Source organism: Bacillus sp. WC2503 (assembly GCF_052682895.1).
Window position 1 is genome coordinate 1,294,392 of record NZ_JBQYMD010000001.1, and the last position, 115,343, is coordinate 1,409,734.

Annotated in this window: 122 protein-coding genes and 7 pseudogenes (2 of these 129 cut by a window edge); 89 read left to right on the plus strand and 40 right to left on the minus strand. The window is 34.9% G+C overall.

The window, feature by feature from the left end:
- The 5 genes from spoIIP to ACUN26_RS06830 form a co-directional block, all read left to right on the plus strand.
- Window positions 1–917, plus strand: the 3' portion of a protein-coding gene (gene spoIIP / locus ACUN26_RS06810; RefSeq protein WP_002093778.1) for a stage II sporulation protein P. It extends 331 nt beyond the left edge of the window; the window shows 917 of its 1,248 coding nt (coding positions 332–1,248); the start codon falls outside the window, past its left edge; the stop codon is at window positions 915–917.
- Window positions 918–1,009: 92 nt separating this feature from the next.
- A complete protein-coding gene (locus tag ACUN26_RS06815) occupies window positions 1,010–1,600 on the plus strand; it encodes a histidine phosphatase family protein (RefSeq protein WP_001166462.1) in 591 nt (196 codons plus the stop codon).
- A gap of 6 nt (window positions 1,601–1,606) precedes the next feature.
- Window positions 1,607–2,383, plus strand: a complete 777-nt coding sequence (locus tag ACUN26_RS06820) for a Cof-type HAD-IIB family hydrolase (protein WP_000278963.1) — start codon at window positions 1,607–1,609, stop codon at window positions 2,381–2,383.
- 145 nt (window positions 2,384–2,528) lie between these two features.
- Complete coding sequence (locus ACUN26_RS06825) at window positions 2,529–3,074, plus strand: MarR family winged helix-turn-helix transcriptional regulator (RefSeq protein WP_000377473.1); 546 nt, start codon at window positions 2,529–2,531, stop codon at window positions 3,072–3,074.
- A gap of 201 nt (window positions 3,075–3,275) precedes the next feature.
- A complete protein-coding gene (locus tag ACUN26_RS06830; protein WP_002093777.1) occupies window positions 3,276–4,472 on the plus strand; it encodes an MFS transporter in 1,197 nt (398 codons plus the stop codon).
- Here ACUN26_RS06830 and ACUN26_RS06835 read toward each other — a convergent pair.
- Entirely contained in the window at window positions 4,441–4,902 is a 462-nt protein-coding gene (locus ACUN26_RS06835; RefSeq protein ID WP_000498009.1) for a DinB family protein, read from the minus strand. The genes ACUN26_RS06830 and ACUN26_RS06835 overlap by 32 nt on opposite strands.
- Window positions 4,903–5,073: 171 nt before the next feature.
- On the opposite strand from ACUN26_RS06835, the gene alr reads away from it, so the two are divergent.
- Window positions 5,074–6,249 carry an alanine racemase gene (gene alr / locus ACUN26_RS06840; RefSeq protein WP_002093776.1) on the plus strand — a complete coding sequence of 392 codons (1,176 nt, stop codon included), beginning with the start codon at window positions 5,074–5,076 and terminating at the stop codon, window positions 6,247–6,249.
- A 48-nt stretch (window positions 6,250–6,297) separates the two neighbouring features.
- Here alr and ACUN26_RS06845 read toward each other — a convergent pair whose 3' ends face one another.
- Window positions 6,298–7,173 carry a GNAT family N-acetyltransferase gene (locus ACUN26_RS06845; protein ID WP_002038523.1) on the minus strand — a complete coding sequence of 292 codons (876 nt, stop codon included), beginning with the start codon at window positions 7,171–7,173 and terminating at the stop codon, window positions 6,298–6,300.
- 23 nt (window positions 7,174–7,196) lie between these two features.
- Window positions 7,197–8,075 carry a hypothetical protein gene (locus ACUN26_RS06850; protein ID WP_000941385.1) on the minus strand — a complete coding sequence of 293 codons (879 nt, stop codon included), beginning with the start codon at window positions 8,073–8,075 and terminating at the stop codon, window positions 7,197–7,199.
- Window positions 8,076–8,493: 418 nt separating this feature from the next.
- Between ACUN26_RS06850 and ACUN26_RS06855 the strand changes: the two genes are divergently transcribed.
- Window positions 8,494–9,702: a macrolide family glycosyltransferase gene (locus ACUN26_RS06855; protein WP_000024446.1), complete on the plus strand. Its 1,209-nt coding sequence runs from the start codon at window positions 8,494–8,496 to the stop codon at window positions 9,700–9,702.
- 320 nt (window positions 9,703–10,022) lie between these two features.
- Entirely contained in the window at window positions 10,023–10,868 is an 846-nt protein-coding gene (locus tag ACUN26_RS06860) for a YitT family protein (RefSeq protein WP_000831972.1), read from the plus strand.
- Window positions 10,869–10,971: 103 nt separating this feature from the next.
- Here the strand turns inward: ACUN26_RS06860 and pdxR are convergent, their stop codons facing one another.
- A complete protein-coding gene (pdxR, locus tag ACUN26_RS06865; protein ID WP_000348004.1) occupies window positions 10,972–12,372 on the minus strand; it encodes a MocR-like pyridoxine biosynthesis transcription factor PdxR in 1,401 nt (466 codons plus the stop codon).
- A gap of 130 nt (window positions 12,373–12,502) precedes the next feature.
- Here pdxR and ACUN26_RS06870 point away from each other — a divergent pair, with 130 nt between their 5' ends.
- Both ACUN26_RS06870 and ACUN26_RS06875 read left to right on the plus strand, forming a co-directional pair.
- Window positions 12,503–12,925, plus strand: coding sequence for a GNAT family N-acetyltransferase (locus ACUN26_RS06870; RefSeq protein WP_001101104.1), 423 nt, complete (start codon window positions 12,503–12,505; stop codon window positions 12,923–12,925).
- A 101-nt stretch (window positions 12,926–13,026) separates the two neighbouring features.
- Window positions 13,027–14,154: a metallophosphoesterase gene (locus tag ACUN26_RS06875; RefSeq protein ID WP_000411335.1), complete on the plus strand. Its 1,128-nt coding sequence runs from the start codon at window positions 13,027–13,029 to the stop codon at window positions 14,152–14,154.
- Window positions 14,155–14,221: 67 nt separating this feature from the next.
- Here the strand turns inward: ACUN26_RS06875 and ACUN26_RS06880 are convergent, their stop codons facing one another.
- A complete protein-coding gene (locus ACUN26_RS06880) occupies window positions 14,222–14,422 on the minus strand; it encodes a hypothetical protein (protein ID WP_000521186.1) in 201 nt (66 codons plus the stop codon).
- 170 nt (window positions 14,423–14,592) lie between these two features.
- Here ACUN26_RS06880 and ACUN26_RS06885 point away from each other — a divergent pair, with 170 nt between their 5' ends.
- The 19 genes and pseudogenes from ACUN26_RS06885 to ACUN26_RS06975 all read left to right on the plus strand — a co-directional run bounded on the left by ACUN26_RS06885 (window position 14,593) and on the right by ACUN26_RS06975 (window position 34,204).
- On the plus strand, window positions 14,593–15,159 hold the full coding sequence (locus ACUN26_RS06885; RefSeq protein ID WP_001181779.1) for a GNAT family N-acetyltransferase: 567 nt from the start codon (window positions 14,593–14,595) through the stop codon (window positions 15,157–15,159).
- A 6-nt stretch (window positions 15,160–15,165) separates the two neighbouring features.
- Window positions 15,166–15,726, plus strand: coding sequence for a 2'-5' RNA ligase family protein (locus tag ACUN26_RS06890; RefSeq protein ID WP_000270900.1), 561 nt, complete (start codon window positions 15,166–15,168; stop codon window positions 15,724–15,726).
- Complete coding sequence (locus tag ACUN26_RS06895; protein WP_000222833.1) at window positions 15,723–16,208, plus strand: GNAT family N-acetyltransferase; 486 nt, start codon at window positions 15,723–15,725, stop codon at window positions 16,206–16,208. Before ACUN26_RS06890 ends, ACUN26_RS06895 begins: the two co-directional genes overlap by 4 nt.
- A gap of 12 nt (window positions 16,209–16,220) precedes the next feature.
- Window positions 16,221–16,592, plus strand: coding sequence for a cupin (locus tag ACUN26_RS06900; RefSeq protein WP_000688064.1), 372 nt, complete (start codon window positions 16,221–16,223; stop codon window positions 16,590–16,592).
- Window positions 16,589–17,017 (plus strand): GNAT family N-acetyltransferase, encoded by a 429-nt coding sequence (locus ACUN26_RS06905; protein WP_000584252.1) that lies wholly within the window; start codon window positions 16,589–16,591, stop codon window positions 17,015–17,017. The genes ACUN26_RS06900 and ACUN26_RS06905 overlap by 4 nt, the downstream gene beginning before the upstream one ends.
- 343 nt (window positions 17,018–17,360) lie before the next feature.
- Entirely contained in the window at window positions 17,361–17,657 is a 297-nt protein-coding gene (locus ACUN26_RS06910) for a WXG100 family type VII secretion target (protein WP_000918601.1), read from the plus strand.
- A 126-nt stretch (window positions 17,658–17,783) separates the two neighbouring features.
- Entirely contained in the window at window positions 17,784–21,503 is a 3,720-nt protein-coding gene (gene esaA / locus ACUN26_RS06915) for a type VII secretion protein EsaA (RefSeq protein WP_023441232.1), read from the plus strand.
- Complete coding sequence (gene essA, locus ACUN26_RS06920; RefSeq protein ID WP_000595649.1) at window positions 21,475–21,978, plus strand: type VII secretion protein EssA; 504 nt, start codon at window positions 21,475–21,477, stop codon at window positions 21,976–21,978. Before esaA ends, essA begins: the two co-directional genes overlap by 29 nt.
- A gap of 4 nt (window positions 21,979–21,982) precedes the next feature.
- Complete coding sequence (locus ACUN26_RS06925) at window positions 21,983–22,234, plus strand: EsaB/YukD family protein (RefSeq protein ID WP_001007569.1); 252 nt, start codon at window positions 21,983–21,985, stop codon at window positions 22,232–22,234.
- Between the two features lie 73 nt (window positions 22,235–22,307).
- On the plus strand, window positions 22,308–23,507 hold the full coding sequence (gene essB, locus ACUN26_RS06930) for a type VII secretion protein EssB (protein WP_000137025.1): 1,200 nt from the start codon (window positions 22,308–22,310) through the stop codon (window positions 23,505–23,507).
- A 39-nt stretch (window positions 23,508–23,546) separates the two neighbouring features.
- Window positions 23,547–28,052, plus strand: coding sequence for a type VII secretion protein EssC (gene essC, locus ACUN26_RS06935; protein ID WP_000436760.1), 4,506 nt, complete (start codon window positions 23,547–23,549; stop codon window positions 28,050–28,052).
- The gene (locus ACUN26_RS06940) at window positions 28,049–28,873 is read left to right on the plus strand and encodes a DUF3952 domain-containing protein (protein ID WP_000768476.1); all 825 of its coding nucleotides are present in this window, start codon (window positions 28,049–28,051) and stop codon (window positions 28,871–28,873) included. Before essC ends, ACUN26_RS06940 begins: the two co-directional genes overlap by 4 nt.
- 34 nt (window positions 28,874–28,907) lie before the next feature.
- A complete protein-coding gene (locus ACUN26_RS06945; RefSeq protein WP_033657371.1) occupies window positions 28,908–30,371 on the plus strand; it encodes a lipase in 1,464 nt (487 codons plus the stop codon).
- A gap of 26 nt (window positions 30,372–30,397) precedes the next feature.
- Window positions 30,398–30,658: a hypothetical protein gene (locus tag ACUN26_RS06950; protein ID WP_000363091.1), complete on the plus strand. Its 261-nt coding sequence runs from the start codon at window positions 30,398–30,400 to the stop codon at window positions 30,656–30,658.
- 1 nt (window position 30,659) lies between these two features.
- The gene (locus tag ACUN26_RS06955; protein ID WP_000656387.1) at window positions 30,660–30,977 is read left to right on the plus strand and encodes a DUF4176 domain-containing protein; all 318 of its coding nucleotides are present in this window, start codon (window positions 30,660–30,662) and stop codon (window positions 30,975–30,977) included.
- Between the two features lie 335 nt (window positions 30,978–31,312).
- Window positions 31,313–31,573 carry a hypothetical protein gene (locus ACUN26_RS06960; RefSeq protein ID WP_001016555.1) on the plus strand — a complete coding sequence of 87 codons (261 nt, stop codon included), beginning with the start codon at window positions 31,313–31,315 and terminating at the stop codon, window positions 31,571–31,573.
- Between the two features lie 12 nt (window positions 31,574–31,585).
- Window positions 31,586–32,224: a hypothetical protein gene (locus ACUN26_RS06965; protein WP_016513922.1), complete on the plus strand. Its 639-nt coding sequence runs from the start codon at window positions 31,586–31,588 to the stop codon at window positions 32,222–32,224.
- Between the two features lie 450 nt (window positions 32,225–32,674).
- Window positions 32,675–33,298 (plus strand): annotated as a pseudogene (locus tag ACUN26_RS06970) (hypothetical protein); the annotation flags it as partial.
- Between the two features lie 135 nt (window positions 33,299–33,433).
- Window positions 33,434–34,204, plus strand: coding sequence for a DUF3952 domain-containing protein (locus ACUN26_RS06975; protein ID WP_000628358.1), 771 nt, complete (start codon window positions 33,434–33,436; stop codon window positions 34,202–34,204).
- 295 nt (window positions 34,205–34,499) lie between these two features.
- On the opposite strand, the pseudogene ACUN26_RS06980 reads toward ACUN26_RS06975, so the two are convergent.
- Window positions 34,500–34,733 (minus strand): annotated as a pseudogene (locus tag ACUN26_RS06980) (GNAT family N-acetyltransferase); the annotation flags it as partial.
- 226 nt (window positions 34,734–34,959) lie between these two features.
- Between ACUN26_RS06980 and ACUN26_RS06985 the strand changes: the two are divergent.
- The 10 genes from ACUN26_RS06985 (at window position 34,960) to ACUN26_RS07030 (ending at window position 43,096) form a co-directional block, all read left to right on the plus strand.
- A complete protein-coding gene (locus ACUN26_RS06985) occupies window positions 34,960–35,226 on the plus strand; it encodes a hypothetical protein (protein ID WP_000477564.1) in 267 nt (88 codons plus the stop codon).
- Between the two features lie 2,098 nt (window positions 35,227–37,324).
- Window positions 37,325–38,173 carry a hypothetical protein gene (locus tag ACUN26_RS06990; RefSeq protein WP_000106778.1) on the plus strand — a complete coding sequence of 283 codons (849 nt, stop codon included), beginning with the start codon at window positions 37,325–37,327 and terminating at the stop codon, window positions 38,171–38,173.
- 270 nt (window positions 38,174–38,443) lie between these two features.
- Window positions 38,444–38,932 (plus strand): hypothetical protein, encoded by a 489-nt coding sequence (locus tag ACUN26_RS06995; RefSeq protein ID WP_000086793.1) that lies wholly within the window; start codon window positions 38,444–38,446, stop codon window positions 38,930–38,932.
- A 643-nt stretch (window positions 38,933–39,575) separates the two neighbouring features.
- Entirely contained in the window at window positions 39,576–39,770 is a 195-nt protein-coding gene (locus ACUN26_RS07000) for a hypothetical protein (RefSeq protein WP_000624046.1), read from the plus strand.
- Between the two features lie 113 nt (window positions 39,771–39,883).
- Window positions 39,884–40,174, plus strand: a complete 291-nt coding sequence (locus ACUN26_RS07005; RefSeq protein WP_000747851.1) for a hypothetical protein — start codon at window positions 39,884–39,886, stop codon at window positions 40,172–40,174.
- A gap of 145 nt (window positions 40,175–40,319) precedes the next feature.
- Window positions 40,320–41,198 (plus strand): phage major capsid protein, encoded by an 879-nt coding sequence (locus tag ACUN26_RS07010; protein ID WP_000774584.1) that lies wholly within the window; start codon window positions 40,320–40,322, stop codon window positions 41,196–41,198.
- A gap of 67 nt (window positions 41,199–41,265) precedes the next feature.
- Window positions 41,266–41,745 carry a hypothetical protein gene (locus ACUN26_RS07015; protein WP_002038564.1) on the plus strand — a complete coding sequence of 160 codons (480 nt, stop codon included), beginning with the start codon at window positions 41,266–41,268 and terminating at the stop codon, window positions 41,743–41,745.
- Window positions 41,745–42,182 (plus strand): hypothetical protein, encoded by a 438-nt coding sequence (locus ACUN26_RS07020; RefSeq protein ID WP_000357501.1) that lies wholly within the window; start codon window positions 41,745–41,747, stop codon window positions 42,180–42,182. Before ACUN26_RS07015 ends, ACUN26_RS07020 begins: the two co-directional genes overlap by 1 nt.
- 13 nt (window positions 42,183–42,195) lie before the next feature.
- Window positions 42,196–42,441 (plus strand): hypothetical protein, encoded by a 246-nt coding sequence (locus ACUN26_RS07025; RefSeq protein ID WP_000359324.1) that lies wholly within the window; start codon window positions 42,196–42,198, stop codon window positions 42,439–42,441.
- A gap of 319 nt (window positions 42,442–42,760) precedes the next feature.
- A complete protein-coding gene (locus ACUN26_RS07030) occupies window positions 42,761–43,096 on the plus strand; it encodes a hypothetical protein (protein ID WP_000612710.1) in 336 nt (111 codons plus the stop codon).
- Window positions 43,097–43,182: 86 nt separating this feature from the next.
- Here the strand turns inward: ACUN26_RS07030 and ACUN26_RS07035 are convergent, their stop codons facing one another.
- The 5 genes and pseudogenes from ACUN26_RS07035 to ACUN26_RS07055 all read right to left on the minus strand — a co-directional run.
- Window positions 43,183–43,404 carry a hypothetical protein gene (locus tag ACUN26_RS07035; protein WP_000210743.1) on the minus strand — a complete coding sequence of 74 codons (222 nt, stop codon included), beginning with the start codon at window positions 43,402–43,404 and terminating at the stop codon, window positions 43,183–43,185.
- Between the two features lie 318 nt (window positions 43,405–43,722).
- The gene (locus ACUN26_RS07040; RefSeq protein ID WP_000444253.1) at window positions 43,723–43,908 is read right to left on the minus strand and encodes a hypothetical protein; all 186 of its coding nucleotides are present in this window, start codon (window positions 43,906–43,908) and stop codon (window positions 43,723–43,725) included.
- A 532-nt stretch (window positions 43,909–44,440) separates the two neighbouring features.
- Window positions 44,441–45,193 carry a helix-turn-helix domain-containing protein gene (locus ACUN26_RS07045; RefSeq protein ID WP_000661514.1) on the minus strand — a complete coding sequence of 251 codons (753 nt, stop codon included), beginning with the start codon at window positions 45,191–45,193 and terminating at the stop codon, window positions 44,441–44,443.
- Between the two features lie 137 nt (window positions 45,194–45,330).
- A complete protein-coding gene (locus tag ACUN26_RS07050) occupies window positions 45,331–46,248 on the minus strand; it encodes a tyrosine-type recombinase/integrase (protein ID WP_001196720.1) in 918 nt (305 codons plus the stop codon).
- Between the two features lie 165 nt (window positions 46,249–46,413).
- Window positions 46,414–47,013: pseudogene (locus ACUN26_RS07055) on the minus strand (GCN5 family acetyltransferase); the annotation flags it as partial.
- A gap of 131 nt (window positions 47,014–47,144) precedes the next feature.
- On the opposite strand from ACUN26_RS07055, the gene ytfJ reads away from it, so the two are divergent.
- From ytfJ to ACUN26_RS07075, 4 genes are all read left to right on the plus strand, one after another.
- On the plus strand, window positions 47,145–47,570 hold the full coding sequence (gene ytfJ / locus ACUN26_RS07060; RefSeq protein WP_000349988.1) for a GerW family sporulation protein: 426 nt from the start codon (window positions 47,145–47,147) through the stop codon (window positions 47,568–47,570).
- A 160-nt stretch (window positions 47,571–47,730) separates the two neighbouring features.
- Complete coding sequence (locus tag ACUN26_RS07065; RefSeq protein ID WP_000014097.1) at window positions 47,731–48,507, plus strand: hypothetical protein; 777 nt, start codon at window positions 47,731–47,733, stop codon at window positions 48,505–48,507.
- Window positions 48,508–48,558: 51 nt separating this feature from the next.
- The gene (locus ACUN26_RS07070; protein ID WP_000761187.1) at window positions 48,559–48,879 is read left to right on the plus strand and encodes a hypothetical protein; all 321 of its coding nucleotides are present in this window, start codon (window positions 48,559–48,561) and stop codon (window positions 48,877–48,879) included.
- Window positions 48,880–48,948: 69 nt separating this feature from the next.
- A complete protein-coding gene (locus ACUN26_RS07075) occupies window positions 48,949–49,161 on the plus strand; it encodes a hypothetical protein (protein ID WP_000798747.1) in 213 nt (70 codons plus the stop codon).
- A gap of 29 nt (window positions 49,162–49,190) precedes the next feature.
- Here ACUN26_RS07075 and ACUN26_RS07080 read toward each other — a convergent pair whose 3' ends face one another.
- Window positions 49,191–49,529, minus strand: a complete 339-nt coding sequence (locus tag ACUN26_RS07080; protein WP_001253192.1) for a hypothetical protein — start codon at window positions 49,527–49,529, stop codon at window positions 49,191–49,193.
- A 357-nt stretch (window positions 49,530–49,886) separates the two neighbouring features.
- On the opposite strand from ACUN26_RS07080, the gene ACUN26_RS07085 reads away from it, so the two are divergent.
- The 5 genes from ACUN26_RS07085 (at window position 49,887) to ACUN26_RS07105 (ending at window position 54,712) form a co-directional block, all read left to right on the plus strand.
- On the plus strand, window positions 49,887–50,567 hold the full coding sequence (locus tag ACUN26_RS07085; RefSeq protein WP_000714419.1) for a class I SAM-dependent methyltransferase: 681 nt from the start codon (window positions 49,887–49,889) through the stop codon (window positions 50,565–50,567).
- Window positions 50,568–50,661: 94 nt separating this feature from the next.
- On the plus strand, window positions 50,662–52,350 hold the full coding sequence (locus ACUN26_RS07090) for a formate--tetrahydrofolate ligase (protein WP_033657369.1): 1,689 nt from the start codon (window positions 50,662–50,664) through the stop codon (window positions 52,348–52,350).
- A gap of 90 nt (window positions 52,351–52,440) precedes the next feature.
- On the plus strand, window positions 52,441–52,968 hold the full coding sequence (locus ACUN26_RS07095; RefSeq protein ID WP_000460213.1) for a hypothetical protein: 528 nt from the start codon (window positions 52,441–52,443) through the stop codon (window positions 52,966–52,968).
- A gap of 19 nt (window positions 52,969–52,987) precedes the next feature.
- A complete protein-coding gene (locus ACUN26_RS07100; RefSeq protein ID WP_000588603.1) occupies window positions 52,988–54,157 on the plus strand; it encodes a DEAD/DEAH box helicase in 1,170 nt (389 codons plus the stop codon).
- 171 nt (window positions 54,158–54,328) lie between these two features.
- On the plus strand, window positions 54,329–54,712 hold the full coding sequence (locus ACUN26_RS07105; protein ID WP_000581484.1) for a VOC family protein: 384 nt from the start codon (window positions 54,329–54,331) through the stop codon (window positions 54,710–54,712).
- Window positions 54,713–54,753: 41 nt separating this feature from the next.
- Here ACUN26_RS07105 and ACUN26_RS07110 read toward each other — a convergent pair whose 3' ends face one another.
- Both ACUN26_RS07110 and ACUN26_RS07115 read right to left on the minus strand, forming a co-directional pair.
- Window positions 54,754–55,392 carry a zinc dependent phospholipase C family protein gene (locus ACUN26_RS07110; RefSeq protein WP_000535613.1) on the minus strand — a complete coding sequence of 213 codons (639 nt, stop codon included), beginning with the start codon at window positions 55,390–55,392 and terminating at the stop codon, window positions 54,754–54,756.
- 29 nt (window positions 55,393–55,421) lie between these two features.
- Entirely contained in the window at window positions 55,422–56,408 is a 987-nt protein-coding gene (locus tag ACUN26_RS07115; protein ID WP_000644648.1) for a quinone oxidoreductase family protein, read from the minus strand.
- A gap of 204 nt (window positions 56,409–56,612) precedes the next feature.
- Here ACUN26_RS07115 and ACUN26_RS07120 point away from each other — a divergent pair, with 204 nt between their 5' ends.
- Window positions 56,613–57,191, plus strand: coding sequence for a sigma-70 family RNA polymerase sigma factor (locus ACUN26_RS07120; RefSeq protein ID WP_000675626.1), 579 nt, complete (start codon window positions 56,613–56,615; stop codon window positions 57,189–57,191).
- Window positions 57,188–57,868, plus strand: a complete 681-nt coding sequence (locus tag ACUN26_RS07125; RefSeq protein ID WP_000050707.1) for a DUF3600 domain-containing protein — start codon at window positions 57,188–57,190, stop codon at window positions 57,866–57,868. Before ACUN26_RS07120 ends, ACUN26_RS07125 begins: the two co-directional genes overlap by 4 nt.
- A gap of 54 nt (window positions 57,869–57,922) precedes the next feature.
- Here ACUN26_RS07125 and ACUN26_RS07130 read toward each other — a convergent pair whose 3' ends face one another.
- The 4 genes from ACUN26_RS07130 to ACUN26_RS07145 all read right to left on the minus strand — a co-directional run bounded on the left by ACUN26_RS07130 (window position 57,923) and on the right by ACUN26_RS07145 (window position 60,110).
- Window positions 57,923–58,168, minus strand: coding sequence for a hypothetical protein (locus tag ACUN26_RS07130; RefSeq protein ID WP_000277249.1), 246 nt, complete (start codon window positions 58,166–58,168; stop codon window positions 57,923–57,925).
- A 149-nt stretch (window positions 58,169–58,317) separates the two neighbouring features.
- A complete protein-coding gene (locus tag ACUN26_RS07135; RefSeq protein WP_001174537.1) occupies window positions 58,318–58,752 on the minus strand; it encodes a hypothetical protein in 435 nt (144 codons plus the stop codon).
- Between the two features lie 84 nt (window positions 58,753–58,836).
- The gene (locus ACUN26_RS07140) at window positions 58,837–59,805 is read right to left on the minus strand and encodes an MBL fold metallo-hydrolase (RefSeq protein WP_000754962.1); all 969 of its coding nucleotides are present in this window, start codon (window positions 59,803–59,805) and stop codon (window positions 58,837–58,839) included.
- Window positions 59,806–59,900: 95 nt separating this feature from the next.
- Window positions 59,901–60,110 (minus strand): DUF3925 family protein, encoded by a 210-nt coding sequence (locus ACUN26_RS07145; RefSeq protein ID WP_000844989.1) that lies wholly within the window; start codon window positions 60,108–60,110, stop codon window positions 59,901–59,903.
- A gap of 224 nt (window positions 60,111–60,334) precedes the next feature.
- On the opposite strand from ACUN26_RS07145, the gene bsaA reads away from it, so the two are divergent.
- The gene (gene bsaA, locus ACUN26_RS07150; protein WP_000219426.1) at window positions 60,335–60,817 is read left to right on the plus strand and encodes a glutathione peroxidase; all 483 of its coding nucleotides are present in this window, start codon (window positions 60,335–60,337) and stop codon (window positions 60,815–60,817) included.
- A gap of 96 nt (window positions 60,818–60,913) precedes the next feature.
- On the opposite strand, the gene ACUN26_RS07155 is transcribed toward bsaA, so the two are convergent.
- The 3 genes from ACUN26_RS07155 to ACUN26_RS07165 are packed head-to-tail and all read right to left on the minus strand — an operon-like array spanning window position 60,914 to window position 65,315.
- Entirely contained in the window at window positions 60,914–63,142 is a 2,229-nt protein-coding gene (locus tag ACUN26_RS07155; protein ID WP_000631293.1) for a transglutaminase TgpA family protein, read from the minus strand.
- Complete coding sequence (locus ACUN26_RS07160; RefSeq protein WP_000826184.1) at window positions 63,139–64,353, minus strand: DUF58 domain-containing protein; 1,215 nt, start codon at window positions 64,351–64,353, stop codon at window positions 63,139–63,141. The genes ACUN26_RS07155 and ACUN26_RS07160 overlap by 4 nt, the downstream gene beginning before the upstream one ends.
- Window positions 64,353–65,315: an AAA family ATPase gene (locus tag ACUN26_RS07165; RefSeq protein WP_000113093.1), complete on the minus strand. Its 963-nt coding sequence runs from the start codon at window positions 65,313–65,315 to the stop codon at window positions 64,353–64,355. The genes ACUN26_RS07160 and ACUN26_RS07165 overlap by 1 nt, the downstream gene beginning before the upstream one ends.
- A gap of 651 nt (window positions 65,316–65,966) precedes the next feature.
- On the opposite strand from ACUN26_RS07165, the gene ACUN26_RS07170 reads away from it, so the two are divergent.
- The 4 genes from ACUN26_RS07170 to narI are packed head-to-tail and all read left to right on the plus strand — an operon-like array spanning window position 65,967 to window position 72,372.
- Window positions 65,967–69,650 (plus strand): nitrate reductase subunit alpha, encoded by a 3,684-nt coding sequence (locus ACUN26_RS07170; protein ID WP_000729099.1) that lies wholly within the window; start codon window positions 65,967–65,969, stop codon window positions 69,648–69,650.
- The gene (gene narH, locus ACUN26_RS07175) at window positions 69,640–71,115 is read left to right on the plus strand and encodes a nitrate reductase subunit beta (protein ID WP_000692707.1); all 1,476 of its coding nucleotides are present in this window, start codon (window positions 69,640–69,642) and stop codon (window positions 71,113–71,115) included. The genes ACUN26_RS07170 and narH overlap by 11 nt, the downstream gene beginning before the upstream one ends.
- A gap of 19 nt (window positions 71,116–71,134) precedes the next feature.
- Window positions 71,135–71,665 (plus strand): nitrate reductase molybdenum cofactor assembly chaperone, encoded by a 531-nt coding sequence (gene narJ, locus ACUN26_RS07180; protein WP_002093771.1) that lies wholly within the window; start codon window positions 71,135–71,137, stop codon window positions 71,663–71,665.
- Window positions 71,666–71,682: 17 nt separating this feature from the next.
- Window positions 71,683–72,372: a respiratory nitrate reductase subunit gamma gene (gene narI, locus ACUN26_RS07185; RefSeq protein ID WP_000969188.1), complete on the plus strand. Its 690-nt coding sequence runs from the start codon at window positions 71,683–71,685 to the stop codon at window positions 72,370–72,372.
- 142 nt (window positions 72,373–72,514) lie between these two features.
- Here narI and ACUN26_RS07190 read toward each other — a convergent pair whose 3' ends face one another.
- Window positions 72,515–73,207 (minus strand): Crp/Fnr family transcriptional regulator, encoded by a 693-nt coding sequence (locus ACUN26_RS07190; RefSeq protein WP_000013862.1) that lies wholly within the window; start codon window positions 73,205–73,207, stop codon window positions 72,515–72,517.
- 378 nt (window positions 73,208–73,585) lie between these two features.
- Between ACUN26_RS07190 and moaA the strand changes: the two genes are divergently transcribed.
- The 7 genes from moaA to ACUN26_RS07225 all read left to right on the plus strand — a co-directional run bounded on the left by moaA (window position 73,586) and on the right by ACUN26_RS07225 (window position 79,515).
- On the plus strand, window positions 73,586–74,599 hold the full coding sequence (gene moaA, locus ACUN26_RS07195) for a GTP 3',8-cyclase MoaA (protein ID WP_000544630.1): 1,014 nt from the start codon (window positions 73,586–73,588) through the stop codon (window positions 74,597–74,599).
- Between the two features lie 17 nt (window positions 74,600–74,616).
- Window positions 74,617–75,630 (plus strand): molybdopterin-synthase adenylyltransferase MoeB, encoded by a 1,014-nt coding sequence (locus ACUN26_RS07200; RefSeq protein ID WP_001158119.1) that lies wholly within the window; start codon window positions 74,617–74,619, stop codon window positions 75,628–75,630.
- A gap of 42 nt (window positions 75,631–75,672) precedes the next feature.
- Entirely contained in the window at window positions 75,673–76,962 is a 1,290-nt protein-coding gene (locus ACUN26_RS07205; RefSeq protein WP_000890811.1) for a molybdopterin molybdotransferase MoeA, read from the plus strand.
- Between the two features lie 44 nt (window positions 76,963–77,006).
- A complete protein-coding gene (locus ACUN26_RS07210) occupies window positions 77,007–77,477 on the plus strand; it encodes a molybdenum cofactor biosynthesis protein MoaE (RefSeq protein WP_000149947.1) in 471 nt (156 codons plus the stop codon).
- Window positions 77,474–77,707 (plus strand): molybdopterin converting factor subunit 1, encoded by a 234-nt coding sequence (gene moaD, locus ACUN26_RS07215; protein ID WP_000573668.1) that lies wholly within the window; start codon window positions 77,474–77,476, stop codon window positions 77,705–77,707. The genes ACUN26_RS07210 and moaD overlap by 4 nt, the downstream gene beginning before the upstream one ends.
- An 80-nt stretch (window positions 77,708–77,787) precedes the next feature.
- Complete coding sequence (narK, locus tag ACUN26_RS07220; protein WP_000841860.1) at window positions 77,788–78,957, plus strand: nitrate transporter NarK; 1,170 nt, start codon at window positions 77,788–77,790, stop codon at window positions 78,955–78,957.
- Window positions 78,958–79,011: 54 nt separating this feature from the next.
- On the plus strand, window positions 79,012–79,515 hold the full coding sequence (locus ACUN26_RS07225) for a hypothetical protein (RefSeq protein WP_000995726.1): 504 nt from the start codon (window positions 79,012–79,014) through the stop codon (window positions 79,513–79,515).
- 193 nt (window positions 79,516–79,708) lie between these two features.
- Here the strand turns inward: ACUN26_RS07225 and ACUN26_RS07230 are convergent, their stop codons facing one another.
- The 6 genes from ACUN26_RS07230 to ric all read right to left on the minus strand — a co-directional run bounded on the left by ACUN26_RS07230 (window position 79,709) and on the right by ric (window position 86,114).
- Window positions 79,709–80,179: a precorrin-2 dehydrogenase gene (locus tag ACUN26_RS07230; protein ID WP_000287168.1), complete on the minus strand. Its 471-nt coding sequence runs from the start codon at window positions 80,177–80,179 to the stop codon at window positions 79,709–79,711.
- Window positions 80,172–80,882, minus strand: coding sequence for a sirohydrochlorin chelatase (locus tag ACUN26_RS07235; protein WP_000676483.1), 711 nt, complete (start codon window positions 80,880–80,882; stop codon window positions 80,172–80,174). The genes ACUN26_RS07230 and ACUN26_RS07235 overlap by 8 nt, the downstream gene beginning before the upstream one ends.
- On the minus strand, window positions 80,879–82,303 hold the full coding sequence (locus ACUN26_RS07240) for a uroporphyrin-III C-methyltransferase (protein WP_001014930.1): 1,425 nt from the start codon (window positions 82,301–82,303) through the stop codon (window positions 80,879–80,881). The genes ACUN26_RS07235 and ACUN26_RS07240 overlap by 4 nt, the downstream gene beginning before the upstream one ends.
- Before the next feature lie 58 nt (window positions 82,304–82,361).
- Window positions 82,362–82,679: a nitrite reductase small subunit NirD gene (gene nirD, locus ACUN26_RS07245; protein ID WP_000942187.1), complete on the minus strand. Its 318-nt coding sequence runs from the start codon at window positions 82,677–82,679 to the stop codon at window positions 82,362–82,364.
- Between the two features lie 14 nt (window positions 82,680–82,693).
- A complete protein-coding gene (nirB, locus tag ACUN26_RS07250; RefSeq protein WP_000746922.1) occupies window positions 82,694–85,099 on the minus strand; it encodes an NADPH-nitrite reductase large subunit in 2,406 nt (801 codons plus the stop codon).
- A 307-nt stretch (window positions 85,100–85,406) separates the two neighbouring features.
- Complete coding sequence (gene ric, locus ACUN26_RS07255) at window positions 85,407–86,114, minus strand: iron-sulfur cluster repair di-iron protein (protein ID WP_000401367.1); 708 nt, start codon at window positions 86,112–86,114, stop codon at window positions 85,407–85,409.
- A gap of 76 nt (window positions 86,115–86,190) precedes the next feature.
- Here ric and ACUN26_RS07260 point away from each other — a divergent pair.
- A pseudogene (locus ACUN26_RS07260) lies at window positions 86,191–86,356 on the plus strand (DUF3954 domain-containing protein).
- A 382-nt stretch (window positions 86,357–86,738) separates the two neighbouring features.
- Here ACUN26_RS07260 and ACUN26_RS07265 read toward each other — a convergent pair.
- The 3 genes from ACUN26_RS07265 to ACUN26_RS07275 form a co-directional block, all read right to left on the minus strand.
- The gene (locus tag ACUN26_RS07265) at window positions 86,739–87,077 is read right to left on the minus strand and encodes a hypothetical protein (RefSeq protein ID WP_000101565.1); all 339 of its coding nucleotides are present in this window, start codon (window positions 87,075–87,077) and stop codon (window positions 86,739–86,741) included.
- A 332-nt stretch (window positions 87,078–87,409) separates the two neighbouring features.
- Window positions 87,410–88,198: a sulfotransferase family 2 domain-containing protein gene (locus tag ACUN26_RS07270; RefSeq protein WP_000909242.1), complete on the minus strand. Its 789-nt coding sequence runs from the start codon at window positions 88,196–88,198 to the stop codon at window positions 87,410–87,412.
- Between the two features lie 162 nt (window positions 88,199–88,360).
- Window positions 88,361–89,146 (minus strand): glycosyltransferase family 2 protein, encoded by a 786-nt coding sequence (locus ACUN26_RS07275; protein WP_001098389.1) that lies wholly within the window; start codon window positions 89,144–89,146, stop codon window positions 88,361–88,363.
- 437 nt (window positions 89,147–89,583) lie between these two features.
- On the opposite strand from ACUN26_RS07275, the gene ACUN26_RS07280 reads away from it, so the two are divergent.
- From ACUN26_RS07280 to ACUN26_RS07305, 6 genes are all read left to right on the plus strand, one after another.
- Entirely contained in the window at window positions 89,584–89,898 is a 315-nt protein-coding gene (locus ACUN26_RS07280; protein WP_000250444.1) for a hypothetical protein, read from the plus strand.
- A 113-nt stretch (window positions 89,899–90,011) separates the two neighbouring features.
- Window positions 90,012–90,194: a hypothetical protein gene (locus ACUN26_RS07285; RefSeq protein ID WP_002093769.1), complete on the plus strand. Its 183-nt coding sequence runs from the start codon at window positions 90,012–90,014 to the stop codon at window positions 90,192–90,194.
- A 572-nt stretch (window positions 90,195–90,766) separates the two neighbouring features.
- On the plus strand, window positions 90,767–91,312 hold the full coding sequence (locus ACUN26_RS07290) for a GNAT family N-acetyltransferase (RefSeq protein WP_000706290.1): 546 nt from the start codon (window positions 90,767–90,769) through the stop codon (window positions 91,310–91,312).
- 173 nt (window positions 91,313–91,485) lie between these two features.
- A complete protein-coding gene (locus ACUN26_RS07295; RefSeq protein ID WP_000812398.1) occupies window positions 91,486–92,223 on the plus strand; it encodes a class I SAM-dependent methyltransferase in 738 nt (245 codons plus the stop codon).
- 297 nt (window positions 92,224–92,520) lie between these two features.
- Window positions 92,521–93,474, plus strand: a complete 954-nt coding sequence (locus ACUN26_RS07300; RefSeq protein ID WP_001209142.1) for a hypothetical protein — start codon at window positions 92,521–92,523, stop codon at window positions 93,472–93,474.
- A gap of 387 nt (window positions 93,475–93,861) precedes the next feature.
- A complete protein-coding gene (locus ACUN26_RS07305; protein ID WP_000356390.1) occupies window positions 93,862–94,071 on the plus strand; it encodes a hypothetical protein in 210 nt (69 codons plus the stop codon).
- On the opposite strand, the pseudogene ACUN26_RS07310 reads toward ACUN26_RS07305, so the two are convergent.
- Window positions 93,991–94,211 (minus strand): annotated as a pseudogene (locus tag ACUN26_RS07310) (excalibur calcium-binding domain-containing protein); the annotation flags it as partial. The gene ACUN26_RS07305 and the pseudogene ACUN26_RS07310 sit on opposite strands and share 81 nt — an antisense overlap.
- A gap of 218 nt (window positions 94,212–94,429) precedes the next feature.
- On the opposite strand from ACUN26_RS07310, the gene exsG reads away from it, so the two are divergent.
- Together exsG and ACUN26_RS07320 are read left to right on the plus strand one after the other, a co-directional pair.
- The gene (exsG, locus tag ACUN26_RS07315) at window positions 94,430–94,582 is read left to right on the plus strand and encodes an exosporium protein ExsG (protein WP_000395673.1); all 153 of its coding nucleotides are present in this window, start codon (window positions 94,430–94,432) and stop codon (window positions 94,580–94,582) included.
- A gap of 208 nt (window positions 94,583–94,790) precedes the next feature.
- The gene (locus tag ACUN26_RS07320; RefSeq protein WP_000830259.1) at window positions 94,791–95,000 is read left to right on the plus strand and encodes a hypothetical protein; all 210 of its coding nucleotides are present in this window, start codon (window positions 94,791–94,793) and stop codon (window positions 94,998–95,000) included.
- Between the two features lie 144 nt (window positions 95,001–95,144).
- Here the strand turns inward: ACUN26_RS07320 and ACUN26_RS07325 are convergent, their stop codons facing one another.
- Complete coding sequence (locus tag ACUN26_RS07325; RefSeq protein WP_000988917.1) at window positions 95,145–95,984, minus strand: arylamine N-acetyltransferase family protein; 840 nt, start codon at window positions 95,982–95,984, stop codon at window positions 95,145–95,147.
- 551 nt (window positions 95,985–96,535) lie between these two features.
- On the opposite strand from ACUN26_RS07325, the gene ACUN26_RS07330 reads away from it, so the two are divergent.
- Window positions 96,536–98,137 (plus strand): esterase/lipase family protein, encoded by a 1,602-nt coding sequence (locus ACUN26_RS07330; protein WP_001238674.1) that lies wholly within the window; start codon window positions 96,536–96,538, stop codon window positions 98,135–98,137.
- Window positions 98,138–98,250: 113 nt separating this feature from the next.
- Here the strand turns inward: ACUN26_RS07330 and ACUN26_RS07335 are convergent.
- A pseudogene (locus ACUN26_RS07335) lies at window positions 98,251–98,385 on the minus strand (preprotein translocase); the annotation flags it as partial.
- Window positions 98,386–98,896: 511 nt separating this feature from the next.
- On the opposite strand from ACUN26_RS07335, the gene ACUN26_RS07340 reads away from it, so the two are divergent.
- The gene (locus ACUN26_RS07340) at window positions 98,897–99,172 is read left to right on the plus strand and encodes a stage V sporulation protein S (protein ID WP_000427795.1); all 276 of its coding nucleotides are present in this window, start codon (window positions 98,897–98,899) and stop codon (window positions 99,170–99,172) included.
- 315 nt (window positions 99,173–99,487) lie between these two features.
- Here ACUN26_RS07340 and ACUN26_RS07345 read toward each other — a convergent pair whose 3' ends face one another.
- Window positions 99,488–100,624 carry a site-specific integrase gene (locus tag ACUN26_RS07345; protein WP_016513924.1) on the minus strand — a complete coding sequence of 379 codons (1,137 nt, stop codon included), beginning with the start codon at window positions 100,622–100,624 and terminating at the stop codon, window positions 99,488–99,490.
- A 20-nt stretch (window positions 100,625–100,644) separates the two neighbouring features.
- Window positions 100,645–101,163 carry an ImmA/IrrE family metallo-endopeptidase gene (locus tag ACUN26_RS07350; RefSeq protein WP_016513925.1) on the minus strand — a complete coding sequence of 173 codons (519 nt, stop codon included), beginning with the start codon at window positions 101,161–101,163 and terminating at the stop codon, window positions 100,645–100,647.
- 330 nt (window positions 101,164–101,493) lie between these two features.
- Here ACUN26_RS07350 and ACUN26_RS07355 point away from each other — a divergent pair.
- A pseudogene (locus ACUN26_RS07355) lies at window positions 101,494–101,736 on the plus strand (8-oxo-dGTP diphosphatase MutT); the annotation flags it as partial.
- Between the two features lie 88 nt (window positions 101,737–101,824).
- A complete protein-coding gene (locus ACUN26_RS07360) occupies window positions 101,825–103,798 on the plus strand; it encodes an NACHT domain-containing protein (RefSeq protein WP_016513926.1) in 1,974 nt (657 codons plus the stop codon).
- Between the two features lie 339 nt (window positions 103,799–104,137).
- Here ACUN26_RS07360 and ACUN26_RS07365 read toward each other — a convergent pair whose 3' ends face one another.
- Window positions 104,138–104,524 (minus strand): helix-turn-helix domain-containing protein, encoded by a 387-nt coding sequence (locus tag ACUN26_RS07365; RefSeq protein WP_016513927.1) that lies wholly within the window; start codon window positions 104,522–104,524, stop codon window positions 104,138–104,140.
- Between the two features lie 171 nt (window positions 104,525–104,695).
- Here ACUN26_RS07365 and ACUN26_RS07370 point away from each other — a divergent pair, with 171 nt between their 5' ends.
- The 8 genes from ACUN26_RS07370 to ACUN26_RS07405 all read left to right on the plus strand — a co-directional run bounded on the left by ACUN26_RS07370 (window position 104,696) and on the right by ACUN26_RS07405 (window position 108,253).
- Entirely contained in the window at window positions 104,696–104,932 is a 237-nt protein-coding gene (locus tag ACUN26_RS07370; protein ID WP_016513928.1) for a helix-turn-helix transcriptional regulator, read from the plus strand.
- The gene (locus tag ACUN26_RS07375) at window positions 104,925–105,224 is read left to right on the plus strand and encodes a helix-turn-helix domain-containing protein (protein ID WP_000606754.1); all 300 of its coding nucleotides are present in this window, start codon (window positions 104,925–104,927) and stop codon (window positions 105,222–105,224) included. The genes ACUN26_RS07370 and ACUN26_RS07375 overlap by 8 nt, the downstream gene beginning before the upstream one ends.
- A 67-nt stretch (window positions 105,225–105,291) precedes the next feature.
- Entirely contained in the window at window positions 105,292–105,807 is a 516-nt protein-coding gene (locus ACUN26_RS07380; protein ID WP_016513929.1) for a helix-turn-helix domain-containing protein, read from the plus strand.
- A gap of 30 nt (window positions 105,808–105,837) precedes the next feature.
- Window positions 105,838–106,059 carry a hypothetical protein gene (locus tag ACUN26_RS07385; protein ID WP_016513930.1) on the plus strand — a complete coding sequence of 74 codons (222 nt, stop codon included), beginning with the start codon at window positions 105,838–105,840 and terminating at the stop codon, window positions 106,057–106,059.
- Between the two features lie 178 nt (window positions 106,060–106,237).
- Window positions 106,238–106,522, plus strand: a complete 285-nt coding sequence (locus ACUN26_RS07390) for a hypothetical protein (protein WP_000861869.1) — start codon at window positions 106,238–106,240, stop codon at window positions 106,520–106,522.
- A gap of 117 nt (window positions 106,523–106,639) precedes the next feature.
- Window positions 106,640–107,617, plus strand: a complete 978-nt coding sequence (locus ACUN26_RS07395) for a DnaD domain-containing protein (protein ID WP_016513931.1) — start codon at window positions 106,640–106,642, stop codon at window positions 107,615–107,617.
- 10 nt (window positions 107,618–107,627) lie between these two features.
- Window positions 107,628–107,990 carry a hypothetical protein gene (locus ACUN26_RS07400; RefSeq protein WP_016513932.1) on the plus strand — a complete coding sequence of 121 codons (363 nt, stop codon included), beginning with the start codon at window positions 107,628–107,630 and terminating at the stop codon, window positions 107,988–107,990.
- 71 nt (window positions 107,991–108,061) lie between these two features.
- Window positions 108,062–108,253 carry a DUF3954 domain-containing protein gene (locus ACUN26_RS07405; RefSeq protein WP_000511367.1) on the plus strand — a complete coding sequence of 64 codons (192 nt, stop codon included), beginning with the start codon at window positions 108,062–108,064 and terminating at the stop codon, window positions 108,251–108,253.
- Window positions 108,254–108,442: 189 nt separating this feature from the next.
- On the opposite strand, the gene ACUN26_RS07410 is transcribed toward ACUN26_RS07405, so the two are convergent.
- Complete coding sequence (locus tag ACUN26_RS07410; RefSeq protein WP_445540874.1) at window positions 108,443–109,456, minus strand: exosporium leader peptide-containing protein; 1,014 nt, start codon at window positions 109,454–109,456, stop codon at window positions 108,443–108,445.
- 1,198 nt (window positions 109,457–110,654) lie between these two features.
- Window positions 110,655–110,942, minus strand: coding sequence for a DUF4183 domain-containing protein (locus ACUN26_RS07415; RefSeq protein ID WP_016513935.1), 288 nt, complete (start codon window positions 110,940–110,942; stop codon window positions 110,655–110,657).
- Window positions 110,943–111,537: 595 nt separating this feature from the next.
- On the opposite strand from ACUN26_RS07415, the gene ACUN26_RS07420 reads away from it, so the two are divergent.
- The 6 genes from ACUN26_RS07420 (at window position 111,538) to ACUN26_RS07445 (ending at window position 114,159) form a co-directional block, all read left to right on the plus strand.
- Window positions 111,538–111,678 carry a hypothetical protein gene (locus ACUN26_RS07420; protein WP_218963198.1) on the plus strand — a complete coding sequence of 47 codons (141 nt, stop codon included), beginning with the start codon at window positions 111,538–111,540 and terminating at the stop codon, window positions 111,676–111,678.
- Complete coding sequence (locus ACUN26_RS07425) at window positions 111,666–111,788, plus strand: DUF3983 domain-containing protein (protein ID WP_080223069.1); 123 nt, start codon at window positions 111,666–111,668, stop codon at window positions 111,786–111,788. Before ACUN26_RS07420 ends, ACUN26_RS07425 begins: the two co-directional genes overlap by 13 nt.
- Window positions 111,789–111,903: 115 nt before the next feature.
- Complete coding sequence (locus ACUN26_RS07430; protein WP_016513937.1) at window positions 111,904–112,074, plus strand: hypothetical protein; 171 nt, start codon at window positions 111,904–111,906, stop codon at window positions 112,072–112,074.
- A 27-nt stretch (window positions 112,075–112,101) separates the two neighbouring features.
- A complete protein-coding gene (locus ACUN26_RS07435) occupies window positions 112,102–112,584 on the plus strand; it encodes an ArpU family phage packaging/lysis transcriptional regulator (protein ID WP_016513938.1) in 483 nt (160 codons plus the stop codon).
- On the plus strand, window positions 112,584–113,126 hold the full coding sequence (locus tag ACUN26_RS07440) for a site-specific integrase (RefSeq protein WP_016513939.1): 543 nt from the start codon (window positions 112,584–112,586) through the stop codon (window positions 113,124–113,126). The genes ACUN26_RS07435 and ACUN26_RS07440 overlap by 1 nt, the downstream gene beginning before the upstream one ends.
- Window positions 113,127–113,592: 466 nt before the next feature.
- Window positions 113,593–114,159, plus strand: coding sequence for a hypothetical protein (locus tag ACUN26_RS07445; RefSeq protein WP_016513940.1), 567 nt, complete (start codon window positions 113,593–113,595; stop codon window positions 114,157–114,159).
- 415 nt (window positions 114,160–114,574) lie between these two features.
- Here the strand turns inward: ACUN26_RS07445 and ACUN26_RS07450 are convergent, their stop codons facing one another.
- Window positions 114,575–115,343 carry the 3' portion of an IS4 family transposase gene (locus tag ACUN26_RS07450; RefSeq protein ID WP_001053925.1) on the minus strand. 665 nt of this gene lie beyond the right edge of the window, so only the last 769 of its 1,434 coding nucleotides appear in the window; the start codon falls outside the window, past its right edge — the gene reads right to left on this strand; its stop codon occupies window positions 114,575–114,577.

Below are 115,343 nucleotides of genomic sequence, written 5' to 3' on the forward strand. Positions count from 1 at the left end.
AGAATAAACGGGAGTCTGTTGGGAATTTGATGTTCTCTATTGCGACAGATTTGAAAATTAAAGATTTAAGAACATTTGTCGGTAAAGAAGTACCTGGTATGTCAAAGTATTACTCTAACATTATCGTAGCTGGGGAAGGGACAAACTTTACGAATATCCCGAATGAATCTAGTGTACCGATTGAAGAAGTAACGAAAGAGCGAGAGGTAGCAAAAGATAAAGTTACAGAAGCAGAAAAGAATAATCCGGTGCAGAAAAAGAACGGAACGAAAAAAGGTGAAAATGCAGTATACATTTACCATACACATAGTTGGGAATCCTTCTTTCCTTTATTACCAGGAGCTACCGATCCATCGAGTCCAGATGTAAATGTGTCCTTATTAGGAAAACGTATGAAGGAGCAACTTGAAGAGCAAGGAATTCCAGTAGTTCATGATAAAACGAATATGGGTGATTTACTGGCAAGTAAAAAATGGAAATGGTATCAATCGTATACAGCATCTCATGGATATGTAAAGGAAGCATTAGCACAAAATAATAAAATTACTTTTCCAATTGATATACACCGTGATGATCAGCGCAAGAAAGTAACTACAAAAGTAATTAACGGGAAATCGTATGCAAGATTATATTTTATAATTGGGATGGAAAATGAAGGACGTACTGAAAACGAAAAAATTGCAAGAGCAATCAATAGTTATTTAGATGAAAACTATTACGGATTAAGTAGAGGGATTTTTCCGAAGTATAAAAAAGATGGAAACGGCGTTTATAACCAAGATTTATCTAAAAACGCGATGTTAATTGAAGTTGGTGGTGTGGATAATACGTTAGATGAATTATATAACACAATTGATGTATTAACGGAAGCATTTAGTAAGTATTATTGGAATGATGCGGAGAAGGTAAATGGGTGAGGGACGGGAGACCGTTCCTTTTTTATTATGAAAAGTTAAAAATATGATATAATGTAGTCTTCTGAATATTAAATCAGGGAGTGGGGGAACGAATGCAAATACTATTAATACGACACGGAGAATCCGAAGCGGACATCCTGAATGTACATGAAGGAAGAGCTGACTTTGAATTAACAGAAAAGGGAAGACAGCAAGTACAAAGACTTGTACAGAAAGTGAAGGCTGACTTTCCACCAGATTTCATTTGGGCAAGTACATTAAAACGTGCCCGTGAAACTGGTGAAACATTAGCGGAAGCAATTGGTTGTCCAATTCAATTAGAAGAGGAATTAATGGAGTTTAATAATGGGGTGCAAGCCGGCTTATCTTTTGAAGAAGCGAAAAAATATCCTGAGCCAAAGTTTCTTCATGACCGTTTTGAAAATGGAGAATCATTTATTGAATTTAGAATGAGAATAGAAGGAATCTTTTCTAAAATCGTGACAGAGAATACATATGATCGGATAGCAATCGTTGCACACGGTGGTGTAATAAATAGTCTATTACGAGCATTTTTCCAAATGCCAATTTCAATGGATTATTACTTTAAAATAGGAGATACGGGAATAAGTTTAATTGAAATTGATGGTGAACAAAAAACGGTACATTTCATTAATGATACGAATCATTTAGGCGGGATGTAGAGACTTATGTATAAAGTCGTATTTTTCGATGTTGACGGTACGCTTTTAAGTGAGATTGATAGAAGTATGCACGAAAGTACAAAAGAAGCGATAAGAAGGTTAATAGATAAAGGGATTCACGTAGTTGTTACAACAGGGAGACCATATAGTTTATGCTCACAATTTAAAGAACTAGGCATAGACACATTTATTTCTGCAAATGGTGGACATATAAAGTGTAAGGAAGAAGTTATTCATAAATCGATACTTTCAAGTGAAATTGTTCATGATATTTCAAATTTCGCTGAATTACATGGTCATAGTGTTTCTTACTTTACAGAAGAATTTTCTATGAATGGTATAGTCCCAAAAGATGAACGTGTAATACGAGCATTAAACGAAACTTTAAATTTAGAGCGTTATCCTGATAAAGTTAGAAACTTATCAGAAGAGATGTATTGTATATGTCTGTATGCTGATGAAATGGAAGCTCAAAAATTTTTTGAAAGATATCCAATGCTTACGTTTGAACGTTTTCATGGTTATGTTATGAATGTGTTGGAAGATAATAAAGTATCGAAGCTAACTGCAATCCAAAAGGTATTGGAACATTTAAATATTTGTAAGTCAGAAGCAATGGCATTCGGAGATGGTGGAAATGATATTGAAATGTTACAGTATGTAGGTTTAGGAATTGCAATGGGAAATGGTGGAGAAGAGTTAAAAACAAAAGCTGATTTCGTTACAAAGAAATCAAGTGAAGGTGGCATTTCGTTTGCTTTAAAAGAGTTTAGGATCATTTGAAAAAATAATTAGTCAGTGAAAAAAATCCTGTTTTCATAATAGGATTTTTTGCTAACAATACTCTTGCAATAAAAGGAAAGAAATGAGTATAATATAAAAGTAGTTAGGTAAACTAATTAAATGGGAGGAAGGAGAGTGAAAATGAATGGATTCAAAAAAATGTGATCTTCCTTTAGGGATTGATCCATATGCAGAGTTAATAAAAAAGACAGCATCAACGGATACAGATCCAATCGCAGCAAAACTTGGTTTGTTAATGTTATGGACGTCTGATAATGTTCTTGATGCTGTTGACGTAGATTTAGCTCCGCTTGGTATTTCGGAAAGCAAATTAGATTTTTTATTGTTATTTATTTTGCGTGAAATGGAATCGAATGGAGAAGAAGTGAACATGAGTCCGTCGGATATAGCGAGTCGATTAGGGATTACACGTGCTTCTGTCACCGGCTTATTAGATTGGATGGAGAAACGAGAGTTAATCGTAAGGTTCCATCATTCTGAAGATCGAAGAAGATTAAAGGTGAAAATTACTCCGAAAGGAAAAGAACTAGTTACACATTCTTTACCGACTTTTTGGTCATCTTGCGCTTCGTTAGTTAATGACTTTAATCAAGAAGAGCGTCAAGTGTTAGAGAAGCTATTAAATAAAATGCAAGTAATTATGCAGATGAAATTAGGCGAAGGTAGGTAAATAAGTTGATTGTGAGAGTCAACTTTTTTATTTAAACATATAATTAGGTTACCTTATTATATGTTTAGCTAATTTAAAGGGCGATAATGTATTTATTAACGTAAACGAATTGAGTGAGTGTTGAAGGGATTTTATTTTGAGTCATTTACTTTATAAGTTTTCAATCGATGAGGAAAATCAATGTAAGGGGGAGATTTTATGATGGAAATATCAAAAGAAGTAAATAGTGGGAGGAATTATACAGTAATGACAGCGGTGTTATGTTGGGCAGGTATGGTAGTTATGTCCAGCCTATATGTGACGATTCCTTTAATCGCTCTATTTTCAGACATTTTTAAAGTTTCATTAGCGCAATCTGCGGCTACAGGCAGTATATTTTCGGTAGGTTTTGCTATAGGTTGTTTGTTATTTGGGGCAATCTCTGATAAATATGGGCGAAAAAAAGTGATTTTTATTGGATTGCTTGCACTGTCGATTGTTTCTTTTTTCTTAGGGTTTGTGGATAGCTTATTTTGGCTTATTATTCTCCGAGGGTTACAGGGAATAGCAGCAGCTACATTTTCTCCAGTGGCGTTAGCTTACGTTGTAGAAATGTTTCCAGTAGAGAAAAAAGTTACAACGATAGGGTTTGTTAGTACCGGTTTTTTAGTAGCTGGAATTGCAGGGCAAGTAATAAGTACTGCTGTTAGTCAGCATTTTGGATGGCATATGGTGTTCTTTCTTCTTAGTTTTGTCTATATCATTACTGCTGTATGGGTTCATTATTCTCTTCCGAAAGGGGAAACGTCTCAAGCTTATACGGATATTTTGGGGCCAATGAAACAGATGGGGAAAGTTTTTACACATAAAAGCTTAGTATGGAGCTATATGGTTGCGTTTGTTTTATTAATGGCTTTTGTTAATATGTATACTGTTTTAGGGAATTATTTGAGCTCTTCTACTTACAATTTAACAGCAGAACAAATTCTTTATTTTCGCCTAGCAGGGTTATTTGGTATGTTACTATCACCATTTGCAGGTCGTTTAACAAAGAGGTTCGAAGTAAAGAAAGTTCTTCAAGGAGGATTGTTAGTTGCTATTTTTAGTCTAAGTTCAATGGGATTTATTTCGACACTGCCGTTACTTGTAATGATGAGCGTCTGCTTCGTAATAGGTATTGCTATATCGGTTCCATCTTTAGTTTCTCTTGTCGGCCAATTAGGAGGGAGAGCAAGGGGAATAGCGGTTTCTATTTATACTTTCGTTTTATTTTTAGGAACTAGTATAGGACCTATTATTTCTATTTATCTTATGAAAATAGGGAACTATGCTCAGACGTTTATTTTATTAGGAGTCATACTCTTTATTGGCTTTGTTTCCACTCTTTTCATTCAAATAAAGGAATGCAAGGATCTTTAACATGCTCAACTAGTAAAATGTGAATTTGACTGCGATGATGATAAAAGTGAGCGACGATTTCAAGTAACCATTCGAATCGAGAATAAGCAATATCCCAATAAGCAGTCATAATTTCCGCTAATTCTTCATTGGAATAGGATAAAAAAGTTTTAGAAAGTAAATCGTACCCTTGTATCATCATTTGTTGCATTTGAGCAATTGTTTCGGGTGTTTGTTCTATATAAAAGGTATGTAACTCTTTTTCCGAAATACCATTTAAGATGAGTAAATCAGCATGGCAAATAAGGGAAAGATGTGTACACATTTCAAATAATGACCGCTTTGATTCAATCGGTGTTATTTTCAAATCACTTTCATTATATTGATTCAGTATTTGGATAGAAGTATCAACAGCAACTTTTAGTTGATGCAACGCAGATTGTACAAACATTGTAATTCTCCTCATCTCCATATATAATTAATTCTTAAGGGTATTATATCATACTTAAAATTCCGAAAATTCTAGTAGTTTGACTAGCATAGTGAAACGTATTATATTGTAAAAGGTCATATGAAACGTGAAATAGAATGGAATGCAATTATTGAGTTAGGAGTTAGACCAATGAGTTTGAAATATGGAAGAGATACAATTGTTGAAGTTGACTTAAATGCTGTAAAACATAATGTAAAAGAATTTAAAAAACATGTAAACGATGAAAATATTGCAATGATGGCTGCTGTAAAAGCGAATGGGTATGGCCATGGGGCAGTTGAAGTTGCGAAAGCTGCGATTGAAGCAGGGGTGAACCAGCTTGCAGTTGCATTTGTCGATGAAGCGATCGAATTAAGAGAAGCTGGAATCACTGTACCAATCTTAATATTGGGTTATACATCAGTTGCAGCTGCGGAATCCGCAATTCAATATGACGTTATGATGACAGTCTATAGAATAGAAGATTTACAAGGCATAAATGAAATTGCACAACGTCTTCAAAATAAAGCACGTATTCAAGTGAAAATCGATACAGGAATGAGCCGTATCGGTTTGCAAGAAGAAGAAGTTAAACCATTTTTAGAAGAATTAAACCGTATGGAGTATGTAGAGGTAGTAGGGATGTTTACACATTACTCTACGGCAGATGAAATTGATAAATCGTATACGAATATGCAAACAAGTTTATTTGAGAAAGCTGTAAATACAGCAAATGAATTAGGGATGCAAATACCATACATTCATAGTTCAAATAGTGCAGGGTCAATGGAACTAAGCAATACATTTCAAAATATGGTTCGCGTTGGTATTGGAGTTTACGGCATGTATCCTTCGAAAGAAGTGGATCATACAGTCGTTTCCTTACAGCCTGCATTGTCATTAAAATCAAAAGTAGCTCATGTTAAACATGCGACGAAAAATCGTGGTGTTAGTTATGGAAATACGTATGTAACAACGGGTGAAGAATGGATTGCGACTGTGCCGATTGGTTATGCTGATGGCTATAATCGCCAGTTATCTAATAAAGGGTATGCATTAATTAATGGAGTTCGAGTGCCGGTTATTGGTCGTGTTTGTATGGATCAGCTTATGCTGGACGTTACAAAAGCGATGCCAGTACAAGTAGGGGACGATGTGGTATTTTACGGCAAACAAGGTGAAGAAGAAATTGCTGTAGAAGAAGTAGCGGATATGTTGAGCACAATTAATTATGAAGTTACATGTATGTTAGACAGAAGAATTCCTCGTGTTTATAAAGAAAATAATGAAACGACTGCGGTTGTAAATATATTAAGAAAAAACTGAATCGATATGATTCAGTTTTTTCTTTACTTTTCGTAAATGAAAATTGGGCTATTGATGTTTTTTGAACAAGTCATAATAATTATGCTTCATTATAATTTCAAAGCCACAATGTGTATATAACTGTAAAGCATTGTTATTTTTCGTTTCGACGTCTAATTCAATCGTTGAAACTCCTTCTGTAATGAGGGTATGTACCATATAACTTAGAATATCTTTACCATATCCTTTACCTTGATAAGAAGGATGGACTGCGAAGCCTGAAAGTGTAGTAGATCGCTCTTGGTGAGTAACTGTAATCGTTCCAATTGATTTTTCATTCATAAGAGCAACGTAAACTTGATGAGAAGGTGACTTCATCATTTTTTGCAACCATGTGGATGTATTTGCTACAGAATCCCCGAAAGCTTTACTAGAGATTTCTATGAGATTAGGAAGTAATTCTGAAGATGCGATGGAAAGTTTAATAGTATTCTTCATTGTTTCTCGTTTTTTATTTGATTTACACGTCATATTATACTCGCTGTATAGATAAGGTAATTTCATTTGATTTGCAAATGCTTTCCCAGACGAGGAATCTCCGTTAATGATGAGAAGAGCTTCGTCTGTGTCTCTTTTTTGTATTTCGTTCATGGCAGTTTGTAAAAGGGCAGTGCCTATATGTTGTTTTCTAAAGTTTGGGTGCACGAATCCTATTAACTCCAGTTTAGTCGGTCTTTCAAAGTCGTACATACTTAATGCACCAATTAATTGGGTATCATCAAAAAATAGAAAATCATTGATTTCTTTTTTATTACGAGCAGTTAAAAAGTTAACATGTAAATCTGATGAGTAATCAATTTGATCGTATTGTCCGCAAATATGAGCTAAATCTTTCATTTGCTGAATTTCGTTTGCTGTTAAAGATTTCTTTTTTTCAATGTTCATTTCATAATCCCTCGCAATCGTTTTTAAAAATAGGATGGGTAACTTAACCATTTCTTTAATTCCACACTACCTTGAACAGATAACAGTCGGTACAAATAACGATAAGGCTGTCTACATTCCTCAAGATGAGGAATAGACATAATTGTTTCGTAACCACTTTTAAAGGCATGAGCCTCTTTTTCTGAAAGTACATATTCTAATCCGATAAAATCAAACTCTCGCGGGGCAACTGCATAAGCTTCTGTATCTACTAAACCAGTAATAGTTATACCATCTGATAAAAACTGAGTAGGATCCATATCAATTAAGACGAGTGTAGATTCCTTTGGTGTTGGTAAGGTAGAAAGTTGTGACTCAAAAGTATGAAATGCGTTATATATGCTCTCGTTATCGGAATAAAACCTATTCACAAGTTCTTTACTCGCTTTTAAAATGTGTGGCTGGAATTCCACTAGTGGAACTTGGAGTGTACGTGACGGATTTCCTACGAAATGGGCTGAATACTTATGTATTTGTGCTAGTCCTTTTCCTAGGCTGAATAAAATAGAATCTGGTTGCCCAATAAAAGATTGAACTGTATTACCTACTAATTTTTCAGCCACAATGAATTCTCGGCCATCTAAAATATGTTTTTCTAAAATTGTTGGGATAGGAAGATTTGTATGTTTTTGCAGCAATGCATGTACCGTTTCTAAATGATGTACGTTCCTTGGATCAATTCCAAAGAGATTTTTGCATCCCCACCAAAAATCATTATTTGGCTCTTCATTCATTTTAGAAGAACGAACGATAACTTCTGCATCTGCTGTTTGAATGAGAAAAACGTCACTTGCATGATCTTCATAGCCTGGATGTAAAGCTCGGATGGATAGAATAGGTGAAGTGAATAGTTGTTGTAACATGAAATTCCCTCATTTTCCTGTAAATTCTATAAATTCATTATATAACAGAATATGTACCCCGTGGATCATGATAGGGGACAATATAGAGCATACATAAATTTATAGTGAGAAATCAGCATAGAAATTATATTTTTCTAGTTTTGTATGAATTATCAAAATAATGTTTTCGAATGATAAACGTGAAAAATGCTCGAATGTAAAGTTCGTATGATACGAGATATAAAAAGTAAAAGGGGAATGAAGTGCCTATTTATAAGGTTCTGTACTCGTAATAGTGCGGGCTTTAGACAATATTTCTCAATAATAAAATGAAGAGAAAGATAGGAAGAAGGAGAATAGATTCCTATATAATAGATTTAAATTAATTAACATGATTAAGTATTAATTAATGTGTGTTGAATCGAAAGGAGAGAATGGTATGGCGAACGTACTCGTAATAAATTTCCCTGGAGAAGGTCATATTAATCCGACGATAGCAGTTGTTAATGAGTTAATTCGACGTGGGGAAACAGTTGTATCATATTGTATTGAAGATTACAAAAACAAGGTTGAAGCAACAGGCGCTGAATTTCGATCATTTGAGAATTTTCTTTCGCAAATTAATATTATGGAACGAGTTAATGAGGGTGGTAGTCCTTTGACGATGCTGTCCCATATGATTGAAGCATCAGAACGTATTGTTACTAAAATTGTAGAAGAAACAAAAGGAGAAAAGTACGATTACTTAATATACGATAATCATTTTCCGGTTGGACGTATTATAGCGAATATTCTACAGTTGCAAAGCGTTTCTTCTTGTACAACCTTTGCTTTTAATCAGTACATTACTTTTAATGATGAGCAAGAATCGAGCCCAATAGATGAGACCAATCCATTATACCAATCTTGTGTAGTGGGAATGGAAAGATGGAAAGAGCAGTATGGAATGAAATGTAATAGTTTGTATGATATTATGAATCATCCTGGCGATATTACGATTGTATACACTTCAAAAGAATATCAGCCACATTCGGATGTATTTGATGAATCGTATAAATTTGTCGGTCCATCAATTGCTACTCGAAAAGAAGAGAACAGTTTTCCTATTAAAGATTTAAAAGATGAAAAAGTGATTTTTATTTCTATGGGAACAGTTTTTAATGAACAACCTGCCCTGTATGAAAAATGTTTTGAAGCGTTTAAAGATGTAGAAGCGAAAGTCATATTAGTTGTTGGTAAGAAAATGAATATAAGTCAATTTGAAAATATTCCGAATAACTTTAAGTTGTATAATTATGTGCCGCAATTAGAAGTATTACAGCATGCTGATGTATTCGTGACACATGGTGGTATGAACAGCTCGAGTGAAGCGTTATATTACGGTGTCCCGTTAGTTGTAATTCCGATAACAGGAGATCAGCCTTTAGTTGCGAAACGAGTGACTGAAGTAGGAGCTGGAATAAGGCTTAATCGTAAAGAATTAACTTCTGAATTGTTACGTGAGACTGTAAAGGAAGTAATGGATGATGTAACGTTTAAGGAAAATAGTCGTAAAGTTGGAAAGTCACTTCGAAATAGTGGTGGGTATGAGAGAGCAGTTGATGAAATATTTAAAATGAAAATGAATTCATATTTAAAGCTTAAATAAAGTGAAACTTTAATCAGTGTGGACTTTGTTCATCTACAACTGATTGTTAGCTCACACGAATCGGGCGTTTTTGGGTAGCCGACTCTTTGTTTCAGCTTGAAATTTGAAACGGGAGTCTACTGCTCGCGAATAGCAGAATAAACGCTTAAAACACACTTATTGTAATATGTAAGTGTGTTTCTTCTATTAGGCTTTAAATCAATTACATAAAAATCACTGTAAAGGTGAAACTTCTGTGTATATAAACTGATATCTTTGTATTAGTAGTAAGATTACGTTAAAATAATACTAAGAAAATATATAAGTTTTGGGGGTAATGAATGAAGAGAGTATTTGAATACGTATTATTAACAATTGGCTCCATTATTGTAGCGGGTTCACTAGAGCTTATTTTAGCGCCTAATGGACTAGTAGATGGCGGGGTAACGGCTATTGCTATTATGGCAAATAAAGTTGCAGGATTACCGCTGTATGGCGTGTTTTTAGGACTTAATATTCCTATTTTACTATTTACTGCAAAAGTAATGGGGAAGAAATTTTTTATACGTACATCGTATGCGAATGTCGTTACAACACTCGGATTGATTTATTTAAAACCATTTCCAGCGATTACAACTTCTGAACTATTAATTGTACTTTATGGTGGCGTACTGTTTGGAATTGGTGTAGGGATTGTAGTGAAAATGGGCGGAGCAATAGATGGCTCAGAAATGTTAGCAGTTTGGATGAACAAACACTTTAAGGTACCAATTAGCACATTTTTACTTGCTGTAAATGCAGTTATTTTCATTTTTGTGGCCATTTTATTTTCAATCGAACAAGCGATGTTCTCATTAGCAATTTTCTATATTGTTACGAAGATGATTGATTTCATATTAGATGGCATTAATCAAGGAAAGAGCGTCATGATTATTTCTGGTAAGAATAAAGAAATAGGCGATCTACTTATGAAAGAATTGCAATTATCCGTTACGTATCTACATGGAGAAGGCGGTTTTTTAGGAGAGCATAAGAGAATCATTTATTGTATTACAAACCGTTTCATTTATCCGAAAATGAAAGATCTCGTTCTCTCTGTAGATCCAACTGCTATAATTGAAGCTTCTTATTCAACAGAAACAACTGGTGTTAAGCGTCCGGGAAGGACCGCTCGATCAGGTGATTAACTAAAAGAAGATTGTCCAAAAAGCTATTTTGGACAATCTTCTTTTTTGTTTTGTTGAATTGTTATTGTATTACGAGTTAAACTCAGCGTTAGCAAATTCTCTTTTAACTAGGAAACCAAACTTCATTCAATAAGTTTACTACCGTTTCAATTTTATTTTCGGGAATACTACCGAAACCGAGTAATACGTAAGATTCTTTGCGTAAATCATTTACAAAATCATAGGGAGAAAGTGGATATAACTTAATACTTTGTTTCTTAGCTGATTCAATAAGTTCTTGTTCATTCATATTGTTATGGATACGTAGAACAATATGAAGACCTGATTGTTCACCAAGAATTTGAACATTAGTACCCATTTCTTTCACAATGAATTTTACTAATGTATGATGTTTTCTTTTATACAACGTACGACTGCGGTTAATATGACGTTCCCAATTTCCACTTTGTATAAAATTAGCGAAAGCAAGTTGTTGTGTAGTAGAGACTGTTTGTTTAAAAATACCTTGCAACGCTTCATACGTTTTTAAAAGATGCGGTGGTAAAACAACATATCCCATTCGTAAAGAAGGTAAAAAAGATTTTGAGAAAGTCCCCATATAAATAACACGTTCATTTGAGTCAAGACTTTGTAAAGACGGAATTGGTTTACCTGCGTAACGGAACTCCCCATCATAGTCATCTTCAATAATATATCCATCGCGATCATTGGCCCATTTTAACAATTCCAATCTTCTAGATAAAGGCATAATCATTCCAAGCGGAAATTGATGTGATGGCGTAACGTATGCGACATTGGAATTTGTATTGTATAAGTTAGAAATACGAATCCCTTTTTCGTCTAATGGAATGGGATGAATTTGTTGATTGCAGCTTTTAACAATTGCATGTATACGGTGAAATCCAGGGTTTTCAATGCCGTACTCTTTTGTAGGACCAAGCAGTTGAATTAGTAGCCAAAGAAGTGGCTGTGTTCCGGCACCAATCACAATTTGATCAGGTGAAGAATATACACCGCGCGCATGATATAAATATGTTGAAATATGTTCTCGAAGAACGAACTCACCTTGTGGGTCTTCTTTAGCAAATAACGCATTTTCGTACTTTAGTATTGCTTCTTGTAACGCTCTTTTCCAGTTTGTAATCGGAAAAGCAGTTTGATCAATAAGACCTTGGCTACAATCATATTCAAACGGATCTTCTATTAAATTGCTCTTTTCCTTTGCCATATTTAATTTTTTATTCGGGATAACGTCAATATCGACATTTGCAACAAAAATACCACGCTTCGGTTTACTTTCTACATAACCTTCAGCTAATAATTGTTGATAAGCTGATTCAACAGTAATGCGGCTAATATTAAGTTGTGACGCTAAGTTTCTATGTGAGGGAAGACGTGTACCAACAGAAATAGTTCCCTGTATAATTTCATATTTTATAAATTCGTAAATTTGTAAGTAAATAGGTGTATTGCTTTCTAATTGCAATGGGATAGTAAAATCCATAGTAAGAACTCTCCTTTAAAACTGGCCTTATAAAAAATAATTAAACTGTCACTTAAGTGAAGGGCAGATACTCCCTATAATAATGATATAACATTTAGAAAATTATACAAATTGTTAGGAGAGAGTTCAAATGAATGTTAAAGAAGTAGTAACAGAAGCACAATTACATGAAGTATTACCTATTTTACAGCAATTACGAACACAGCTTTCCGAAGAGGAAGCAGGCTTTTTATTTCGAAAAATGAAAGAAGAAAATTATAAACTATTTTCGTTACGTAATGAAGATGATGAAGTTGTTGGCCTTGCCGGTGTAGCAATTTGTACGAACTTTTATAATAAGAAGCACGTTTTCGTATATGACCTTGTAACAGCAGAAGCACATCGTTCAAAAGGATATGGGAATGTATTACTTTCTTATATAGAGAACTGGGGAAAGGAAAATGGATGTGAGTCTATCGACTTAACATCAGCGTTTCCTAGAATTGATGCTCATCGTTTTTATGAAAGGGAAGGGTATGATAAGGTAAGTTATTCTTTTTATAAAAAATTATAAAGAAAGATAGGTTCTATATGACATATTATAGAACCTATTTCATTTAGAAAGGTTTATAATTTATTTTGTATAAATAAAGAAAATGATTGGAGCGTTTATACTTGGAGAAAATAAAGAAACTATCTATCCCTAATAATGCTAGAGTTATCATAATATCTGATATTCATGGAGAATTGAACCTTTTAAAAGAATTACTACATAAAGTTAACTTTAAGAATGAAGATTATTTAATTATTAATGGAGACCTTTGTGAGAAAGGAAGCGATAGCATCGGCGTAGTAGACTATGTAATGGATCTTGTAGAGAGTAATTTAAATGTTCACGTTGTTGAAGGGAATTGTGAAGTTTTAGTTGATGCTCTTCTAAATGAAAATCCAGGTCTCATTAATTATTTATGTACGAGAAAGCATTCGATTTTTAATGAATGGTTAGAACAATTACATTTTTCTATTCAGGAAGATACTTCAATTCAGGAAGTGAAGGAAGTACTGTTAAGTCACTTTTCAAAAGAAATAAATTGGCTAAATAAGCTGCCAACAGCGATTGAAACAGAAGATTATATTTTTGTACATGCTGGACTGGAAGATAGAGTAGATTGGAAAGAAACAGCGCGCAAAAATGCGATAGCAATGCCAGAGTTTTTTAATAAATCGCATAGAGCTAATAAGTATGTAGTTGTTGGGCATTGGCCTGTTGTGAACTATTCTGAAGAAGCCCCGTCTAACAATCCAGTTATTGATAAGGAGAAAAAAATTATTGCAATTGACGGCGGGAATGCGATTAAAGAAGCAGGACAATTAAACGCATTTATCATTCAGAGGAAACTAACAGGTGATACGTTTTCTTATACATATGTAGACTATTTTCCAATTTATGAAGCAACAGCAGAATTTAATGCTGATGCAACAATGCAGGGAGGGGTTACATATCCGTATTATTACATAGAGCCGGTGGAGAAGAGGCGAGATTACACAATATGCAAGCAAAAGGAAACGAATAAATTACTCAATGTGAAAAATGAATATATTAGGCAACGTGAGTCAGGTGAATACACAGTGAAAACCGATATTTCTTGTGCGCAAATAGGTGTTAGAAAAGGGGATATTGTTTCTCTCATTGATGGTAGCTGCGCAGGGTATGATTTAATTAAAAAAAATGGAGTAGAAGGCTGGATAGAGAAAGGGATTCTACTTGAGATAAATAAGAAGGAAAGTAAAATATTGAGCTGAAATAGGAGGGATGTAACCTCCTGTTTTTTATTAACTGCGTTACGGTCACATATATCATCTTTAGCTATTATGGAGGATTTATCTTCTGGCATTCCGTTTTGTAAATGCTTGTACGAAACTTTTCATTTATTTCGGATACTTCCGTAGTTAATAACATATGAGTGAACAGAAGGAATTCTTTACAATGCTGAAAGTCATTTCGTTTAGTGGTATGATTCCGTTTCATATCTTCTTGGAATCGTTGATATATCTCTTGAACTTTTCCCAAAATAAATTCCTCCTGAAATATGGTGAGATTAAAGGTTAGAAGACTACTTTCTTCATAAATATTAAGTGCCAAATAACAAAATGAAACAATATATTATAGAGTTTTGTTTTGATTTTTCTGAAAAAATATTATAATTATATATGAAATAAAGAGGAATGTAGGAGGAAATTATGCAAAACGTTATAAAAAAGGGGAACAAAGTTACAATTCGTACAATTGAAGAATCAGATATAAAAACATTATGGAGCCTCGTATTTAAAGAAGAAAATCCAGAATGGAAGAAGTGGGACGCGCCATATTTCCCTTACTCAATGCAAGAATACGCACCTTATAAAGAAAAGATGTTAACTCGTTTACAAGAAGAACCTCTATCAAATTTAATTATAGAAAATAACGATCAAATTATAGGTACAGTCGGATTTTATTGGGAACATAAACCGACGCGTTGGTTGGAGATGGGAATTGTTATTTATGATCCAACATACTGGAATGGTGGCTACGGTACAGAAGCATTAACATTATATCGAGATTTATTATTTGAAAAGATGGAGATTGGTAGAGTAGGGCTCACGACGTGGTCTGGTAATGAACGAATGATGAAAGTAGCTGAGAAAATAGGAATGACTTTAGAAGGTAGAATGCGCAAATGCCGATATTATAACGGAACATACTATGATTCTATTCGAATGGGAATGATTCGTGAAGAATGGGAAGCGATATATGTAACGAAGGGGTGAGGAAGCATGTACGCTATTATTGCAACATTTGATAGTGTGTTTATTAATAAGATTATAGAATTGCAAAATGAACTAACGAATATAATAGAGTCAAATCAATTAGCGGGAGTAGAACCGCATATCACACTTGCGGACTATAAGGAGTTAGATGTTAATTTATATACTAAGAAATTAGAGGAGTTTGTAGCTATTCAAGAGAAAATGGCTGCAGTGACTTTTTCTTCTGTTGGAACTTTTCCTACAAACGGAACGATTTTTCTAGCGCCGACTATTACCGATGAATTGTTAACACTTCATCATTCTTATCATGATCATTTCCAAGCTTTTCATAATAATCCAAATTCATATTATGTACCGGGCAAATGGGTTCCGCATTGTACGATAGCGAATCATTTGAACTCGACTCAGTTTTTAAGCGCAATGGAGTATATATATGGGAATTTTGATGTTAAAACAGCTTCGATTGAAAAGTTAAAATTAATTAAGGTAAATTATGAAAATGGTTCTGCCGTTTCTTCTAGTATAGTAGCAGAATATAATTTAAAGAGAATGGAGACATCGAGATGACATATGTAATTAGAGAAATGAAGCAAGAAGATATTCATGCTGTACAAACAGTAGCGAAAGTAGCTTGGCATGATACATATGAAGGCATTATTCCGAGAAAGATTCAAGACAGTTTTTTAGACGAGGCATATTCTGATGAAAAAATGAAATATCGTCTTAAAAATACACATTTATTCGTTGCGGAGGAAGAGGGAGAAGTAATAGGATTTGCTAATTTTTCACCAGTTAGATTGCAAAACGAAGCAGAATTAGGTGCGATTTATTTGTTACCAGATCAGCAAGGGAAAGGGATAGGAAGTGCTTTATTACAAAAAGGAATAACGGTATTAAAAGGAATTCGGAAACTATACATTCATGTAGAAGCAGCAAATGAAAAAGGTAAACATTTTTATGAAGCGAAAGGTTTTGCTGAATTAGAGCAATTTGAAGAAGACTTTGAAGGACATTTGATGCAGACAGTAAGGATGGTTTTATACATATAAGGAGGACTAGAAGTGAAGATTTTTGATTTTAGTGAAAAAGCGGGAAAGCGCATATCAGTATTTCAATCTAATTTCATAATGTCGAAAATAGTAAACCACCAAGGGAATGTACATATCGGTGCTATGCATTTACAAGAGAATGGAATAATTGGATATCATGAAGCAGTTGTATCACAGCTGCTTCTTATTATGGACGGAGAAGGATATGTGTGTGGGGCAGATAAAGAAAAAGTAAAGATAAGAGCTGGACAAGCTGTGTTTTGGGAGAAAGGAGAGTTTCATGAGACGAGTACAGAACATGGATTACTGGCAATTATTATGGAAGCGGAGAATCTTGAACAATCGATAGTAATGCCTATTAAGGATGGGGGTTGTGAAAAATGATAATAAAGGCGAATCAAGAAGATACAAGTAAAATATTAAAATATGCAGCCCAATCGCTTTTTGAAGGGACGAGAGGGAATTGCCAATTAAGTACAGAGAAAGCGATTGAAATTACAAAACCAATAGTAGAAAAGGGAGCATGTTATTTAGTCATTAAAGAAGAAAATAAAATATTAGGGTGGATATTAATAGGGGAAAATACTGACTATTTTTCTCGTGAAAAACTTGGATTTATATATGAGCTATACGTTTTTTCAGAGTATCGAGGGAGAGGGATATCACGAGAACTGATGGAGGCCGGTATTAAGGAATTGAAGGAGAAATATTCAGAAATTCGATTAAATGTATTTGCTGGGAATTTTGCGAAAGAGATGTACGAAGAACTTGGGTTTGTTGAAAGACAGGTAATTATGACTTTGAAGTGAGAAAAATTGCGAGGCTGTATTTCTTTTAATTAAAGAATTCCAATAGAGTTTTAATCAAACTTTTTAATGGGAAATATACGCATTCATGTTAGGTAATCTTTTTTTCTATTGTTAAGAATAACATTTGTAGAATTTGTTTAATTGATTTTTATTTTCAAGTAATAGTAGTTTCTTAAAAAATAGAAAATTTATATTATACAATATATCGTTATTATAGTAAAAGAGAAATTTTGGAAAAATATCATTTTTTTGTTTAGAAATTTTTAAATTATTGATATAATCAATTTGTAGAATTGATTATTGGTTAATTTTACTATTTTTAAATTTTAAGGGGGATTTAATAATGGCAGGACAAATTCGTATGTCACCAGAGGAGCTTAAATCAAAAGCGACTCGATATGGACAAGGTGCAAATCAAATTGAGGACATCTTACGTCAGCTACAAAACTTACAAAATGAATTAAGAGGAGAATGGGAAGGTCGTGCTTTTGAAGGCTTTGATCAACAGTTCAATCAATTAAAACCAAAAGTACAAAACTTCGCACAGCTATTACAAGAAATTAATATGCAGCTTAATAAAACTGCAGAGGCTGTTGCTAGACATGACGAAGATCTTTCTCGTAATTTCGGTCTACAATAAGACAGATAAAAAGAAATATATAATTTAGCCATGCAACCATACGTTGTATGGCTAAATTACTTTAAAACTAGAGTAAGATACGAAGTCTTTCAATTAATAGACTCGCGGTCGCAGGAGTGATAAGTAGTGAAAAAGTTTAGATGGAGCATCTTGTTGTTTATTATTTTAGCTCTTGTACTATCAACAGGGGTCTCCTATTTAGCATTAAATCAAAATGTTAAGAAAGCTAATGAGAATACTACACCAAAAATGACAGTTGCGTTGGTAAATGAAGATCAGGGCACTGTATTTGAGGGCAATAAAATAGCGTTTGGAGATCAATTTGTTAAAAATGTAAATAAAAATACGAAACAAGAATGGTACGTAGTTAGTCGTGGAGTAGCAGAAAATGGTTTGAAAAATAATAATTACAACATGATGATTGTTATACCAAACGATTTTTCTAGGAAAGCAGTTGCGATTGATTCAGAACTACCAGAGAAATTAACGTTAAACTACAAAGTAAATGCAACTGGGAATAACGATTTGAAAGCTGAGGCTGAGAATACGGCGTCTACAATTTTAGAAGATTTCAATAAGCAAATCATCGACGTTTATTTTGCAAGTATTATCGGTAAGTTGCAAGGTGCACAAGATAATATAGGGAAAATAATTGAAAAAGGAAACGTTCAAACAACTATGTACAAAAAAGATGTACATAGTCCTTTAGCAAATTACACAAATCAATTTAAAACAGTGCAAGATTATACTGGGGTTTCTGTTAATAGTTTTAAAGGATTTCAGGATGTATTAAAAGGTTTCGGTCAAGTGTTAGATGAAGGGAATAAATCTAACAATACTTACTTAGAAGGGTTTAATAACTTCCAAAAAATGCAATCTGATAATAATCTGTTAGCGAATAATTTTACGAGTCAATTTAATCAATACATGAGTGAAATGAATACAGGCGATGTTTTAAAGCAGTTAGGTGCATTGGAATCTGCTAATAAAGTGATTACAAATCAATTTACGCTTTCAGAGAAAGAACCAAATATTTTAGCTGATGCTTCAGCAATTCAAAAACATTTAACAGATGTAAAAAAACAAGTGTCAGAATATGATACAGAACTTGCAGGAAAGTTAGAAAGTGATATTCAAGAGACGGTAATTAAAAAGTTAAAGCAATCTATGTCGAACGATGGAAAGCAAGAGATCTTTATAAATACATTAATGAAACAACCAGACGTTCGAATAAAGAACCAAATCGAAAATTTAATTGCGAAATTACCTAGTTTAAACATGGAAGAAATCGTTCAAAGTGATTTGCCAGATACAACGAAATTACAATTGCAAAATGTAATCCAATTTACAAATAAATATAATAAAGAAAATAACTTTAATTATGATCCTGTAAATAAAATCTCTTTAGGAAACGCTATTAAAGAAGTAAAGGATAAACTTTATACAGAGGGAATTACATTTAGTGATACGGCGAAAGTAATTAAAATGGAATCTTCACAAACTTTGAAGATAAATATTCCAGAAGAATTTAAACTAGATGGAAGTACAGAAGCTTTACATATTGATGATGTGGATCGTACAAGTGACTTTCTTCAAAGCGAAGCAGGAGAAATTACAATAGCTCCTCGTAATGAAGGGGATATAAAGATTAGCTTGCATGTAAAGTTAAAAGATCCAAACATCAATATAGATGTTTTCTCTCCTGTAATGTGGCAGTGGGAATTGAGTGGGACTCATAAAAAAGAAACTAGTCCTGAAAAAGAAGATAAAGGAACACAAACTGAAAACAGCAAGGTGGAAAATGTGGTTCATAAATCACAGTATGGCATAATGCCGTTAGTACACAATGCTAAAAAGCCTATTATCAAAAAAATGGAAAACACAACAGGGAATAATGGAGGAAACCCAGGAGGCGGAACAGGGAAAGATAACGGAACCGGAGGAAACCCAGGAGGCGGAACGGGAACAGATAACGGAACTGGAGGAAACCCAGGAGGCGGAACGGGAACAGACAACGGAACCGGAGGAAACCCAGGAGGCGGAACGGGAACAGACAACGGAACCGGAGGAAACCCAGGAGGCGGACCGGGAACAGATAACGGAACCGGAGGAAGCCCAGGAGACGGAACAGGAACAGGTAACGGAACTGGAGGAAACCCAGGAGGCGGAACGGGGACAGACAACGGAACCGGAGGAAACCCAGGAGGCGGAACGGGGACAGATAACGGAACCGGAGGAAATCCAGGAGGCGGAACGGGGACAGACAACGGAACCGGAGGAAACCCAGGAGGCGGAACGGGGACAGATAACGGAACCGGAGGAAATCCAGGAGGCGAACCGGGAACAGATAACGGTAAAGTTATTGAAAGTACAACGAATCAAGTTGTACATCAAAAATCAGAAGAATTAACAAAAAATATATCTAGTGTATTAATAAAAGAAGCAGTAGATACAGTTGAAAGTTATCAAAGTTTAATTAGTTTATACGAAATGTATTATGGGATTGATTTAAGAACGCAAGATGTAGGTCCTAAGCTAGAAGAGGGAAGTTTAGATGCAATTGCAACTGAACAATCTTTGTACTACGTATTAAATAAACAAAGCTTAATTGATTTAATTTCAAACCTAGTTTCATCAGGTATTACGGCAGAAGTTAAGCAAGATATGACAGGTTTAAAGCAAAAAATAGACTCTTATCAACAATTCATTACTAGTGCGGATCAAAATTCAATGTTACTAGCAGAGAAATTAAATGTAACGACGCAACAAGCAACTAGTATGAATGAAAATTTAGGGGAATATTTAAAAGGTTTAGCGAAATGGCGTGAGAGTAGCTTAAAGCTAGTTGAAGAACAGCAAGTGCTAACAACAAATAATACTGGTGAGCAAACAGCCGTTTTATCGTTAGATTCTGGTATTAAATCATTAATGTCACAAAGTCAGTCATTGGTCGAGAGTTCGAAGCATAGTTTAGCAACTTCAGACGATGTTTATAAAACATTTGATCAAATTAATGGACAAGCAAAAGAAATTCAAGACAGCGGAACGACAATTGTTTCAAAAGCTGATTCATTATTAAATGACTTTACGAAGAAAATGGACGATGATAAAACATTCTCCAAAAACTTTACTAAAATTTTGGCTAATAGCCGAATTGGTGATCGCCAAAATGAAATGTTATATCAATTTTTATCTAGTCCAGTTCAGAAACAAAATGATGGAGTCATTGTAGCTGGTAATGCTTTTACACCATATTTAATCGTATTAACTTGTTTTATTGTTGCGTTATTTACAGCATACGCAATTGCGAATCAAGAAAAGAAACGAACGCAATTAGATCATTTTGAAGAGAAATTCTCATTAATTGATATGAATGTCCCAACTACAGTAGTAGCATTCGGTATATCAATTGTGGAAGGGATTAGTATAGGTATCATTTCTGGACGTCTTTTACAGTTTGGTCAGGATCAAAGTTTACTATGGATTGCGTTTATCACAATCATTATGATGGCGTTTGTATTGGTTTCAACATATTTATTGCGACAAATAAAAATGGTAGGGATGTTTATCCTATTAGTATTTTTAAGTATGTACCTATTTTTAACTGAAGCAGTTGGAAGTAAAGTAGATCAAATGTCATCAGTTGGAAAGGTACGTCAATTTTCACCACTTCAGTATATAGAAAGTTTTCTAAATGATTTTATTAGCGGTAAAGATACGGGGAAAGTTATTTTTATCGTATTGTTTGTAATTGCCATTATAGGGTTAGTTAGTAATCTATTTGTATGGCATAAGAAATGGGAGGAAAAAGAAGTAAATGATCAAACAATGGAGCATAGTGGCTAAGTTATCATTTCTCTCTATCCTTTTACTGTTTGTCGCGCTACCGATAAGGAGCGCGGCGGACAGTTATCTTGGTGATGATGGGAAGATTAAGTTTAAAGTGGATCGAATTGAAGAAAGCGACCAAGAAAAAAATAAAGAAGAACATAAGGAAACAGAATTAGATAAAGCATCAATTGAGTTATTTAGCAAAGACATAGAAGAAGAAATTCAGAAAAAGAAAAAGAAAGAACAAAAAGATATGGAAGCTTTACGAGATTCTCTTTTTATAAAACAAAAAGAAAATAATAGTGTGAAAGATATGAAAAATAGTTTGTTTAGCAGTGAATACGTTGTGAGAAAAAGTGCAGATGAAGTAGCGAGTAATGAAACAATGAACGAAAAGCCAATTGGTACAACAATCATATTATTATTTGGTGGTGGCATTGTACTTATTTGCATCGGTATTTATACGGTTCTTCGCAAAAGTTGGAGGTAAAGTAATGGCGATACAAACGCATATTAATGTAACGGTAGATTTTAGTAAATGGAATGGAAATACATATGATTTACGTATTCCGAATCATCAATCTATTAAATATTTATTGAAAAACTTATTAGATACGCTAAAGATTGATGATCATGAAGGTTCACATTTTGTAATGAAAGTGAAAAATAAGTCAATTGTTTTAACAGATAATGATCGTTTAATTGATCACCAAATAACAGACGGAGATATTTTACAAGTTTTATAAAGAATATTTCTTACTTTTAGTTTTTTGAAAATAAGTTATTACTGGTTATAAAGAAAAGGAGAAGAGGATAAACATGACGGAAAAAACAATTCAAATTGATGCAATGAACTATCAATTTCAAATAGAGAAAGAAAATTGGAAATTGGAGATGACAAAATCTCAAACACGTATAAAAGACTTCCGTCAATTCGATATAATTACGGGCACATCATCTGACTTTGTACCATTAACGATAGAAGAAACGGATGATATGTTTACGTTTCTATTTCAAGTCGACAAAAAATTATATAAGTGGGACGATCTTAGCCGTTTTGGAAGAAATGAGAAATTGAGGCTGCTTCGAAATGTTGCGCAATTTCATAAATATTTAAATAAACGAATTACGTTCTTTTTACATCCAGACAATATAGTTTTTAATGCGAATTTAATGCCAAGTATTATACATAGAGGAATTCGAGATATTGTTCCACCAACCCCGTTGTTAGAAGAGCAATTTTTAACGCAATACAAATGTCTAATTATTGCTTTATTCTCCGAAAAGCACAATTTTGATGATTTATATGCTGGGTTACTAAAAGATGCAAAAGAAACAACATTTGAACAGACAGTTGCTCAAATGGAAAGCTTAGATGCATTACTGCAGTTTCTTGATGATAGCTTTGAGAAGGAACAAACAAAAACAGAAAAAAGTATGCAGTTAGTACCTAAAAAGAGCTATAAATCGTTTAAATACTTAGCTTTTTCCTTCATAGCGGCGACAGTTGTTTTAGCTGCTCCTTTAATATATTTCACTTTTATAAAATTTCCTTATCAAAATAAATTGTTAGAAGCAAATGCGAGTTTCATAGCAACTGATTATGACAAAGTAATTACGCAATTAAATGAAGAGGAATTTGAATCATTACCGATTGCATCTAAATATGAGTTAGCATTTGCATACATTACAGTTGAAAAACTAGGTGAAGATCAAAAGAAATCGATTATGAAAAATATTAGTTTGAAAAGTGATGAAAAGTATTTGCTGTATTGGATGTATAACGGAAAAGGTAATTTTGATCAATCATTAGATTTAGCTAAGACACTTGATGATCCTCAGCTTATTATGTACGGCCTTGTTAAACAAATTGAATCGCTGAAAAATAATCCGGATTTATCAGGCGAAGAGCGTGATCAAAAATTAAAAACATATGAGCAACAATTAAATGAATATGAAAAGAAATATGGAAAATCATCAAACGATAAAGACTCGTCGAACACAGAGAAAAAAGAGTAAGCACTTGATGAGACAGTTGAAAAGGAGCAGTGAACACGGATGGAGCAACTATTAGTATTGACTTATGGAGACAAAGTATATAAGTGCACATTACATCCAAATGAGCAATCAATAGTGTCGATTGGAAAAGAGTGGACAAATGATATTACGAATCCATGTTTAGAACAAGAAGTAGAGTTAAAGTGGAATAATGAAGTAAATGCTTGGATGATACAAAATCAATTAATAGAGTTCAATAAGGAATTTGAGATTGTAAAAACTAAAGATGTGAGCTTGAAAATCTTTATCTCTATTATTGGCACAACTAAAGTGTTTGATATAGGAACGAAACATTCTCTTACAATTAGTCAAAACAGTTTTGATGATATTTCTATTACTGGGGCAAATATAGATTTAATGCTATCTCGTGAAACGCTGTACGATTCTTTTAATGTGAACGTATATGACGGGGAAGTATTTCATAATTATACAAGGCTAAAAGATAGCACTATGTTAGAAGCAGGAGACCAATTATATTTTGATGGCGTTTTAGTGGAGATAGGCAGTGAAGATATTCAAGTATTGTCTTCAGAAGATAAAGTGAAATCTACGTTACCTATTTTAGTAGAATCAGAAACGAATTATCAAAGTGGTTATCCAGACTATCATCGTTCACCACGTATTATTTACCGTGAACCAGAAGAGAAAATGACAATTGCAAAACCTTCAAGTATGCCGTCAAAACCGACTGAGCATTTGGCGAGAATTATTGCACCTGCCCTTGTCATGATTGTCGTAACAGTATTACTTGCTATCTTTATGAAATATGGAATGTTTATTATAGCATCCATTGCAATGACATTAGTAACGATTATTGTTTCTGTCACATCTTATATAAAAAATTTAAAGCAATATAAAATCGACATCGTTGAACGTGATAAAAGCTATAGAGAGTATATAAAACAAAAAACGAAAGATTTACATGCAGAAAGTGAAAAACAGCGTCATGCATTACATTATCATAATCCAAATGTTGAGGTTATACGTAATATGGCTATTCAAGTAAATCCTCGTATTTATGAAAAAACAATGCAACATCATGATTTCTTAACATTTAGCGTTGGTACAGGGCAAGCTAATACGAGTTTTGAAATTCAATTTAATGAAGAAGAATTTAGTCAAACGAAAGATGAATTAATTGATATAGCACGTGAACTAAGACAGCGTTATCTATCATTGGAAGATGTACCCGTTGTAACAGATTTAATGAATGGACCAGTCGGTTATATTGGCCAACGCTTCTTAGTGTTAGAGCAATTACAATTATTAGTTGCACAAACGGCTTTATTCCATAGTTATTATGACTTGCAGTTTATTACTATTTTTCCTGAAGAAGAAAAAGAAAAATGGGATTGGATGCGCTGGTTACCTCATGGAAGTGTTCGCGATATAAATGTACGTGGATTTGTATACCATGATCGTAGCCGTGATCAAGTGTTAAATAGTTTGTATCAAATATTGAAAGAACGAAAATTAAAACTAGACGAAAAGAGTTCAACTAATGAAAAAATGTATTTTGCACCGCACTATGTCGTTCTCATTACAGATGAAAAACTAATACTAGACCATGTTGTTATGGAATTCTTTAATGATGATCCGAGTCAATTAGGTGTATCACTTGTATTTGTACAAGATGTTATGCAAAGTTTACCGGAGCATGTGAAAACGGTAATAGACATAAGAGATGCAAAACAAGGGAACATCATCTTAGAGCAAGGAGAACTTGTAAACCGTCAATTTAAACTAAATCACGTACCGAAAGGGTTCAATTTAGAAGATGTTTCACGAGCATTAGCACCGTTAAATCATTTGCAAAACTTAAAAAATAGTATTCCAGAAAGCGTAACATTTTTAGAAATGTACGGCGTTGAAAAAGTAAAAGAACTGAATATCACAAGTCGTTGGGAGAAAAATGCAGCGCATAAATCTTTAGCTGTACCACTTGGATTACGTGGTAAAGAAGATATCGTAAACTTAAACTTACACGAAAAAGCACACGGACCACACGGATTAATAGCAGGTACAACAGGTTCAGGTAAATCGGAAATTATACAATCGTATATTTTATCTCTAGCAGTCAATTTCCACCCGTACGAAGTAGCCTTTTTACTAATTGACTATAAAGGCGGCGGAATGGCGAATTTATTCAAAAACTTACCGCATTTATTAGGAACAATTACGAACTTAGATGGAGCACAAAGTATGAGAGCGCTCGCATCAATTAAAGCTGAATTGCAAAAAAGACAACGCTTATTTGGGGAAAATGATGTAAACCATATTAATCAGTATCAAAAACTGTATAAAGAAGGCTTAGTAAGTGAACCGATGCCGCATCTATTTTTAATTAGTGATGAATTCGCGGAACTGAAGTCAGAACAACCAGAATTTATGAAAGAGTTAGTTTCAACAGCGCGTATCGGTCGTTCACTCGGAATCCATTTAATATTAGCTACGCAAAAACCGAGTGGTGTTGTAGATGATCAAATTTGGAGTAACTCGAAATTCAAACTAGCACTAAAAGTTCAAAATACGTCAGATAGTAATGAAATTTTAAAAACGCCGGATGCTGCTGAAATTACATTACCAGGGCGTGCTTACTTACAAGTTGGGAATAATGAAATTTATGAACTATTCCAATCAGCTTGGAGCGGGGCAGACTATGTAGAAAATAAAGAGGATAAAGAGCATTTAGACGCAACAATATATGCAATAAATGATCTAGGACAATATGAAATATTAAGTGAAGACTTAAGTGGACTTGGTAGTAGTAAAGAAGTAATAAGCGTACCATCTGAACTTGATGCTGTTATTGGCTACATTCACGATTACGCAGAAATAAATGAAATTGAAGCGTTAGCTAGACCGTGGTTACCACCACTTCCAGAAAGCGTATATTTACAAGACTTACACGCTATTCAGTTCAAAGAAGCATGGACGAAAGAAAAGAAACCATTAAAAGCAACAGTTGGTTTATTAGACCAGCCTGAATTGCAATCACAAACACCATTAACATTAGATATTAGTAAAGACGGACACGTAGCAGTCTTCTCAAGTCCAGGTTACGGAAAATCAACATTCTTACAATCAGTCATTATGGATGTAACTCGTCAGCATAGTCCGGAGCATTTGCATGTGTATTTAGTGGACCTTGGAACAAATGGTCTTCTACCTTTAAAAGGATTACCTCATGTAGCGGATACGATTACAATTGACGAATCAGAAAAATGTTTAAAGTTTGTTGAAAGATTAACTCAAGAAATGAAAAATCGTAAACGATTATTAAGTGAATATGACGTTGCGAGTATTGAAATGTATGAAAAGGCAAGTGGGAAAGAAATACCACATATTATTATTGCAATCGATAATTATGATGCAGTAAAAGAAGCAAAATTCTATGAGAGCTTTGAAATGATAATTATGCAAATTGTCCGAGATGGTGCTAGTTTAGGAATTCATACTTTAATAAGTGCAGGACGACAAAACGCACTTAGAATTCAATTGTACAATAATATTAAAATCCAAACTTGTCTATATATGATTGATCAGAGTGAAGTAGCTAGTATTGTAGGGAGATCTGATATAAAAGTGGAAGAAACAGCAGGAAGAGCGTTAATAAAACTAGAATCTCCTACATTATTCCAGGCTGCATTACCTACGAAAGCAGAAGATGAACTACAACAAATTCAATTATTACAACAAGAAGCAAATGATATGGATCGAGAATGGGATGGAGAACGTCCGAAGGCAATTCCAATGATGCCAGAAGTGATTGATATTGCTACGTATCGTAAAAATAAAGACGTTACAAAAGCTCTACAAGCAGGAAGAATTCCAATGGGGCTTGATTTTGCAAATGTAGAAGTTGTAGCTCATGATATTGCGGTGAATGATCATTTAATGATTTATAGTGTAGATGATAGTATGGGAAAACAAATTGTATCTAGTATCCTATCTCAATTGAATAAAGATTATTTTGAAAGTGTGACATTAGTGGATACAGCAGAGTATAGTTTCGTTCAATATAAAGACAATGTGACGCACTACATTGTAGACGAAAATGAAATAAATATGCATGCGAAGTATTGGATGGAAGTAATTCGCGAACGAGCTTTTGAATTAGCACAAGCAAGACAAGAAGGTAGAGAAATTCCTGCATTCACAAAACAACTCATTATCATGACAAATGTTGAAGAGTTTAGTAAATTTGTTTATTTAGAAATGGAGGATGCAGCGACTTTAATTGATTTATCTCGTACAGTAGGTATTTACTTTGTATTAGCAGGTCACCACGACTACATGGACCGAAATCGTGAAGCTCTACCTATGAAAATGAGAAGTAAACTAACAGCAGCAATTATCGCAATGCCATTAAATGATCAAAGTATCTTCAATATAAAATATATAAGCAACGAAGCGCCATTAGGTAAAGATGAAGTGTATTACTATCAAAAAGGGAACATAATGAAACTAAAAATGCCTAGAGTAACTAACGAGGTGACAGTATGAAATTAAAGAAGAAAGCTAAGGTGATGATAGTCGTGTCAATAGTGGCAAGTTTATTAAGTGGGTGTGGTTTTGGAGAGACAAAGATAGAGTATGAGAGATTAGTAAAGGCGTTGGATGAAGGGGATATGAAGACTGTTATGTCTGCTAGTGATGATGGGTATGCGTATGTGAAAGAAGAGGTTAGCGATAGTACTTATGAAGAAAAAGAAGACGGTGAACATAGTAGGATAATATATCAAACAACTCATGGAGTATATAATGTGAAAGATAAAGATTTATATGGGGAAACAACTCAAAAGGTTGCTACTGATATAAAAAATGACAAAAACGTTGGTGACAATCAAAATTACAAAAAAGAAACTGTTTATAGTACAAGTTTAAAAAATGAAAAATCCCGTTTAATACCCCAGAATCAAGGCATAGATATTTCATATGTAAAATTAATATTTGGAGGGTTAAACGGACTGAGTAAATTGAAGCCAAGTGAGGATAAAAAAAGATTTAGTGAACCGAGCATAATAAGCTATAATTTAACGGAATTACAGTTTAAAAGCATAATTAATGATAAGTTAAATTTAAAATATGATAAATTTGATTCTGCAGTATTAATGATTGAATTTAATACACCTAATGATGCAAAAGAAAATAATATGAGAATAATGGAAATTACTATTTCGGTAAATTATGAAGAAAAACAAGAGAATAAAATTATAAAGCGAAATCAAGAAATTTCGACATATTATCATGCTAGGGAAGAAAATAATCAAAATTCCAAAAAAGAATATATAGATTATGAAAAAGAGTATATAAATCAGCAATAATTTATATTAGGAGGAGTTTAATGTGGGGAGAGAAATGAAAAATGAAGAGGACTTTAAAATAGATAGCGATGTAGGTAAGCTGAGGTTAGCTGGTAGAGATATTTATCAATATAATGGGAAAGAGAAAATATATAGTAATTCAAATGAAAAGACAAATCAGAGGGAATTAGAGAAAAATTTTAATGCTGAGCTTATAGCTGATGATGATAACCATCCAACATCAGGGTTTGGAGCATATGCCTTACGAAGTAAAGATACGGATGAGATTTTCATAGTATACGTTGGAACTCAACCGAATCAGGTAGGCGATTTAGCAACCGATGGAGCAATTGGGCTACATAATTTAACTAATTCACCTATATTGGGGTCATTAGCGGAATTTCAGTATAGTCAAGCAGAAAAATTTTATGAAAAAGTCAAGGCGGAGAATAAAGGAAAGAAGATAACTTTACTAGGGCACTCCTTAGGTGGCGGAGCAGCGAATACAGTTGCATTAAGACATCAAGAAGATAATATAAACGTATTAGCTTTAAATCCTGCGCCTGTTCTAAATAAAGATGTGGTTAAGTACGGATACGGGACCAATATGAAAAATTGCCGCAGTCTTATAAATGAATATGATCCTTTGTATGGCGCCATTAAGGCCGCAGATTTTGTAATACCTGGACAGGTTTATAAAATGGAAAATGGGGAAGGGCATTCTTTTTTATATGATCCAAAATTTTATTCTAGGAATGGGAATGTAGCAATAGATAAATTGAAAAAGGTTAGCGAAACAGGATTTGATTGGAAATTTGGTTTTTTAGAAATATCAGAATCTGCTGGGGACCTATATAAAGGAATCACTGGAAAAAAAACATTAAGTACAACAGAAGAAGTTGTAGTGGATTTAGTGGTAAATGGAACTCCAGTCAGTGCAATTCTAGTTGCAATAACAGTAGTGGGAGATACTAGTGCTCTAGCAACAAAAATAGCAAGTATAGGTGTAGAAACAGGAAAAAAAGCTTTGAAATTTAGTAAGGAAGTTATACAAGAAGTTAGAAATCAGGTGAATGCGGCTGTGGATTGGATAGAGAATAAATTAGCAAAATGTAAGGAAAAGGTACTTGAAGTGTTAGAATCAGTATTTAACGCAGCTGTAGATTTTTTAGTAGGATGCATCATTCTTTATTTATCCCGTGATGAAATTATAGCAATTGCAAAAGAAGTAGCATCTTCTCTTGTTCAAGATATTTTAGATGTATTTAAAGGTGACTTTGAAATTGATACAAATATTGCTTCAATTGCTGGAGATTATGTAAGAAGCCATCGCCAATCATTATTAAACTATTTTATGAATGATGGTAGTAGAGGGTTAAATCGTTCATTATTAGTAGAGATTTCCAGAGATGTGAACGAACTTTCAAATGATTTAAAAGAGTTAAGTCAAGATGTAACAGATGCGGTAATTTCTATGATAGCAAAAGATGAAGAGTTAGCTTCAGTTTCTTATTATTGATAAATGTTAAGGAAGGGGGTATGAGGATGGATTTACATATGATAATGTCGAGGGTTCATAGTACATTTCCGGACAGTGGTGGGCGAGATCAAATTATTAACGTTGTTATGCAACTTGAAAAAGCAGCTGTATCTTTGACAGGAGATATTAGAAGATTAGAAAGTAGTATTGATAATAGTTTGCAAGGTAAAACACGTGATGCTTTTATTGATCGTATCCGCCAATTAGAAAAAAGGCGACAAAAAATAGAAGAGAAAATTATCGTGTTAAAAGGATCGGTGAATTAATATGAAAGATTATATGGAGAAAGTTTTGCCTTTAGGAAGTGTAGTGAGGTTGAGTACTGAGGAAGAAAAAGATGTAGAGTATGTAATTACTACAAGAGGAATACTTCTCGATGAAGACACTTTCTATGATTATGGTGGGGTATTACACCCAGTAGGTTTGACGGCAGAGACATATAAATTATTCAATGACTTTGATATTTTAGAAGTGAAATTTGAAGGGTATAAAAATTCTATTGAAGGAAAATTTGCTCATAATTTTAAAATATGGCGAAATGAATTTGTAAAAACGATAAAGAACAAGGCTGAAAATAATAAGTAACAATTATTAATAAAACAAGGGCTATAATATATTTAGAAATAAATAGACTTTCCTCTTCCAATATGGAAAGAGGAAAGTCTATTTTTGATTGAATAAGAATCTAAATATCTAGTATTACGTGGGAACAACATGAAAAAGAACGTCAAGAATTTATAGCGAATAGAAAAAGAATAAAATAAAAGTTGAAATAACATTTGTAAATAATAGTCATAGACTGTTTTTTATGGTGGAAATCTATTTGTGAAGAAATAAATCATTTTATCCTATACGATGAAAATGGGATATTTCGGTATTTTTATAGTTAGGAAAAAGTTATTCTAAAAGGAGTATGTTGGGTGAATCATAGACGTAAGAAAAATAAACCGAAACAAATAAGAAAAGAATCTGTTCAGATAAAACCGATAGTAGAAGAAAAACCACTAAAGAAGAGTAGCAACAAGTTAGTTGATATTCTCCTAGGTATTCTTCTTTTCCCAATTTTTATATGGGCTGTCTTGGAAGGTTCTACAACACAAGTAAGCAAAGGGAAGACTTTCCTTATTATCGTTTTCTTTATCTTAATTGCAATAAGGTTATCTATGATAGGAAACAAATAAGGGGGAGTTCAGATGTTTAAGAAGAAGGAGAAAAAAAACATTTACGTTAGACTGGTAAACACACAAGGGGAAATCATTCGAGAGTTTAATTGTACAGAAAAAGACTTGCGAAAAGTAAAAGAAAATGGTGCTGAAATTCGTTTGGTTGGAGACAACTCATATGAGATGGTAGCAACCGATGAACAACTAGAAAAACTAGCAAGAGCTGAAGCAGAAATCGAAGAGGAAATTAAGGCATGGGAAGACGCTTTAAATGAGAGTTTGGAGGAACGCGAAGAAAGAGAAGCGAGACAGAAGGAATTGAAAGAAAAGAATAAATGGAGTACAAAGAAGAAAGTAATCGTATTTGGACTGATATTCTTTGTATTTATTGGATTACCTATTATCGAAGGGTATCAGAATAGTAAACTAGTTAAAGAAGGTACATCATTACATGCAGAAATTGTAGGTAGGCATGTAGAGAAGGAATTCATGTTTACACACCCCACATTAGTAGTTGAGGTAGATGGTAAAAAGCATAATGTATGGGTAAGTGAAGAGACATATAACGGAGCAGAGTGGTTAGGTAGACTAAAAGTCATCAAAACAAAAGATGGTAAAGTTGAGAAAGATCCTAGATATGAGGGCGAAGACTTAATCACGAGTTATTAAGTAGTATGTTTTTAATATTCGCTTCTCAAATTAAACCACATTATTATTTGCAAAAGTCGAATCCATTAAAATAAAAAACAAATTTAAAATAACTGTAATAACCTGCTAGCATATTGTTGATTGGAGGTTATCACCTTTCTGAAGATAAAATTAAAGAGCTTTATTATCTCGATACAATTGTGCTGACAGTAACGTTTTTACTAAGTGAGTGGAGTTTCAGGGAGTATGAGGGATATGCTTAAGTAAAAGAGAGAAGAATATTTAGAGCTTTTGAGGAGAAAGAAGGCTATTTGAACTATCAAAAGCATTCTGATTATGTACGGTAATTAATGTAGAGATAATATTATCCGAATATAGTTACACAAAGATGAATGTACTTAAAAAGTTAGGAATGTAATGGGATTTTATTGAATGAAAATTATTTAAACTGTATAGAGGTGAAAAGTCAGGATGTGGAATATAAAAGAAGAAGATTTAGATGAATTTAGGATGACATGTAAAGATCGTTTAAGTCCAGAAGGTGCTACAGGATTTATGTTTGGAGGAATACTTTATAGTTCAATAGCCGTTTTTTCTATTATTGTATCAGGTGGTTGGGAGTACTGTATGGTTCTCCTTAACATAGGAATTGTTAAGCTAGAGGTGTTGGCATATGCTCTGCAAGTAATTTTTTTCGTGCTATATTTATTTCCAAAAGCACAATTTAAATTTCAAAAGTTACAAACACTTGTCGTATTATTATATGCATTTCAAATGGCTACTATATTACTTACAGTTTTAGTTGTTTCTGAAATAGCTAATAATTCAATGGATCGTATTACGTTGAATTATGTATGTTTGCTATATTTAGGAGCGGTAATTTTCCATATTGTAACAACAATAGATACATTTAAATTGGCAAGTGAAGGTGCGTTTAGTATGGATGAAAGATCCGTGTCCTTTTTTAGTAAAACAAAAGGAACAATGATGAAAGTTGCTTCAATATACGCATTAATCCTTCTTATTTTGATTTATTTTCATAATGATTATGCATTTGATACTTTTATTGGATATGTAATAGGAACTGTTTTAATGGTGAAAAAAGTAGTGGTTTAAAGGAGAGTATTTTAACTACTAAAAGAAATTTTAATTATGTAATGTGATTAAAAGATTATCTAGTTGAAAATGTAGAGAGTAGTGTGATGATGAAATGAAAAAAAAGTGTTTAAAATGATTACTATCATAATAGTAATCAGCCTACTACAAGCATGTAGTTTTTTTGAAAAAAAGATAGAGTATGAGCCATTTGTCAAAGCTTTGGATGAAGGTGACATGAAAAAGGTTATGTCCGCTAGTGATGATGGATATGCGTATGTGAAACAAAGAGGTATATATAGTACATATGAGCAAAAGGAAGATGGAGAGCACAGTAAAACAATTTATCAAACTTCGAAAGGTATATATAATACGAAAGATAAAAGTTTATATGGAAATACAACACAAGAAATTACCTCGAAAGTAGATAATAAAAATTATAGAGAAGAAGTTAATTATAGTACAAATATTAGTTATGAGAATGGACAGGTACAAAGTACGGATTCAAGTCTGGATGTTTCATACGTGAACTTAATTGTAGATCGTTTAAAAGGGATAGGGAAACTAAAGATGAAGCCAGGAGGTGATATAAAAAAGTTTGGTCAGCCTAGTACTGTTGGATATAAATTAACTGAATCAGAGTTTCAAAGTATTATTAATGATAAGTTAAAAATACAATATGATGAATATGGTGGTGGATCGATCGCACTGCATATTGAGTTTACAAAGGGTTCAGAGCAGATATTGGAAGTAAGTATTGTAATGAATTATAAAAAGAGAAATGAAGAAGGAAAGTTAGTAGAACACATATCACAAATACATACATCTTTTGATAGTCACCAAGGTAATAACCAAGATGCGAAACAGGAATATATTGATTTTAAAGCACAGTATAATAAGAAGTAGTAATATTAAGAAAGGAATTTGCACGTAAAGATAATAGCGACATAAGTGTGGTGACTGTCTCATAAATATTTTTATTTGTAGTGGAAAGAATTTTAGAATAAACGCTCCAATTGCTGGAGTAGATTCAACAATTGGGCGTTTATCTGTCTAAATTTAGCTTGAATACATGACATGTTTTAGATAGGGGCATGGCTTTACAAGTAGTTTCTCCATCTTCATAATAACGGTGTGAAATTTTTTGTAATTTGCTTTTATTGCTAAGTGACAACTATTTCTGTATATAGAGTAGCCCTTATTATCGATACATCGTCCACATCCCGATGTCTTTAAACCCTAGTCGTTTATAAATTCGTCCAGCAGCTGGATTGTTATAAAATAAACAAAGTGTTCGGTCTTCTTTCGTAAAGTCCTGAATCATTTTTTGTAATATGAGTGAAGCGTAGCCATTTCCGCGATAATTCGGGTGTGTACATACGCCAACTACCATAGCGGATAATGAATTTTCAGCGGAAGTTGAGGCGGATGTTAAGCCTGATGAGGTGTTATCTATGAGTGACCACTCTTTTAGTTATTCGTTTAGGAAAATTATAGAGGTTACAGACTTGTGAGTCAATAACTATTCAGTTGGAACTTGTGAGATAGTATTCGACAAAAGTAGGAGACTAAAATAGGTGCCGTCTCAGGTGGTATTGATAGGGGGGGGATTGGGAATAAATAGAATAACTATTTATGAAAACTAAGAGGAGGAATATAAAATGTTTAAGTGGTTTAAGAGGTTTGTGAAGTGGGTTAACGGGCCCGTTAATCTAGATCAGGCTGCTATTGAGTTTTATATCGGTGACGATAGAGTCGTTCTCATAGGTGCTGATGCGATGAACTTTGTAGCTAACTTTAATAAGAAATACAAAACTCTATATGTTGAAAATAAATTAACTGGAATGAATATACGATTTAGGGTATTTCATGTGGGTACCTACAAGAGAACAACTTATAAAGCAAGTACTGGGGAGGTAGGAAACTAATGGATATTATGGAGATAGTAATGAACAAGTGGTTTGCTGGCTCGGTCGCCTTGTTAGTTGTAGCTTATAGGGAGTTGGTTCTTCCCGTGGAGCGATGTACCTAAAAAGAAGTGAGCGAGGTGCAATCTCTAACCAATTAAAGTAACTGTCAGATGATACTAAATAGCAAAACCTCCCCCTCGATGCGATGCTTGTGAGCATATACACAAACAGAGCTATGGCGGTGAACTATCTCCCGAAAGTGTCCGAACTCTAGAGGGCGAAAGTCACTACCTCGAAAGTAACCCCTCCCGAAAGTGAGTGCATACAATCATGCATACTCCTGAGTCATAACCCTATGAGTACGGCATTCCTTGTGTATATCTATACAGGGCTTACCCACAGTTACCATGCAGATAATTATGCAGGCTATACCATAGTAGGTACACTGAGAGCAGGTGGCTCTAGGACTGTAGCTTATTTGTCTGTCTCTATGACTACTACCCATAAGATGTATTATGTTAACAAGCACCACACTACCCTATGCCTACTCGTTGCACACAGTAGAGATCGCCTACTCGTGCGCTGTGTTGTCTTGCCTATCATGTAACGCTCCTGTGTGTACCTGTGAGGATGACAACACTTGGGTGATACTAACATTACCTCTACACTTATGACTCGTTATGGTGGCTCCCGAGCGGTCTGATGGCATTCTCGTTAGTTTTTCGTGAGCTGGCTGGCTCAAGGGTACCCATATTTTCCTGACAGGGGGGCAGGTAGGCACGCACGCATCGTGTGTTACACAGTAGAAAATATACTAATCAGCGCCCTCCTAGTTATTCCTAATAGTCTCCATATCACTCAGGTGAACTCGTTCGACACACCTTCGGAGTACGATCTCCCAAGACGCTCCCTCATCAGGTCTGATAAAATTTAAAATATTTCTTCCTATTAGCGCCACCTATTGAGTTACACCCATAAGTCACTAACATGTAGAAAACTAGGAGTCAGCCTACTCATGGGTAACCTTGTAGTTCATCTTTAAAGACCTTCCATCTCTAGTATTTAATTATTCAAATGCCTAGTAGTGCTGGCGCAATTTAGCAACAATCTACATAGATGTACACTTATAGTCGCTAACATGTAGGAAACTAGGAGTCGGCTACTTCGGGGTTTACTCAGGGACTATGCTCAACATAGGTCGTCCTCATAAGGTATTTAAATATATTAATATATGAGATGGTAACTCCTAGAGTCGGCAACCTACTTGTATACACCTGTTAGTTTTGCTACCTCGTATCAACTATGTTGTCATTTTATTTCAATCCCTAGTTAACTTGTTAGATGAGACTAACCAGTATCATGACGGTATTGCCTCCTAAGTTACCTAATAGTCTTCCTTAAGTGTAGATATCTTGGAGTGAAATACATGAGGTTTACCTAAAATAGTCACACTTTTGTTACTAAACTAATGAGCTTAACTTTAGAGATACATCTGAATAGTTAACCAAGAGTGTCTATCTCGTAAAGAAAATAAACAAATACCTTACGAGATAGCAACTCTATAGCTAACTATCAAGTTTATAACCTAGCTGATTCATCAGCAGATACAATCCTGATAGAAAAGCTATAGAGATACCTCCTCATATAGATTCTAATGTATTTAAATATTTTAAAAACAATAACTCCTAGAGCTGGCATCTGAATAGTTACCGAATAGATTACCATCTCAGGTATTTTATATATTGGAATGAGAAGGGACAAACTCTAGGGAATGTACTAATGGATGGTACACAGAGGAGGGAAACTGTTTTGTACACAGATACAGAAAAACGAACTGATAAAATTGATCGTATCCCTTGGGGGAGTAAGGCTGATGGCAAATCAATTGAGGAAATCTCATACACTAAAAAGGGCTGATTGAGGAAATCTCATACACCAAAATGAGGACGACTGCTGTCTTGTCGAAAACCAAAAGTTTAATAAATAAAGAATTTATACATATATCTTGTGTCTTATTTTGAAACGTAATACAATATATAGAGATGATGAGGTTAACTTATTATTATATTACATGGTTAACTGTCTTGTCAATAAAAAACACCGGAGGGAGAAACGAATGAGTACACCACTAACGATTGACGAACTAAGAGGAATGTCTGTAAAGGAAGCGATATTACTAGGAGCTGACGTTATTTCACCCGCTCAGAAGGAAGCACGAAAAGGAAAACCTAAGGATAATTACAAGGAAGGCAACCGCCAGTTCACTATGGTGAGAGAGGAGATAAAAGAAGTGAATGAATACTTGTCATTAGAAAACTCAGGAGTGATGATGTTCCTATTAGGGTTTGCCAAGCTGGGTGAGAACGGATCTTTATATTACCGTGAGGAAGGTAAAGAATCTGAGTTGCTTTCAGCTAGCAAACTAGCAGATCTACTAGGGAAGACACCTAGAGCAACAAACATTATCCTAGCAGAGCTGGAAAAGTTAAGTCTTATCGTTAGAACTAAGAAAGGTCGCAACACAACCATCTCACTAGGAGAACAGTTCTTCAATGTAGGCAGCTACGAGGGTAAAGACTTGTTTACAAAGGTATACAAAGGTAAGTTACTCGAGGTAGCCAAAAAGATTTCCTTCTCGGAGTTAGGACTCTTCTTCAAACTACTTGGTCACTTCCATTACGATCTACACGTACTAGTGGACAACCCTCATGAGGTGAAAGTATCAGAGTTAAATATATGGAGTCGGAAACATGTTGCTCCCTCGGTTGGTTGCTCGGCTGATTTCGCTAAGAGAGCTATCCTTAAGTTAATCAGAGCAGGCTTACTCATGGAGATTAGTTCCGCTAAGAAATTGATTATCTTGAATCCCCTACTTGTAAGTAAGAAACTGAGAACGCCAAACATAAAGGAGCTTGCTGAAGCTATCGAGTTGGCAAGCTTCACACGTGAAAATTTCAAAAAGTGACAATACCTCGTAATGCCTCGAAAGTAACACCCCTAACCTATAACCCCAAGGAGGAAACCCAATGAACATTTACTCAAGAGAAACAATCCTAGAAGTACTAGCTGAATTGAAATACTACGGTAAAAATATAACCGAGGCAGGACTAATGAGAGACCGTCCTCGTTTGTATAACGCCATTAGATGCTATTTTGAAAGCCTAGAAGATGCGATCTCCAAGGTTACACCTATACCGGTACAGACTTACAGATGGACTATTAAGGAGGAATGCTAATGAGCAGAATCAAATGGAGTAAGGAATTAATTCTTAAGAAGATACAGGAGTTAGAAACTCAAGGAGTTAACTTTGGAGGTGGATCTATACAGAAAACTAATCGTTCTCTGTATAGTGCTGGCTGTAGACTCTTTGGCAACTGGTCTAGTGCTTGCGAGGAAGCAGGTGTATTAGTGCCAGCTAACCCTAAAGTAACTACGGCAGAAGTACTCAAAGTGTTTGAACCACCTCAGGAGGAACGAGTGAGTCAGCCTGGTAAAGTATATGAAGATTTTAGAATAATAACTCCAAAGTACGAAGAACACACGAGAAAGCTAACGTGGAAACTAATAGGAACAATCGGATTAGCATCAGATCCATTTAGTTTCATCCCTGAGAAGACAGGAGTTAACGTGAAAGTCTTCAATGATTGGCTAAGAGGAAACGAAACAATGGGGTACGATGATATGATCACAATAGGTAAATACCTGAGAGAGCTGGCTCAATAGGAGTTGGTTCTCTTTTTGGTATACACTTGTATATACAAGTCACACAACTGCTACTATATATATGTAGGAAGTTAATTAGCTAGGTTGCTACTTTATATATGAAGCAATTAATTAGGTATTCTCATGAGGTAGCTGATTCGTGGTTTCTGAGGGGTCTCCTGTTTCGGCTATCTCATGAGGATTCCTTCCCTCCTTCCATGTGTGATTTCGTTGTTCATTCTAGCTGACTCTTGCGGAACGGAAAACCCTTGAGTCGGCACCCCTTAGTTACATTGCCTGTAGGGTGTCATTCTCTCTCGAGTATCACCACCACTGATTGCTAAGGAGCTGGCAAACTACAGGGAGTGTAACTCCAAATAATTTCTTGATTGTAACACCCTGATAGCTGCGATCTATCAGGGTGTTGCTCTAAGATTAAATCTGACATGTATATGACCCTCCTGAGGGGTTACATACGAACCTGTATATCCTCCTGAGATATATAGCTTCTTCTGTACAAGCTAGTTGGGGAACTAGTGAGGCAGACAGTGAGGGTTATTCTATTCAGTGGGGACTGAGTAGGGTAATCCTATTTTTTTTAAGTACACTAACTTGCATTGCCATATAGCGTTAACTATTACGAATAGAAGAGGGGGAAACAAGTATGATTAGCAAACAAGAATTAAACGATGAGTTGCGGACTCAGTGGAAAGCTCAACAGGAGCACTACGGAACACCTATTGTGTTCTTTGCTAATAAGATTGGCTTTAGTAAGACGACTGTTAGGAGATGGATTGAAGGATCGTTCGACTTCTCAATGGGTTCGGCTCAAGTGGTACAAGCTTATTTAAATCAATAACGAGAACGCTGACTCCTAAGGTGCTGAAGCCCTAGAGGTGGAGCCTCAGGAGTTATCTTACTCACTATACATATTCAAACAAGTTTTCCATAACGATTCTAGGAGGTAGGACAATGAAGAAATCAGCCAAGTTAGATGCAAGCCAACAAGAAATCGTCCTCAAGTTAAGTCATGTGAGAGACATGTTTGCTCACAGAGTGGCCATGAAAGACAACCTCATGTTAGGAAACCATATGCCAAAGCTAAAGAGATTAGCTAAGGAAAAGGGAGTACTTGGTGAGGACGGTCAAATTCCTGTCGAGTATGCACAAGCGTATTGCGATGAGGTCGCTAAAGTGTCCGCTAAAGTGGATAAGGACTTCGAGGAGTTCAAGAAAGCATTCGATAAATATTTTGGAGAGTAATTGTTCTCTATCAATACAGAACATTGAGGTCGCCTAACTAGGTGGCTTATTTGTCGTTCTCGGGGTGGTACTCTCCCAGCTTCTCAGCTAAAGAAGACAAATATACATAGCACCCTAAGAGGTAGCTACAGGAGGAATATACTATATGGCAGATTTAACTTTAGGACAACACCCTTTACTAAAGAAAGCATTCTTGGATGCACGATTCAAACATCTAACAGAGAAACGCTTCATTGCGGACTCTCTATTTATGAAAGTGAGTGCAGATGCTTTAGTGGTTAAATACTTCAAGGACGCTGACGTAGACTCACAAGGACGTTACAACTATGAAGAAGTACCTGAGGTAGGCGAAGGATCTAGCTACAAGCGTATCGGCTTATCAGAAGTAGCTAAGATTGAGATGATCCGTAAGTACGGCTTAGAGGCAGCTGTCTCTTATGAAATGCAAAAGTGGGGACAAACAGGCGTATTCGAACGAATCTTCCTTAAATTGTCTAACTCAGTAGTGGCTATGGTTAACACTATGGCTTACGACAAGATTCACTCTGAGCCTAACATTGGAGGACGCACAAAGACGGGTGCAGCAGGAGACGAAACTTGGGATAATGCCACTCTAGGTGCTGACAAAATGATTAGCGATATCATTGACGCTAAGGCTTCAGCTAAGAAGTTTGGCTACTCTCTTGATACGATGGTTATCTCTACAGAGACGGAAGCACTGTTCTTGAAGAATAAAGGTATTCGTGATGCTCTACGTGAGAACAACACAGATATCGCTTTACTAAACGGCTACATTGGTAACTTCTTAGGGTTGGACGTTATCGTTGATGAGAACTATAGTGATGACCAAGTGTTAATGTTACAACGTGGAATCCTTGGAGACATCGCCGATGCGGAGCCATTGAAGTCTCATACGTATAACCAAGAGGAAGACTCTACTACGATCTTACGTGTGAGCCGTTTCACTACAGCTTACGTAACAGATCCGAAAGCAGTTTACTTACTTAAGAATATCAAAGCTTAATAGCTTAACACTGGGGGTCGGCTATTGGCTGGCTCCCTATTTTTATTTACCAGGAGGCAGGACAACCATGATAGAAAAATTCAATGAAGGCTCAATCACTGGGGGAGACTTACTCAAAGATGCTGTACTATTTTTGGAGGGAACTCACCGAGGTAAACCATATACAAAGCAAGACTTACATACCCTTGCTAACTCGTTTAACAAGGCTGACAATGTACCAGTCCAGTTAGACCACAGTGAGAGCGCAAAGGACACTGTAGGCTTCTTAGAGAGCGTATCTGTACAGGGTGGCCAACTCTTAGGTAAGCTACGTATCATTGACGAGAAGGTAAAGGAACGAGTAGACAAGGGACTTATGAAGAAGGTCTCCGTGTCATTCTACACAGACACTACCGGTAAGCCTACACGTTTACGTGAAGTTAGCCTAGTAGCTTTCCCACAAGTCAAGGGAGCGGAACTGTTTAACGAATCACTAAGCGAGGACGAACAATTCTATAGAAACTATGTAGCTGGTCTAGGGATTGGCTCAAGAGGGAGGAAACTATAATGGATAAAGGAATGAAAGGACAGCCTATGGAGTGGAAAGACGAGGAAGCAAAGAAGCGTTCTCTAGCAAACTTACAGCCTAATGCGGCTATGAAGCACGGACTACGTAGCCAGAACTTTGAGGCTACATTAACAGAAGTAGAGCTTCAGCAGATTGCTAAGACAGAGAGCGACATCTTAGCACAGCTAGGAGATTCAGCGACCTCTACAGACAAGATCAATGCAGAGAGATACGCTATTGCGCTCATCAAGGTACAACGAGCTGACCAAATTGAGAACGTATCTATCAAGTATAAAGACTTCACAAAGGAGCTTCTTGAGATTGAGAAACAGTTATGCCTAGACAGACGTTACCGATTGAGTAAGTCTAACACTGAGAATCCTTCTAATACTGATTGGATGCTTAGCTTGTTTGATGGTGCTAACGAAAAACTATAGGAGGCAGTCTCGTATGGATAAACTACATGTATTGTATACTGTGAAAGTTAAGTTTAAGGGAGAAGAAGCTGGGGAGAAAGTCCTGAAAAGGAAGCACCTCTCTAAGTGCGCTAAGGGGAAAGTATCTGACCAGCTCCAGTTTGTCTATGACTTCTATAGCCAACTATATAATACGAATTACACTGAGATGGTAGGACTAGACATGAAGTTTATCTCAGTAGCTGAATACGATGAATTATACCAAGAGGTATACGAGTGAGGAATGAATGCCGATGAGGAAGGAAGACACGGAGTTTAAACTTAGAGTGATGATTCTGCTATGGGTTGTACTATACGGAGCATTCGCTATGTTAGTACTCTTTAATATCTAGAAAGTAAACACCGAGGTAGCGTTCCTGAGTGAGAAAATATCACTTAAAGAATATGCTATCTCTTTTTTTATAACTTTTCGGATGTAACCTTACAGAGAAAATGCATAGTCGTAACACCTGGGTATTACCACAGTAAGCCAGCTTTACAAAAGGTATTTTATTTCTAGATTGACTACTCTATAATCAGATTTGGAAGGTGGTGATAAGATGATACCTATGCTGAAATACAAAGATATTTCAAGGCAAACGCTAGAAGTAGAGTTTATCGTAGGTTCAATGTATTTTACAATTAAGGATGAATACAAACGTTATGTCCATTGTATATTCTCGATTGGAAGAGCTCGTGAGTTTGTGAGAATCTTAAGTAATGGAGAGATGGCTGAGGTGTTTGATCGTGGAGGAGATTTATTGAGAGTTCGTCCTATGAGAGATGACCATCTCGCTATTGAAATTGAATCGAAGGGGATGAGTAAGGGGTTTGTGTTAGATAAACAGCAAACTCAAGAGTTATCTAATTGGTTTCAACGAGTGCACAAACTATAATTTCAATTACCGTAATGGTAACCCCGAGGAAGAAAGCAAAAGAGCCGACTCAATGAGAGTCGGCTCGAGGGTTATTACTTCATGAGTTAAAAGTTCTCCTCAGTTATTTCGTTTAAATTAAAACTAAGAGTTTTAGAGATTTTGCCAGCTCGTAAGATAACTACATACGTAAGGCCTAGTTGGAATGTATCTACTTTGCAAGCTTTATTAGTGATACGAGATAGTGAGTCTTGGAAGTTGGACACTAAAGTGTCGATCTCCTCCATAGCGATATCTAAATTAGTTGGTTGAATAGTATTTGTTGTCATAAAAAATCTCTCCCTTTAGTTTTTATTTGTTTACACGAGATAGGTAATACTTACAGGTGTACAATCATGAGTGAAACGATGTAACCAGCTGCGTAAAGAAAGCTTATGCTGCCGCCAGCTACCAAGGTTGACGTAACCCACTCTTTGAGTTTCAACTTATTCGCCTCCTATGAGGTCGAACCTTTACAGCTATTCCTGCTCGTGATACTATAGGGAGGAAAGAGCCTTATAGGTTCGACTGAATTGCGTAGCCTTGTTCGGTATACTCGCCAAAGTATAACTACCGAGTAGGGCTATTTTGTTTTGTGTAGTTTTAGGTTAGTCAGTTAACTTCTTACCAGCATACATACGAGTTAACATTTTATCGATCTTATTAGCTTTATCTACAGTGTTGATCTTGTTGAGTTGATTAAAAGCTGTATAAAACCTCTTAGCATCCTCGATGGTCTCCAGCTCGTAAAAGTCTTTGACTTTACCGTAAAACTTTTGTTGCTTACTTTCCAATTGCTATGTTCACCTCATTCCCTGAGTGGCTTAATTACATATTAATTAAAAGTTCTAGAACCGTCAATACTTTTTGAAAACTTTTTTAAATCCCTTTCTTTTCCTCACAGTTTATCCTTACAGCCAATTATGTTAGCTACCTCTTTTTGGTTACCAAAGAAAGCTCGAATAAGTGTAAAACTCTTTAGAGTTCGTACAAGCTCATTACAAATGGTATAACTTGTTTAGGTGCGAACGTAATAAGGGTACTAATAAAACTCCGCACAGGAGAATCTGGAGCTTTTTTTATGGAGTGATTCAAAAATGGAGATGTTATTTTACATCATATGGCATTCAATCGAGCATATACCTAATCAGTTGCCTGCTCTGCAGGTACAACCTACTCAGGACTATCCTAAATTGGATAATCGTACAAGAACCAGATGCAATGCCACCCTGGTAACCAATCGGGCATAGCTAAATAGAGATATCTCCTGTGTTAAAGAGCTATAGGACAACAACCAGATAGGAGGGATTATTACCTAGAGTAATGCTACTGAAGAAAGTTGAATAGTTTGCACTTAAGAGATCGCTGAGCAGTAGATAATTTCTGAGCCAGAACTCCATAGAAGTAACCATTGAAATCACGTACACGTTTAGCCTTGCTAGCAAGCACACTAGCTCGTAACCCTGAGATGGCCACCTCTGCAGTATCAACTAAATCAGGTGCATACTTTCGAGCAGCCAATTGAACACGACCCCACAGTTTGTAAACCTTAGTTGCATCAAAGTAGGAGATAGCCAAGCTAGCGAACTCAGTAGGAACACCAGCAGCTACTAAGTGATCTATGCTTAACTCGTCTACGTATGTATTATCTTTAGAGATTTTAGTTTTGTAAGTAATTGTATCTGTATGAGACGGAGACTTCTCAGTGCACTCAGGAGTAGGCTCTACAGCTTCCTCACAAGGTGACTTAGCAAGGTGACTCTCATAGGGATTGATCACTGTTATTGAAGCGCTATAGCCACCTTTAACAGGCTTAAATTGATTGATACGAGTAATAATTCCTAGCTCAGATAAAACCTTTAGAGCACGCTGTATAGTGCGTTTAGAGTAACCTGTGAGATCAGATAAAGAGTCTACTTTAAGGTAGCTGACTCCTATGAATTTGCATGAGTAACAAGCAAGCTTCCATAGTACTGTGTATTCTGACTCTTTAAGTTTGTACACTGACAGGTATTCACTAATAGAATTGTCCATCTCATGAATTGAATTAAAAGATTGATATTTTCGTAGTTCCTTCATATTGTATATTCTCCTTAATAGGAGCTACTTGCAGAGTGTATCTTAGGGTAGTACAATATAAGCAAATAGCTCCATAGTTATTTTGTGAAAGAGTCCTGTCTGGCCGCCAAACTAGAGCAGGGCTCTTTTGTGTTTACTTATAGGTCGAACCTATTGAGAGGGTTATACTTATCGTTGGATTCAGCTAACGAGTTACCGAAAGCATGTAGGTAAACCTCAGTAGTTCTTATCTGGGAGTGGTGCATCAACTTACTCAAGGTGTATATGTCCATTCCAGCTCTCAAGCAGTTACTCGCATAGGTATGTCTAAACATGTGAGCTGTAGTTTTGAATCCCATACGAACTGACAGCCTGGTGAACATTAACTTGACAGCGTTCACTGTGAGTGGGTTACCTCTGTGGTCATTAAACACATGAGCAGGCAACTTAATGTAGTACTTCTCGCAGAATAATCTCCACTCGTACAACTCCCGAGCTACCTTATCCGTTAACGGAGTAGACAGGCTCTTACGATTCTTCCCGAAGATAGTGATAGTCTTATTGAGTAGATCTACGGAATCCCACCTCATGGATACCAGCTCGCCTAGTCTTATGCCTGTACCCGCGAGGACGACTATCACGGTATGACCTCTGTAGCTGTACAACGTGTTTTCTCGAGAGCGCATCCTCCTGTAGTATCTAAGCATCTGCTTTATCTGTTCATCGGAGTAAACCTTGATGGTCTTGTCCGTCTTAGCCGGCTTAATCTTGTTAGTGGGGTTGCTGCGGATCTCTATAATGTCCTCATCCTCTAGGTACCTAAAGAATGTCTTCAAGTGCTGGAGCTTACCATTACGAGTGACCACTGTGTTTCCTCTCTCCTTGGAACAGTAGAGGAGGTAGCCCTTTATAACTGGTGGAGTAATATCCTCGATGTTAATGATCTCCTTCTCAGCAACGAGCCAGCGAGAAAACTCATTGAGTGTATCTCCGTAGCTCTGTATTGTCCTAGGAGCTAGTCCACTGAGTTCTTTATCCTCTAGGTAATCCTTAATCATAAATCTAAGTAGTGCCATTTAGTTTCCCCCCCCTTGAGTACGCACAAAAAGACCACCTCCATAGGCTACTTGTGAGTAACCTAGAAAGTGGTCTCTTGTGAGAATATTGTTTCTGTCATAGATAACCATTCAGCTTGACCTTGTGAGGCTTGTCCTGCCTCGGGTGAATTAACTCGCCTGTCCTACCATAGCGGATAATGAATTTTCAGCGGAAGTTGAGGCGGATGCGATGATTGCACCGTCTTTTTCAATATAATATGTACGTCCTGTATTTGTTTCGATAGCTTGCCTTAACATTTTTTCAGATTCATTTGCAGTCGGGAATTCAGCGATGTCACTTCGTAATTTCATAATTCGTTCTATATCATCGAGTGAGGCAAGTTTAATTGTTTTATGAATTGGTGTGCTAGGTAAGTTGTTGTCATCTTGGCATTCGCAAAAATACATTTCATTTTTGGCGCCTAGTTGTACACTTGGAGCAGTTTCAAATCTTTCTACAATAGTTGACTTGCCAGAGAGTTTAAGCGGCTTATATGCGGAAAGAAGTGCCTCATAGTCAGTAACCACAAACTCTTCTTTACTATACGGTATAAATGTATCGTGAAAGCGAAGTAAAATCGATTTTAATGTTCCGTTCTCTTCAAATACTCCCCATAATTCTTGAAAATCTGTATCATAACCGAAAGCTTCAATATCTCCAATAATAAATAAGTTAATGGCTGCTTCTTCTTTTAGGTAAGCGAATACTTGTTCATGATCTTTCTTTGTTAATTTTCGCATCATAACGAATCTACCTCTTTTTTATTTTTCTAAATATTACAACTTAAGTTTTTTGAAATCAATATAAAATTTTATGTTTAGTTCACAAACTTTCGGAAAAACTAGGAAAGATATGACAAAGGAGGTTATGAACGGTGGATCATCCAATTCAAGGGTTAATGAAAGCGGCAATGGAAAATTTAAAAGAAATGGTCGATGTGAATACGATTGTTGGAGAGCCTGTTCAAACGGCTGACGGTGGTGTGGTGTTAACGGTTTCTAAAGTAGCGTTCGGTTTTGGAGCAGGAGGTTCTGATTTCCAAACGAATGATGGACAAAGAGCGAACGGTAACCCTGCATTTGGTGGCGGTAGCGCGGGTGGTGTTTCTATTACACCAGTAGCATTTCTTGTGGTGAATAAAGATGGAGTAAATATTCTTCATTTACAAAATGCGACACATTTAGCAGAAAAAATGATTGAATTAGCTCCACAAACAATTGATAAAATTCAATCGATGTTCCAAAAAGATGAAAAGAAAGAGGGAAATCATCATTCTCAAAACCCGGATGAAATCCTTTAAAAACGCCTGCTTATGAGCAGGCGTTTTTTCTTGTAATCACTATGTAATAAAACACATGAAATTGTAAATAGTTTTTGAAGTTTTTTCTATGTTTCTAAAATTTTTCATGTTAAAATATGCTATAGAATTGAAACATATAAAACGAAGGTGGCTAGGTGCTTTGTCTGGAGGATCTGACCAAGTAAAGAATATGATATATATTAATGGTAATCGTCGAGGTCATTGTTTTATTACATCAGGAATTACGTTTAAAGAGTTTGCAAGTAACATCCCTTCACCGCTTCATCAAGTTTTGCTTTTGAAGCATAACTTTGAATGGACGGATTTTCATTATCATACTTTATTTGAATATGTTGAGGAAGAAAATATACATAAGCTAATTCAAGCAGAGATTGATGAATTTGATGAATTTTGTTGGGTAGATTTTGATGATCCAAGCGATTTAGATGAATTAGAGCCAAAAGAAATTGCAGAACTGTTATATTTGGCTCACAAAAAAGAACCACTTGCAAGAACATTCTTTCCGTTGTTGAAAAATAGATTTGTTTATTTTTCACATGATGACGGTTGGTACAACAAAGTATATTACCGTAGAATTGCTGATTTTGTTGGAATGTTAAGTAAAGTCATTCCTTATAAACTCGGTGCTTTCGGTAAGAAACGTTTTTCTTTCTTCCAAAAATCAAAAATTTTCCCAGCAATTTCAAAAGAAGTGATTATGGGGCTTATTCCATTAATGGAAGATGGTCTTTATATTGATTTAGCAGGGAAAATTGAGTCAAGAAGAGGTCTTGAAATTCCGGTATATGTAGTTGGTTCGTATGAAAGTACGGATGAGGTGCTAGATAATATCGATGAATTGAAAGAGGAAGCAACAGAAACAGGTTGGCTCATTTTTGATAAGAAAGAACAAGAGTGGCAATGGGTTGTTGACTAAGAAAACTTGGCGCATGAAGTCAAGTTTTCTTGTCATTTGAAAGGAGAACAAATGAAGAAATATTATACAATTGTGGGTATTGTAAGTATTATTCTCGTGGCGATATTGCTTATTACGTGTCCGAAAGAATCAGATTTTAATTCGTATGTAGAGGATAAGTATGCGTTGAAATGTGATGAGAGTAGTTTTGAATGCACACAAAATGTAGATGGTAAAAAAGAAAAGCTACAATTTGAAAGTACAGATGCACGAAATGGTGTATTCTTTATGACTGTAAAGCAAACGTTTAAAACAGAAGCTGGTGTTACGAAAGAATATAGCGGAGTAGGGATGTTTGGTACATTTCTTTTTGTTTCAGAAAAGACTTTCTAGTAATAGAAGGTCTTTTTTTTATGCTTGTGTTCATATAGATGAAGTAAGACAAGCATAGGAGGGGTAGTGATGAAGAATACATGCATCGTTTGCGGTGGTGAGGAGTTTTTTTCCTCAACGTTGTACGCTCGTACGAAACAAGATTGGGCATATGCGCCAAACATGTATCGATTTGAAAAAGTATTTATTGAACATAGGGATGAAGAGAATTATCCGGTCTTTCAAGAAATTACAGCAAAGCACTGTTGTGGATGCGGTCATATTATGTTGTATCATGAATGAACACACCAAGTATAACTTGGTGTGTTTTTTTAAAACGCTGACAAAGCAAGCGGATAAAGTAAAGTAAATAAAACAGAAAAACTACCAAAACCAATTGCTGTATATCCAAGTGTTCTTGCTCCGAAATTAACAGCTAATAAACCAACTAAAATCGCAAGAGAACCAAGTGTAACTGGATAAAAAGCAATTGAGAATAACGAAAGAAATAATGCGACATAGCCTATCATTGCTCCGGTATTTGTACCTTCTATTTCATTTGCAATTTCTTTGCGCTCATGTCTAATTGGAATGCCGGCTGGAGATATTTCAGCTGCATACTCTTCGTGTTTTTCACCACTTTTAAAATGATGATTTCTCTTTCTTCGCATGTACATCCCCCTCTTTCAATTGGGTGTATCTATAGTATCTTTCAAAATGAGAAGAGCATGAGTATGAGTTAAACCCAAGTAAAGCAAAAAATGGAGAAAATAGATTTCGTTGTTATCTTACTTATCCCGCTATTTGCGGGCAGTAAAACTTCTATTTCAAAATTCGGCTAGAGTAAAGAAGTTATGTAGGAGCCGGGTTGCCTGTAAAAGCTCGATTGGTGTGGGCTAATAATCAGTGGGAACGAATAAAACCGCCACTAATTAAAGTTTCACTCTATCTCCTTATGAAGATAAACAGGGATTTTGGAAAATGATGTAGAATGAATTGAATGATAATACGTGAAGGTAGGGGAATGTATGAAGAAATTCAATTGGCATGAATCAGCAGAGAAGAAGTGGGATAGTAGTGCGGAATATTGGAATAAAAATAGTCAGGAAATGTGGGATAGCGGGAGCAGGAGTACAATTATTCCATTTTTTGAACAGTACGTGGAGAAAGAAGCTCAAGTGTTAGATGTTGGCTGTGGTGATGGATACGGTACATATAAATTAAGTTGCGTTGGCTATAAAGCAGTTGGAGTAGATTTATCGGAAATTATGATTCAAAAAGGTAAAGAACGTGGGGAAGATTCAAATTTATCTTTTGTGAAAGGAGATCTTTCCACTTTACCATTTGAAAATGAACAATTTAAAGCGATTATGGCCATTAACTCTTTAGAATGGACTGAGAATCCATTACAAGCATTAAATGAAATAAAACGTGTTTTAAAGAAAGATGGATACGCATGTATTGCAATTTTAGGACCGACAGCAAAACCTCGAGAGAACAGTTATCCTCGTTTATACGGCAAAGACGTTGTTTGTAATACGATGATGCCTTGGGAATTTGAACAGTTAGCGAAAGAACAAGGTTTTGAAGCTGTAGATGGCATTGGTGTATATAAGCGCGGAGTAAATGAGAAGATGCTAGGTCAACTACCTACAGAGTTACAACAATCCTTAACATTCTTATGGGTATTTATGTTAAAAAACGTATAAAGAAATGAAAGAATTTTTAGGAGGTAAATAAGTGCAGAAAATACAAAAAACTGATACAATATCATCAGAACCAATTAAAGGGGGACTAGGGTATATGACAACTACTACAACAGTTAAATCCGATATTGAAATCGCACAAGAAGCGAGTATGAAGAAGATTCAAGAAATTGCAGCCGATTTAAATATTTTAGAAGATGAATTAGAGCCATACGGGCATTATAAAGGTAAGTTATCTCTTGATATTTTTAAGCGCTTACAGGATGAGAAAGACGGTAAAGTTGTTTTAGTAACAGCGATTAACCCAACTCCAGCTGGAGAAGGTAAATCAACAGTAACAGTTGGTTTAGGTCAAGCTTTTAATAAAATTGGTAAGAAAACAGTAATTGCACTTCGCGAACCATCTCTTGGACCAACGATGGGACTAAAAGGCGGAGCAGCAGGTGGTGGTTTTTCACAGGTTGTACCAATGGAAGACATTAACCTTCACTTTACTGGAGATATTCACGCAATTACAACTGCGAATAACGCGTTAGCGGCGTTTATTGATAATCATATCCAACAAGGAAACACACTTGGAATTGATACGCGTAAAATCGTTTGGAAACGCTGTGTTGACTTAAATGATCGTGCCCTTCGTAACGTCGTAATTGGTCTTGGTGGACCAGTTCAAGGTGTACCACGTGAAGACGGTTTTGATATTACAGTAGCATCTGAAATTATGGCCGTATTCTGTCTTGCAACGGATATTCAAGATTTAAAAGCACGTTTATCTCGCATCGTAGTTGCTTATAACTTTGCAAATCAACCTGTAACGGTTAAAGATTTAGGTGTAGAAGGTGCGTTAACATTACTACTAAAAGACGCATTAAAACCAAACTTAGTACAAACGTTAGAAAATACACCAGCTATCATTCATGGCGGACCATTTGCGAATATCGCTCACGGTTGTAACAGTGTTATCGCTACAACAATGGCAGCAAAATTAGGTGATTATGTTATTACAGAAGCTGGATTCGGCGCAGATTTAGGCGCAGAGAAGTTTTTAGATATTAAAGCTCGTGCAGCTGGCATTAAACCAGAAGCAGTTGTTATTGTTGCGACTATTCGTGCGCTTAAAATGCATGGCGGCATAGCAAAAGATCGATTAAAAGAAGAAAATGTAGATGCATTAGCAAAAGGTATGGAGAACTTACAGAAGCATGTTGAAACAATTCAAAGCTTCGGTGTACCTTTCGTAATTGCAATTAATAAATTCATTACAGATACAGATGCAGAAGTTACATACTTACAAGAATGGTGCAATGAGCGTGGCTATGCAGTATCCTTAACAGAAGTTTGGGAGAAGGGTGGCCAAGGTGGAGTTGACCTTGCTGAAAAAGTACTAAAAGAGATCGAAAAAGGTGAAAATAACTACGCGCCACTTTATGAATTAGAATTACCATTAGAAGAAAAAATTCGTACAATTGCTCAAAAAGTATATGGCGCAAAAGATATTGATTTTGCTCCGAAAGCACGTAAGCAATTAGCTCAATACGAAGGAGAAGATTGGAGTAACCTACCAATTTGTATGGCGAAAACACAATACTCTCTTTCTGACGATGCAACAAAGTTAGGTCGTCCATCTGACTTTATCGTAACAATTCGTGAATTAAAACCATCTATCGGTGCAGGGTTTATCGTTGCATTAACAGGAACAATGTTAACTATGCCAGGTCTTCCAAAACAACCAGCGGCACTGCAAATGGATGTAAATGAAGATGGAAAAGCAGTAGGTTTATTCTAAAAGGTTGTAATTCATCTCGTTTATCTGTAAACTATATATACATCAAGTGGCGCCTTTCCATCGAAAGGCGCCTGTTTTTTGGAGGAAATTATGTTTGATCCAACTGCTTTTGACAATTTAAAAGTAATCGTAGAAGGTGCTGTTTATGATTTTGACTTACATGGTGATATTCTTGTAACAGATCGAAAAGATATGATGGACCTTGCTTCATTAAGTCGTATATATCATATCTCGTTTCAGTTAACAGAACCGTTCGAACCATTAGTAGAAGCGACATTTTCATTATCTGTGGATGCAAAGAACTTGTCTGGTGAAATACTAGAAGTGCCTCAGTTTACACCAGGATGTGAAATGAAGTTAGCATTTTCATTCCCGATAGAACAGCCAGAAGGAGTATGCGAAGAAATTGAAACTTTCATGCGTTCTATATGGGGAAAAGAAAGAATGATTATGCAAAAAGTTTCATACGAATATAATAAGCAAGCGATTTCATATCATAATAAGGTAGAGGTTCTATTTCAAAAAGCGATTACAGAAGACCATGTTGATGATTTAATAGCTGTTATTTCACACATGATAGAAACGGTGCGAACAATACAGCATTTTCTTCAAAAATAGAGATAAAGGAGAAAAACAAATGATAAAAGATATGCAACCATTTTTACAACAAGCTTGGGAGAAGGCTGGTTTTAAAGAATTAACTGAAATTCAAAAACAAGCGATTCCAACTATTTTAGAAGGACAAGACGTTATAGCTGAATCTCCAACTGGAACAGGAAAAACATTAGCGTACTTATTACCACTTTTACATAAAATTAATCCTGAAGTAAAACAGCCACAAGTTGTTATTTTAGCTCCAACGCGTGAACTTGTCATGCAAATTCATGAAGAGGTTCAAAAATTTACAGCAGGAACTGATATTTCAGGTGCATCTTTAATTGGTGGTGCAGATATTAAGCGCCAAGTGGAAAAATTGAAGAAACACCCGAAAGTAATTGTTGGTTCACCAGGACGTATTTTAGAATTAATTCGTATGAAAAAGCTAAAGATGCATGAAGTGAAAACGATTGTATTTGATGAGTTCGATCAAATAGTGAAACAAAAGATGATGGGTGCTGCACAGGATGTAATTAAATCAACGATGCGCGATCGTCAATTAGTATTCTTCTCAGCGACAATGACAAAAGCAGCAGAAGATGCAGCACGTGATTTAGCAGTTGAACCACAATTAGTACGTGTAACACGTGCAGAGTCAAAAAGCTTAGTTGAGCATACGTATATCATTTGTGAGCGACGCGAAAAAAATGATTACGTAAGAAGAATTATGCATATGGGCGATGTAAAAGCAGTTGCTTTCTTAAATGACCCATTCCGTTTAGATGAAATTACTCAGAAATTGAAATTCCGTAAAATGAAAGCAGCAGCTCTTCATGCAGAGGCAAGTAAGCAAGAACGTGAAGCGACGATGCGTGCTTTCCGCGGCGGAAAATTAGAAATTCTACTTGCTACTGATATTGCAGCACGTGGAATAGATATTGATGATTTAACACATGTAATTCATTTAGAGTTACCTGACACTGTAGACCAATACATTCACCGCTCAGGACGTACTGGACGTATGGGCAAAGAAGGAACGGTCGTGTCTCTTGTAACAGAACAAGAAGAGCGTAAATTACTTCAATTTGCGAAAAAATTAGGTATTGTGTTTACGAAGCAAGAAATGTTCAACGGATCATTTGTAGAAACGAAACCGAAAGCACCGAAGAAAAAGAAACCAGCATTTACTGGGAAGAAAAAGCCTAGATAAATAATGGGAAAGACGTAACTATTTGTAGTTACGTCTTATTTTGTTCATTGGTAAAGTAGTGAACGAGTAAGTCGATAAATTTTGTAAAGAAGTACATATCAACTCAAAAGGAATAACAATAGCACTTGTAGAAACCTACATAGAATATAAAAACCATTAGGAGGAATACAAATGATTCATAAAGTCGGACAAATTATGTTATATGTAAATAATCAAGATGAGGCAGTAAATTTTTGGACGGAAAAGGTAGGGTTTCATGTAGTAGCAGAGGAAGATAACAAGCAAGGGATGAGATGGATTGAAATCGCTCCAACTCAAGATGCAGAAACGAGTATCATACTACATAATAAAGAAGTTATTTCGAAAATGAGCCCAGAATTGAATCTTGGTACACCATCCTTAATGTTCTTCTCAGAAAATCTTGATCAATTATATACAGATTTAACAAATAAAAATGTTACAGTTGGCGAAATGGTAACTATGCCTTCTGGTAAAGTGTTTAACTTTGCTGATAGTGAAGGGAATTATTTTGCGGTTATGGAAAAGAACAAATAATGATGTTATGGAAAAATCCCCCTCGTATAAAATGAGGGGGATTAAATATTTGAAGTGGACTTTTTATTCGACAGTTGTTCGATATAAAAAGCGCCTTTCTCAATAGCGGTTTCAATATAACCGACAATTTGATTAAACGTGAACACCTGTAATTCTTCATGCAAATGTTGCTCTGGATACAACATATCTTCAAAAAGGTATGTTCGAAAAGCTAAAACATTTCCTTTAGAAACTTCTGCGATATCCACAATGTGAGCCTCTTGATTAAGAAGAGAGAATAGCTGTTGTTCTTTTTCGTAATGATGAAGCAACTTTGCATTTAACAATTTAAAATCGTTATAGTACATAGGTGCGATAGTTTCGTCATTTTCTATTCTATTTTTTAGCCAAGGTAGAAAAAAGCCTTGTAGCCAATTATCGTCGGCAATGAGGTGGGTGTAATAGCCTAAAATAAATGGGGAATCTATATGTGCTTCATATTTATGAATAAATGAATCATAATCTATTCTTCTCGTATAGTTCTTCGTTGTACCGGCATAAAAATGTGAGGTGCCTTTTTCTTTTTTTGAATGAACAGCATCAGGGGCTACAGCTCCAAGTAAGAAAGAAGTTTTATCTTGAATACATAATTTCTCAGCAATACCGTTAGCGATAATCACATGCATAATTCTTGATCCCATGAATGCCACCTCTGTTTCAAGTATTCATTTCAGGAAGGGGACTGAACGTTTAGTATTACTTTCCCTGTACTTTTTCTACTTTCGACCCATTCATGTGCTTTCCCTGCATCTATAAAGGGAAAAGATTTTGTAGCCTTAATTTGCAAACTTCCATCACGTAAATAACGGAAAACTTCATTTGCAGTTTCTTGGAGTAATTCAGGACGTTTTTTCCGTGTAGTGCCGAAGCTGAATCCGAGTATAGAACGGCAACTTGCGTGTAAGTCTTTCGTTTTGAAATTGCCAATTTCACCGCTCGCATTGCCGAAATGAACGAGGCGTCCGTAATAAGCAAGACATTTTAAACTACTTTCCGAAACCGTTCCAGAAATAGAATCTAAAATTACATCAACCCCTTGGCCATTTGTCAGCTCATTGACCTTCTCTACAAAATCTTCATCTTGATGACATATAACATAATCAGCTCCAGCGTCTAAAGCAATTTCTTTTTTTGCTTCACTTCCGACAGTACCGATAACTTTTTCAGCCCCTAATAGTTTTGCAAGTTGAATAGCAGTAGTGCCAATTCCGCCAGCAGCTGCATGAATGAGTACAGATTCACCTTGTTGAAGCCTAGCAACATTTGCGAGTAAATTATAGCTTGTAAAAGATATGATAGGGCAAGCGGCTGCAGTTTGGAAATTAACTTCATCAGGTAAAACGAAAGTAAGATTTTCATTTGCAACAATATATTCTGCGTAAGATCCATTTTGAGGAAAAGCAATGACACGCTGTCCAGGATGAATATTTTTAACTTGAGAACCGACTCGTTCTACAATACCGGTGGCATCTATCCCTGGAATAAAAGGGAATGTCTTATTTCCTTTTTTGCCATAACGTGATTTAATATCGGCAAAATTAACACTAGTAGCAACAACACGAATTAACACCTGATTGTCTGAAATAGTCGGCATATCAACATCAGTATATTTCATCACTTCCGGACCACCGAACGACGTTACAACGATAGCTTTCATCATATATCCTCCTAAATTTGACTATATAAATCATTTTAAAGCGTCATTAGAAATTGGAAAATTATATAATAGTTATGCAAGGTTATAAGTGAAGCTTATGAACTCAGGGAATCATTATATTAATTTATATAAAAAACTTTAAAAAATCGAACGAAATATGAATTACTTGCCAATATAAAGTGTAAGACAAAGGGGGGATGGTATATGAAAGGTGAAACAGTGTGTACAGATTTAATTCAATTAACTTTATCAGGAAATAAAGAAGCGTATAGCGAGTTGTATGATGTAACGATTCAAGAAGTATATAAGACAGCACATTTTTTACTAGACGATAAAACAGATGTAGATGATGTCGTTCAAGAAGTATACATACAACTATATGAATCGCTTCGTAAGTATGATAGCGAGAAGCCATTTCGTCCTTGGCTAATTGGACTCGCGATTAAACAAATTCACTCTTATAGAAGAAAGAGGTGGATGCGACTACGAATTGTAAAAAAAGCAGAAGAGCAAAGAAAACCAGTACAAATTGATTTTTCTAACGATCTGGTAAGTAAAATATCAAACCAAGAACTAATCGAACTTATTCATAAATTACCGTATAAATTGAAACAAGTTATTATCTTAAGATATTTACACGATTATTCACAAGAAGAAGTAGCACAAATATTACATATTCCAATTGGTACTGTGAAATCTAGAATTCACGCGGCATTAAAAAAACTACGTCAAAAAGAGCAAGTAGAAGAAATATTTTTAGGAGAGGTAGGGAATGTGAAATGAGTTTAGACTGTAGAGTTAGGGAAACTATACAAGAAGAAGCAAAGGGTATTGTTGCCCCGCCGGAGTTAAAAGAAAAAGTAATCGTGCAAATAACAATGAATCGCGGGGGGAGTAAAAGGAAGAAGCACCTTATTGCAGGAGTGCTTGCAGCAGCTCTTTTAATCCCGACGACTGGTTTTGCGTATCAATCTATTATGGCGGATGGTATATACGGATCTTTTGAGAATTTTAAAAAACATGCCGGAGCGATGACGTTAGAAGCGTATATACGTTTTAATGCAAAATTATCAGAAGCGAAAGATGAAATGGGTGCGAAAGAATATGAAGAGTTTACAAAAGAACTAAAGAAACTAACAAATGCAAAGCTTGCGTACGGAGATTCGAACGGTAATATTGATTATGATCAATTATCACCAGCTAAAAAAGAGGAATTGAAAAAGGTAGTAATGGAGCTTCATCCGTATTTTGATAAATTAAATGGCCATAAATCTAGTAAAGAAGTACTAACTCCTGAAGAATATGAACAATATATGGAGGCATTAATGTCACATCAAACTGTGTTAGTAAAAACGAAATCGAGTGGCGGGATAACAGTAGAAGAAGTTCCTGAGGCGTACAAAGAAAGATTTATTAAAGCCGAGCAGTTTATGGAGTATGTAGATGAAAAGGTGAGATAAGTAAAAAAGCTCAGAGTCTAAGCTCTGAGCTTTTCTTATTGAAACGTAAATTTATTAACCACCTATGCCTTTTGCTAGCAATAGGAAGTATACAACTAATAATATTACGCCATTTAATGCAGTACCAATTATTCCGAATAACCAATTTTTTGATGCGATTGCAAAAATAATACCGAGTAATGAAAGTATACTTAGAGTCACAATAATTAACGTTAAATTCGCATTAGGTCCTCTAAGGATAAAGAAAGAAAATATACTTGCGATAACCGTTAGAAAAGAGAAAGCCCCTAATTTATACATAATAAATCTCCTTGGTTAAAATGCATTTTGACATAATATACGAACAACTTTATTTTAACAGAATTCCCCTTTTCATTTATGGCGATTTTTACAAATAATAGCGCACTTATAAAAAAATGTCCTAATCAGCAACACTTAAAAATTGGTCATCAATTATATTTTTTCATATTTGCAGTATCTTTTTGTATAAAACAATCTAATAGTGAATAACCAGCTATTAAACTAATAATCGTAACAAAAGTTGTATTTATAAGAATTATATTAGCTAAATAAGGTAAGTATTCGCCAAGTGGTGAAAAGAGTAATGCAGGGGAAAAGGAAATGAATAGTGTAGGCACTGTAATAGCAATAAATTTATCCGGCTGAAAGCTCCAGTTTTGTTTACTCGTTGCGTAATTAATAGATTGAAGGAACCGTAATAAAATACCAACTATAAGAGGGAAGAGTGTAAAGTAGAATAATCTTGGATAAACGTTAAAGTTCACCTGCGCGTCTGTATCTAAATAAAATTGAATTTTTACTCCAACAAATAATAATAAGACGATAAATAATGTAAAGCAGAGGTATAGCATTACTTTTTGCATTCCATTCCACCATCCTTTACTAAAAATATATTCAAAGAAGAGATATACAATAACTACTGTTGTATATCTCTTCTTTTACTGTTATTAAATAGTGGAATTTGTTTTTTCTTGCTTCGTGAAATAATCAATAATACCCATCGCACTAATTTCTATATCTAGATGTAAAATGTTATAAACGGAATGATCGGATGGGACGTTTAATTTTGTAAGGTGAGAAGAGATTTTATCCATTAATAAAGTTTGTAATGCTTTAGTAGCCTCATCGAAATCATTATACTTTTCAAAGACCTCTTTACCAGTATGAACGAAAATAGGTAACCAATGTTCTAGTTGGTTATATACTTCTGTAACATTGGATGAAACGCCGTAATGACCGAAATAAATAGTATCTACATTCATACTTTGAATATGATTTTTAGAGGCAATCATCGCATCGGGCTGAAATTGCGAAGGGGACGTTGATGGTAAATATAACTCTACATCAAGGTCTGCAAGCTCTCTATAATAAATTCCAATTGTATCACCAGTAAAAATGCCGTTTGTTAATGAATCATGAATGCTAATATGGTGTTTTGCATGTCCAGGTGTATCATAAAATGTAAGGATGCGGTCTTCTGCAATTTTTAACGTATCATCATGTTGTACAATATGAACGCGTTCTTCTTCTATAGGAAGAATTGGATCGAAAAGTTTGTCGAAATCATCCTTGTATACAGCTTTTGCGCCTAAAATTAGTTTTGTTGGATCAATCATATGACGAGCACCGCGAGAATGCACATATAAAGTAGCATTTGGGCACTTTTCCATCATTAAACCAGCTGCCCCAGCGTGATCTAAATGAACGTGTGTTACGATAATGTTTTTTACATCGTTTAAATCAATATGTAATTGTTGTAAGCCGTCTAAAATATACGGAAGAGAAGGGGCTGCACAAGTTTCAATTAAAGTAATATCGTCACCTAATAAAACATACGTACCAGTTCGTTCATTATGTTGTAAATCAAAATCATCAATAAGATATAGGTGTGAAGATAACTGCTCTACTTTTTTCATCGTTACCACTCCTTAGTTACTGTATGTTTCTATTATACGCTAAAATAGAAAAAGGCAGAAAACGAAAGCTCGTCTTCTGCCTTTTTAAAGTGTTGTTATTTCGTTTGTTCTTTATTGATAGACATAACGAACAGTCCAACAATGCCACCAACGATTGGAAGCGTAATCTCTCCTGCTAAATTAAAGTAGGAGCTTAAGAATAAACCATTTACATCGATTACCCAACCAGTAACATACAATAACATCATATATAGTACGAAATAAAACTCGCGATTTGAAATCGTTTCAGGTTGTGCAGTTTTCATAATAAACACCATCCTTTTCTATTATAATAGAATATAAACTGTCACATTTTGTTCACAATTCAATTGTAAAACTTTCCATTCTAAAAGTCTAGTAGTTTGTGTCGAATTTTCGAACATAAATAAAGCGCTATCATTTCGGTGTGTAAGTATGTAATAGAAGCTGTATATTCACGAATGTAGTATAGTATAAACATAGAATAATAGTATAGAGAGGGGTAGGAACAATGACAGTTTATGATTTTTCAGCTAAAACAATAACAGGTGAAGATAAATCGTTAAAAGATTACGAAGGAAAAGCACTTCTTATTGTAAATGTAGCTAGTAAATGTGGATTTACACCACAGTATAAAGGATTACAAGAAGTATATGATAAATATAAAGACCAAGGACTAGAAATACTCGGTTTCCCTTGTAACCAATTTGGAGGACAAGAACCAGGTACAGAAGCGGACATTACTAGTTTTTGTGAATTAAACTACGGTGTAAACTTCCCGATGTTTGCAAAGGTTGATGTGAAAGGTGATAAGGCTCATCCTCTGTATACATACATGACAGAACAAGCGCCAGGTTTACTCGGTATGAAAGCAGTGAAATGGAATTTTACGAAGTTTTTAATTGGAAAAGATGGGAAAGTAGTAGGGCGTTTTGCGCCGCAAACGAAGCCAGTTGATTTAGAGGTTGAGATTGAGAAGGTACTTGGGGAATAATTAGGAGTTTGTTATCTTTTATTATAGTTATTAAAAAATACCTCAAAGAACAAAGTTGCTCTTTGAGGTATTTTCTTTAAACTCACATGATCAAGATTAAATCACTGTATCGAATTCATTTGATTTAGGTAGAGAAGCTGCTTTTTTCATAAGCACTTCCCATAAGTGTACGGATTTCTTCCATTCGGCTGCGGTCTGTCCGTTTTGATACATAGCGTTCTCATAACTGAAAGTAAGTTGTTGCATATCGGCCGAGTTGTAAAGTGTATCGATGCGGAGAGCGTATTCTCGGAATGTTTGACTTTCCCCCCGTGGTATGCCAATTCTCGCAAATTGTTTTAAAAGTGCGTCGTAAGCTTTTTGATAAACAACATCATCTTTTCGGTATTTATAGAAAAGAATAATAAAAAATGTAATCCATTTCATTCTAGTAGTGAAGAGAATGTATCCGATGATACTAATTGGTATCGTAGAGAGGAATACGTACCACCAAGAAAAACTAGTTTTAGAATTTGTGACCTTTTTAGTAGAAGTTTTTTCTGTATTTTCTATTAAACTTTTAAGTTTTGCTTCATTATTTCGTTGATGTATTTGCTGGTTATTAGAATTATTTGCTTCGCTATTTTGTGAAATAGGAGCAGGCGTATTATTTATAAAATTATAGGGATTGGTAAATCCTTTTGTTGGTTCGAATGGAATCCATCCGTATCCTGGGAAATATACTTCGACCCAAGAGTGTGCGTTATCGTTCGTGATTTTATAAATATCCTGACCTTCTGCAGAGGCAAGTGTATTGTCAAGAGTTCCTTCTGTATAACCTTTTACCCAGCGAGCAGGAATCCCAGCAGAACGAAGTAACACGATCATAGACGTCGAAAAATTATTACAGTAGCCGCTTTTTGTATCGAAAAGGAATTGATCTACATAATCTTGACTTTTGGCAGGGTACAAGACATTCGTTGATTCGTATGTAAAAGAGTTGTCTGCGAAGTAATTTTCAATAGCTAATACTTTATCATACCGGTTGTCTTTATCATTTGTAAGATTGACAGCCAAGTCTTTTACTCGCTGTGGTAATGATTCGGGAAGTTGTGTGTACTTTGTCATGAAATAAGGATTTGTTTCTTGACCTTCATTCGTGTTTACAGCTTTCAAGTTTTCTATGGGAAATTCCGGGATCTCATACGTTACTTTATATGAATGTAAAGTAGTAGAGGAGTCTCCGTGCATCGTATAGATTTTTTCAGAAAATGGGTCAACGCTGTATGATACATCTGAGGAAGCCTCAACTGATACTAATCCTGCTGGGTAGGTAAGGTGAAAATCACTTTTTTGCATGGTGATGGTTGCTTCGGTTGTTTCCGTTTTTGTATTTTGTTCGTACCAGCTCACGACGTCGTTTTTACTTTTAAAAGAAATCTTTTTTTGATTTTCAGAAACTTCCCAGCCTTTTCCTGTATAAAAATCTTTCGTTTCTACTCTCCAATATTGTTTGTTTTGCGTTTGTGCTGTGAAAACAATTGTAGGATCAGCCTGAAAAGGACCACCTAATCTCGAGTCATCTAAACCATACCCAATTGTAGAAACTTCTTGTTTTTTACTCGCTTCGGATGTGTTGAATTTTAAAAAATTCATTGGGTTTGGCCATTGAGGGCCGAATTTTGGAGCAAAGTATGCGATGGTTGCTGACAATACAATAAATATTGTAAGAGGTCTAAGTAATTTTGAGATTTCTCTATCATAATTTTGTAAGTGTTCCATCTCTTTTATTCGTTCTATTCGAAGAAGACTAAGCATAAAAAATCCGATGACAACAGTACGAATAATAGCGTAGTTTGCATTGTATAAATGTAAGTTATGAAAAGTTGTGATATAAATAATAGTCAATACAAGAAATAACAACCCACGTTTTTTATGAATCATCCAAAAAGAGATGAAAGAACTCAAAAACCAAAATGATAGAAAAAATAAAACTGTTGGAAAAACTGGAGAAATATCTAGCAAATTCCCCTGGAATAACAGGGAGGAATTTTGAGAAATATCAGTAAAAAATTTCGTTAGCCAAGATGGATTTATAAAAGCATTTTTATAATATAGGAAATGAATGATGAATAAAATCGTGATGATCTTTATAGCAATTTGCCACCTCGTTTGAAAAAAAGAGAGAGTGAAGCAAATTCCTATAAATATTACAAAAATATCTAATCTACCTACGTTTGTAATACCTATAAGGGGTCTTAGCCATTCTAGTAAAAGTAGAAATGCGCATGCATGCATGTAAAAACTGTTCATATCCAATTGTTTTTTTGTATGTAATGTTATCATTTGCTCACCTCAAAAAACACGTTTGCATACCGGTTTTCATAAACCGCGTTTACAAATATTTTTCTTTTTTGTAGAGTTTCTAGTATACTTAGTTCTCGATGTGAGAGTTGATTCGCTTTTTCTTTCACGACAAACACCATTAATTTTCTATTTTTTATAGCAGCACAGTCAGCCGCCTTTTGAATATCGGGAGAAAGACCGCTTGTCACGAGTATAATCGTGACGGGCTGATACATTTTTCTTAATTCCATTTCTACACTCTGGGAGAGCGGGAATACACTGTCTGCTTGTACTTTCGCTAAATGGCAAAAGATTTGTTGCAACTGAGTATCTCCATTGTCTAATGGGAAAATAGTTCGTTCTTTTCCGACAGACACGAATGACGCTGGTGAATTTTGCTTCAAGACAGCCCTTACAATAGAGGCAGTAAACGTTACGACTGATTCGAATAGAGGGGATTCAGTTCTGTCCATGAATATCATGATATTATGGCTACGCTGTTGTTCAAACTCTTTCGTCATAATATTGTTTGTTCGTGCAGTTGCTTTCCAATCAATCCATGAAAAGCGATCACCAGGTTTATAGTCTCTGACGCCGACAGAGACTGTAGAGTCTTTTGCTGAATGTATATTTGCTGAAAGCGCCCCTTGTTCGAAATGATTTTCCAATTGTCGATACGCTATATCTACATACTGGGGATAGACTAAAAATGTATCTGGAACTGAAAAAGTTACTTCTTTCTCTATCATACCGAATAGATCGCCAGTTTTGACGCGTACGCTTGAAAAAGTGTGTTCTCCTCTAGGGATTGTATCAATAACATATTGAAACGAAATATTTCGTTTCAATCCCGGAAAGAGTATGACCTTATTCATCTTTGCTTGTCTACAACTTGTAAATGGTGGTGGCAGTTCATCTTCTATAACTAAATAAAGTAAGGGAAAAGGAAATTTTCTTTTTATTGTAATCGTGCTTACAAATTGTTCTCCTGCTGCATATTTGTTTTGGTTTGTTATTCGTTTTACTTCAGCGTCCCGTAAAGCGTAGAAGGGGAGTAGTAGTGAATAAAGGCCAATAGGAATCGTACTGTAAAACAAAAACCAACTTACAAATCCTCCTTGAAGCATAGCATACACAAATGTTAAGACTACGCATAAAGGGATTAGCGATAACTTCGTAACGTGATATAGTGCTCGTAGTAGTCGCTTCATCAAAGGTTCTTCGTCCTTTGAGTCGGCACAGTAGTTCGTGCAACGATTTTGGCGATAACTTGTTCTCCTGTTATTCCTTCAAATCTTGCTTCCATTTTTAGAATGAGTCTGTGAGCTAAAACGTAAGGAGCTAAAAATTTAACATCGTCTGGAATAACATAATTTCTACCATGGATGAATGCATAAGCTTGTGAAGCTTTCATTAAAGCAATTGAGCCACGTGGACTTGCACCTAGTTGTATAGAACTATAAGAACGAGTCTGATTAACAAGCTTTACAATGTAATGCTTGATTGCTTTGTCCATACTTACTTCCCGTACACTTTGTTGTAAATAAAGTAATTCTTCTATTGTTGTAATAGCTTGTAAATGGGAGAGTGGGTTTGTTTTTTCCATCCGGTTTAAAATTTCAAATTCTTCTTCTGGTGTAGGATATCCCATTGTTAGCTTCAACAAGAAACGATCGAGTTGAGCTTCTGGTAAAGGATATGTTCCTTCATATTCGACCGGGTTTTGTGTAGCCATGACAAAGAAAGGTTTTGGTAACGATCTTGTAATGCCATCTATTGTGATAGTGCCTTCTTCCATACTTTCAAGTAAGGCAGATTGTGTCTTTGGGGATGTACGATTAATTTCATCAGCAAGTACAAAATTCCCCATGATTGGTCCAGGCTTGAACTCAAATTGGAGCTCTTTCGGATTATAAATAGAAACACCTGTTACATCTGACGGCAGTAAATCAGGTGTGAATTGAATCCGCTTGTAATCGGCGTCAATGGATTTAGAAAGAGTGCGTACTAGCATTGTTTTCCCAACGCCAGGAACATCTTCTAATAGTACATGACCTTCAGCTAAAAGAGCTGTCATGGTTAAAATCGTTTCTTTTCGTTTTCCGACCATTAATTTTTCAATATTGTTGATTATTTTTTCTACAATGGGATGTAATGAATCAAGACGGGCCATCGTAATCCTCCTAATTTTATTATCTTTTCTAATTCATTTTTATGTTAAAGAAAAGGAGTCCCTTCATTTTAATGCAGTATAATAGTAATCTAAGAGGCAAGTAGGAATGGTGTATATAAGTTCATAGTGAGAACTTATATAAATAGGAAAAAACGTAAATGTTAAAAAATCATGGTGAGATACTTTATAATTTCTATGTCCAAAAAGGAAATCCCACTCGTAATTTTATGAATATTCAGATTATATGTGTGGATAACATTTAGTATAATTGTTTCCGTAAATAAGAGCAATACCGTAAATAATGATTTATAGTTATATCTCGCTATTTGTGGGCTGATAATCAGTGGGGGACGAACAAAACCTCCACTGATTAAAGTTTCACTTTATATAAAAACGTAGGAATCTCTCCTGCGTTTTTTCTTATGCAAAAAAAGGTGAATCCTCAAAATGCTATTTTCCTAATAAGCTCACGGCTGACCGAAATCTTCACAACAAAAAAAAGTAATCTTTATTTATAAATGTTTCCCCGTAAACCGGTTTCCAAATGAATTTATGACAATCTCTTGAACTGTGCGAAATGTCACATCTGTATTTTACAACCTCTTTTATAGTAAGGGTATGTAAGAGAGACGTATTAAAGGAGTGAACAGTATGAAGAAGAAACCTTCAGCACTAATGAGACGTTTAAAATATTTTTCACCAATAGATCGTTATAACGATAATCATACACAAGAAACATATGAAGATCGTGAATGGGAAAATGTGTACAGAAAGCGATGGCAACATGATAAAGTAATCCGTTCTACACATGGCGTGAACTGTACTGGTTCATGTAGTTGGAACATTTATGTGAAAGATGGAATTGTAACTTGGGAAGGGCAGGAGCTTAACTATCCAACAACAGGTCCAGATATGCCTGACTTTGAACCACGAGGATGTCCACGTGGAGCGAGTTTTTCCTGGTACATTTATAGTCCACTTCGTGTGAAATATCCGTATGTACGTGGTGTTCTTTGGAGTATGTGGCAAGAGGAATTACAAAATAACAAGTCACCACTAGATGCTTGGAAAAGCATTGTGGAAAACCCTGAAAAAGCACGTAAGTATAAGCAGGCGCGTGGTAAAGGTGGATTTATTCGTGCGAATTGGGATGAAGTATTACAACTCGTTTCTGCTTCGTTACTTTACACAATCATTAAATACGGCCCAGACCGAAATGTTGGTTTTTCACCAATTCCAGCTATGTCGATGTTAAGTCATGCAGCGGGTAGCCGCTTTATGCAACTTATGGGCGGGCCGATGCTTAGCTTCTATGATTGGTACGCGGATTTACCACCAGCTTCTCCGCAAATTTGGGGTGATCAAACAGATGTACCAGAAAGTAGCGATTGGTATAACTCTGGTTACATTATGACATGGGGTTCAAATGTACCGATGACGAGAACGCCAGATGCACACTTTTTAGCCGAAGTTCGATATAAAGGAACGAAAGTTGTTTCTGTCAGTCCTGACTTCGCTGAGTCTACAAAATTTGCGGATGATTGGATTAGTGTGAAACAAGGTACAGACGGTGCACTTGCGATGGCAATGGGGCATGTGATCTTACAAGAATTTTACGTAGATAATCAAGTGGAATACTTCACAAAGTATGCGAAGCAATATACTGATTTTCCTTTCTTTGTCACATTGAAACAAAAAGGAGATCAATTCGTCGCTGATCGTTTCTTAAATGCTACTGATATTGGACGAGAAACAAAGTTAGGAGAATGGAAGCCTGTTCTTTGGAACGAGAACACGAAAGATTTTGCAACACCTCACGGCACAATGGGGTCACGTTGGGATAATGAAAAGAAATGGAATTTACGTTTAGAAGATGAACAAACAGGTGAAAAGATTGATCCACGTCTTTCTTTACTTGGAATGGAAGACGCTGTGGGAACGGTACAAATTCCGTACTTCTCAGATGATGGAAATAAAGTATTGGAACGTACAATTCCAGTGAAAAAAATTATGACAGAAGAAGGCGAAGTGTTCGTTACAACTGTATACGACTTAACGTTGGCAAATTACGGTGTGAACCGAGGGCTCGGCGGACAAGAGCCGAAAGATTTCAATGATGATGTACCATTTACACCTGCATGGCAAGAGAAAATGACAGGAGTGAAACGAGAGCTTATTATTCAAATTGCTCGTGAGTTTGCACAAAACGCAGTTGATACGGATGGGCGCTCGATGATTATTGTAGGGGCCGGTATTAACCATTGGTTTAATTCTGATACGATTTATCGCGCAGTTTTAAACCTTGTTCTTCTCGTTGGAGCACAAGGCGTAAACGGTGGCGGTTGGGCGCATTATGTCGGTCAAGAAAAATTACGACCAGCAGAAGGATGGCAAACAATCGCGATGGCAAAAGATTGGCAAGGGCCACCGAAATTACAAAATGGTACATCTTTCTTCTATTTCGTAACAGATCAATGGCGTTATGAAGATACACCGGTTGGACATTTAGCATCACCAATTGAGGGCAACTCTCGTTATCAACATCACGGTGATTACAACGTATTAGCGGCACGACTTGGCTGGTTACCTTCTTATCCGACATTCGAGAAAAATGGAATTGAATTATATAAAGAAGCTGTTGCTGCTGGTGCAACAACGCAAGAAGAAATCGGAAAATACGTTGCACAAAAACTAAAAGAAAAAGAACTAAAATTTGCGATTGAAGATCCAGATAATAAAAACAACTTCCCGCGCAACTTATTCGTATGGCGTGCCAACTTAATTTCAAGTTCTGGTAAAGGCCACGAATATTTCTTAAAACATTTATTAGGCACAACAAATGGATTAATGAATGACGATAGTGATTCGTTGCGACCAGAAGAAATTAAGTGGCATGAAGAAGCGCCAGAAGGGAAGCTTGATCTACTCATTAATTTAGATTTCCGTATGGCTGGAACAGCGCTCTATTCTGACATCGTCTTACCTGCTTCAACTTGGTATGAAAAGCATGATTTAAGCAGTACGGATATGCATCCATTTGTACATCCATTTAATCCAGCAATCGGTTCACCGTGGGAAGCACGCTCTGATTGGGATATTTTCACCGCTCTTTCTAAAGCTGTGTCAGATTTAGCGAAGAAAATCGACCTTGAACCAATGAAAGAAGTCGTTGCAACACCACTTCTTCACGATACACCGCAAGAATTAGCGCAACCACTTGGCAAGATTAAAGACTGGAGTAAAGGTGAGTGTGAACCAATACCGGGTAAAACGATGCCACAAATTCATGTTGTCGAAAGGGATTATAAAACAATTTATGACAAGATGACTGCACTAGGACCAAATGCTGGAAAACAACCAATTGGTACGAAAGGTATTTCTTGGTCAGCAGAAAAAGAGTATGAGCAATTAAAGAGCAAATTAGGAGTTGTTCGAACGGATTCTATTGCGAAAGGTTGCCCAGACATAAAAGAAGCAATCAATGCTGCTGAGGCGGTATTAACGCTTTCTTCGACAACAAACGGTCATATGGCTGTAAAAGCATGGGAAGCACTTGAAAAACAAACGGATTTAAAACTGCGTGATTTAGCAGAAGAACGTGAAGAAGAATGCTTCACATTCGAACAAATTACAGCACAGCCGAAAACAGTAATTACTTCTCCAGCTTTTACAGGTTCTGAAAAAGGTGGACGCCGTTATTCACCATTTACAACAAATGTGGAACGTCTTATTCCTTGGAGAACGATAACGGGTCGACAATCTTTCTACTTAGATCATGACATGATGAAAGAATTCGGTGAAACGATGGCAACATTTAAACCAATTCTGCAACATAAACCGTTCCGAAAATCACGTCCCGAAGTAGAAGGAAAAGAAATTACACTAAACTATTTAACACCGCATAATAAGTGGTCGATTCATAGTATGTACTTCGATTCATTACCGATGTTAACGTTATTTAGAGGTGGTCCAACTGTTTGGATGAATAAAGATGATGCGAATGAAGCTGGCGTCGCAGATAATGATTGGATCGAGTGCTTTAACCGTAACGGTGTTGTTGTAGCACGTGCTGTCGTAACGCACCGTATACCGAGAGGGATGGCATTTATGCACCATGCACAAGATCGCCACATTAACGTGCCTGGTACGAAATTAACAAGCACCCGCGGGGGAACACATAATAGTCCAACCCGTATTCATGTTAAACCAACACATATGATTGGTGGATATGGCCAATTAAGCTATGGATTTAACTACTATGGTCCGACTGGGAATCAGCGTGACTTAAATGTTGTAATCCGTAAACTGAAGGAGGTAGATTGGCTTGAAGATTAAAGCACAAGTCGGAATGGTAATGAACCTAGATAAATGCATCGGCTGCCATACTTGTAGCGTAACATGCAAAAACACCTGGACAAATCGTCCAGGTGCTGAATATATGTACTTCAATAACGTAGAAACGAAACCTGGAATTGGTTATCCGAAACAATGGGAAGATCAAGAGAAATATAAAGGCGGCTGGGAATTGAGAAATGGTGAAATTCAGCTGAAATCAGGTTCGAAAATGAAACGCCTTATGAATATTTTCCACAATCCAGATCAACCAACCATCGACGATTACTTTGAACCTTGGAACTATGATTATGAAACATTAACAAATAGCCCGCAGCGTAAGCATCAACCAGTTGCTCGTCCGAAATCAGCAATTACAGGCGAATTTATCGACAAAATTGAATGGGGTCCAAACTGGGAAGATGATTTAGCTGGTGGACATATAACAGGATTGCAAGATCCGAACGTAAAGAAAATGGAAGAAGAAATTAAAACAGATTTTGAAAATGTCTTTATGATGTATTTACCACGCATATGCGAACATTGTATGAATCCATCTTGCGTATCTTCTTGTCCATCTGGTGCGATGTATAAACGTGAAGAAGATGGGATTGTTCTTGTGGATCAAAATGCATGTCGTGCTTGGAGGTTCTGCGTATCTTCTTGTCCATATAAAAAAGTGTATTTTAACTGGCAAACGAATAAAGCAGAAAAATGTACAATGTGTTTCCCGCGTATTGAAGCTGGTATGCCAACGATTTGTTCGGAAACATGTGTAGGACGTATCAGGTATATTGGGGTAATGCTATATGACGCTGACAAAGTGAAAGAAGCAGCTTCTGTTGAAGATGAAAAAGATTTATATGAATCTCAGCTTACTGTTTTTCTAGATCCAAATGATCCAGAAGTAGCAGCTGAAGCGAAAAAACAAGGCATTCCTGAAGAATGGATTAAAGCAGCACAAGAGTCACCGATCTATAAAATGATTATCGATTGGAAAATTGCTCTGCCTCTTCATCCAGAGTACCGTACAATGCCAATGGTTTGGTATATCCCCCCGCTTAGCCCGATTATGAATATGGTGGAAGGGAAAGGAAGTAACTGGCAAGCAGAAGAGATTTTCCCTGCTATCGATAATATGCGTATCCCAATTCAATATTTAGCGAACCTACTCACTGCAGGAGATGAATCCCACATTCGTCTTACGTTGAAAAAAATGGCTGTCATGCGGACGCATATGAGAGCATTGCAAATTAATAAAGAACCAAATGAAGCAGTATTAAAAGAAATTGGTTTAACGAAACAGGATGTAGAAGATATGTATCGTCTTCTTGCTATCGCGAAATATAAAGATCGCTTCGTCATTCCGGGCACTCACCGTGAACAAGTTGCTGATTTATATAGTGAACAAGGAAGCTGTGGTTTATCCTTCGCAGGTGGGCCAGGGTCTTGCATGACAATTTCTTAAATAAAGGGGGCGGAAAATGATGAAACAAAGTTTACAAACTGCTTTTTCTTGTTCTTCTTTTCTTCTCTCCTATCCGGAACTTGGGTGGGGAGAAGCTTTAACTGAAGTACAAGAAGAGATTGAAGCAATTGAACAAGAAGACGTTAAAGCAGCACTTACAGCGTTTATAAAACAAGCACTAGATAAAACGAACGATCAATTAATTGATCCTTACGTATATACATTTGATTTTGGTAAAAAGACAAATATGTATTTAACTTATATGAACACAGGTGAACAAAGAGAAAGAGGTATTGAATTATTAGAGTTAAAACAGCATTATAAAAAATCTGGTTTTGAAGTAACAGATAAAGAACTACCGGATTATTTACCGCTTTTGCTTGAGTTTTTTGCAAATGCAAATGAGCAAGATAGTGAGCCAATTATGAGTAAATACAAGGAAAATATACAAGCATTGCACGTTCAATTAAAAGAAGCTGATAGTATGTATGAACCAATTCTTGCAGCTATTCTCCTCGCTATCGATACATGGGGTGTACAGACAAATTAGAAAGGAGAGTTGTCAAAATGATGGATCAATTTCTATGGGTGTTGTTTCCCTATATCATTTTTGCAATCTTTATCGGTGGACATATTTTCAGATACAACTATGATCAATTTGGATGGACATCAAAATCTAGTGAACTATTAGAGAAAAAAATGCTCCGGGCCGGAAGTCTATTATTCCACTTTGGGATCATGTTCGTAATTGGCGGTCATGTTATGGGGATTTTAATTCCAGAGTCCGTATACCGTTCAATAGGTATTTCTGAACATATGTATCATGTAGTAGCAATTAGTTTCGGACTTCCGGCAGGTGTTGCTTCTATCATCGGTTTAATTATATTAACGTATCGCCGTGTAACCGTAAAACGCATCATTGCAACGAGTACAACGGGAGATTATATTGCGCTTATTTTATTACTTATCGTTATGCTGGCAGGACTTTCCTCAACATTTTTAAATATCGACTCAAAAGGGTTTGATTATCGTACAACGATCGGTCCTTGGTTCCGAAGTCTCTTTATTTTCCAACCGAAAGTTGAATATATGATGGAAGTGCCTGTATGGTTTAAAATTCATATTATTGCAGCGATGGGTCTATTCGCAGTATGGCCGTTCACTAGACTTGTACATGTATTTAGTGCTCCAATTAAATACTTAAGCCGTAGTTATGTAATTTACAGAAGACGTATTCCTAATGAATTGAAAAAATAATAACGCTTTGAACAAATAGCAGCTAAAACGAAACGAGGTCTAATATGGAAGGCCTCGTTTTTATTAATATAGGGGAATAACCGTGTACGTTATAATGAAAAAGTAACGTAATATGAAAAAAGATTAGCATCTAAATAAGATGCTAATCAATGCTACAAACAGAGGTAGAACAATCTTCACAAGCAATTTCACATTTTAAAAATTGTAAATCATGAATTGTAATCTTTCCTTTAGTAATAGAAATCGTACCCTTTTTTTTCAAATCATTTAACATTCGATTTACGCTTTCACGGGAAGTTGCACAGAAGTTCGCAAGTTCTTGATTCGTTAATGGTAAATCGATGAGAATACCATTTTCCTTTAACACACCATAACTATTTGTCATTCGTATGAGAGTAGAATACAGGGCACCTTTTTTGCCGTGTAATACTAAATCGCGGAACTTCGTTTGCATTCTTCTTAAATGTTCACTAATCCATTTCATAAATTCAAATACAAGTGCGGGTTTTTGGAGTAATGCTTTTTCTAAGGTTTCACGCTTTATTACTCCTACTTCAACATCTTCAAGGCATTTTGAATTTAATAAATACTTCGCATTGTCCGTGAATAATGTTAATTCGCCAATAATGTCGTATGCCGAACAAATACGGAGTGTTAATTCTTGTCCGTCAGCACTTAGTTTACTAATTTGTACTTTTCCTGAGTGGATGATATAGAGTTCTGTTGCTTCCATACCTTCTTGAAAAATAAAACTTCCTTTTTTTATCTGCATTTTATATTCAACAGATGCAAGTAATTCCTTTAAATCTTGAGATAATGTCATACTGTTTGCCACAGCGATCACCTTTCTTCTTATAAGCAATACATTTCCTATTTTGAGTGTAAGTATGATGAAAATGCAAGAGCTATTTTAAAAAAAGTGAAATTTCAATGACCGTACGGGAAAATAAATTAATATGTTTTAAGAGTTAATGGAAGTAAAGGGGTAAATGAGTATAAGTTTTTAGTTGAAAAGATAACCAAAAAAAATTCAATATGTAAAGTAGATGAGACTAAAGATGTGAACAAAATTCGAACGGATTTGTGAAGAATTTTTGAATGGGGAAAGTAATGTGAGAAAAGTCACATTGAATATGTAGCTTCTTTTTTATAATAAAGGCAAATAAAAAATATGAAACCTACTAAGGATTGCAGTAGAAAAGAAGGGATATAGATGCACGAGAAGATGAGGGATTCGTTAGAGCGGCCACTTCAAGATTTACGTATTTCAGTTATTGATCGTTGTAATTTTAGGTGTACATACTGTATGCCAGCCGAAGTGTTCGGATCTAATTATGCTTTTTTACAGGAAGAGTTTTTATTAACATTCGATGAAATAGAAAGATTAGCTAGATTATTTATAAGTATGGGAGTCAATAAAATTAGACTTACTGGCGGTGAACCTTTATTGCGTAAAGATTTACCAAAGTTAATTGCAAGGCTTGCAAAGCTAGAAGGCTTAACAGATATTGGACTCACAACAAACGGTATTCATTTAGCAAAACAAGCTAAGGCGCTAAAAGTTGCGGGATTAAAACGTGTAAATATTAGTTTAGATGCGATAGAGGATCACGTTTTCAAAAAAATAAATGGCCGAAATGTAAGCACAAAACCTGTATTGAAAGGGATTGAAGCAGCGAAGGCAGCTGGATTAGAAGTGAAAGTAAATATGGTCGTAAAAAAAGGGATGAATGATAGTCAAATTCTTCCTATGGCTCAGTATTTTAAAGAACAAGAAATTCAGCTACGTTTTATCGAGTTTATGGATGTGGGCAGTACGAACGGCTGGAACTTTGAACAAGTCATTACGAAGGAACAATTAATAGAAAAAATTAATCGTGTATATCCGATTGAGCCCGCCCAGCCTCGTTACTTTGGAGAAGTAGCTAAAGTGTATCGATATGTAGGGAGCGATGCAGAAGTTGGCTTTATTACTTCTGTTTCTGAGTCATTTTGTTCTTCTTGTACGAGAGCTCGTATTTCGGCAGACGGAAAGTTTTTTACATGCCTATTTGGAACGAAAGGAACGGATTTGCGAACGCTTCTTCGAGAAAATATTTCTAATGCATCACTATTAAAAATTCTACAACATACATGGGAGTTTAGAAAAGATCGGTATTCAGATGAAAGAACAGCTGAAAGTGCAAATAAACGTCCAAAAGTAGAAATGTCTTACATTGGTGGATAACGAAAGGAGGGTTCCCTATGCAAGAGCGTTATTCAAGGCAAGTATTGTTTTCTGGAATTGGTGAAATGGGACAAAGAAAAATAAAAGAAAAGCATGTGCTCCTAATAGGAGCGGGTGCACTAGGAGCTGCGAATGCAGAAGCGCTCGTTAGGATGGGAATTGGGAAATTGACAATTGCTGACCGTGACTACGTTGAATGGAGTAATTTACAAAGACAACAGTTATATACAGAAGAAGATGCACAGCAGTGTAAACCGAAAGCAATTGCAGCGGCAGAGCATTTAAGAAAAATTAATTCTGAAGTAGAAATTGTACCTGTTGTAACGGATGTTACAATGCAAGAAATGGAAGAGTTAACAAAAGAAGCAGATCTTATAGTAGATGCGACTGATAATTTCGATACGCGCCTACTTATAAATGATATTTCACAAAAAGAAAATATACCTTGGATATACGGTGGATGCATTGGAAGTTACGGTGTAACGTATACGATTCTTCCTGGAGAAACACCATGTTTTCGCTGCTTAATGGATCATCCTATGGGCGGTGCAACATGCGATACAGCCGGAATCATTCAGCCAGCGGTACAAATGGTTGTTGCTCACCAAGTAACAGAAGCGATGAAAATATTGGTGGATGATTTTGAGGCGTTAAGAGGAACAATGTTATCATTTGATATTTGGAACAATCAATATCTCTCATTAAAAGTAAATAGGCAGAAAAAAAGTACATGTCCATCTTGTGGGAATGTACGCACGTATCCAAGTTTAACATTTGAAGCACAGATGAAAACGGAAGTGCTATGCGGGCGGAATACAGTTCAAATCCGTCCAGGAATAAAAAAAATTCTTAATTTAGAAGAAATTCAAAAGCGCTTACAAAAAAGTGTGAATGTCAAAAAAACTCCATATTTACTATCCTTTCTAGTAGATGAATATCGTTTTGTGTTATTTACAGACGGCAGAGCGTTTATTCATGGGACTAATGATATGAAAATGGCAAAACGGTTATACGCAAAATATATAGGATGAACAGAAAGAGAGTTTCTTCTTATCAAAACGAGGTGAAAAAGAATGTTAGAAAAACGTACACCAATCTCAGTGGCAGAAGCAGTTGCACGTGTAATGGAATATGCCTATCAAGGTGAAATGGAAAAGGTTTCTCTTACCGAAAGTTACGGAAGAGTCCTCGGAGAAGATGTTGTTGCAGATCATGATGTTCCGCATTTTGATCGCTCTCCGTACGACGGATTTGCGATTCGAACAGAAGATACAAAAGAAGCAAGTAGCAGTAACCCAATTCAGTTTGAAGTGATAGGTGAAATTGGAGCAGGTTTTGTTTTTAAAGAGGAAGTAAAAGCATTTCAAGCTGTACGTATTATGACAGGAGCCGCAATTCCAGCGGGATGTAATGCTGTTGTTATGTTAGAACTAACGGAAGGGTTTGAAGAAAACAAAAAGACTTATATGAAATTAAAACGCTCTTTCACTTCTGGTGATAACATTTCTTTTCAAGGAGAAGATGTAAAACAAAATGCCATACTTGTGAAAAAAGGGACTTCTATTAACCCTGGAGTAGCGGCACTGCTTGCTACGTTTGGTTATAGTTCCGTGCATGTTGTAAGACAGCCGGTTATTGGAATTGTAACGACAGGGAGTGAACTACTCGAAGTACATGAACAACTGAAAGAAGGGAAGATTCGAAATAGTAACTCCTATATGATCGCTGCTCAAATTGAACGAGCGGGCGGAGTTGTACAGTATTATGGACAATTCGCTGACGATTTTGAGACGTGTTATAACACTGTAAAAAAAGCGATAAAAGAAGTTGATATATTAATTACAACTGGTGGCGTTTCAGTAGGAGACTATGACTATTTACCTGCTATTTATGAGAGATTACAAGCAAATGTACTTTTCAATAAAATAGCGATGCGACCAGGAAGCGTGACAACTGTCGCTGAGCTAGAAGGAAAACTATTATTTGGTCTATCTGGTAATCCTTCTGCTTGTTATGTCGGATGTGAATTATATGTTCGACCAGTCATTGGAACATACTTGCACAGGAAAGATCCGCACTTATTTCGAGCAGAAGCAATTTTACAGAAAGACTTTCCGAAAGCAAATCCGTTTACTCGTTTTGTAAGAGGGAATGTAGAACTTGTAGATGGCCAATTACAAGTTACACCAGTCGGTTTAGATAAATCTAGCGCAATTTCTTCACTTGCAGAAGCGAATGCATGTATCGTTCTGCCGGGAGGAACGAGAGGATTTGAAGCAGGAATAACCGTTTCGGTACTGTTATTAGAATCAAGCGCCGGAAGTGAGTGGCCGTGGGAAGAGCCGCTTCGATCATACAAGTAACAGAAAAATAGATTGCTAATTTATACAAAGATAAGAGGTGCAAGATGACACATACGTATTATGAAGTAATTGATACTCCTATTTTAATTGAAGATGTTACAAGTAAAGTAATTCGCCGTGAGTGCGGTGCAGTTACTACTTTTATTGGTACTGTCAGAGAATTTACGAAAGGACGTCGCACGCTTTATTTAGAGTATGTAGCTTATAAGACAATGGCGGAAAAACAGCTTGAGAAAATTGGTGCTGAAGTAGAAGCGAAGTGGCCTGGGACATATGTGGCAATTACACATCGCATTGGTACATTAAAAATTTCTGATCTTGCTGTTGTTGTTGCTGTTTCTACACCACACCGGAAAGCGGCCTATGAGGCGAATGAATATATTATGGAGCGTATAAAACAAATTGTTCCGATTTGGAAGAAAGAGTTTTGGGAAGATGGTGAGTCATGGATAGGGGATCAGTTAGAGAAAATAGCATATGGTAATGGCGAACCTGAAAAGGAGATGAGAACATGATTGAAGTACTATTATTTGCACATTTGCAAGAAGAAGCAAGTAAGTCGGTCTTGCAAATAGATTGTGAAAATATTTCAGTTTCTGAACTAAAGGAAGTTCTGATTAAGAAATACAATGTAGCAATTTCAAACGAGATAATGGTCGCCGTAAATGAAGAATACGCAAATGAGGATGACATCATTCAAACTGGCGACGTCGTAGCAATGATTCCGCCAGTAAGTGGTGGTTGATTCTTTTCAGCCTAATCATGTTAGGACGTGATTAGGCTGGAGAGAATGAATATAACTATGCATACATAGGAGGGAACAGGATGAAAAGTCCTAATTTTCAATTAAGTTTACAAACTTCTAATCTAGTTATCGGTTTTATGGTATGGGTCATTTTATCATCATTAATGCCTTATATTAAAGCAGATATTCCATTAACTGCGGGACAAATTTCTATGGTAACAGCAGTACCGGTTATTTTAGGTTCTATTCTTCGCATTCCAATTGGTTATTGGACGAATCGTTACGGAGCAAGAAAATTATTCTTTATTAGTTTTATTCTTTTATTATTCCCTGTCTTTTACATTAGTGTTGCCAATTCTATGATGGATTTAATTATTGGTGGCTTATTTGTAGGGATTGGTGGTGCTGTATTCTCTGTAGGAGTAACTTCTTTACCAAAGTACTTTCCAAAAGAGAGCCACGGTTTTGTAAATGGTATTTACGGAGTGGGTAACGCTGGAACAGCAATTACTTCATTTTTAGCACCTGTTATTGCAACTTCAGTTGGCTGGAGAACGACAGTACAGTGTTATTTAATTTTACTTGCAGCATTTGCACTTATGAACTTTTTATTAGGAGATCGTAAAGAAAAAAAGGTGAATACACCATTAATGGAACAAATAAAAGGTGTATATAAAAATGAAAAACTTTGGTTTTTATGTATCTTTTACTTTTTAACTTTCGGATCATTCGTCGCATTTACAGTATACTTACCAAACTTTTTAGTATCTCACTTCGGATTAGAGAAAGTAGATGCAGGTATGCGGACAGCTGGCTTCATCGTATTAGCAACAATTATGCGCCCGATTGGTGGTTGGCTCGGTGATAAATTTAATCCATTTAAAATATTAATCTTCGTATTTATCGGTTTAACACTTTCAGGTATTATCCTATCATTTATGCCAAGCATGAACGTATACACATTTGGTTGCTTACTAGTCGCATTTTGTGCAGGTATTGGCAATGGTACAATCTTCAAGCTTGTGCCAATGTACTTCTCTGAGCAAGCAGGGATTGTAAATGGTGTTGTGTCAGCTTTAGGTGGACTAGGAGGGTTTTTCCCGCCATTAATTTTAACATTACTATTCCAACTAACAGGTCATTATGCAATCGGATTTATGGCGTTATCAGAAGTAGCGCTTGCTTGTTTAATTATTACAGTGTGGATGTATAGTCAAGAGAAGCTGTTAGTGATGTTAAAGAATCATTAATAGAAAAAAGGGTGCCTAGTAGAGGCATCCTTTTTTCTACTTAAACAAACAAGAATGAATTGTCTTATGTATAACAAGGGCCTTTTCGTAAATAATGTTGTTTTATTACTTAAGAATTTTATCTTTATTGATTTTATAAGAATTTCCCGCATAATTGTAACAAAGGGAGATGATTCCAAGTTGAGTAAACAGAATATCAGCACAACAGTTTCAGGAGATTTGATTGTTACCCATCTAATTGGTCAGATTAAAACAGAGGATGTGTATGAATGGTTTAATGATTTTGAGCAGGTTTGTCAGCAATTTATTTCTGAAGGGCGGAAATACAAATTATTGGTAGATAGAAAAGAATACACGCCAAATCATTTTTCTGTTCAAAAAGTATGGAAAGATAAGTTCTTCAATGAAACCATTTTGAATCATAGTAAGGCAATTGCATTTCTTCTTGAAGAAGGGGAGATACTGAATTATTTACAACAATCCAATACGAAAGAATCTGTGGAATTTTTCGATGATTATGAACAATCGCTAATTTGGTTGAATGAATATCCAATGTAAAAAATGAATTGAAAGAGTTGCTCGTAATGTTGCAGTTATCATAACATTTACTTGTTTACAAGTTGCCGACACCATTCATTTTCTTCGCAGATTGCTTGTGCAGTTTCAAAAAAGAAACCAAAACAAAAAGAACAAACGCTTCTAAAAAACGTTTGTCCAAAGGTAATTACTATTTTGGCTAAGAAATAGATTATTATTTGTGAGTACGAGAAAGCTTTTTTATAAGTTTAGGAAGTATAGATGTTAATTCTTGCTTCATACGCTTTGTAGACGATGGATCTTTACCAGAAGTTGAAATAGTGACAATATATTCATTATTTCTTATAACGCCAGGTGTGTGAAACGATGATTCTGTACCATCGCTTACAACGTTAACCCACTGGAAATCGTGGGCGGCCTGTTTGACCATCATATTAACAGCATGTTGATTTGTAGCTGCATAAATAAGATGAGCATCTTTAATGTCATCATTACTAAAAGTTTTTTGCTTCCAAGTAATATAGGGAAGTTCTTTCATTTCCTCGCAAATCTCGGGGCTAATAACGGTGACGAAAGCGCCTGTATTTTTTAATCCAGACGCTTTTCGATATGCAATTTTACCTCCACCAATGATAACGACCACTTTATTATGTAGATTAAACATAAGAGGGTACATGCTATACATACACACATTCCTCCATTCGCTCTAATAATGCCAACTTCATATATGTATCAAACTTCAGGCAGTTACAAGTCGTAACGTGATCGTATTTTTTTGTATGCAATTTGATTTTTTGAAGCAATAATCCGGTAAAGAGAAGGTACGGCATGACATATACATGGGATGCGGCCGATGTTATAGTCTTGAGCTCAGCAGTAAAAGAGGGAGTTCCTTTCGTTAAAAAGGAGCACGATACTGGCATACTGAGTTTTCGTTCGACAGCTGCTCCGATTTGTTGTAACTCATGTATCGGCTGGGGGTCACTACTGCCTCTTCCTACGAGTAAAATACTACTACCTTGCATTGGAATAGTTTCACGTATTCTTTTCGCTACAAGTTCAACCATATGTGGATGCGTACTAAAAGGTGGTACAACTGAAAATGTTATATGTGGGTATTTCTTTTGTATTTGTTCTATTTCAAGAGGAATATCACGTTTATAGTGAGCTGCTGCAAATAATAAAACAGGTACAATCATTATTTCAGTTGCTCCCTCTAGTATTGTTTCTGTAACTGCATCCGAAATGGTAGGTGTTGTTAGTTCTAGAAAAGCTATTTTTTGAATTCTTTCGTTACGTTCTTTCATGACAGATTGAATAAAGCGAATAAATTGTTCATTGCCTTCTTGCAGGCGACTACCGTGTCCAACATATACAATTCCTTTCATCGTAGCACCAAATCTTTCTTCATAATAATGTCTTGTAATTGCTCATCTACATTATGTAATCCGACTTTATTCGCATAGTGTAAAGTTGGAACGTCGGTATACGAGAAGGGAAGAGTAAGAATATCAATAAAACCAAGTCGTTTTATTTCTGATAAAAAAGTATCAATTGAGGCACGCCCTTCAAACACAATGCTATCCCATGAGAATTCAGAAAGTATACGAGAATGAACTTCATCGAAACGATGATCAATTGTATACTCATGAGTCATCATATAGGAGCCAGCACCAATTTTCTCTTGAATAAAAGCAATTCGGTTAATATTTCTGCCTAAATAAACAGTTGTATGGGAAGAGAACTTTGCTTGTTTACTTAGTAGCCCATATTGCATAAGTTTTTCTTGAGTGGCAACATTCATGTGCTGCAGCTCTGCCTGTAAGGAACGAATATCTTTCTGGTATTTACTACATGCTTGCATCAAGATTTCTACACTTTCAGCTGAACAAAAAACAAGGCGATCAACGTTAAAAATTTCATTGATTTGTTCAAGTGTTAATGTATATTCTTCCTTTTTGAAAGTTGGAATTTGATATATTTCTGCACCGGTTTCTTGTAACCTTTGCTTCATTACACTTGTTTTATTTGTTGCAGATGCAAATAAAACTTTTTTACCATGTAATGGTTTACGTTCTTTCCAAGCGATTTGATTACGTAAGGAAACGACATCACCAACAATCGTCATGGAAGGGTTAGAAATATTTTCGGTTTTGACGTTATGAACAATGGTTGCTAGAGTCCCTGTGACAACGCGCTGTTTCCCAGTTGTACCCCATTCAATGACTGCTGCGGGTGTATCTTCTTTTTTTCCTGCTTGTAGTAAGTTTTCACAAATGGTAGGTAAGTTTTTTATACCCATGTAGTAGGCGATTGTGTCGCTATTGTGGGATGAATTATATTTTCCATAATCGGCCAAAGGACCTTTTGCATGTCCAGTTAGTAAAGTGACGCTATTACTGTAGTTACGGTGGGTGAGGGGGATACCTGCATAGCTACTAGCGGCGATGCTAGATGTAATACCTGGTACAATTTCATACGGAATGTTCGCAGATGCTAAAGTTTCTGCTTCTTCACCAACACGACCAAAAATAGAGGGATCTCCACCTTTTAAGCGTACAACGGTTTTTCCTTCTTTCGCAAATTGAAGGAGGTGGGCGTTAATCATTTCTTGTCGCATAGTATGATTTTTCGGCATTTTTCCGCAATAAATAAGTTCGCATGTTTCTTTTGTATAATGAAGAAATCTAGGATTTAATAAGCGGTCATATAAGACGATATCTGCACGCTTTAAGCAGTCTATCGCTTTTTTTGTAATAAGCCCTTCATCACCTGGTCCTGCACCAACTAAATATACATATCCGTTCATATTCACACCTCATCTATTTTTATTTAAAAGGAAGCCAGGGGAGGCTTCCTTTTGTAAATTACATGTTGATATAAATGTCACCATCAATAACTTCTACTTCGTACGTTTGAATACAACCGTCATCAGGTTTTTGAACTTCACCCGTTATTAATGAAATTTTCCAATCATGTAGTGGACAAAATACGAATTCTCCAGATACAATTCCTTCAGCTAATGGACCGTTTTTATGAGGACAACGATTTTCTACAGCGCGAATATCGCCATTTGAAAGGCTGAATAGGGCGATAGACGTACCTTTCATTTGCACCTCTTTACCAATTTGAATAGGAAGGTCTTCCGCACGCATAATTTTTATTTTTTCTTTCGTTTGTAACATATACTGCACGCTCCTTATTTTACAGTTTCTACTTCATACATCGCTTTTAATGAATTCGTTTCTAGTGCTTGTCCCCATGCTTCCGTATATGTGCTACGAGCTGTTTGGAAACGCTCATTTAACTTAGTGACCATATTTGTATCTTGCAGTATTTCTTTTATATGATCGAAGCCTAATCGTTCTGTCCAGTAGGCAGTGCGTTCTCCGTAAATACCAGTTTCACGATAATATTGCATGTAAGCTGTAGCGATGCGAAGAACATCATCTTCAGTAGGGACAATCATTACAAAATCAGCTTCACGCACTTCCGTACCACCATTTCCGCCGATATATAGTTGATATCCATTTTCGACACAAACAACGCCAAAATCTTTCGTAAGTACTTCCGCACAGTTACGTGGGCAGCCCGTTACACCCATTTTCATTTTATGAGGTGTATCTACCATTTCTAATGATTGTTCGAGTAGCATACCAAGCCCTAATGAATCTTTCGTACCGAAACGACAGAAACGAGAACCAACACACGATTTTACATTACGAAGTGATTTTGAATACGCATATCCAGAAGTCATATGTAAGTCAGCCCATACGTTAGGTAAATCTTGTTTCTTAACACCATATAAACCGATGCGACTTGCGCCTGTAATTTTCACAAGAGGAACATCATACTTTTTCGCAACTTCAGCAATTTTCATTAAATCATCTGCAGTTGTAACGCCTCCGTACATACGTGGAATAACAGAGAATGTACCATCATGCTGAATGTTACCATTCATTCTTTCATTAACGTAACGGGATGATTTATCATCTTCATATTCTTCTGGAATCGCCATACGTAAATAGTAATTTAAAGCAGGACGACATTTCGAACATCCGTCTTCATGTGCAAAACCGAGTACATTTCGTACTTCTTTTGGCGATTTTAAACCTTTCTCATGAATCGCTTCTACGACTTCATCACGTGATAAAGTTGTACATCCACACATACCGGCAGATTGTGCTGAGGCATCAAACGCATCTCCAAGTGTATGAGATAAAATTTGTTCTACAAGTGGACGACATTTACCACAAGAACCGGCGGCTTTCGTGCAGCCTTTTACTTCTTCAAAAGTCGTTAACTCTTGTTCTAAAATGGCATGTACGATTGTGCCTTTCGTAACACCATTACATCCACAAATCGTGTCATCCGCACTCATTGTAGCAACGTCAAGTTCACATTCTTCACCAGCTTTGTGAAGAATGGAAGCAGGTGTATATTCTTGTATATCTTCTTCTTTCTTTAACATACTAAAGAGGCGTGTACCATCAGCTGTGTCACCATATAAAACGATACCGGCGACTTTATTGTCACGAATTAATACTTTTTTATAGGAACGTTTACATTCATCAAAGATGGATATTGCTTTCGTTTGATCATCTTCATAGATTTGGCCAGCAGAGAATAAATCACAACCTGCAACTTTTAATTGCGTACCGACGATGCTGCCTGTATATCCATCAGTTTGTAAATTCGTTATATGTTTTGCTAATATTGCACCTTGTTCATATAGAGGAGCAACAAGGCCATAGGCGATACCGTCATGCTCTGCACATTCACCAACGGCATAAATGGATTCATCATTTGTTAGCATATAGTCGTTGACTACAATACCGCGATTTACAATTAAACTAGCATCTTTTGCTATTTGCGTATTCGGGCGTATCCCGACTGCCATTACAATTAAATCACAATCTACAACTTCACCATCTTCAAATTGAATGCCCTCAACATGGTCTGTACCAAGAATTTTTACCGTTTTCTTTTCCATGAGAAATTTCATGCCTTGTGCTTCTAAATCTTCACGAAGGAGAGAAGCTGCTTTTGTATCTAGTTGTTGCTCCATTAAGCTCGGCATTAAATGAACAACATGTACGTTCATTCCTAAATCAATAAGACCTCTTGCGGCTTCTAAGCCAAGTAACCCACCGCCGATGACAACGGCTTTTTTCTTATCTTTAGCAGTATCAATCATAAATTGTGTATCTTCAATTGTTCGAAATCCTGTCACACCAGGAAGGGTAGAACCTTCAACAGGTAAAATAAAAGCACTAGAACCTGTTGCGATAATGAGTTTGTCATATGTAAGAGTACGATTCTTTTCTGTGATAATGATTTTTTCTTCTCGGTTAATACTTTGAACTCTTTCGTTTGTATACAAGGTTATTTCATTTTCTTCGTACCAACTGTAGTCATTCATAATGATATCTTGCATATTTGTTTTGCCTTGTAAAACATGAGAGAGCATAATGCGATTATAGTTTGGATGTGGTTCATCTCCAAAAATAGTAATCTCATATGAATCACTATCATGTTTTAATATTTCTTCCATACAGCGTATGCCAGCCATACCATTTCCGATCATAACTAAACGTTTTTTCATATTCATTTCCCCTTTTTATGTGAAATGTTGAACAAAGTATATTATGTTTCTATTATAGAAAATAAAAAAAGAGGGAGATGTGATATTTATCACATCTTAATAATGATTCACAAATTGTTAAAATTCGGATTTATGTGGAGAGATAAGTGAAAGGGAATTTTTTATATGGGTAGGTGGGGGAGTGAAGAGACCCGCACCTAATTAAATAATAGTAAGCTGCCCAATGAAATGATAGGGGAAGTGTGACTATTTCTTACACAATGAAAAAGCAGGACATGAGCATGTATACTCATGTCCTGTGCTTTATCTATGCTTTCGTAATTGCACGTGGAAATAAAATGTTATTCTCTAAATGTATATGCTCAAATAAATCAGATTCTAGAGCTTCAAGACGTTGGTAAACAAGTCGATAAGTGCCACAAGCTCCTTCTGGAGGAGTAAAGTCATTTGTCACTTTACGAAGTTCTTTAATAATATTGCCAGCGTGGTTATGTTCATTCTCTAACTCATCCACTACTTTACGTAATTTTGCATAGTTTTCATCAGTTGGATGTTGTTCGAATTCTAAAATTAATGGGAAATCTTCTGTTTCTTCTTTAATTAAATGCTGTTCTAATTCCATCTTAAGTTCATGAAATAGCTTATGAATTTGAGCTAAATGAGGCTGACTAGCTCCATGGACGCGTAATACTTTCGTTACATACGGACTTAATTGTGGCAACTCTTCATTTAAATAGCGATGGTGCTTATTTATAACATAATCAATCAATTCGCGATAAGATGCATTTTTCCAATCAATTTCAGACTCGTTTAATAGTTTTGTTTTATCATAAAGCGTATTTAACTCTGTAAGTACTTCTGTTGCTGATAAATTTCTTTCATTAATTGCATCAATAAGTGGTTTATTACCACCACAACAAAAATCTATTCTATATGATTTAAAAAGATCACTAGCTTTCGGAAATTGTGTAACAATCTCACCGACAATAGAAGTTTCAGTAAATGTATGTTCCATATGAATGCCTCCATAAAGTTTAATGTGATAACTAAACCAAGAATAGCAATATATTAAAATCAATGTGGTGATATAAATCACTTATTATGTGTCAGTTTTGAAAATAAACGGAATATATGTTGTTAAAAATGGTCAGGTCCAACTAATAGAACCACCTCAAGGTGGATTTGGTGAACAATCATTTGTATATTCAAAATGGAAAAGTAATTCGTATGGAAGAGCGAAAAATTCGGTTAATATAATCAAATTTGAATTTTGTTAAGAAATGGGACTACAAGCATCAATAATTATATGGGAAAAAGAGCGTTATCACTGAAATAAAAAAGCCCTGCACACAGGGCATCTAAAAAGATACCTTAGCAATAATAACGATTTTGGGGACGTATTAGCTAAGGTATCTGGATGGATGGTTGCATACTAAGTATGCAGTCAAGAGCATTGTTGAATGTATTGGGTTATTCAACAAATTAAGAATAACACGAAGTTTCTGTTAATTCATCTGGTAAATTTGTCTAAAAAAATGCCTTTATAAAAGTTTTTCACCTAAGAAATGGATGCGTGGATCTTAACAAAAGCGTTATTTTAGCTAAAAGAGCATCTAACATAAGTTAAATACTCTTTGACTTAAAATAAATCTTCAGATGTATCTCTAATTGAATAGTTCTCACTAAAATTTACAATAGCAGAAATCTTTTGTTTTTTATCGTCAGCAACATGTCCGAATAGGTAAATCTCATGTGTTCTATATTCTTCCGGAGGCTCAACTTTTTTTATTACAATATCAAGAGTCTTCTCTTTTTTAAAGTAACCAATTGTAACTAGTTCAGCAGTTTTTTTTACTGTGGGCCATTCTTCACTGTATTCTTTTGGAATGGATTGAGCCGATACAAAATGTATAAATATAATCGGAATAGTTAGAAAAAACACACTTACAATTACGTAGCGTAATAATTTTCTTGCCATCAAGTGTCACACCTACCAATAATGTTTTATTTAATCAATCTAACAGTTTGTTATATTAAACCAGAATTAACCAATTAACTATCTATTTAGGTGACAATAGTATTACGAATTTGTAAGGTTTATTAAAAAAGAGCTTAATAGAAAGTCGAACAAAATAGTTATTTTGGAGGGGGACTCAATAGAAATCTTTTGAAAATTGAAATTCATTAAAAAGAGCACTATTAGAATAGTGCCCAACTTCAATTTGCAGGAGTATTATGAGGAAACTTAAGTAGGTGGCTTAAGTTTCTCTGTAATAATTATGAATTTATGATAAGGAAAATGTTTATATTTTAAAGTAATGTTGAGGGATATTTGTAAGTAGTGAAATCTTCTTTGAAGATATCTTCAACTAATTGAATCGTTTCTTCATCATAAAAACTATCATAGGTCGGATGCCTTGGGAATAAGGGATCTGTAATATCACCATCTGCATAGTTACCTTTGTAATTTGCTAGATTACTTTGGTGATGCCACGAGTTTATTAATCCGTTTAATGGAGATTTTTTTAAACAATGTTTGTCTTCTAAGATAGACAGATGGGTAGAGAATTTTTCAAGGTAAATGTAATTTGTAACGAACTCTTCTTCTCCTTGTATATATTGAGGTGTGAAGTGTGGGTTTACACCTTCAAAATTTGGTGCATGCGCTTTTAAATAATATAAATACAGTTTAAAGGAAATCTTTTTATTGCAAGATTCATCACCATAAAGATAACGACGGATTGGCTTCCACTCAGTGGATTCGTAATATGGCGCTGGTATAAGAGAAATAAAGGAACTTACAGCTCTTTTGAAAGGGTTTCTTACCAATTTATACGTGTCTTTTTCTTTTGCTTGTAATGCGTTGGCTAAATCAGTGAAATATGGTATGGAATTTTTATAAATTTCAAATTCATAGTTATGAACAAATGGGCTATATTTTACAACTTCTTTAAACAAATTAATGTGATAAAAGAACCAATATGCGAGTGAAGTGCAGCCGCTTTTTTGGCTCCAAAATAAGATTAAAGGGAAATCTTTGTGAAAGTGAGGGGGACGCCCATACTTGGCTATAAAATCATAAATATTTGTGATAAGCATATTTAACCTCCATTCACTTTGTATACTTTTCTTAGTGTATTGAGGGAATACTGAATATATGAAAATAAGCCATGAAAATGTCTGAATAATTTAAGAGAAATAACTTTTCATAAAAGCGTTATTTGAATAATTATGGATTGTGTTGATTTATAGATACAATAATTAATTTGGAAAACATAAATCTGGAAATAACAATTGATATTCTGGCATTAATCGAAGATCGCTAGTTAAGTTTGCATAATGTAGATAATTTTCTTCTAATTTAGCTAGTGTTACAAGATGATGAGTACCCAAACCATTCTGGGCGCTATGTTTAGAAAGAGTAGGACCAATCTGTAGTTTCCGGTCCTTCATAGCGTTGTTCCATGGACTGTAAAAGAACTTTAAAATGAAAGCAGGATACTTGTAAATAGTAAACGAATAGAACGAGTTATGTCTTCCTACTGAATAGTTACCATGCGAATAATTATGAATTAATCTACCGCCGTTATAAATGGTAAGAGGACTAGGCTGAATTACTATTCCATGAAAACGTTGTTTGACAAGTGGAATTCCATATCTCGGTTTAGTGTAGGCATGCATAGGGTCATCTACCATTAAAATAGTTCTAATGGAATACATCTTTCTTTTTAATTTAGTAAGTGATGAAAAAAACTCTTCTTTATTAGAACAGCAAAGAAATTCAGTGGTATTCAACACCATTTTCCAGCCCGTAATTTCTTTTTCTATGTTCATTACTTCTTGATCAACTAATACGGCATCAAACTCTAATACTTTTGAATCACGGATTTCCCAATGAGGTGCAAATAATTTACATATTTCAACCGAGCGATCAGTAGACCCACGATTAATAAGAATACCATGATCAAATAATTTTGTGTGGTGCATTAACCACCATGGGAGTAGATACTCTTCATTGTAGAAATGGGAAATTAAAGTTGTATTCATAAAGAGTCCTCCTTTCAAAATTTTGTGGAATATATCCTTATCTAGTATAATATGCTACTTGATCTAAAAAGTTTTCTTTAAAAATTATAATGGATGTTGAGATTTAAAAACACTCAATGAAAGAATATAGCCCACCATGTTCTGAATAATGCAATCCAACCAATCTAAGTAATATGTATTCCAAAATTTTCATAATTACTCCTTTTAGATATAAAGTGCTCAATGAAGATGGATTTTATAAATTTGTTACAAAATAATCTTTTTCTAATAAGAAAATCACTAAAATATGAGAAAATGATATAACAATATCTATAAATATAGTCCTACTGGCAGAATCAGCGGACATCGAACTATAAGAGCATTAGTAATATTGCTCTGTAGTTCGGTGTCCGCTTTTTTGTTTTTATTAACAAAATATATAAGGGTTGTTTTTATATATGGTGCAATTAACTTTTTCGCCTAAAATTGATCGCAAAGCAACGCAGGCTCGTTTAGAAGAGATTCTTGAAAATGTTCGTATTTATAGACAATTTGGGATGATTAGAAATGAGATGAAGGTTACAGCATCTAGCGAGGTAAGATATCATGGTCCAACAAATATGGTAGGGAAGCCAGCAGAAGATATTGCTTTAGCAAATGTTGGTATGAGTGAGCGTACGTATAGACGAAATAGATCTAGTGCTTTTTATAAATTAGCTTTTGCTCTTAGATTAGAAGTATATGAGACTGAAGAAACTGGAGGTAATGAATAATGAATTTTGTTCAGCAGATACGTGATCCAGAAGAAATACAGCAGCTAAAAGAGTATTTTAAGGAGAAGTGTGCACGAAATTAAATTTTATTCATTATGGGAATCAATACAGGCTTGAGAATCTCTGACATTTTAAAATTGAAGGTAGAAGATGTAAAAACGAGTCATATCTCTATGAGGGAAAAGAAAACAGGAAAACAAAAACGTATTCAAAATACTGCAGCATTAAAAAGAGAACTGAAATGGTTTATAGAAGAAAGAGAAGATTATGAATACCTATTACAAAGTAGACAATGAAAGAATCGTCCTATCGGTCGTAGTATGGAATATAAGATATTAAGTATAGCCGCAGCAGAGTTTAGTTTAGATGAAATAGAACGCATACGCTAAGAAAGACGTACGGGTACCATATGTACATGCAAACGAAAAACATAGCACATTAATCATGGAGATATTCAGTCACTCTTCAGAGAAGGTCATGTTACGTTATATAGGTGTAAATCAAGATGCAATAGATAAAGCAATGACTAGGTTTGAAATCGAATCATTGCTTTTTTCTTTTTAAATCTAGGGGTACCGTCACCGTTTTTGAAAACCCCCATGCTAAGAGCATACAAAAATTTATACAGTTTTTGGATAATTCAGTAACAAAGGAGAACCCGAAAACCTGCGTCAGGATAGGAATGTATAAAATAATGCATAAATCTGTAGAACAAAAAAAGGAAATTCCTTTGTCAGAGGATGGGCCCACCTTTCCTTGTTATCGATAATGAGACGTCATGTTAGCTTAACATGAATATAATATAAAAAAGGAATTTATAAGATTTGACGAGAATAAAATTGTATTAAAAGGATATCGGAGGTTTTTTATGAAAATCGTAGGACAGCAAATATATCTTCGACTTTACAAAATTTCTGACGCGAGCGAGTTAGCTAACTTACACACTAGAAATCGCGAATTTTTTCAACGAGTTTGTCCATTACTCCCAGAAGTCTTTTATACAGAAGAACATCAAAAAATGCGCATTGAACGAGCATTAAAAAAGAAAGCTGAAGATCAAGTTTACGCTTTTGGAATCTTTTTAAAAGCAACTGATAAACTTATCGGAGACATTTCATTAACTCAAATTGCTAGGGATCCCGCCCAAAGCTGTTATACGGGATTTACCTTAGATAGGGAGCATAATTCAAGGGGCTATACAACAGAGGCTCTTCGACTTGTTGTAGACTTTGCATTTAGAGAATTAAAACTACATAGAATTGAAGCAGGAGCTATGCCTAGCAATATAGCATCTATTCGTGTATTAGAAAAAGTAGGATTTAAAAAAGAAGGTATAGCTAAAGAAAATGTAAAGATTAATGGCAAATGGACAGATCATCAAATATTAGCTATCATCAACAGCCTGGATGTATAAGCACATTTCACTTCCGATAATGAGACGTTATGTCAACCTAACATGTATAGGATATACACTGTTCCTTATTCAACTAAATGGCAGGTTAGTTGAAGTGTATTTTGGTTAATATAGGAATTTTTGGATGCCCCCTAGAATATAAAAAATATAGATTGTATTATAGGAGGTATATAATGAAACAAAACATTTATGATAATCCGTTTTTCTTTAAAAATTATAAGTCATTACGTGAAAATGGATTTACCTTTAATGATTTTGTTGAACAGCCAGCAATTAAATCTATAATTGCTAATCTTACAGATAAGTCTGTATTAGATTTGGGATGTGGAACTGGTCATTTTTCTATGTACTGTGTAGAAAATGGTGCCTCGAAAGTTATAGGAGTGGACATCTCAAGAAATATGATTGAACAAGCTGAAATGTATAACAAAAACGAAAAAATAGATTATATGTGTGTACCAATAGAAGAACTTAATTTGCCAAATCAAAAATTCGACTTAATAACAAGTTCTTTAGTTATACATTACATAGAAGATTACTCACATCTAATTAAGAAAATAAGAGATCTGTTAAAAAATGATGGTGAATTTATCTTTTCAACAGAACATCCAATAGTAACAGCTCGAAAGGAAATGAATAATTGGTTTAAGGATAATAATGGAAACAGATTGCATTGGGCATTAGATAATTATCAAGAAGAAGGAAAAAGAGAGGAACATTGGTGGATAGATGGTGTTGTTAAATATCACAGAACAATTTCAACATTAATTAATACTCTTATAGACAACGGTTTTGTAATTGAGAAAATTATTGAGCCAGAGTCAACTCCAACAGGATTAGAAAAAATGCCAGAATTAATAAATGAAAAACGGAGACCATCTTCTATTATCATTAAATCAAGAAAATATTGAGGTTAAACCCTCGTTGATTAACTTCCACTTTCGAGAATTATGTAAATAAGCTGTCCATATGGGCAGCTTTATTTTATGTTCCCGCATAGCGTAGGTTATTTTGAAAAATGCTGGTGGTATCCCTCCCTATACAGCTACTCATAATTTTTGTACTGTGTAACTCAAAAGAGAAAGTTAAATAAAATTAATGATAGCAAGGGATTCAGTGATAGGATCAGTTACACACAATATAAGATAAGGGTAAGTCAATTATTTATATCTTAATATTATGCTATAAACAAGAAAGTGGTGGTTGTGATGAGGGAAAGATGTCCGGTTTGTCAAAACTCTATTGAGGAACCCCAATTAGTAGGAGTGGGAGGGGGACGTGCAGAGCAATATAAATGTGAGAATTGTGGCACATTTTCCATGATTGAAGAAGCGAGAATCGAATTAAATGTAGAGCAGAAGAGAAAACTTTCTGCAATTTTAAGAAAGAGAAACATTAGAGGGATGGGAAAAATAATGATTTTTCTTAATCGACCAGATGAAAATCTTTCAGAATTTCCGTATCCTATTTATCTTTTAGCGGATCTATTAAGTGAATATCCAGATAGTGCTTCTGATAGATTGGATGAGTCATTAATAAACTTAGCTAAATTGTCAAAATTTCCAGGTGACCCATTATATATTCGTGAATCAGATAAATCTCTATTTTTTGTACAGAGTGTTCATTTGTTGGAAATGAAATATATAGCGAACCAATTATTTCAGGACGAATTAATTGAGATATCTAAGCTATCTGCAGCAGATTTTCCTGCACATATTACAGTTACAGCAAAAGGGTGGAATCGTATTGCAGAATTAGAAAAGGGAAGAGAAGCGGATACTAAGCAGGTGTTTGTCGCTATGTCATTTAGTCCAAAAATGGATAGTCTATATCAGAATGCAATTGCAACGGCTGTAAAAGAAGCAGGTTATGAGCCTATTCGAATTGATAAAGTGGAACACAATAACAAAATTGATGATGAGATTATAATTAAAATAAGACGAAGTAAATTTATAATTGCAGATTTTACTGAACATAGAGGTGAAGTCTATTTTGAAGCAGGATATGCAATGGGACTTGGTAAACCTGTAATATGGACTTGCAGGGAAAATGACTTAGCAAATCTGCATTTTGATACTAGACAATATAGCCATATTGTTTGGAAAGATGAGAGGGAATTAAAAGATTCATTACTTAATAGAATAAGAGCTACAATCAATTAAAGAAAGGTGGCAGATTCGTGATCGCTTTTTTGCAGTAAATGTGCCGGTCGTTTTGGAGTTAACGTGATATATTTGTATTGTGAGAAGTGGACGAAAACATTGCTCATAAAATTCCTCTGAAAATGGATCTTCATAACTGGTGGTGATGGTTGCAGGCTGGATGAATGGTTGTTCTTCATTTCACATTCAATTGCAATTTACGTTGTATAAACGGAGAAGGGGTTTTGCTCTTCTTTTAGTTACTTAATATTGCTGAAACAGATAAATGTAAATAAGATTAGGTGATTGGAAGAAGAATAAAACTTCATTTACCATAATTGAAATGCAAATGTAATACTTAATGAAAAAGCATCTATTCGGGTGCTTTTTATTTTGGAGGGATGAAGGATGGATAAAGCCAAATTAACTAAACCAGCACAAGCGGTTATAATTGGTACATTCATTTCAATGTTAGGACGGGATCTTGTAAATGAACGTATCGATAAAAAGAAATTAGAAAGTGTTATTCCAATCTTTAATGAGTTGGAAGATATACAACGCCAAAGTAAAAAATTCGATAACTGGGTGTTCAGATTTTGTTGTACCGGTCATTATTAATACAATAGAAATAATAAAAAAGATAACGGTAGGACGACCATATTGTTTTGCTTTTCCATTTTTCTTAAAGAATGAAAAGGATATATAAGATTAAAAGCAAATAGAAATAATACGCCACCAATATTACTCAAAATAGCCATTTTCATACTTCCATTTGCAAGATTTTCTCTATTGATTATATAGGAACTTATTGGATAATACACGTTTTATATTCATTTCGAAAATTAATATTTTTAATAGATATATATATATATATAAACAATTAATGTGAATATAAAGAAAAATAGATATATTTCCTATTACTTTTTTAAAGAGATTTCATAAATTATAGTATATCGATTGAAAGGAGGAGATTTGAATGGAATTTCAATTGTTAGTGAATTGTATATTACAAGAAGGTAATGCGTACTTTTTAGTAACGAAGGTAGACGATGTGATTACGTTAAAAGTACCGATTACAGCAGGAGTAGCAGCATTATTTTTAGCTTTTGGTGTACCAAGATGTTCTTAATTTAAATCTCTATAGTAGAAAGAGGAGGACAAGCCTCCTCTTTCTACTATTACATAATTATTTTATGTAAACTATAATGGTGTTTTATATTAGCACGTTTAAAATGGACATGCATATACTATAATGTTTCATTGGCGTATGTGATGAACGATAGTTTTGATAAGTGATATTCTTTTAAGTTATGAAAATAAAAGAGGTGCTATTATATATGAAAAGAAGAACATTAGATATTCCAGTTACATTGCGAAGAGAGTGGTTTTTAATAGAGTTAGCTCATTTAACGAAAAAATATGGAATTGAAATTGCAACTAGCAAAATGGAAGCCGCACCATTTTTAAGGGATCAAGTTACGGAATCAAAAATAGGAGCAGGGCTACAATACGATAAATATGATGATGAGTATATAATTGAAATGTAAGTAATACATGGCACAAAAAGAAATGCTTAATAATACTAGTCTTTTAAAAGAGTAACACTGATAAGGAATTACGCTATAAAAAATTATAAAATAAAGCAGATTCTATATATAGAATCTGCTTTATTATGAAATATTTTTAATCAACTAGCCTCTTTCTAATATTTTTCCTACATATTTCTCTTGAGTGATTCCAAAAGATTCACGAAGAATGCGAGCATATTCTTTAGAACCTATTGGTCGTTTATTTTTTGTGCCTTTAAAGGTTTCTGTATAATTTTTTTTCGTTAATGATATGTGACCATAATCAGTTAATTTACAAGTGATAGCCCCTTTATTAAAAGGCGATTCGTTATGCTCTACAATTACTTTTTGAATGTTATTCACTTTTTTCTCATCTATTGGATCTATAGTGAAAGCATAGCCTATTTTCCATTCGTTTGAAGGTTCAGATTGTAAGAAACTTGTAGATTCGCCGTTTGCGCCTTTTCGCATTTCTAAAATATGTGTACCTTTTCGGGTATTTCGTTTGTAAATTCGATATTCTCCCGTTTGAGAAGATATGATTTCGCCATTAAAAGGGACTGGTTGTAAAGGGAGATGAGATGCAAAACCTGCATCCACAATATAATCTGTATGATCATGACTTAAAATGATAATGACATGACCATCATCAGGTTTCCATTTATTATCGTAAAGATCGTATACAGTACCAGCTACTTTGTATACTTGAAACCCACAATCAATTAAAAAGTAATACAATAAGGAATTTAATTCATAACAAAGACCGCCTCTTTTTTGAATAAGTAACTTTTCTACTAAGTTATTTTTTGAAATGTTTTTAATAGTACCAGCCATAATATCAAGATTTTCATAGGGGAAAATCATTCCCATTTTTAAGAGGACTTCATCTAAATCATCAAATGTTAGTTCTTTTGCGGGAATTTTTAATCGTTTAAAAAACTCCTTTTGTAAATTGGTCATCATAAAGCATTCTCCTTTCTTTTTACAGAATTTTCTTCTGCTTACCGATAGGTTAGTACTTCTAAAAACTTAATTCAAGTCTGCGAAAATTATCATAATATATGTTTCTGGAAATATGATTTTATATTTTGAAATTTCAGTTAAATATTTAGTCATAGGAAAGTCTTACAATACAAGCTCCTTTTAAATTCGTTTGTATGTAATGAAAAGAAAATACATATCTTCATTATGTTTTTAAATAAATAATTAGTAATAAAATGTTTTTTTACTAAAATTTTTTCAAGATTTGTATGCTTTATATAAACAATCATGATTTGAAAAACATCTTGATGTAGTGAAGTTAACAATTATTGAGAAATTTTTTTGTCGTGTTTACTCAAAAGGAAGAGATGGAAACGAAGAGAATAACGTGAGTTAAGGAAGAGGGTGTACGAGTAATCACCTGAATATAGGGCTAACATCTTTTTCAAATAAAAAGATTAGCTATTATTAAGGGAGAAAATATAAATTATTACAAAGAGCACCTTCTTTCAAAAAAAAGTGGGGGGAGTAACATGCGATTAATGAGAAGATGTGTTGCCTTACTAATTATATTTTTTATCATGGCTCCATCGATTAGCACAAATGTAAGGGCAGAAGTTGTAAAAGAGCTTGGAAAGGGGTTTCCTGATACAGAAGTATTTACACCTGGCGATTGGTTTTTAGGACAAAAACCAACTAATTATGATGAGAATAAGCCTCCAATTCTCTTTGTACAAGGCAGAAATGGTAATGCGGATAGTTGGTATGGAAAGACTGTATATCACGATATAAATGATATGTATGACTATGCTTTGAAAGCGGGATATCAAACGGTATTTATTCAATTATATGATGCGGCAGGGAAAGGATCGGCTAGTCAGTGGGACAACGGAAAATTGTTAGCACAAAAACTGGAAGAAATATATAATCATTTCGGTAAAAAGGTTACTATTGTAGCGCATAGTAAAGGTGGTATAGATACACAAGCGGCATTAGTTGGATATGGTGCGAATCGATTTGTTGGGAATGTTATTACACTTGCGACACCACATCACGGCTCAAATTTAGCGGATTTATCATATAGTTGGTGGGCAGGTTGGCTTGCTTCTATATTAGGTCAAAAAGATGATGGTACGTACGCGTTACAGATAGGGGAAATGGCAAAATTTCGTTCAACGATAGATAATAATCCAGCAGTTAAATTAAACCGTTACTATACGGCTACTGGGACTAGCTGGGGACCAGTATTTTCTGCGTTATCTATGGGCGGATTATATTTGTCATCGTACGGCTCGAATGATGGATTAGTAAATGAATGGAGTGCTAAGCTACCATATGGCACACATTTATTTACAGATTCCAAATTTGATCATGACAATATACGAAAAGGATCAGCTGTTTTCGCACGAATTGAACCATATTTACGTACTGCAAATGTAGGCGTGCCACCTTTAGTAGCACCAAGTAATAGTTCAGAAGAAAATATAGAGCAATTAAATACAACTTCTAATCAAAATATTTTAGGGGGAGAATTGCCACAAAGTCAGTGGATAGAGCAAGCTGTGGCGGTTGATAAAAAGGCAGAAGGAATGGTTTCTGTATTAACAGCTGCTTCTGATGTAGAAATACAACTAATATCTCCAAAAGGAAAAGTGTATACAAATAAAGATAGTACGATAACTACTGGTGAAGGTGAATCTTTCTTTAATGGGGCAACAATTAGTACATTTAAATTTGACAAAATGGACGTAGGAGAATGGAGAGTTAAAATGATGGCGAAGCAGTCGAAAGATGCATACTTAATTGTAAGCGATCACAAAAGTGGCGCGCCATTCGTTCTTCAAATGCCAACAAAAGTCAAAATTAACAAATCAGAGTATAAACTGAAAAAATCACCTGCGGCACCTGAAATGAAAGGAAATCTTTCCATAACAGTAAGAGTTGTTAATAAAGAAGGGAAGCTAGTCTCTGAATTTAATGAATTACAAAATGTTAATACAAATACATTTACAGGTGCTTTGAAGGACATAAAGCAACCAGGGGTATATAACGTTACGATGGATATAAAAGGGATAAATAAAGAAGGAAAACCTTATAATCGTACGATTGTTAAGTCGGTTTATGTGGAGAAGTAAGAGTGAATAGATTTTGATATGAAAATTGCCGAAACCTTGTGTTAGAAGGGGACGGCAATTTTTTATGTTTATTAGGTTAACAGAATAATGAAATAGGGGTTTACGTTCTATAATGGGAAAGAACCACCAAAAGGAACAGTTATAAACTCAGTTTTCCAGAAAGTACCGTAAGCTGGCTTTGATGGTTTATGTGAATCGTGGCAGGAACATCTTTTATACGAGTTTGAAGAACGATAGTATGAACCCAATATATTACCTCCTGATGATTAATAAATGTAAGATATATAGTAGTATATGTAAATGAACTACTATTGGCATGTATGCCTATCCTGTATAAGGTGGTAGATTTGGAATATAAAGCACTCAAATGGTGAAATATAGTTTATTAGAATAATATGTATAACGATTTTTGAAGACGAAAAAATTAATAATTTGGTAGAAAAATGAACTGAAGTTCTAAATAAATTGAATTATTGATGAAACGCTTATTATACGAATTGCACCTGAAAAAGTAGCATTGTTATTTTTTGGTGCGATAATGTTGTCGTTTAGCGAATTGCTCCTATTTAAACGTTTGTATATTAGAGTCTTTATTCGTTACTTTTTATTTGTGCAGTTGGGCAGGAAGAAGACGAAAGGTATCGAATTCATTTACATAGGAAGCATTGTTTGCTTTTGGTGTGAATAATAGTTAAAGATACGTTGAAATATTTAAAACTGTAACGAAAGAGCTATTAAATAATAGAGGGAGCAACTTACATGGAAAATATATTAAAGGTATCTTCAAAATCAAGTCCAAATTCAGTTGCAGGTGCAATAGCAGGTGTACTAAGAGCAAATGGCAATGTGGAAATCCAAGTAATTGGGGCAGGTTCTTTAAATCAAGCAATTAAAGCAATTGCGATTGCAAGAGGATTTGTTGCTCCAAGTGGTGTTGATTTGGCTTTTGTTCCAGCATTTCAAGAGATTTCTATCAATAATCAAGAAAGAACAGCAATTAAATTAATTGTAGGTCCTAGAAAGAGAAGATCCTAATAGAGTGCCTTTATAGGATGTGATTTGAAAAGTGCGATAGAAATCGTCCTTTTCTTTTTTTATTTATATTTTAAAGTTGAATTTTTAGTAATAAGCATTAGTGTAGTTAATAAAAAGTGTCGCAAATGCTTGTATGACAGGCACTTGTGACACTTTTGTAGTTTTATATAATATAAAATGAACAATTCTAAAACTGCTCATTCTTCTCCCAAGATTCAACGAGATAGTATGGGAAACCTTATTATATCAAGGTTTCTAAGTGGTGATTTACCTGGATGCTCACATTTTGCTCACATTAAATTTGTTCATTTTTTATCAGAAGTTTTCATTAGACTTTATTATGCTCTCGAAGTTTTCCGCTGCTTGTTGCTGCATGTTCTGTGTGATGTGGCTATACTTGTCTAAAGTCATTTGAATAGAGGAATGCCCTAAGCGATCTTGTACGATTTTAGGGTGTTCTCCAGCCTGAAGCATAAGTGTAGCGTGAGTATGTCGTAAGTCGTGTATACGAATTCGAGGAACACCAGCTTTTTTATAGTGATCATTCAAAAAGCGATGAGGAGCATCTATATGTAAGGGCGAATGTATCGTATTGCCAGTGAAAATAAATGCCTCTTCATTCAAGTGTATACCCCAGCGGAAAAATTCTTTCTTTTTATAGGAGTAGTAGAATTGTAACTTCCCTATAACAAAAGAAGAGATACTAATGCTTCTATTTGAAGACTTAGTTTTTGTAGCAGCTTTAAATAGTCCTTTTTCTGTTTTTACAAGCGATTTATTAACCAGGATACGTTTATTATCAAAGTCAATATCTTTCCAGGTTAGTGCAAGTAATTCTCCGCGTCTCATACCTGTATAGATTGCAAGTAAGAAGAACATATGGTACTTAATATTTTTTTCTTTTAGATACTGGAGGAATCGATTACATTCTTCGCTGGACCATGTCTTCATCTCACCTTGCTCTTCACGTGGTTTTTTAACCTTATTCATTATATTATCATGTATGATTTCCCATTCTACAGCGTGTTTGAAAATACATCTTAGGCAACGGTGGATATTGCTGATTGTACCATTTGATAGTCCTTTTTCCTTAAGTTCAGCATAGTAGCTTTGAATCATTACGGGCTTAATACTTTTAATTTTTTTATAACTAAATGGGGGAAGGATATAGAGCCTAACTAAGCTCATGTCTTTTTCATAAGATGTAATTTTTAATTCAGCTTTACGAAGAGGCTTTAATTTTCCCCATACATCTAAAACAGTTAATTGTTTGTCATCAAAATATATTCCTTTCTCTATCTCTGTAATCATCGTTGCAGCAGCATTCTGGGCTTCTTTTTTTGTTCTAAATCCACTCTTGCTTTTTTGCTGTCGTTTTCCTGTGGTTGGATCTATACCGATATCTATTGTAAAAGACCACGTATTTCCACGTTTACGAAAACTTCCTTTCATATTCAATACCTCCTGAATCGTTATTTTTGAAAATTACAGTATTTTGATATTTGATTCTGTAATTTACTTGCTAATAATTGATTTTCATAATGTAAAAGCCTTTTTTCAGCAAATTTTGTTGTTACATTGAATTTTTCTGAGATTATATATGCTTTTAACTGTAGGGGAGAAAGCTTTCTTAACATAAAAGTAGGTACACAAAATTGTTGTGCGAAGTTTTTAGCCTTTGCTTCTTGATAATCTAGAAACATTTGATGCATTAATAACTGATTACCAGAATGAAATAGGATGTGACAGGTCTCATGGCCAAAATCCTCCCATTGTTCTTGCTGAGAGATACGATTATCAATAACTAAATTAGCTATTTGATTTCTTTCCATTGCATGACTTCCAAACGGAGCAAAGTATAGCCAAATGTTTAGCTTTTTCGCAATCTCTATCATATCTATTTGTTCAGGAACAATAATAGATATGGATTGGTACAAGTGTTGGATATAGTCTTCAAGTTGTGTTGTATAGTAGCGTTGCGATTGAAACATATTTTCACTCCATTCAAATTATAAAACAAGAACATTTGTTCTTATTTTATAATAAAAGAGAAAAAGTTTGAAGTATTATTTTTATATATTAATTTATATATATTAAACTGTATGAGGTTGCTAATTTATATATTGCCAGGAATTAAATGTTAAGATACGGTAATAAATGAATAAAATATATGATAAAGTATGGTGGTAGCAATTGGAATCGAAAAAAATCGTAAAGGCTAAAGAGCTAATGGAATATTTTAAGATACCGAGAGAAACCCTTCGAACCATGGGGGGAAATGGACTTCCAAGAATGGAGAAAGGAGAAAAGCCTTAAGATGCTTAGTACGTGGGATTGAAGAAGAAATAGGTTGTCTTATTACTGTAGGAGAGCAAATAGAAGAAGTTGAACATGAGTATACAGATATCATTGTTCATTTAGTTACATATAAATCATTCATAGAATCAGGTGTACCGGAAGCTCTTGAGCATAGAGAATTGAAATGGGTTAATGTTAAGAATTTAACAAAATTAAACTGGGCACCTGCCGATCTGCCAACGGTATGGCGTTTGAATAGGGAATAAAAAATAACTTGTAATAAAAAAAAAATAAAAAATTGTAGTATACATATAAATTAATTTTATTTTATTGAGTAAAGGGAGAAATGTTAGAATGGATGAATTAGCTACTCGTACTGCAGTTTCAGTTGCATCGGGCTTAATTTTGGAGCCTGTGAAGCATGTACTGGATACTTGGTTGAAGCCAAGGTTAGAAGAGAGTAAGAAAAAGAGATTAATAGACAGAAAATTAGAGACATTTGTATTTGAAGTTTTCTCTGATTATCTAAATAGAACTTATGAAGAACAAAATAATATAAATGTTATTGCACTTGGCCTACAGCAAATCAAAGTTAAACAAATCTACGTGCCTTTAACTATATATTCAAAAGTAAAACGTGAAGAAATATGTATAGATAAATATAAAGAGGATTTTTCTGAGCAGTATAAAAAGGTTGTTGTTGTGGATACTGCAGGTATGGGGAAATCTACATTGATGAAAACAATGTTTATATCAGCTATTGAGCAAAATAAGGGGATTCCAGTATTTATTGAACTGCGCAACTTAACCAAAGAAAAAGATATTATAGATGTTATTGTAGAAAATATATCAACTTTAAAGGAAACTCATAGTAAAGACTTTTTAATGGAAGTAATTAATAGAGGTGGGTTTATATTCTTTTTAGATGGTTATGATGAAATTCCGTTTCAATATAAACAAGATGTTACAAGACAATTAAAACGATTTATCTCACTAGCAGGTAACAATATTTTTTATCTAACGTCAAGACCAGATGAGTCTTTAGCTAGCTTTGGGGAGTTTCAGCAGTATGAAATAAAAGATTTAAAAATAGAAGAAGCTTACAATCTAATTAAGAAATATGATGATGTAGTTCACTTAAATTTATACACATCAATAATAAAACAAATTGATGAAAATATAACACAGCAACGTTTTTCAGAATTGGAATCCTTTTTAGGGAATCCTTTGTTAGTATCTTTTTTATATTTGACTTTTAAACATAAAAAGGATATTCCTGCTCTAAAAATAGAATTTTATAGAAAAGTTTATGATGCGCTTTTTGAAAGTCATGATTTATCCAAGGATAGTTATAAAAGAGATAAATATAGTGGATTATCAAGTGGAAGTATGCAAAAAATTTTAATAAAGTTGGGATTCTTATGTTTAAGAGAGAATGTAAACGATTATGATAAAAATAAAATGTTAAAGTTAATTGGTCAAGCTAAGAATAGTCCATATTTTAAGGATATTCAAGAAGAACTTATATTTAAGGATTTACTTGAAACAGTACCCCTATTTACGAGTGAAGGATTAAGCTTTAAGTGGGCACATAAATCATTTATGGAGTATTTTGCGGCATATTTTATTGATAACCAGGAAAATAGGGAAGAGATTTTAAATAATATATATAAAAGTTCTAATTTTCCCATCTATTTCAATATGCTTGATTTTTATTATGATATTGACAGAAAATTATTTGATAAAGTATTTGTATATCCAATAATAAAAAAATTTCTTAAATATATATCGACTTATACTACTAATCCGACAGAAAATAATTTGAAACTACAGTATTTAGAAACCTGGTTTAATAGAGGGATGATTTCTTATTCTGGAGTAGACACAAAAGCATCGCCATTCCGAGCCCATATGGGTAATTGGGATAAACTGAAAGAAATTATCGGAGATATGTTTTCTGATCAAATACCATCAATCAATGATTATAAAATAATAACAACGGTTTTGGGTGGTAGAGGTCAGCAAATAATTTTTGAAAGGGATATTAAGATAGAGTACGTTTTGAGACTATTGAAAAATAAAAGAAGTAGTTTGATAAAAGAACTTCATTGGAATTCTTTTTCTTATTCTGAGAAAGATAATTTTGTTGTTTTCGATGAAAATTTAAGATTGGATGAAATGGATGAGCATGTATTGAAATTGCAAGTAGAAGCTTATGCAGAAGAGACTAATGGATTTGCTATAGATTATCTGGAGGCATTAAAATATAAAGAATTAATTGAAGAAGAAATACAGCTTAAAGAAGAGGATCTATTTAAAAATTTATAAAAAGTTAACTGAGTATATTTAACAAGTGTAAATGAATGAATAGGAGTGTCTTGCTGGAAAATAGAAATATTGACTTGTAATAAATGATAAATATGGATTGCCCGAATTATAGTAAAGAGAAAAAATTGGAACAATTATTTTGTCATTTACAAGTAGTGTTGGACCTCTTATCATAACTAAGAGCATTTTGGAAAGATTGTCTATTAAAAACCCCTATTCTGAATTGCATTCAAAGTATAGAACTAACACTCTTTATTTAATAAAGATAATATAGCAGTAAAATGAATATGTAACAAAAAACACGCATGAAGCGTGTTTTTTGTTAATAAATTTTCTATTTTATTTATCTTCACTTTGTCTATTTTTTTCATTCAGCATTATAAAATCCCAAAAACGCTTTAATTCCTCACGTTTTTCAGGGGAGGCATCCTTAATATTTTTGAACCAGAGTCCTAATTCAGGGTCATTTATTATAGTGTCCATTTCAGGGGACTTTGTTTGTTTACAATTAGACACTCTACCAAGTAAAAAATCAGTAGAAACAGAAAAGAGATTGGCTATCTTTAAGATAGTTTCCATAGGTGGTTGTTTAGTATCATTTTCATATGCAGTATATGTAGTACGAGCAACACCTAGTTGATTAGCTACATATGTTTGTGTCCATTCAGCGTTGTCTTTCTTTTTTTCTTCTCGTAAAAACTTCAATTTTTCACCAAAGGTATTCAAAGTAGTCACCACCATTATATTTAAATCTTACTTTTAATTATAAACGAATTTTTGTGTTACTAATAGTAACTTGATTGATTGTTCCTTAAAGAAACTTTTTGTTGAATTGTTCCCTAAAGTAACTTATAATCTTATTAAGATGTTCTTTTAAGAAACAAGGAGGTAATAATATTGAGGGATTGGTTAAAAGAATTTAGATGTGTAAAAGGATATACACATGAAGGTATTGCAAATAAATGCAATATATCTAGAAGTTATTACACTCATATTGAAAATGGAACAAAAACACCTTCCGTAGAAATAGCTAAAAAAATAGGGGGAAGTTTGAATTTTGATTGGACATTTTTTTTTGGGGATCGATGTTCCTTAAAGGAACAAAACCAGGTGGAGAGAGTTATTCATGATTAACTTCGACATCGAATCATTTCGTCAAATTATCCGAGAAGAAGTACAGAAAGCAACTGAACATCTTCAACCAATGAAAGAATTACCACCATTTTTAACTATTACAGAACTAATGGAACTATTACATATTAAACGTACCAAAGCATCTGAGTTATTAAACCGTTCTGATTTTCCAGTATGTCGTGAAGCAGGGGTCCTTATTCCTACACACCTTCTTTTTAAGTGGATGGAGAATCACACTGAATGGGTAGAAAACAATACAGAGTATTACAATCCATTTAAAGAATCCGTCTAATAATAAATTACCATAGTAAGTTGTCACAAATAAATATTGCTTTAGGTACGAATGGGGGAAGTAAACGATGTCCATAGGAAAAGAAGTTGCTATGGCACGCAAACGAAAGGGAATCACCCAAGAGCAACTCTCCTTAGAAATCCCCGTGAGTCGTGAGTCACTAGCAAAATATGAAACTGAACAACGACGATTACCAGAAGATTTACGAAAATGCATTACGGAAGGAATTGATGATCCACAGTTGTTTTTTAAAATGTGGAGTGAAGCAACAGGGGATGTAAGTATCCCGTTCTTCAATGGAGAGAACATAGATCTCCATCCTACAAGCATGAGGTACATGGTCAATCAAGAAACAAATGAAGCTTTGAAACAACTCGATACGGTATGTTGGTTTAAGCCTTCACAAACTTGGTCCGAAAGTGAGAAAGAAGATTTGAAAAAGGTAATGCATGAAATCTTGGATGCTACAGGTTCAATGGTGAGCCTCGTAGCGGTCCTATGTGATCAATATGGTATTTCAATGAAAGAAGTCTTTAAGTACTGGAAAGTATCATTACGAGCAAGGAAGTATATAAAAGCTTAATTTAATTATTTTATTGGGGAGGTTTAAGTTATGACGATTGATTATGCAAGTCCAACTTTAAATCAATATAAAGCTCTAATTCGTAAGGAAGCAAATTTATATGGTGATATTCGAATTGCATCAGTTTGTGGAGACTATATGAAAGCTAGGGACCTAAAACAAGAGAAGAAATTAATGGAGATAAGAATTCGAATTATAGAAGCAGCATTTGTTTTGAAAAACAAACAGAAAAAAGGAAAGGCCACCGCGTAGCCTGCGGTAGCCAATCATGACAGTAGATAAATTATAGCATATAACAATTTAGTGCGACAAGCTGTTGTGCTTGTCGTTATGACCAGAAAGATTTGTTACCTCTAATCCTTTCATACACATTACTTTCTGGTCATAACGATGCGTACAGTATCAAATTATTAAAAATGGGGAGCAAATTATGAAAGTAGAATGTAATCGTCTGTTCGACTTAGTTCTACCAGGTGATTTTGCTTTTGCAAATGAATTACATAACTGCATGGTGACATGTATTCATAACATGTTCAATGCTGGTTCATTAGATGAAGCAAATCATTGGGAGAAAGAATTAAATAGATGCGCAAAAGAATTCAAGAGCCTTCGTAATGAAAAAGAGGATCACGATGTATCAAAGAGTTATCGTGTAGTTGTTAAAAGCCTTCAAGGGCAAGGGATCAATGCATCAGTAGTTAGTCGAAGAAAATAAAAAATCTATCACTTGGCAGAGTGATAGATTTTAGACTCTTATAGAGAGTCTTTCTAAAAATAGAATTGGATTAAGTATATCAAAGCAAATCAAGTAAAACAATGGAGGATGAATAATATGGCAGTTTATAGACCTGTTCAAGTTTCATATTGGCAAGATGCTTTCGTTTTAGATCTTACACCGGAGGAAAAATACTTCTACTTATACTTAATGACTAATAGCAAAACTTCTCAGAGTGGTATCTATGAGCTTCCATTACGAGTGATAGAAATGGATACAGGGTATAACCGTGAAACGGTTGAGAAGCTGCTAGAGCGGTTTGCTGATTATGGGAAAATTTATTACAACAAAAAGACGAAAGAAATTATGTTGCTTAATTGGCTTAAATTCAATGCTATTACAAATTTGAATATTGAAAAGTGTGTGTTAAAAGAAATCCAGAATATTAAGTGTGAAGATTTTTTAATTGATTTTTATGAGACATGTTTAGAGTTAGAAAAGCAGCAAGATTTTAAAATTCCTCGTATTAAGGAATACTTCCAAGCTCGTTTTGAGTGGCTTATAAGGGGCTTCGAAGACCCTATGAAGGAAAAAGAAGAAACAAAAACAGAAACAAAAGAAAAAGAAGAAACAAAAACAAAAGAAGAAGCAGCAAGCTGCTCAAGAGATAAAAAAGTTGCAGAAGAAAATCCAATAGCATTTTATGAACAAAACTTTGGAGTTCTTAAACCATTTGTGGCTGAAGGGATTAATGCGTGGATTGAAGATTTAAATGCACAGCTTGTTATCAAAGCAATGAAAATAGCATTAGAAAAGAATGCACCTAATATGTCTTATGTACAAGGTATTTTAAGAGATTGGCATGCTAAAGGATATAAGAGTATTACTGACGTTGAAGCTGCACAAGCTCAATTCCGTAAGAAATACCAGTCTCGTGGTGGAAGAAGTAATACTAGAAAAGAAATCGTCCCTGATTGGTTACATACACAAGATACAGAAGTGCAATCTCAGTCTGTAAAGCACGATGAAATGGATTTAGAGGGTGAACGTAAACGTTTAGAACAAGTATTAGCTAAATATAAAAAAGAGGCTTAGGAGGATTGTAATGCCAAAGCAGTTGACAATATTTGATGTTGAGCCTGTAGTAGCATTCGATGCTGAGAAAGCACACATTCATCGATTAAATTCTAAAGTTCGTTTTACGGATGTAGTTGTTCAAGTACCAAAGCAAGTAAGAGCTACTGATGAACTAAAACCAACAACAGCGCCAAATGATCAGTATGAATTATTTGAGGAATATACAATTGGAATTTGGAGATTTAAGCGAGTGGAAGATAAGCAGTTCGATTGGGAAGAAGCTGAGGAGCTTTGCAAGTCTGCGAGAGATAATAAAGAACCGATTTCAATACGACTTTATTTATCATTAGAACAATCATTTATTCCCGATAATGTTGTGGAATATCTATAACAAAATAAAAAAGTCGAGATTGCTCCCGACTTGCTTCGACAAAATAATCATAACATACGGGAGTGGTCTTAATGGGAATTATTAAAGAAAATCTTGTAGAAATGACAGCTGAAATAGATTTGAAAATAAACGGAATATATGTTGTTAAAAATGGTCAGGTCCAACTAATAGAACCACCCCAAGGTGGATTTGGTGAACAATCATTTGTATATCAAAGTGGAAAAGTAATTCGTATGGAAGAACGAAAAACACAGTTACTTTAATCAAATTTGAATTTTGTTAAGGAATGAGGAAAGATATCAGTAAATAAAGGTGTTACTTGATATTTAAAAGGACATTAAAAAGAGCACCATATAAGTGCTCTTCGGGCCAAGGCTCTTTTTATAAGAGAGTATGCGGTATTGTATATTTATCTTTCTACAAGTATGAAGTATGTGAGCGAAATAATTGTTTCACGGGGATGGGAATCTAGCCGCTTCAAAATGAGTGCCAGTGTTCGCAACATATACACCAGTTATACTGGTAACAGACTGAACGGTTACAGCATCACCTGCTTGTAATTGAAGAATGGTAGAAATAGTTGTAAAGTTCAAAACACTCGTGCTCCCATCCATAAAATTTAGAGTAGTAGCAGCTATATTACCATTTACAAGTATATCTACTGTAGTCGTATAGATTGATACAAAGCCAGGTGAAAAAGTTACAGAGCCAATAATGAGATATACTCCATCTTGTTTAGGTGTGAAGGTTGATATTCCATCGTATTCACCATTTAAATCAAATTCTACGATATCAAATGTAAGTATGATTGGAGTAATAGTATCTTCAGGCTGACCAGTACCAACTGTTTTAGTAGCTCTAAATGCTGATTGAATTTCAGTAGGTCCCGTGTTACCGGTAGGTCCTGTGTCACCAGTAGGTCCTGTGTCACCGGTAGGTCCTGTGTTACCGGTAGGTCCTGTGTCACCAGTAGGTCCTGTGTCACCAGTAGGTCCTGTGTCACCAGTAGGTCCTGTGTCACCAGTAGGTCCTGTGTCACCAGTAGGTCCTGTGTCACCGGTAGGTCCCGTGCCACCAGTAGGTCCTGTGTCACCAGTAGGTCCTGTGTCACCAGTAGGTCCTGTGTCACCGGTAGGTCCTGTGTCACCAGTAGGTCCTATGTCACCAGTAGGTCCTGTGTCACCAGTAGGTCCTATGTCACCAGTAGGTCCTGTGTCACCAGTAGGTCCTGTGTCACCAGTAGGTCCCGTGCCACCAGTAGGTCCTGTGTCACCAGTAGGTCCCGTGCCACCAGTAGGTCCTGTATTTCCAGTGGGTCCCGTGCCACCAGTAGGTCCTGTATTTCCAGTGGGTCCCGTTGGGATTATAAATGGTGGACTAGGTGGTAATGTAGGTCCAATAGAACTGGGATTTAATGCAGTTCCATGTAAAATTTCATGGGAGTCAAATTCATTTTCTTTTGACATATTTCACCTCCAGTATATTAACTCTTTATTAATAAATGCCAAAGAGGGATGGGATATGAAAATAACTGATTAATAAAGCATGTCCAACTGATGCTAAAAAGAATATCTAATAAAAGCGTTAATTGAAAACAAAAAAAGAGCGTACAAATGAGTAGGCTCTTAAAAAGATAGGTTTTATGAGTATTAGATTACCATATACTTTATGTTTCTTTTGCATAATCGTGTAAACAAAATTAAATAAAGGAGCACATTTTAAAATGTGCTCCTTTAAAAGGTGACAGCTTACAAGGCCTAATTTGTAAGCTGAATACATGTGCAGCCAATATTAATATATGTATTTTCTTATGAAGTGTGAAAAGAGAGCACTTTTTCATAGTGCTCTTTGTAAGGAGGTTACTATAAGTGAAAAGTTTCCATATCAATACTATATGCTTGTTTTATCAAAAGGTGAAAATTTTTATAAGAATGTTATTTCATAGTAAAAAATCTAAGAGCACGCAGATAACAATGCTCTTAGATTAGAAAGGTAGATTTCTATGCCTGGAGGGTCTCCATACAATAACATATGCTTGTCCGGTTTAAATGTGAAAGGATTTAACAAAATAGTTATCTTGTAATCAAAAATAAAATAACCCGCTAGTTATAACGGGTTATTTACACAAGTGATGCAAGAAATTCGAGGTGACTGGACGAGAGTACTCTGTGGAATCCCTTGCAATAATAATGTATTCAAAGGGATCAAAAAGGTTAATGGAAATTAAACAAAAATACTTATTTAAATAAAAAGAGCGCTTTTAAAAGCGCTCGATGACCAAGATGTATATTGAAAAAAGGTTCACATCATCTTGTATGTATGTTTTTAATGGTGGTGTAATTTTGAAATAAGATCGTTATTTAAATAAAAGAAACCCCGATTTTATGTGGGGTTTCTAAGGGTAATTGTCAAGTAATGACGTACTCGACTAATTAACAATATCATGAATTTTTTGGTAAAAATACTGGTAAATGTGTCCAAATGAGTAAGTCATCATTTTGAACAAAAACGCTATTTGATACTAAAAATTAACATTGAAAAGAGCACTATGAATAAGTGCTCTTTTCAAGAGTGAGTATAAATTCCTATCATTCTATATTAGTATATGCTGACAGTAATAAATTGTGAAAAAACTGGACAAAATTGTATTTGATAAAAATATAACTAAGTTACAATAAATTCCACGATAATTGGAGTTGCTCCATCAAGTACATCTCCACCAGGGATGGTAATAGAAGAAGGACCAACAGTGATAGTTGAAGTATCAGCAGTTTGAAGAACGCCATTAATGTAGAGATTGTAATAAGCGTAAGCAGCTGGAAATGCTGTATTTGTTCCAGTATCATTTGTGAAAGCTGTTGCAACAATTGCAAATGTAGCACCAGTACCCGTTCCAGAGGATGCTACGCCGGTGAATTTTCTACCAGCAACAAAAGGGTGAACGATAGCCATTGAAATTCGCTCCTTTCTAAAATTAACTTGGACAAATTTCTAGAAAGCTTGGTCCTGTATTATATTTTATGATTTACTTTTCAAAAAGAAAACGGCTTGTGTATTAGTAAATAAGCGGAATTTTCATAAGTATATATATATGTTTATTGAGAATTATTGATTTTAGTTTGTTTTATGGTGAAGGGATTAGTAGGGTTTTTGCATAAAAATTTCATTTTAATATAAAGAAGAATTATTAAATAACTTAGGCAGACAAGTTATTTAATAAACTGTCCGCCAAGTGAATGAACAATTATCTGAGCTATATAAGCCCAATTTAGTATGGATGGAATTGTAAAAAATTATGCATGAAACAGGTAATTTATTTTATAGAAAACCTTTAAATGAAAAAGAGCAGTTAGCTTTTGCTAACCGCTCGGCTCTCGACCAAGAAAGCTAGAGTGGGAGAAATCGACTTTTTAAAGTCTTGTCTATAGTGTTAGGCAATGTTTAGAATTTTATTCACTTAAAACATAAAAAGAGCAGCCAGCAAAATCTAACTGCTCTCCTAAAGAAACATTAAGAAGGAAGTTCAATCATTAAGTGTAGTTATAGTATGGATAAGGTTCAGGAATTTATTCAGAGAGGAATGGATATGAAATACTTTGGGTTTGATAAACATGGATATTGGGCAATGGTTGCAGCAGAGGATGGAGAGAAAGCCGCCGAGGTTTATTTAGGAGAATGGCTAATTTAAAGAAACGAAAAACAAGAAAAGCCATTGCTCGGCGCACAAAGGCTTTTGAAAAATATAGAGTTGAAAAGGCTTGGCGGAATATTCTTGTACAGGCTGGTATTTTAAAGTGAAGAGAAACCAAATATAGTCCGGCTAGAAAACTAGAGGACACCAATTCGTTAAAGCAGCAATTCAAGCTGTTTTAGGAATAGGTGTCCTTTTTACTTTGAAAAGGGAGATGGAGAAATGAAGGTGTTAAAGGATCAGTTACGTGAATGGAAAAAGCAATCCAAGCAAGGAAAGAAGAAAAATAAGAAAAAACAAAAAGAAAAATTAAGTACTCGTGAAATTGAGGATTTGATGGGGATGCATAGACCTTGCTATGAGCGGAGACGTGGAGCTTTAAGACAAAAATAATCGAAAAATAAAAAGGAGTGGTCTTACATGACTAAACAATTATCTTTCTTACCAAAAATAGATAGATCAGCAACGCAAGAGAAATTAGAAGGTGTTCTTGAAAGTGTGCGTATATATAGACAGTTCGGAATGATTCGTAAGGAAATGAAAGTCACTCCTTCTTATGAAATGAGAGAACACGGTCCAACTAATACGGTAGGGAAGCCTTTAGAGGATGTAGCAATCGCTAATTTACAACAAAGTGAGCATGAAGAGTGGTTGGAGTTAATGTCATTCCGTATTAATCAGTTTTTAAGTCGCTTAGGTAATAGTTGTGCAGGAAAGATTCAGAGAGACATTATAAATAAGCGTTATTTAGACGAAGAAGCCGTATGTGATTATATGGTTTATAACGAAATCGGCATGAGTGAGCGTACATATCGCCGTTGGAAGTCCAGGGCGTTTTATAATTTAGCTTTTGCTCTTAGATTAGAAGTTTATGAGACTGAAGAAACTGGAGGTAATGAATAATGAATTTTGTTCAGCCAATACGTAATCCAGAGCAAATACAACAGCTGAAAGAATTTTTTAAGGAAAAGAGCGTACGTAATTACATTCTCTTCATTATGGGCATCAATACAGGCCTGAGAATCTCGGACATTTTGAAATTGAAGGTGGGGGATGTCAAAGGTAGTCATATATCTATGAGAGAAAAGAAAACAGGGAAGCAGAAAAGAATACAAATTACCGTAGCATTGAAAAGAGAACTCAAATTGTTTATTAAAGCAAGAGAAGATGATGAGTATCTTTTGCAAAGTAGACAAGGTAGGAATCGTCCAATAGGTCGCAGTATGGCATATAAGATATTAAGTGGAGTAGCGGCAGAGTTCGGATTAGATGAAATAGGAACACATACGTTAAGAAAGACGTACGGGTATCATATGTACATGCAAACGAAAAACATAGCATTACTCATGGAGATATTCAATCATTCGTCAGAGAAGGTCACACTACGTTATATAGGTGTAAACCAAGATGTAATGGATAAAGCAATGACTAGGTTTAAAATCTAAGCATTGCTTTTTCTTTTTAAATCTAGGGTATTGCAGCATTTTGGCCCCCCCACGCTTATAGTATGCAAGATTTTATAGAGTTCTAATAGCAAACAAAAATTCTAAAACTGCGCTAGGTAGGAATGTATAAAAAAATGTATAGATCCATAGAACAGAACAAGAAGGTTCCTTGGTGAGAGTACAGTTTCATCCCTTTTCCTTGTTACCGATAATACGACGTTATGTTAACCGAATATGTATACGATATACAGATAAAATCTTTAAGTTCCTTTTACATAAAAAGTATGATTTGGTAAATTATCATTTTTGAGAAGATAGAGAAAGGAAAATTCTTTCGGATAAATGTGTAAATAAATATGGATATTTTTTAAGTTTTCTTTAAGAATAATTTAATATTATAACTACATAATAAAAAACTATTGTACTAAGTTAAATCTAATAAACATTTTAAGTTAGGAGTTTTTTTATGCTAAAACAATGGATTAAAAATTCAAAAGAGAGGAAATTAATTTATGCTGCAATCATAGTAGCTTTCGTTATTCTTGCATCTGGATTTTGGACAATTGAACACAGAGATTCATTAACAATAAATATACCAACAGATATAAATCATCAACATGTGCACCACATGAAAAGTCCTTTAGAATTTTATGCTAAAAATAAAGCATCTTTAGGTCGAATTGGTATTTTTGCTGCATTTTCCATATTTCCTCTTTATTTTTTATTAAGGCTCAAAAAAATAAAGTTAGGCAAAGAGATTAAAGCACTCATTTCAAAAATTTTGAAGTGGGTAAAATTATTTCATGTTCCTGTTGCAGTTATTGCATTCGCATTGATCACCATACATGTAATTATTATGGTATTTTATGAATGGAAAACAAATGCAGTCTCTATATCAGGCGTTATTTCGTATATTTTATTTCTTACATTAGGAACATTGGGATTTCTACGATACAAACGAAAAGATAAAAATTGGCATTACTACCTTTCATTTGCGTTTGTGTGTTCAATGCTAATTCATACGTGGCTCTAAATTAAACTACCTCACTTAAAAAGTTAAAGGAATTTGTGTAACAACTGAACCAAATCTTACGTTAAGTATTAGCAGGCATTCTGAAATCAAAAAACGTGAAAAGTGTAATCTAAAATCATTTGTGTAATTCAAAAATCTATATAAATTTTGTCATTTTCACCGTTTTTAATGTCCATTATAAAATTTCAAAATGACTTCCAATATCGATAATTATGTAAATAAGCTGTCCACATGGGCAGCTTATTTTATGTTTCCGCATAGCGTAGGTTATTTTGCAAAATGTTGGTGGTATCCCATCACCATCAAGTTAAGGGTGCTAAGAGGGTATATGTGAGAGTTATTTCTTTAAATTTCTACGACTGTATTAAAGATGGGCATAACAAATAAGCCTATTAAATAGGTATTTCAAAAAATATTATACAACTTTGAAACTTTGTGACAACGTATAATCATACACAACACCTAAGATATCAAAGACGGTTTTCTTTTCGTACCGGTGAGATTTCCGCCCATTTTTCTCTAAAAGATAAAACAAACGCAGTAAAACTTTTAATAATTCATGAATGTCCTTTTGTAATCCTTCATAAAACAATAGATAATAATTCTTTATCATATAGATGGATTTGTATTCACTTAGCTCTTTCTTTTTCTTATCCAAGAGTAACTGACGCATTTTAAACATCGTCGATGAACAGAGTAAAATACTAATGAGTTGCCCATATAAATGGCATTCTAAGCGTTCTTTCTTGATTTCTTTACACTGGTTAATTTGAAAGAAAGATTTCCATGTTTTAAATAAAATTTCAATTTGCCAACGTAATGAATAGAAGTCATGGATATGTTCCGTTGGAACATTTTCTGCAGAAAGATTCGTAATATACACATTGATTCCACTCAACCGTTTACTCCGTTCTTTGTAGATAATACCTTTCTTTTTTTCTCTTTTGGTTTGTTCTTTCAACCTTTTTTCTGTTTGTTCCTTTGTTAATCGATGAATAATAACACGAGCTGGTAATTTTTGATACTGTCCAATGTATACCTCTGGAATCTCCATTGTTTGACCAGGGGACAATTGATTCATGAGTTCTTCCATATCTAACTGAATATAGAGTGTTCCTTTCTTCACGGTCCCATTTCGAAAATACTCTGGCTGATCATTCTTACAATAGATTCGAGAATTTAAT

Excerpts from the sequence above, each read along its gene's own strand:
- ACUN26_RS06830 (WP_002093777.1), top strand. The coding sequence starts at position 3,276 with ATGGAAATATCAAAAGAAGTAAATAGTGGGAGGAATTATACAGTAATG.
- ACUN26_RS07100 (WP_000588603.1), top strand. The coding sequence starts at position 52,988 with ATGATAAAAGATATGCAACCATTTTTACAACAAGCTTGGGAGAAGGCT.
- ACUN26_RS06945 (WP_033657371.1), top strand. The coding sequence starts at position 28,908 with ATGAAAAATGAAGAGGACTTTAAAATAGATAGCGATGTAGGTAAGCTG.
- pdxR (WP_000348004.1), bottom strand. The coding sequence starts at position 12,372 with ATGGATTTTACTATCCCATTGCAATTAGAAAGCAATACACCTATTTAC.
- ACUN26_RS07170 (WP_000729099.1), top strand. The coding sequence starts at position 65,967 with ATGAAGAAGAAACCTTCAGCACTAATGAGACGTTTAAAATATTTTTCA.
- ACUN26_RS07030 (WP_000612710.1), top strand. The coding sequence starts at position 42,761 with ATGATACCTATGCTGAAATACAAAGATATTTCAAGGCAAACGCTAGAA.
- ACUN26_RS07350 (WP_016513925.1), bottom strand. The coding sequence starts at position 101,163 with ATGTTTCAATCGCAACGCTACTATACAACACAACTTGAAGACTATATC.
- ACUN26_RS07105 (WP_000581484.1), top strand. The coding sequence starts at position 54,329 with ATGATTCATAAAGTCGGACAAATTATGTTATATGTAAATAATCAAGAT.
- exsG (WP_000395673.1), top strand. The coding sequence starts at position 94,430 with ATGGAATTTCAATTGTTAGTGAATTGTATATTACAAGAAGGTAATGCG.
- ACUN26_RS07325 (WP_000988917.1), bottom strand. The coding sequence starts at position 95,984 with ATGATGACCAATTTACAAAAGGAGTTTTTTAAACGATTAAAAATTCCC.
- ACUN26_RS07400 (WP_016513932.1), top strand. The coding sequence starts at position 107,628 with ATGCCAAAGCAGTTGACAATATTTGATGTTGAGCCTGTAGTAGCATTC.
- nirB (WP_000746922.1), bottom strand. The coding sequence starts at position 85,099 with ATGAAAAAACGTTTAGTTATGATCGGAAATGGTATGGCTGGCATACGC.
- ACUN26_RS07125 (WP_000050707.1), top strand. The coding sequence starts at position 57,188 with ATGAGTTTAGACTGTAGAGTTAGGGAAACTATACAAGAAGAAGCAAAG.
- moaD (WP_000573668.1), top strand. The coding sequence starts at position 77,474 with ATGATTGAAGTACTATTATTTGCACATTTGCAAGAAGAAGCAAGTAAG.
- ACUN26_RS07120 (WP_000675626.1), top strand. The coding sequence starts at position 56,613 with ATGAAAGGTGAAACAGTGTGTACAGATTTAATTCAATTAACTTTATCA.
- ACUN26_RS06825 (WP_000377473.1), top strand. The coding sequence starts at position 2,529 with ATGGATTCAAAAAAATGTGATCTTCCTTTAGGGATTGATCCATATGCA.
- ACUN26_RS07390 (WP_000861869.1), top strand. The coding sequence starts at position 106,238 with ATGAAAGTAGAATGTAATCGTCTGTTCGACTTAGTTCTACCAGGTGAT.
- ACUN26_RS07420 (WP_218963198.1), top strand. The coding sequence starts at position 111,538 with ATGGATAAGGTTCAGGAATTTATTCAGAGAGGAATGGATATGAAATAC.
- ACUN26_RS07445 (WP_016513940.1), top strand. The coding sequence starts at position 113,593 with ATGCTAAAACAATGGATTAAAAATTCAAAAGAGAGGAAATTAATTTAT.
- ACUN26_RS07235 (WP_000676483.1), bottom strand. The coding sequence starts at position 80,882 with ATGAAAGGAATTGTATATGTTGGACACGGTAGTCGCCTGCAAGAAGGC.
- ACUN26_RS07115 (WP_000644648.1), bottom strand. The coding sequence starts at position 56,408 with ATGAAAGCTATCGTTGTAACGTCGTTCGGTGGTCCGGAAGTGATGAAA.
- ACUN26_RS06885 (WP_001181779.1), top strand. The coding sequence starts at position 14,593 with ATGCAAAACGTTATAAAAAAGGGGAACAAAGTTACAATTCGTACAATT.
- alr (WP_002093776.1), top strand. The coding sequence starts at position 5,074 with ATGAGTTTGAAATATGGAAGAGATACAATTGTTGAAGTTGACTTAAAT.
- ACUN26_RS06895 (WP_000222833.1), top strand. The coding sequence starts at position 15,723 with ATGACATATGTAATTAGAGAAATGAAGCAAGAAGATATTCATGCTGTA.
- ACUN26_RS06870 (WP_001101104.1), top strand. The coding sequence starts at position 12,503 with ATGAATGTTAAAGAAGTAGTAACAGAAGCACAATTACATGAAGTATTA.
- ACUN26_RS06940 (WP_000768476.1), top strand. The coding sequence starts at position 28,049 with ATGAAATTAAAGAAGAAAGCTAAGGTGATGATAGTCGTGTCAATAGTG.
- ACUN26_RS06910 (WP_000918601.1), top strand. The coding sequence starts at position 17,361 with ATGGCAGGACAAATTCGTATGTCACCAGAGGAGCTTAAATCAAAAGCG.
- ACUN26_RS07090 (WP_033657369.1), top strand. The coding sequence starts at position 50,662 with ATGACAACTACTACAACAGTTAAATCCGATATTGAAATCGCACAAGAA.
- ACUN26_RS07430 (WP_016513937.1), top strand. The coding sequence starts at position 111,904 with ATGAAGGTGTTAAAGGATCAGTTACGTGAATGGAAAAAGCAATCCAAG.
- ACUN26_RS07280 (WP_000250444.1), top strand. The coding sequence starts at position 89,584 with ATGGTGCAATTAACTTTTTCGCCTAAAATTGATCGCAAAGCAACGCAG.
- ACUN26_RS07130 (WP_000277249.1), bottom strand. The coding sequence starts at position 58,168 with ATGTATAAATTAGGGGCTTTCTCTTTTCTAACGGTTATCGCAAGTATA.
- ACUN26_RS07080 (WP_001253192.1), bottom strand. The coding sequence starts at position 49,529 with ATGCGAAGAAAGAGAAATCATCATTTTAAAAGTGGTGAAAAACACGAA.
- ACUN26_RS06890 (WP_000270900.1), top strand. The coding sequence starts at position 15,166 with ATGTACGCTATTATTGCAACATTTGATAGTGTGTTTATTAATAAGATT.
- ACUN26_RS07340 (WP_000427795.1), top strand. The coding sequence starts at position 98,897 with ATGGAAAATATATTAAAGGTATCTTCAAAATCAAGTCCAAATTCAGTT.
- ACUN26_RS07110 (WP_000535613.1), bottom strand. The coding sequence starts at position 55,392 with ATGGGATCAAGAATTATGCATGTGATTATCGCTAACGGTATTGCTGAG.
- moaA (WP_000544630.1), top strand. The coding sequence starts at position 73,586 with ATGCACGAGAAGATGAGGGATTCGTTAGAGCGGCCACTTCAAGATTTA.
- ACUN26_RS07440 (WP_016513939.1), top strand. The coding sequence starts at position 112,584 with ATGAATTTTGTTCAGCCAATACGTAATCCAGAGCAAATACAACAGCTG.
- ACUN26_RS06990 (WP_000106778.1), top strand. The coding sequence starts at position 37,325 with ATGAGTACACCACTAACGATTGACGAACTAAGAGGAATGTCTGTAAAG.
- ACUN26_RS06835 (WP_000498009.1), bottom strand. The coding sequence starts at position 4,902 with ATGTTTGTACAATCTGCGTTGCATCAACTAAAAGTTGCTGTTGATACT.
- ACUN26_RS07270 (WP_000909242.1), bottom strand. The coding sequence starts at position 88,198 with ATGCTTATCACAAATATTTATGATTTTATAGCCAAGTATGGGCGTCCC.
- ACUN26_RS07160 (WP_000826184.1), bottom strand. The coding sequence starts at position 64,353 with ATGAAGCGACTACTACGAGCACTATATCACGTTACGAAGTTATCGCTA.
- ACUN26_RS07330 (WP_001238674.1), top strand. The coding sequence starts at position 96,536 with ATGCGATTAATGAGAAGATGTGTTGCCTTACTAATTATATTTTTTATC.
- ACUN26_RS07435 (WP_016513938.1), top strand. The coding sequence starts at position 112,102 with ATGACTAAACAATTATCTTTCTTACCAAAAATAGATAGATCAGCAACG.
- ACUN26_RS07415 (WP_016513935.1), bottom strand. The coding sequence starts at position 110,942 with ATGGCTATCGTTCACCCTTTTGTTGCTGGTAGAAAATTCACCGGCGTA.
- ACUN26_RS07210 (WP_000149947.1), top strand. The coding sequence starts at position 77,007 with ATGACACATACGTATTATGAAGTAATTGATACTCCTATTTTAATTGAA.
- ACUN26_RS07020 (WP_000357501.1), top strand. The coding sequence starts at position 41,745 with ATGGATAAAGGAATGAAAGGACAGCCTATGGAGTGGAAAGACGAGGAA.
- ACUN26_RS07385 (WP_016513930.1), top strand. The coding sequence starts at position 105,838 with ATGACGATTGATTATGCAAGTCCAACTTTAAATCAATATAAAGCTCTA.
- ACUN26_RS07200 (WP_001158119.1), top strand. The coding sequence starts at position 74,617 with ATGCAAGAGCGTTATTCAAGGCAAGTATTGTTTTCTGGAATTGGTGAA.
- bsaA (WP_000219426.1), top strand. The coding sequence starts at position 60,335 with ATGACAGTTTATGATTTTTCAGCTAAAACAATAACAGGTGAAGATAAA.
- ACUN26_RS07015 (WP_002038564.1), top strand. The coding sequence starts at position 41,266 with ATGATAGAAAAATTCAATGAAGGCTCAATCACTGGGGGAGACTTACTC.
- ACUN26_RS06975 (WP_000628358.1), top strand. The coding sequence starts at position 33,434 with ATGATTACTATCATAATAGTAATCAGCCTACTACAAGCATGTAGTTTT.
- ACUN26_RS07300 (WP_001209142.1), top strand. The coding sequence starts at position 92,521 with ATGAGGGAAAGATGTCCGGTTTGTCAAAACTCTATTGAGGAACCCCAA.
- ACUN26_RS06815 (WP_001166462.1), top strand. The coding sequence starts at position 1,010 with ATGCAAATACTATTAATACGACACGGAGAATCCGAAGCGGACATCCTG.
- ACUN26_RS07165 (WP_000113093.1), bottom strand. The coding sequence starts at position 65,315 with ATGGCCCGTCTTGATTCATTACATCCCATTGTAGAAAAAATAATCAAC.
- ACUN26_RS06860 (WP_000831972.1), top strand. The coding sequence starts at position 10,023 with ATGAAGAGAGTATTTGAATACGTATTATTAACAATTGGCTCCATTATT.
- ACUN26_RS07140 (WP_000754962.1), bottom strand. The coding sequence starts at position 59,805 with ATGAAAAAAGTAGAGCAGTTATCTTCACACCTATATCTTATTGATGAT.
- essC (WP_000436760.1), top strand. The coding sequence starts at position 23,547 with ATGGAGCAACTATTAGTATTGACTTATGGAGACAAAGTATATAAGTGC.
- ACUN26_RS07345 (WP_016513924.1), bottom strand. The coding sequence starts at position 100,624 with ATGAAAGGAAGTTTTCGTAAACGTGGAAATACGTGGTCTTTTACAATA.
- ACUN26_RS06950 (WP_000363091.1), top strand. The coding sequence starts at position 30,398 with ATGGATTTACATATGATAATGTCGAGGGTTCATAGTACATTTCCGGAC.
- essB (WP_000137025.1), top strand. The coding sequence starts at position 22,308 with ATGACGGAAAAAACAATTCAAATTGATGCAATGAACTATCAATTTCAA.
- ACUN26_RS07375 (WP_000606754.1), top strand. The coding sequence starts at position 104,925 with ATGATTAACTTCGACATCGAATCATTTCGTCAAATTATCCGAGAAGAA.
- ACUN26_RS07360 (WP_016513926.1), top strand. The coding sequence starts at position 101,825 with ATGGATGAATTAGCTACTCGTACTGCAGTTTCAGTTGCATCGGGCTTA.
- nirD (WP_000942187.1), bottom strand. The coding sequence starts at position 82,679 with ATGTTACAAACGAAAGAAAAAATAAAAATTATGCGTGCGGAAGACCTT.
- ACUN26_RS07230 (WP_000287168.1), bottom strand. The coding sequence starts at position 80,179 with ATGTATAGCATGTACCCTCTTATGTTTAATCTACATAATAAAGTGGTC.
- narK (WP_000841860.1), top strand. The coding sequence starts at position 77,788 with ATGAAAAGTCCTAATTTTCAATTAAGTTTACAAACTTCTAATCTAGTT.
- ACUN26_RS07425 (WP_080223069.1), top strand. The coding sequence starts at position 111,666 with ATGGCTAATTTAAAGAAACGAAAAACAAGAAAAGCCATTGCTCGGCGC.
- ric (WP_000401367.1), bottom strand. The coding sequence starts at position 86,114 with ATGGAACATACATTTACTGAAACTTCTATTGTCGGTGAGATTGTTACA.
- ACUN26_RS07095 (WP_000460213.1), top strand. The coding sequence starts at position 52,441 with ATGTTTGATCCAACTGCTTTTGACAATTTAAAAGTAATCGTAGAAGGT.
- ACUN26_RS07275 (WP_001098389.1), bottom strand. The coding sequence starts at position 89,146 with ATGAATACAACTTTAATTTCCCATTTCTACAATGAAGAGTATCTACTC.
- ACUN26_RS07290 (WP_000706290.1), top strand. The coding sequence starts at position 90,767 with ATGAAAATCGTAGGACAGCAAATATATCTTCGACTTTACAAAATTTCT.
- ACUN26_RS07005 (WP_000747851.1), top strand. The coding sequence starts at position 39,884 with ATGAAGAAATCAGCCAAGTTAGATGCAAGCCAACAAGAAATCGTCCTC.
- ACUN26_RS06925 (WP_001007569.1), top strand. The coding sequence starts at position 21,983 with ATGGCGATACAAACGCATATTAATGTAACGGTAGATTTTAGTAAATGG.
- ACUN26_RS07085 (WP_000714419.1), top strand. The coding sequence starts at position 49,887 with ATGAAGAAATTCAATTGGCATGAATCAGCAGAGAAGAAGTGGGATAGT.
- ACUN26_RS07225 (WP_000995726.1), top strand. The coding sequence starts at position 79,012 with ATGAATTGTCTTATGTATAACAAGGGCCTTTTCGTAAATAATGTTGTT.
- ACUN26_RS06820 (WP_000278963.1), top strand. The coding sequence starts at position 1,607 with ATGTATAAAGTCGTATTTTTCGATGTTGACGGTACGCTTTTAAGTGAG.
- ACUN26_RS07000 (WP_000624046.1), top strand. The coding sequence starts at position 39,576 with ATGATTAGCAAACAAGAATTAAACGATGAGTTGCGGACTCAGTGGAAA.
- ACUN26_RS07155 (WP_000631293.1), bottom strand. The coding sequence starts at position 63,142 with ATGATAACATTACATACAAAAAAACAATTGGATATGAACAGTTTTTAC.
- ACUN26_RS06845 (WP_002038523.1), bottom strand. The coding sequence starts at position 7,173 with ATGAACATTGAAAAAAAGAAATCTTTAACAGCAAACGAAATTCAGCAA.
- narI (WP_000969188.1), top strand. The coding sequence starts at position 71,683 with ATGATGGATCAATTTCTATGGGTGTTGTTTCCCTATATCATTTTTGCA.
- ACUN26_RS06995 (WP_000086793.1), top strand. The coding sequence starts at position 38,444 with ATGAGCAGAATCAAATGGAGTAAGGAATTAATTCTTAAGAAGATACAG.
- ACUN26_RS07045 (WP_000661514.1), bottom strand. The coding sequence starts at position 45,193 with ATGAAGGAACTACGAAAATATCAATCTTTTAATTCAATTCATGAGATG.
- ACUN26_RS07295 (WP_000812398.1), top strand. The coding sequence starts at position 91,486 with ATGAAACAAAACATTTATGATAATCCGTTTTTCTTTAAAAATTATAAG.
- narJ (WP_002093771.1), top strand. The coding sequence starts at position 71,135 with ATGAAACAAAGTTTACAAACTGCTTTTTCTTGTTCTTCTTTTCTTCTC.
- ACUN26_RS07395 (WP_016513931.1), top strand. The coding sequence starts at position 106,640 with ATGGCAGTTTATAGACCTGTTCAAGTTTCATATTGGCAAGATGCTTTC.
- ACUN26_RS07380 (WP_016513929.1), top strand. The coding sequence starts at position 105,292 with ATGTCCATAGGAAAAGAAGTTGCTATGGCACGCAAACGAAAGGGAATC.
- essA (WP_000595649.1), top strand. The coding sequence starts at position 21,475 with ATGATCAAACAATGGAGCATAGTGGCTAAGTTATCATTTCTCTCTATC.
- ACUN26_RS07145 (WP_000844989.1), bottom strand. The coding sequence starts at position 60,110 with ATGAAAACTGCACAACCTGAAACGATTTCAAATCGCGAGTTTTATTTC.
- ACUN26_RS07205 (WP_000890811.1), top strand. The coding sequence starts at position 75,673 with ATGTTAGAAAAACGTACACCAATCTCAGTGGCAGAAGCAGTTGCACGT.
- ACUN26_RS07025 (WP_000359324.1), top strand. The coding sequence starts at position 42,196 with ATGGATAAACTACATGTATTGTATACTGTGAAAGTTAAGTTTAAGGGA.
- ACUN26_RS07010 (WP_000774584.1), top strand. The coding sequence starts at position 40,320 with ATGGCAGATTTAACTTTAGGACAACACCCTTTACTAAAGAAAGCATTC.
- ACUN26_RS07410 (WP_445540874.1), bottom strand. The coding sequence starts at position 109,456 with ATGTCAAAAGAAAATGAATTTGACTCCCATGAAATTTTACATGGAACT.
- ACUN26_RS07135 (WP_001174537.1), bottom strand. The coding sequence starts at position 58,752 with ATGCAAAAAGTAATGCTATACCTCTGCTTTACATTATTTATCGTCTTA.
- ACUN26_RS07075 (WP_000798747.1), top strand. The coding sequence starts at position 48,949 with ATGAAGAATACATGCATCGTTTGCGGTGGTGAGGAGTTTTTTTCCTCA.
- ACUN26_RS06850 (WP_000941385.1), bottom strand. The coding sequence starts at position 8,075 with ATGTTACAACAACTATTCACTTCACCTATTCTATCCATCCGAGCTTTA.
- ACUN26_RS06955 (WP_000656387.1), top strand. The coding sequence starts at position 30,660 with ATGAAAGATTATATGGAGAAAGTTTTGCCTTTAGGAAGTGTAGTGAGG.
- ACUN26_RS06855 (WP_000024446.1), top strand. The coding sequence starts at position 8,494 with ATGGCGAACGTACTCGTAATAAATTTCCCTGGAGAAGGTCATATTAAT.
- ACUN26_RS07265 (WP_000101565.1), bottom strand. The coding sequence starts at position 87,077 with ATGGCAAGAAAATTATTACGCTACGTAATTGTAAGTGTGTTTTTTCTA.
- ACUN26_RS06905 (WP_000584252.1), top strand. The coding sequence starts at position 16,589 with ATGATAATAAAGGCGAATCAAGAAGATACAAGTAAAATATTAAAATAT.
- ACUN26_RS06985 (WP_000477564.1), top strand. The coding sequence starts at position 34,960 with ATGTTTAAGTGGTTTAAGAGGTTTGTGAAGTGGGTTAACGGGCCCGTT.
- ACUN26_RS07320 (WP_000830259.1), top strand. The coding sequence starts at position 94,791 with ATGAAAAGAAGAACATTAGATATTCCAGTTACATTGCGAAGAGAGTGG.
- ACUN26_RS07035 (WP_000210743.1), bottom strand. The coding sequence starts at position 43,404 with ATGACAACAAATACTATTCAACCAACTAATTTAGATATCGCTATGGAG.
- ACUN26_RS06965 (WP_016513922.1), top strand. The coding sequence starts at position 31,586 with ATGTTTAAGAAGAAGGAGAAAAAAAACATTTACGTTAGACTGGTAAAC.
- ACUN26_RS07070 (WP_000761187.1), top strand. The coding sequence starts at position 48,559 with ATGAAGAAATATTATACAATTGTGGGTATTGTAAGTATTATTCTCGTG.
- ACUN26_RS07405 (WP_000511367.1), top strand. The coding sequence starts at position 108,062 with ATGGGAATTATTAAAGAAAATCTTGTAGAAATGACAGCTGAAATAGAT.
- ACUN26_RS07050 (WP_001196720.1), bottom strand. The coding sequence starts at position 46,248 with ATGGCACTACTTAGATTTATGATTAAGGATTACCTAGAGGATAAAGAA.
- ACUN26_RS07305 (WP_000356390.1), top strand. The coding sequence starts at position 93,862 with ATGGATAAAGCCAAATTAACTAAACCAGCACAAGCGGTTATAATTGGT.
- ACUN26_RS07240 (WP_001014930.1), bottom strand. The coding sequence starts at position 82,303 with ATGAACGGATATGTATATTTAGTTGGTGCAGGACCAGGTGATGAAGGG.